At 70.3% G+C, this 113,329-nt stretch carries 107 protein-coding genes and 4 tRNA genes (1 of these 111 cut by a window edge); 84 read left to right on the forward strand and 27 right to left on the reverse strand.

What is annotated here, in order from left to right:
- Positions 1 to 173: 173 nt before the first annotated feature.
- Together ACH427_RS09720 and ACH427_RS09725 are read right to left on the reverse strand one after the other, a co-directional pair.
- Positions 174 to 1,601, reverse strand: coding sequence for an alkaline phosphatase family protein (locus tag ACH427_RS09720; protein ID WP_398868908.1), 1,428 nt, complete (start codon positions 1,599 to 1,601; stop codon positions 174 to 176).
- A gap of 215 nt (positions 1,602 to 1,816) precedes the next feature.
- On the reverse strand, positions 1,817 to 2,125 hold the full coding sequence (locus ACH427_RS09725; protein ID WP_398868909.1) for a PLDc N-terminal domain-containing protein: 309 nt from the start codon (positions 2,123 to 2,125) through the stop codon (positions 1,817 to 1,819).
- A gap of 88 nt (positions 2,126 to 2,213) precedes the next feature.
- Here ACH427_RS09725 and ACH427_RS09730 point away from each other — a divergent pair, with 88 nt between their 5' ends.
- The 3 genes from ACH427_RS09730 (at position 2,214) to ACH427_RS09740 (ending at position 5,362) form a co-directional block, all read left to right on the forward strand.
- The gene (locus ACH427_RS09730) at positions 2,214 to 3,665 is read left to right on the forward strand and encodes a menaquinone biosynthesis decarboxylase (RefSeq protein ID WP_398868911.1); all 1,452 of its coding nucleotides are present in this window, start codon (positions 2,214 to 2,216) and stop codon (positions 3,663 to 3,665) included.
- On the forward strand, positions 3,665 to 4,585 hold the full coding sequence (mqnP, locus tag ACH427_RS09735) for a menaquinone biosynthesis prenyltransferase MqnP (RefSeq protein WP_398868912.1): 921 nt from the start codon (positions 3,665 to 3,667) through the stop codon (positions 4,583 to 4,585). Before ACH427_RS09730 ends, mqnP begins: the two co-directional genes overlap by 1 nt.
- A gap of 69 nt (positions 4,586 to 4,654) precedes the next feature.
- Positions 4,655 to 5,362 (forward strand): UbiX family flavin prenyltransferase, encoded by a 708-nt coding sequence (locus ACH427_RS09740; protein WP_398868913.1) that lies wholly within the window; start codon positions 4,655 to 4,657, stop codon positions 5,360 to 5,362.
- Here ACH427_RS09740 and ACH427_RS09745 read toward each other — a convergent pair.
- Positions 5,359 to 5,493 (reverse strand): hypothetical protein, encoded by a 135-nt coding sequence (locus tag ACH427_RS09745; protein ID WP_275898584.1) that lies wholly within the window; start codon positions 5,491 to 5,493, stop codon positions 5,359 to 5,361. The genes ACH427_RS09740 and ACH427_RS09745 overlap by 4 nt on opposite strands.
- A 133-nt stretch (positions 5,494 to 5,626) precedes the next feature.
- Between ACH427_RS09745 and ACH427_RS09750 the strand changes: the two genes are divergently transcribed.
- From ACH427_RS09750 to ACH427_RS09775, 6 genes are all read left to right on the forward strand, one after another.
- A complete protein-coding gene (locus ACH427_RS09750; RefSeq protein ID WP_361524367.1) occupies positions 5,627 to 6,082 on the forward strand; it encodes an Lrp/AsnC family transcriptional regulator in 456 nt (151 codons plus the stop codon).
- Positions 6,083 to 6,160: 78 nt separating this feature from the next.
- Entirely contained in the window at positions 6,161 to 7,324 is a 1,164-nt protein-coding gene (gene mqnE, locus ACH427_RS09755) for an aminofutalosine synthase MqnE (protein ID WP_398868914.1), read from the forward strand.
- 104 nt (positions 7,325 to 7,428) lie between these two features.
- Complete coding sequence (locus ACH427_RS09760; protein ID WP_398868915.1) at positions 7,429 to 7,947, forward strand: GNAT family N-acetyltransferase; 519 nt, start codon at positions 7,429 to 7,431, stop codon at positions 7,945 to 7,947.
- A gap of 67 nt (positions 7,948 to 8,014) precedes the next feature.
- Positions 8,015 to 8,305 (forward strand): DUF4229 domain-containing protein, encoded by a 291-nt coding sequence (locus tag ACH427_RS09765; RefSeq protein ID WP_361534726.1) that lies wholly within the window; start codon positions 8,015 to 8,017, stop codon positions 8,303 to 8,305.
- A 372-nt stretch (positions 8,306 to 8,677) separates the two neighbouring features.
- Entirely contained in the window at positions 8,678 to 10,003 is a 1,326-nt protein-coding gene (locus ACH427_RS09770) for a dicarboxylate/amino acid:cation symporter (protein ID WP_398868916.1), read from the forward strand.
- 180 nt (positions 10,004 to 10,183) lie between these two features.
- Positions 10,184 to 10,810: a TetR/AcrR family transcriptional regulator gene (locus ACH427_RS09775; protein ID WP_398869178.1), complete on the forward strand. Its 627-nt coding sequence runs from the start codon at positions 10,184 to 10,186 to the stop codon at positions 10,808 to 10,810.
- Positions 10,811 to 10,840: 30 nt separating this feature from the next.
- On the opposite strand, the gene ACH427_RS09780 is transcribed toward ACH427_RS09775, so the two are convergent.
- Positions 10,841 to 11,590: a hypothetical protein gene (locus tag ACH427_RS09780; RefSeq protein ID WP_398868917.1), complete on the reverse strand. Its 750-nt coding sequence runs from the start codon at positions 11,588 to 11,590 to the stop codon at positions 10,841 to 10,843.
- Positions 11,591 to 11,844: 254 nt separating this feature from the next.
- On the opposite strand from ACH427_RS09780, the gene ACH427_RS09785 reads away from it, so the two are divergent.
- The gene (locus tag ACH427_RS09785) at positions 11,845 to 13,740 is read left to right on the forward strand and encodes an AMP-dependent synthetase/ligase (RefSeq protein WP_398868918.1); all 1,896 of its coding nucleotides are present in this window, start codon (positions 11,845 to 11,847) and stop codon (positions 13,738 to 13,740) included.
- A gap of 57 nt (positions 13,741 to 13,797) precedes the next feature.
- Here the strand turns inward: ACH427_RS09785 and ACH427_RS09790 are convergent, their stop codons facing one another.
- The 3 genes from ACH427_RS09790 to ACH427_RS09800 all read right to left on the reverse strand — a co-directional run bounded on the left by ACH427_RS09790 (position 13,798) and on the right by ACH427_RS09800 (position 16,513).
- Entirely contained in the window at positions 13,798 to 14,952 is a 1,155-nt protein-coding gene (locus ACH427_RS09790) for a lipase family protein (RefSeq protein WP_398868919.1), read from the reverse strand.
- Positions 14,953 to 15,037: 85 nt separating this feature from the next.
- Positions 15,038 to 16,075 (reverse strand): AraC family transcriptional regulator, encoded by a 1,038-nt coding sequence (locus ACH427_RS09795; protein WP_398868920.1) that lies wholly within the window; start codon positions 16,073 to 16,075, stop codon positions 15,038 to 15,040.
- Between the two features lie 234 nt (positions 16,076 to 16,309).
- Positions 16,310 to 16,513, reverse strand: coding sequence for a cold-shock protein (locus tag ACH427_RS09800; protein WP_030067036.1), 204 nt, complete (start codon positions 16,511 to 16,513; stop codon positions 16,310 to 16,312).
- Between the two features lie 284 nt (positions 16,514 to 16,797).
- Between ACH427_RS09800 and ACH427_RS09805 the strand changes: the two genes are divergently transcribed.
- Positions 16,798 to 17,664: a menaquinone biosynthetic enzyme MqnA/MqnD family protein gene (locus tag ACH427_RS09805; protein WP_398868921.1), complete on the forward strand. Its 867-nt coding sequence runs from the start codon at positions 16,798 to 16,800 to the stop codon at positions 17,662 to 17,664.
- An 85-nt stretch (positions 17,665 to 17,749) separates the two neighbouring features.
- Here the strand turns inward: ACH427_RS09805 and ACH427_RS09810 are convergent, their stop codons facing one another.
- Positions 17,750 to 18,862, reverse strand: a complete 1,113-nt coding sequence (locus ACH427_RS09810) for an alpha/beta hydrolase (protein ID WP_398868922.1) — start codon at positions 18,860 to 18,862, stop codon at positions 17,750 to 17,752.
- Positions 18,863 to 19,137: 275 nt separating this feature from the next.
- Here ACH427_RS09810 and mqnC point away from each other — a divergent pair, with 275 nt between their 5' ends.
- From mqnC to ACH427_RS09830, 4 genes are all read left to right on the forward strand, one after another.
- A complete protein-coding gene (mqnC, locus tag ACH427_RS09815; protein ID WP_398868923.1) occupies positions 19,138 to 20,334 on the forward strand; it encodes a cyclic dehypoxanthinyl futalosine synthase in 1,197 nt (398 codons plus the stop codon).
- An 8-nt stretch (positions 20,335 to 20,342) separates the two neighbouring features.
- Complete coding sequence (locus tag ACH427_RS09820; protein WP_398868924.1) at positions 20,343 to 20,993, forward strand: imidazolonepropionase-like domain-containing protein; 651 nt, start codon at positions 20,343 to 20,345, stop codon at positions 20,991 to 20,993.
- A gap of 255 nt (positions 20,994 to 21,248) precedes the next feature.
- On the forward strand, positions 21,249 to 21,941 hold the full coding sequence (locus ACH427_RS09825) for a demethylmenaquinone methyltransferase (protein WP_398868925.1): 693 nt from the start codon (positions 21,249 to 21,251) through the stop codon (positions 21,939 to 21,941).
- Positions 21,942 to 22,302: 361 nt separating this feature from the next.
- The gene (locus ACH427_RS09830; protein ID WP_398868926.1) at positions 22,303 to 23,586 is read left to right on the forward strand and encodes a geranylgeranyl reductase family protein; all 1,284 of its coding nucleotides are present in this window, start codon (positions 22,303 to 22,305) and stop codon (positions 23,584 to 23,586) included.
- A 211-nt stretch (positions 23,587 to 23,797) separates the two neighbouring features.
- On the opposite strand, the gene ACH427_RS09835 is transcribed toward ACH427_RS09830, so the two are convergent.
- Positions 23,798 to 24,643, reverse strand: coding sequence for a C40 family peptidase (locus tag ACH427_RS09835; protein WP_398868927.1), 846 nt, complete (start codon positions 24,641 to 24,643; stop codon positions 23,798 to 23,800).
- 714 nt (positions 24,644 to 25,357) lie between these two features.
- On the opposite strand from ACH427_RS09835, the gene ACH427_RS09840 reads away from it, so the two are divergent.
- From ACH427_RS09840 to nuoN, 14 genes are all read left to right on the forward strand, one after another.
- A complete protein-coding gene (locus ACH427_RS09840) occupies positions 25,358 to 25,717 on the forward strand; it encodes an NADH-quinone oxidoreductase subunit A (RefSeq protein WP_398868928.1) in 360 nt (119 codons plus the stop codon).
- A 13-nt stretch (positions 25,718 to 25,730) separates the two neighbouring features.
- Positions 25,731 to 26,285: a NuoB/complex I 20 kDa subunit family protein gene (locus ACH427_RS09845; protein ID WP_398868929.1), complete on the forward strand. Its 555-nt coding sequence runs from the start codon at positions 25,731 to 25,733 to the stop codon at positions 26,283 to 26,285.
- Entirely contained in the window at positions 26,282 to 27,019 is a 738-nt protein-coding gene (locus tag ACH427_RS09850; RefSeq protein ID WP_398868930.1) for an NADH-quinone oxidoreductase subunit C, read from the forward strand. Before ACH427_RS09845 ends, ACH427_RS09850 begins: the two co-directional genes overlap by 4 nt.
- Positions 27,019 to 28,341 (forward strand): NADH-quinone oxidoreductase subunit D, encoded by a 1,323-nt coding sequence (locus tag ACH427_RS09855; RefSeq protein WP_398868931.1) that lies wholly within the window; start codon positions 27,019 to 27,021, stop codon positions 28,339 to 28,341. The genes ACH427_RS09850 and ACH427_RS09855 overlap by 1 nt, the downstream gene beginning before the upstream one ends.
- A gap of 109 nt (positions 28,342 to 28,450) precedes the next feature.
- Positions 28,451 to 29,275, forward strand: coding sequence for an NADH-quinone oxidoreductase subunit NuoE (gene nuoE / locus ACH427_RS09860; RefSeq protein ID WP_398869179.1), 825 nt, complete (start codon positions 28,451 to 28,453; stop codon positions 29,273 to 29,275).
- A complete protein-coding gene (gene nuoF / locus ACH427_RS09865) occupies positions 29,272 to 30,657 on the forward strand; it encodes an NADH-quinone oxidoreductase subunit NuoF (RefSeq protein WP_398868932.1) in 1,386 nt (461 codons plus the stop codon). Before nuoE ends, nuoF begins: the two co-directional genes overlap by 4 nt.
- Complete coding sequence (locus ACH427_RS09870) at positions 30,654 to 33,161, forward strand: NADH-quinone oxidoreductase subunit G (RefSeq protein ID WP_398868933.1); 2,508 nt, start codon at positions 30,654 to 30,656, stop codon at positions 33,159 to 33,161. Before nuoF ends, ACH427_RS09870 begins: the two co-directional genes overlap by 4 nt.
- 35 nt (positions 33,162 to 33,196) lie before the next feature.
- Entirely contained in the window at positions 33,197 to 34,537 is a 1,341-nt protein-coding gene (gene nuoH, locus ACH427_RS09875; RefSeq protein ID WP_398869180.1) for an NADH-quinone oxidoreductase subunit NuoH, read from the forward strand.
- A complete protein-coding gene (gene nuoI / locus ACH427_RS09880; protein ID WP_398868934.1) occupies positions 34,530 to 35,126 on the forward strand; it encodes an NADH-quinone oxidoreductase subunit NuoI in 597 nt (198 codons plus the stop codon). Before nuoH ends, nuoI begins: the two co-directional genes overlap by 8 nt.
- Entirely contained in the window at positions 35,123 to 35,950 is an 828-nt protein-coding gene (locus tag ACH427_RS09885) for an NADH-quinone oxidoreductase subunit J (RefSeq protein ID WP_398868935.1), read from the forward strand. Before nuoI ends, ACH427_RS09885 begins: the two co-directional genes overlap by 4 nt.
- Positions 35,947 to 36,246: an NADH-quinone oxidoreductase subunit NuoK gene (nuoK, locus tag ACH427_RS09890; protein WP_398868936.1), complete on the forward strand. Its 300-nt coding sequence runs from the start codon at positions 35,947 to 35,949 to the stop codon at positions 36,244 to 36,246. Before ACH427_RS09885 ends, nuoK (ACH427_RS09890) begins: the two co-directional genes overlap by 4 nt.
- A gap of 12 nt (positions 36,247 to 36,258) precedes the next feature.
- Positions 36,259 to 38,154 (forward strand): NADH-quinone oxidoreductase subunit L, encoded by a 1,896-nt coding sequence (nuoL, locus tag ACH427_RS09895; protein ID WP_398868937.1) that lies wholly within the window; start codon positions 36,259 to 36,261, stop codon positions 38,152 to 38,154.
- Positions 38,155 to 38,156: 2 nt separating this feature from the next.
- Positions 38,157 to 39,779, forward strand: coding sequence for an NADH-quinone oxidoreductase subunit M (locus tag ACH427_RS09900; RefSeq protein WP_398868938.1), 1,623 nt, complete (start codon positions 38,157 to 38,159; stop codon positions 39,777 to 39,779).
- On the forward strand, positions 39,776 to 41,428 hold the full coding sequence (nuoN, locus tag ACH427_RS09905) for an NADH-quinone oxidoreductase subunit NuoN (protein ID WP_398868939.1): 1,653 nt from the start codon (positions 39,776 to 39,778) through the stop codon (positions 41,426 to 41,428). Before ACH427_RS09900 ends, nuoN begins: the two co-directional genes overlap by 4 nt.
- Before the next feature lie 61 nt (positions 41,429 to 41,489).
- Here nuoN and ACH427_RS09910 read toward each other — a convergent pair whose 3' ends face one another.
- From ACH427_RS09910 to fahA, 3 genes are all read right to left on the reverse strand, one after another.
- Positions 41,490 to 41,972, reverse strand: coding sequence for a hypothetical protein (locus ACH427_RS09910; RefSeq protein ID WP_398868940.1), 483 nt, complete (start codon positions 41,970 to 41,972; stop codon positions 41,490 to 41,492).
- A 71-nt stretch (positions 41,973 to 42,043) separates the two neighbouring features.
- Positions 42,044 to 42,694 carry a GPP34 family phosphoprotein gene (locus ACH427_RS09915; protein WP_398868941.1) on the reverse strand — a complete coding sequence of 217 codons (651 nt, stop codon included), beginning with the start codon at positions 42,692 to 42,694 and terminating at the stop codon, positions 42,044 to 42,046.
- Positions 42,691 to 43,866 (reverse strand): fumarylacetoacetase, encoded by a 1,176-nt coding sequence (gene fahA, locus ACH427_RS09920; protein ID WP_398868942.1) that lies wholly within the window; start codon positions 43,864 to 43,866, stop codon positions 42,691 to 42,693. Before fahA ends, ACH427_RS09915 begins: the two co-directional genes overlap by 4 nt.
- Before the next feature lie 324 nt (positions 43,867 to 44,190).
- Here fahA and ACH427_RS09925 point away from each other — a divergent pair, with 324 nt between their 5' ends.
- The 6 genes from ACH427_RS09925 (at position 44,191) to ACH427_RS09950 (ending at position 51,500) form a co-directional block, all read left to right on the forward strand.
- Positions 44,191 to 45,450: an ATP-grasp domain-containing protein gene (locus tag ACH427_RS09925; protein ID WP_398868943.1), complete on the forward strand. Its 1,260-nt coding sequence runs from the start codon at positions 44,191 to 44,193 to the stop codon at positions 45,448 to 45,450.
- A gap of 40 nt (positions 45,451 to 45,490) precedes the next feature.
- Positions 45,491 to 46,693, forward strand: coding sequence for an NAD(P)-binding domain-containing protein (locus ACH427_RS09930; protein ID WP_398868944.1), 1,203 nt, complete (start codon positions 45,491 to 45,493; stop codon positions 46,691 to 46,693).
- A 274-nt stretch (positions 46,694 to 46,967) separates the two neighbouring features.
- A complete protein-coding gene (locus ACH427_RS09935; RefSeq protein WP_398868946.1) occupies positions 46,968 to 47,978 on the forward strand; it encodes a polyprenyl synthetase family protein in 1,011 nt (336 codons plus the stop codon).
- A 372-nt stretch (positions 47,979 to 48,350) separates the two neighbouring features.
- Positions 48,351 to 49,568, forward strand: a complete 1,218-nt coding sequence (locus tag ACH427_RS09940; RefSeq protein WP_398868947.1) for an outer membrane lipoprotein carrier protein LolA — start codon at positions 48,351 to 48,353, stop codon at positions 49,566 to 49,568.
- Between the two features lie 92 nt (positions 49,569 to 49,660).
- Positions 49,661 to 50,626: an ATP-binding cassette domain-containing protein gene (locus tag ACH427_RS09945; protein WP_398868948.1), complete on the forward strand. Its 966-nt coding sequence runs from the start codon at positions 49,661 to 49,663 to the stop codon at positions 50,624 to 50,626.
- Positions 50,613 to 51,500 carry an ABC transporter permease gene (locus tag ACH427_RS09950; protein WP_398868949.1) on the forward strand — a complete coding sequence of 296 codons (888 nt, stop codon included), beginning with the start codon at positions 50,613 to 50,615 and terminating at the stop codon, positions 51,498 to 51,500. The genes ACH427_RS09945 and ACH427_RS09950 overlap by 14 nt, the downstream gene beginning before the upstream one ends.
- A gap of 111 nt (positions 51,501 to 51,611) precedes the next feature.
- Here ACH427_RS09950 and ACH427_RS09955 read toward each other — a convergent pair whose 3' ends face one another.
- The 8 genes from ACH427_RS09955 to ACH427_RS09990 form a co-directional block, all read right to left on the reverse strand.
- Positions 51,612 to 52,610 (reverse strand): M28 family metallopeptidase, encoded by a 999-nt coding sequence (locus ACH427_RS09955; RefSeq protein WP_398868950.1) that lies wholly within the window; start codon positions 52,608 to 52,610, stop codon positions 51,612 to 51,614.
- A 110-nt stretch (positions 52,611 to 52,720) separates the two neighbouring features.
- Positions 52,721 to 53,803, reverse strand: coding sequence for an EamA family transporter RarD (gene rarD / locus ACH427_RS09960; RefSeq protein ID WP_398868951.1), 1,083 nt, complete (start codon positions 53,801 to 53,803; stop codon positions 52,721 to 52,723).
- Positions 53,804 to 53,972: 169 nt separating this feature from the next.
- Positions 53,973 to 55,934 carry an APC family permease gene (locus ACH427_RS09965; RefSeq protein WP_398868953.1) on the reverse strand — a complete coding sequence of 654 codons (1,962 nt, stop codon included), beginning with the start codon at positions 55,932 to 55,934 and terminating at the stop codon, positions 53,973 to 53,975.
- Positions 55,935 to 56,024: 90 nt separating this feature from the next.
- On the reverse strand, positions 56,025 to 57,074 hold the full coding sequence (locus tag ACH427_RS09970) for a 2-oxoacid:ferredoxin oxidoreductase subunit beta (RefSeq protein ID WP_398868954.1): 1,050 nt from the start codon (positions 57,072 to 57,074) through the stop codon (positions 56,025 to 56,027).
- Entirely contained in the window at positions 57,067 to 59,049 is a 1,983-nt protein-coding gene (locus ACH427_RS09975; protein WP_398868955.1) for a 2-oxoacid:acceptor oxidoreductase subunit alpha, read from the reverse strand. The genes ACH427_RS09970 and ACH427_RS09975 overlap by 8 nt, the downstream gene beginning before the upstream one ends.
- A 272-nt stretch (positions 59,050 to 59,321) precedes the next feature.
- Positions 59,322 to 59,981, reverse strand: a complete 660-nt coding sequence (locus ACH427_RS09980) for a response regulator (RefSeq protein WP_398869181.1) — start codon at positions 59,979 to 59,981, stop codon at positions 59,322 to 59,324.
- A gap of 413 nt (positions 59,982 to 60,394) precedes the next feature.
- The gene (locus tag ACH427_RS09985; RefSeq protein WP_398868956.1) at positions 60,395 to 61,720 is read right to left on the reverse strand and encodes a sensor histidine kinase; all 1,326 of its coding nucleotides are present in this window, start codon (positions 61,718 to 61,720) and stop codon (positions 60,395 to 60,397) included.
- 253 nt (positions 61,721 to 61,973) lie between these two features.
- The gene (locus ACH427_RS09990) at positions 61,974 to 63,227 is read right to left on the reverse strand and encodes a sensor histidine kinase (RefSeq protein WP_398868957.1); all 1,254 of its coding nucleotides are present in this window, start codon (positions 63,225 to 63,227) and stop codon (positions 61,974 to 61,976) included.
- A gap of 172 nt (positions 63,228 to 63,399) precedes the next feature.
- On the opposite strand from ACH427_RS09990, the gene ACH427_RS09995 reads away from it, so the two are divergent.
- From ACH427_RS09995 to ACH427_RS10055, 13 genes are all read left to right on the forward strand, one after another.
- On the forward strand, positions 63,400 to 63,825 hold the full coding sequence (locus tag ACH427_RS09995; protein WP_366003503.1) for an NADH-quinone oxidoreductase subunit A: 426 nt from the start codon (positions 63,400 to 63,402) through the stop codon (positions 63,823 to 63,825).
- A complete protein-coding gene (locus ACH427_RS10000; protein ID WP_398868958.1) occupies positions 63,816 to 64,547 on the forward strand; it encodes an NADH-quinone oxidoreductase subunit B in 732 nt (243 codons plus the stop codon). The genes ACH427_RS09995 and ACH427_RS10000 overlap by 10 nt, the downstream gene beginning before the upstream one ends.
- Positions 64,544 to 66,190: an NADH-quinone oxidoreductase subunit C gene (locus ACH427_RS10005; protein WP_398868959.1), complete on the forward strand. Its 1,647-nt coding sequence runs from the start codon at positions 64,544 to 64,546 to the stop codon at positions 66,188 to 66,190. The genes ACH427_RS10000 and ACH427_RS10005 overlap by 4 nt, the downstream gene beginning before the upstream one ends.
- The gene (locus ACH427_RS10010) at positions 66,183 to 67,148 is read left to right on the forward strand and encodes an NADH-quinone oxidoreductase subunit H (RefSeq protein ID WP_398868960.1); all 966 of its coding nucleotides are present in this window, start codon (positions 66,183 to 66,185) and stop codon (positions 67,146 to 67,148) included. The genes ACH427_RS10005 and ACH427_RS10010 overlap by 8 nt, the downstream gene beginning before the upstream one ends.
- A 53-nt stretch (positions 67,149 to 67,201) precedes the next feature.
- Positions 67,202 to 67,705 carry a NuoI/complex I 23 kDa subunit family protein gene (locus ACH427_RS10015; RefSeq protein ID WP_398869182.1) on the forward strand — a complete coding sequence of 168 codons (504 nt, stop codon included), beginning with the start codon at positions 67,202 to 67,204 and terminating at the stop codon, positions 67,703 to 67,705.
- Positions 67,702 to 68,361: an NADH-quinone oxidoreductase subunit J gene (locus ACH427_RS10020; protein ID WP_398868961.1), complete on the forward strand. Its 660-nt coding sequence runs from the start codon at positions 67,702 to 67,704 to the stop codon at positions 68,359 to 68,361. The genes ACH427_RS10015 and ACH427_RS10020 overlap by 4 nt, the downstream gene beginning before the upstream one ends.
- Positions 68,361 to 68,726 (forward strand): NADH-quinone oxidoreductase subunit NuoK, encoded by a 366-nt coding sequence (gene nuoK, locus ACH427_RS10025; RefSeq protein ID WP_398868962.1) that lies wholly within the window; start codon positions 68,361 to 68,363, stop codon positions 68,724 to 68,726. Before ACH427_RS10020 ends, nuoK (ACH427_RS10025) begins: the two co-directional genes overlap by 1 nt.
- Positions 68,723 to 70,753, forward strand: a complete 2,031-nt coding sequence (locus ACH427_RS10030; RefSeq protein ID WP_398868963.1) for an NADH-quinone oxidoreductase subunit L — start codon at positions 68,723 to 68,725, stop codon at positions 70,751 to 70,753. The genes nuoK (ACH427_RS10025) and ACH427_RS10030 overlap by 4 nt, the downstream gene beginning before the upstream one ends.
- Positions 70,754 to 70,770: 17 nt before the next feature.
- Positions 70,771 to 72,330 (forward strand): NuoM family protein, encoded by a 1,560-nt coding sequence (locus ACH427_RS10035; protein ID WP_398869183.1) that lies wholly within the window; start codon positions 70,771 to 70,773, stop codon positions 72,328 to 72,330.
- Entirely contained in the window at positions 72,330 to 73,865 is a 1,536-nt protein-coding gene (locus ACH427_RS10040; RefSeq protein ID WP_398868965.1) for an NADH-quinone oxidoreductase subunit N, read from the forward strand. Before ACH427_RS10035 ends, ACH427_RS10040 begins: the two co-directional genes overlap by 1 nt.
- A gap of 164 nt (positions 73,866 to 74,029) precedes the next feature.
- The gene (gene htpX, locus ACH427_RS10045) at positions 74,030 to 74,893 is read left to right on the forward strand and encodes a zinc metalloprotease HtpX (RefSeq protein WP_398868967.1); all 864 of its coding nucleotides are present in this window, start codon (positions 74,030 to 74,032) and stop codon (positions 74,891 to 74,893) included.
- A 229-nt stretch (positions 74,894 to 75,122) separates the two neighbouring features.
- Complete coding sequence (locus tag ACH427_RS10050) at positions 75,123 to 75,242, forward strand: SapB/AmfS family lanthipeptide (RefSeq protein WP_398868968.1); 120 nt, start codon at positions 75,123 to 75,125, stop codon at positions 75,240 to 75,242.
- Between the two features lie 254 nt (positions 75,243 to 75,496).
- A complete protein-coding gene (locus tag ACH427_RS10055) occupies positions 75,497 to 75,889 on the forward strand; it encodes a YccF domain-containing protein (RefSeq protein WP_398868969.1) in 393 nt (130 codons plus the stop codon).
- Between the two features lie 123 nt (positions 75,890 to 76,012).
- Here the strand turns inward: ACH427_RS10055 and ACH427_RS10060 are convergent, their stop codons facing one another.
- Entirely contained in the window at positions 76,013 to 76,501 is a 489-nt protein-coding gene (locus tag ACH427_RS10060; protein ID WP_398868970.1) for a YajQ family cyclic di-GMP-binding protein, read from the reverse strand.
- Positions 76,502 to 76,688: 187 nt separating this feature from the next.
- On the opposite strand from ACH427_RS10060, the gene ACH427_RS10065 reads away from it, so the two are divergent.
- A tRNA-Tyr gene (locus tag ACH427_RS10065) sits at positions 76,689 to 76,770 on the forward strand.
- 129 nt (positions 76,771 to 76,899) lie between these two features.
- On the opposite strand, the gene ACH427_RS10070 is transcribed toward ACH427_RS10065, so the two are convergent.
- Complete coding sequence (locus tag ACH427_RS10070) at positions 76,900 to 77,562, reverse strand: NAD(P)H-binding protein (RefSeq protein WP_398868971.1); 663 nt, start codon at positions 77,560 to 77,562, stop codon at positions 76,900 to 76,902.
- Positions 77,563 to 77,632: 70 nt separating this feature from the next.
- A complete protein-coding gene (locus tag ACH427_RS10075) occupies positions 77,633 to 78,907 on the reverse strand; it encodes an amidohydrolase family protein (protein ID WP_398868972.1) in 1,275 nt (424 codons plus the stop codon).
- A 194-nt stretch (positions 78,908 to 79,101) separates the two neighbouring features.
- Here ACH427_RS10075 and ACH427_RS10080 point away from each other — a divergent pair.
- The 6 genes from ACH427_RS10080 to ACH427_RS10105 all read left to right on the forward strand — a co-directional run bounded on the left by ACH427_RS10080 (position 79,102) and on the right by ACH427_RS10105 (position 81,923).
- Positions 79,102 to 79,174 (forward strand) — tRNA-Thr (locus ACH427_RS10080).
- A gap of 49 nt (positions 79,175 to 79,223) precedes the next feature.
- Positions 79,224 to 79,296 (forward strand) — tRNA-Met (locus ACH427_RS10085).
- A gap of 84 nt (positions 79,297 to 79,380) precedes the next feature.
- On the forward strand, positions 79,381 to 79,545 hold the full coding sequence (gene rpmG, locus ACH427_RS10090) for a 50S ribosomal protein L33 (protein ID WP_004571794.1): 165 nt from the start codon (positions 79,381 to 79,383) through the stop codon (positions 79,543 to 79,545).
- A 150-nt stretch (positions 79,546 to 79,695) separates the two neighbouring features.
- Positions 79,696 to 80,148, forward strand: a complete 453-nt coding sequence (locus ACH427_RS10095) for a MaoC family dehydratase N-terminal domain-containing protein (RefSeq protein ID WP_398868973.1) — start codon at positions 79,696 to 79,698, stop codon at positions 80,146 to 80,148.
- Entirely contained in the window at positions 80,148 to 80,579 is a 432-nt protein-coding gene (locus ACH427_RS10100; RefSeq protein WP_398868974.1) for a MaoC family dehydratase, read from the forward strand. The genes ACH427_RS10095 and ACH427_RS10100 overlap by 1 nt, the downstream gene beginning before the upstream one ends.
- Before the next feature lie 288 nt (positions 80,580 to 80,867).
- Positions 80,868 to 81,923, forward strand: a complete 1,056-nt coding sequence (locus ACH427_RS10105) for a UDP-N-acetylmuramate dehydrogenase (protein ID WP_398868975.1) — start codon at positions 80,868 to 80,870, stop codon at positions 81,921 to 81,923.
- Between the two features lie 11 nt (positions 81,924 to 81,934).
- Here ACH427_RS10105 and ACH427_RS10110 read toward each other — a convergent pair whose 3' ends face one another.
- Both ACH427_RS10110 and ACH427_RS10115 read right to left on the reverse strand, forming a co-directional pair.
- Positions 81,935 to 82,954 (reverse strand): adenosine deaminase, encoded by a 1,020-nt coding sequence (locus tag ACH427_RS10110; RefSeq protein ID WP_398868976.1) that lies wholly within the window; start codon positions 82,952 to 82,954, stop codon positions 81,935 to 81,937.
- Between the two features lie 126 nt (positions 82,955 to 83,080).
- Positions 83,081 to 84,328, reverse strand: a complete 1,248-nt coding sequence (locus tag ACH427_RS10115; RefSeq protein ID WP_398868977.1) for a pyridoxal phosphate-dependent aminotransferase — start codon at positions 84,326 to 84,328, stop codon at positions 83,081 to 83,083.
- A gap of 238 nt (positions 84,329 to 84,566) precedes the next feature.
- On the opposite strand from ACH427_RS10115, the gene ACH427_RS10120 reads away from it, so the two are divergent.
- From ACH427_RS10120 to tuf, 14 genes are all read left to right on the forward strand, one after another.
- Positions 84,567 to 84,639 (forward strand) — tRNA-Trp (locus ACH427_RS10120).
- Between the two features lie 109 nt (positions 84,640 to 84,748).
- On the forward strand, positions 84,749 to 85,039 hold the full coding sequence (gene secE / locus ACH427_RS10125) for a preprotein translocase subunit SecE (protein WP_361521919.1): 291 nt from the start codon (positions 84,749 to 84,751) through the stop codon (positions 85,037 to 85,039).
- Between the two features lie 80 nt (positions 85,040 to 85,119).
- Positions 85,120 to 86,004 (forward strand): transcription termination/antitermination protein NusG, encoded by an 885-nt coding sequence (gene nusG / locus ACH427_RS10130; protein WP_398868978.1) that lies wholly within the window; start codon positions 85,120 to 85,122, stop codon positions 86,002 to 86,004.
- 161 nt (positions 86,005 to 86,165) lie between these two features.
- Complete coding sequence (gene rplK / locus ACH427_RS10135) at positions 86,166 to 86,600, forward strand: 50S ribosomal protein L11 (protein ID WP_366003524.1); 435 nt, start codon at positions 86,166 to 86,168, stop codon at positions 86,598 to 86,600.
- 77 nt (positions 86,601 to 86,677) lie between these two features.
- Positions 86,678 to 87,394: a 50S ribosomal protein L1 gene (gene rplA, locus ACH427_RS10140; protein ID WP_398868979.1), complete on the forward strand. Its 717-nt coding sequence runs from the start codon at positions 86,678 to 86,680 to the stop codon at positions 87,392 to 87,394.
- A gap of 193 nt (positions 87,395 to 87,587) precedes the next feature.
- Positions 87,588 to 88,484: a DUF1396 domain-containing protein gene (locus ACH427_RS10145; RefSeq protein ID WP_398868980.1), complete on the forward strand. Its 897-nt coding sequence runs from the start codon at positions 87,588 to 87,590 to the stop codon at positions 88,482 to 88,484.
- A 278-nt stretch (positions 88,485 to 88,762) separates the two neighbouring features.
- Complete coding sequence (rplJ, locus tag ACH427_RS10150; protein ID WP_398868981.1) at positions 88,763 to 89,293, forward strand: 50S ribosomal protein L10; 531 nt, start codon at positions 88,763 to 88,765, stop codon at positions 89,291 to 89,293.
- A gap of 112 nt (positions 89,294 to 89,405) precedes the next feature.
- Complete coding sequence (gene rplL / locus ACH427_RS10155; RefSeq protein WP_398868982.1) at positions 89,406 to 89,789, forward strand: 50S ribosomal protein L7/L12; 384 nt, start codon at positions 89,406 to 89,408, stop codon at positions 89,787 to 89,789.
- 590 nt (positions 89,790 to 90,379) lie between these two features.
- Complete coding sequence (gene rpoB, locus ACH427_RS10160; protein WP_398868983.1) at positions 90,380 to 93,862, forward strand: DNA-directed RNA polymerase subunit beta; 3,483 nt, start codon at positions 90,380 to 90,382, stop codon at positions 93,860 to 93,862.
- A gap of 123 nt (positions 93,863 to 93,985) precedes the next feature.
- Positions 93,986 to 97,885 (forward strand): DNA-directed RNA polymerase subunit beta', encoded by a 3,900-nt coding sequence (locus ACH427_RS10165; RefSeq protein WP_398868984.1) that lies wholly within the window; start codon positions 93,986 to 93,988, stop codon positions 97,883 to 97,885.
- A gap of 437 nt (positions 97,886 to 98,322) precedes the next feature.
- Entirely contained in the window at positions 98,323 to 98,694 is a 372-nt protein-coding gene (gene rpsL, locus ACH427_RS10170) for a 30S ribosomal protein S12 (RefSeq protein WP_003948652.1), read from the forward strand.
- Positions 98,695 to 98,696: 2 nt separating this feature from the next.
- Positions 98,697 to 99,167 (forward strand): 30S ribosomal protein S7, encoded by a 471-nt coding sequence (gene rpsG, locus ACH427_RS10175; protein ID WP_030368420.1) that lies wholly within the window; start codon positions 98,697 to 98,699, stop codon positions 99,165 to 99,167.
- 39 nt (positions 99,168 to 99,206) lie between these two features.
- Positions 99,207 to 101,330 (forward strand): elongation factor G, encoded by a 2,124-nt coding sequence (gene fusA, locus ACH427_RS10180; protein ID WP_398868985.1) that lies wholly within the window; start codon positions 99,207 to 99,209, stop codon positions 101,328 to 101,330.
- A 183-nt stretch (positions 101,331 to 101,513) separates the two neighbouring features.
- A complete protein-coding gene (gene tuf, locus ACH427_RS10185) occupies positions 101,514 to 102,707 on the forward strand; it encodes an elongation factor Tu (RefSeq protein WP_361521889.1) in 1,194 nt (397 codons plus the stop codon).
- A gap of 92 nt (positions 102,708 to 102,799) precedes the next feature.
- On the opposite strand, the gene ACH427_RS10190 is transcribed toward tuf, so the two are convergent.
- On the reverse strand, positions 102,800 to 103,663 hold the full coding sequence (locus tag ACH427_RS10190; protein WP_398868986.1) for a metallophosphoesterase family protein: 864 nt from the start codon (positions 103,661 to 103,663) through the stop codon (positions 102,800 to 102,802).
- Positions 103,664 to 103,787: 124 nt separating this feature from the next.
- Positions 103,788 to 105,896 carry a PIG-L family deacetylase gene (locus ACH427_RS10195; RefSeq protein WP_398868987.1) on the reverse strand — a complete coding sequence of 703 codons (2,109 nt, stop codon included), beginning with the start codon at positions 105,894 to 105,896 and terminating at the stop codon, positions 103,788 to 103,790.
- A gap of 613 nt (positions 105,897 to 106,509) precedes the next feature.
- Here ACH427_RS10195 and rpsJ point away from each other — a divergent pair.
- From rpsJ to ACH427_RS10270, 15 genes are all read left to right on the forward strand, one after another.
- Positions 106,510 to 106,818 carry a 30S ribosomal protein S10 gene (gene rpsJ, locus ACH427_RS10200; RefSeq protein WP_003948644.1) on the forward strand — a complete coding sequence of 103 codons (309 nt, stop codon included), beginning with the start codon at positions 106,510 to 106,512 and terminating at the stop codon, positions 106,816 to 106,818.
- A 13-nt stretch (positions 106,819 to 106,831) separates the two neighbouring features.
- Entirely contained in the window at positions 106,832 to 107,476 is a 645-nt protein-coding gene (rplC, locus tag ACH427_RS10205) for a 50S ribosomal protein L3 (RefSeq protein WP_086567349.1), read from the forward strand.
- 7 nt (positions 107,477 to 107,483) lie between these two features.
- Complete coding sequence (gene rplD, locus ACH427_RS10210; protein WP_398868988.1) at positions 107,484 to 108,134, forward strand: 50S ribosomal protein L4; 651 nt, start codon at positions 107,484 to 107,486, stop codon at positions 108,132 to 108,134.
- On the forward strand, positions 108,134 to 108,466 hold the full coding sequence (gene rplW / locus ACH427_RS10215) for a 50S ribosomal protein L23 (protein WP_116212450.1): 333 nt from the start codon (positions 108,134 to 108,136) through the stop codon (positions 108,464 to 108,466). The genes rplD and rplW overlap by 1 nt, the downstream gene beginning before the upstream one ends.
- A 39-nt stretch (positions 108,467 to 108,505) precedes the next feature.
- On the forward strand, positions 108,506 to 109,342 hold the full coding sequence (gene rplB / locus ACH427_RS10220; RefSeq protein ID WP_366003536.1) for a 50S ribosomal protein L2: 837 nt from the start codon (positions 108,506 to 108,508) through the stop codon (positions 109,340 to 109,342).
- Between the two features lie 12 nt (positions 109,343 to 109,354).
- Complete coding sequence (rpsS, locus tag ACH427_RS10225) at positions 109,355 to 109,636, forward strand: 30S ribosomal protein S19 (RefSeq protein WP_351506807.1); 282 nt, start codon at positions 109,355 to 109,357, stop codon at positions 109,634 to 109,636.
- 42 nt (positions 109,637 to 109,678) lie between these two features.
- Positions 109,679 to 110,026, forward strand: a complete 348-nt coding sequence (rplV, locus tag ACH427_RS10230; protein ID WP_004571827.1) for a 50S ribosomal protein L22 — start codon at positions 109,679 to 109,681, stop codon at positions 110,024 to 110,026.
- Positions 110,026 to 110,856, forward strand: coding sequence for a 30S ribosomal protein S3 (gene rpsC / locus ACH427_RS10235; RefSeq protein ID WP_095580665.1), 831 nt, complete (start codon positions 110,026 to 110,028; stop codon positions 110,854 to 110,856). The genes rplV and rpsC overlap by 1 nt, the downstream gene beginning before the upstream one ends.
- Before the next feature lie 5 nt (positions 110,857 to 110,861).
- Positions 110,862 to 111,281 (forward strand): 50S ribosomal protein L16, encoded by a 420-nt coding sequence (gene rplP, locus ACH427_RS10240; RefSeq protein ID WP_087927565.1) that lies wholly within the window; start codon positions 110,862 to 110,864, stop codon positions 111,279 to 111,281.
- A complete protein-coding gene (gene rpmC, locus ACH427_RS10245; RefSeq protein ID WP_030368408.1) occupies positions 111,281 to 111,505 on the forward strand; it encodes a 50S ribosomal protein L29 in 225 nt (74 codons plus the stop codon). Before rplP ends, rpmC begins: the two co-directional genes overlap by 1 nt.
- Positions 111,505 to 111,786, forward strand: coding sequence for a 30S ribosomal protein S17 (gene rpsQ / locus ACH427_RS10250; RefSeq protein WP_030026328.1), 282 nt, complete (start codon positions 111,505 to 111,507; stop codon positions 111,784 to 111,786). Before rpmC ends, rpsQ begins: the two co-directional genes overlap by 1 nt.
- A 135-nt stretch (positions 111,787 to 111,921) precedes the next feature.
- Positions 111,922 to 112,290, forward strand: coding sequence for a 50S ribosomal protein L14 (gene rplN / locus ACH427_RS10255; protein ID WP_087927567.1), 369 nt, complete (start codon positions 111,922 to 111,924; stop codon positions 112,288 to 112,290).
- A 3-nt stretch (positions 112,291 to 112,293) separates the two neighbouring features.
- A complete protein-coding gene (gene rplX, locus ACH427_RS10260; RefSeq protein ID WP_361521876.1) occupies positions 112,294 to 112,617 on the forward strand; it encodes a 50S ribosomal protein L24 in 324 nt (107 codons plus the stop codon).
- Positions 112,617 to 113,177, forward strand: a complete 561-nt coding sequence (rplE, locus tag ACH427_RS10265; protein WP_398868989.1) for a 50S ribosomal protein L5 — start codon at positions 112,617 to 112,619, stop codon at positions 113,175 to 113,177. The genes rplX and rplE overlap by 1 nt, the downstream gene beginning before the upstream one ends.
- A 5-nt stretch (positions 113,178 to 113,182) precedes the next feature.
- Positions 113,183 to 113,329 carry the 5' portion of a type Z 30S ribosomal protein S14 gene (locus tag ACH427_RS10270; protein ID WP_030368403.1) on the forward strand. 39 nt of this gene lie beyond the right edge of the window, so only the first 147 of its 186 coding nucleotides appear in the window; the start codon lies at positions 113,183 to 113,185; the stop codon falls past the right edge of the window.

Genomic DNA, 113,329 nt, shown 5'->3' on the forward strand with positions numbered 1-113,329 from the left:
CAAGCGACCCGAGACGCTGATCGAACGCGACCGGAACAGACCACAGCGACCACAGCCTCAATACAGAGAGTGACCACCCGATGTAAAGGAACAAGTGGAGGCCGACGTCACGCACACGGCCCGTAATTCGCCAACAGCGTCCCTTCCGGAGGGGGCGGGCCGTCGCGCATGTGTCAGCGCCGCGGGCGGCTGCCCTTCTCCTGTCGCGGGGGCGTCTGGCCGGAGCCCGGCAGGGCCGGCTTGGGCAGGTGGGTGACGGCCCACTTGGCCTGGGCGAGCTGCTTGGCGGTGTCACGGGGCAGCGCGGGCGGCCGCGGCGCGGGCCGCGGGAAGCCGAAGGCCGAGGTGAGGTCGCCGAAGGTCCGGCGGCGCCAGGCGCTGATGTTGGGCTCCTTGACGCCCGTCACCACCTCCAGGAAGCGCAGGCAGGAGGTGTGGTCGAAGGCTTCCCCGGCGGCCCAGCCGCCCACCGTCCAGGGCGAGATGATCATGCACGGCACGCGGAAGCCGCCGCCGATCGGCAGGCCGTGGACGAACTCGTCGGGCGTGCCCCGGGGCGGCACCGGCGGGCGCACGTGGTCGAAGAGGCCGTCGTTCTCGTCGTAGTTCAGGATGAAGACGGTCTTCGCCCACACGTCGGGGTTGTCGGCGATGGCCCCGATCTTCCTGGCGACGTAGTCCGCGCCCGCCGCGGGCAGGTAGGCCGGGTGCTCGGACTGCCCGGCGGTGGGGATGATCCAGGAGACCGTGGGCAGCCGGTCGTTGCGGGCGTCGTCCTCGAAGGTGCCCGCCTTCTGGCGGCGCATCCCGCGCTCGTAGAGCGCGCTGCCGGGCTTGGCGTTCTTGAACTGCTGGAACTCCTCCAGCAGGTTGCACTCGTAGTTGTCCTCCTCCTGGTAGACGCGCCAGCTGACGCCGGCGGCCTGGAGGCGCTCCGCGTAGGTGGTCCAGCGGTACGGCTTCGGCGCGCTGTTGTCGATCACGGGGCCGCCGTGGCCGCCGCCGGGGTCGATGGTGCCCGTCATCCAGTAGAGCCGGTTGGGCCAGGTGGGGCCGAAGACCGAGCAGAAGTAGTTGTCGCAGAGGGTGAAGCTCTCGGCGAGTGCGAACTGGAAGGGGATGTCCTCGCGCGTGTGGTAGCCCATCACGTAGGGCGCCCTGGCGCCGTCCGCCTTGCGGTGGGCGGGCAGCCAGCGGTCCATCCTGCCGCCGTTCCACGCCTCGTGCTGCACCTCCCAGGCGTGCGAGGTGCTGGGGATCGCCTGGGCGCTGGTCTTGCCGGTGTTCAGCCGGAACGGCAGCAGGTACCCGTCGGGGTTCTCCGCGTCCGGCTGGTGGAAGACGCTCTTGCCGTTCGGGAGCTTGATGGCGTGCGGGTCGGCGAAGCCGCGTACGCCCTTGAGAGTGCCGAAGTAGTGGTCGAAGGAGCGGTTCTCCTGCATCAGCAGGACCACGTGCTCGATGTCGCTCGGCGTGCCGCGCCGGGCCGGTCCGGCGGCGACCGCCCGCTGCACGCTCGGCGGCAGCAGCGACAGCGCCGCGGCGCCGCCCACCGCTCCCGCCGCCGCGCCGAGGAGTCTGCGTCGGGTCATCTCGGGCATGGCGTGCCCCTCTCCCTGGAGTCGCGTGAGGCCACAGTGTGACCCGGCCGACTCTCCCGGCACAGGTGTGACGAGGGCAGGAGGGGGCGTGTGAACGGCGCGTCAAATGGCGGTGAAGGGGCACCAGTTGGGAGAAAAGGTCATCGTACGTACGAGGGAGTTCCACCCCATCGGGGGATGCGCCGCTAGCCCGTACGGCAGCGTGTTTCCGGGCGTCAGCCCTGCGTGTTGCCGCCGTTGGGGTCCTCGCGCCGCAGCGAGCGGAGGAACTCGGGGTTGTCGTCGGGAGCCACCCACCGCTGCCCGCCGCCCGGCCCGCCCGCGCCGGGCCGCGCCGCCCCGCGGCGACGGCCCGCGATCACCCACGCGACCGGCCCGACCAGCACGCCGCCGAAGAGCAGGATGACGATCACCCAGCCGATCTTCGGCAGGCCGCGCACCTCTTCCTCGGGAGTGTTCAGGCAGTCGATGAACGCGTAGATCCACAGGCCCAGGACCAGCAGAGTCGGCAGATACCTGAGCATGGTGGCGGGCTCCCCGAGAGCGGCGGTACGGGCCGGAACGCGGCCCCCGTGACGGGTCCAGGGTAGTCCGTGCTTGATACTGGAACGCATGGCTTATGACGATCTACGCTCGTTCCTCCGGGCGCTGGAGCGCGACGGTGACCTCAAGCGCATCAAGGCCGAAGTCGACCCGTACCTGGAAATCGGGGAGATCGTCGACAGGGTGAACAAGGCCGGTGGCCCCGCCCTGCTCTTCGAGAACGTCAAGGGCGCGGCGATGCCGCTCGCCATGAACGTCTTCGGCACCGACCGCCGGCTGCTCAAGGCGCTCGGCCTGAAGTCCTACGACGAGATCAGCGACAAGATCGGCGGACTGCTCAAGCCCGAGCTGCCGCACGGCTTCGTCGGGGTCCGCGAGGCGTTCGGCAAGCTGGGCGCGATGGCCCATGTGCCGCCGCGGAAGGTCAAGGAGGCACCGGTCCAGGAAGTGGTGCTGACCGGCGACGACGTCGACCTCGACCGGCTGCCCGCGCTCTTCACCTGGCCCGAGGACGGCGGCTCCTTCTTCAACCTCGGCCTCACCCACACCAAGCACCCCGAGACCGGCGTCCGCAACCTCGGCCTCTACCGCCTCCAGCGGCACGACAAGCGCACCATCGGGATGCACTGGCAGATCCACAAGGACAGCCGCAACCACTACCAGGTGGCGGCCAAGCGCGGCGAGAAGCTGCCCGTCGCCATCGCCTTCGGCTGCCCCCCGGCCGTGACCTACGCCTCGACCGCGCCGCTCCCCGGCGACATCGACGAATACCTCTTCGCGGGCTTCCTCTCCGGCAAGCGGATCGAGATGGTCGACTGCAAGACCGTGCCGCTCCAGGTCCCGGCGAACGCCGAGGTCGTCATCGAGGGCTGGCTGGAGCCCGGCGAGATGCTCCCCGAGGGCCCCTTCGGCGACCACACCGGCTTCTACACCCCGCAGGAGCCCTTCCCCGCGCTGACCATCGACTGCGTGACGATGCGGCGCCGCCCGCTGCTCCAGTCGATCGTGGTCGGCCGCCCGCCGACCGAGGACGGTCCGCTGGGCCGGGCGACGGAGCGGTTCTTCCTGCCCCTGCTCAAGATCATCGTGCCGGACATCGTGGACTACCACCTGCCGGAGTCGGGCGGCTTCCACAACTGCGCGATCGTCTCGATCGACAAGAAGTACCCCAAGCACGCCCAGAAGGTGATGCACGCCATCTGGGGCGCCCACATGATGTCGCTGACCAAGCTGATCGTCGTGGTCGACAGCGACTGCGATGTGCACGACCTGCACGAAGTGTCCTGGCGGGCGCTGGGCAACACCGACTACGCGCGCGACCTCACGGTCGTCGAGGGCCCGGTCGACCACCTCGACCACGCCTCCTACCAGCAGTTCTGGGGCGGCAAGGCGGGCATCGACGCGACCGCGAAGTGGCCCGAGGAGGGCTATACGCGGGACGGGGGCTGGCCGCACATGGTCGAGTCGGATCCGGAAGTCGCCGATCGGGTGACGAAGCGCTGGAAGGAATACGGGCTCTGATGATGTCTGCTGCCGAAGGGGTCCTCGGGCCCGGCCCCGCGCCGTCCACCGGCAGGGTGAGGGCGTTCCTGCGCCTCGTGGTGATCGAGCACTCGGTCTTCGCGCTGCCCTTCGCCTACATCGCCGCGCTCACCGCGATGTTCCAGGAGTACGGCGACGTCCACTGGACGCGCCTGCTGCTGGTCACCGTCGCCATGGTGGGGCTGCGCACCTTCGCGATGGCCGTCAACCGGATCATCGACCGGGAGATCGACGCGCGCAACGCCCGTACGGCGGGGCGTGAGCTGGTCACCGGCGCCGTCTCCGTGCGGACGGCGTGGACGGGCGCGCTGATCGCTGTCGTGATCTTCCTGGGCGCGGCGGCGCTGCTGAACCCGCTGTGCCTGGCGCTCGCGCCGGTCGCCGTGGTCCCGATGGTGGTCTATCCGTACGGGAAACGGTTCACCAATTTCCCGCACGCGATCCTCGGCCTGGCGCAGGCGATGGGCCCGGTCGGCGCGTGGCTCGCGGTCACGGGGGAGTGGTCGTGGACCGCGGTGATACTGGGCCTGGCCGTGGGCATCTGGATCGGCGGCTTCGACCTGATCTACGCCTGCCAGGACGTGCTGGCGGACCGGGTCCACGGCGTGAAGTCCACCCCGGCGCGCTTCGGCGTGCCGGCGGCGCTGCACGGTGCGCGCGCGTGTCACGTCATCACGACGGGCCTGCTCGTCTGGTACGGCCTCGCGATCGACGCGGGTGCCTTCTGGTGGGTGGGTCTCGGCTTCGCCGCGGCGTCGTTCGTCTATGAGCACACGGTCGTCCGGCCGCACGACCTGTCCCGGCTGAACAGGGCGTTCTTCACGGTCAACGGCGTGATCGGCATCGTGCTCTTCGTCTTCGCGCTGCTGGACCTCGTGAGCGGCGGCCTCGGCTGGTAGCTCGTACGGGTGGTCCGTCCCGGCCCGCTGCCCGCTGGGTGGCGGGCCGCTGCGGATAGGCTCAAGACCGTGGAGCCGTACGAAGAGACAGCCGCGCGCGACACCCCGGCCCCGGGCCGCAGGCCCTGGGTGGTCGGGGTGTCGGGCGCGTCCGGGACGCCGTATGCCGCCGCCGTGGTGCGGGGGCTGCTGGCCGCCGGTGAGGCAGTGGACCTGGTGGTGAGCCGCGCGTCGCGGCTGACGCTGCTGGACGAGACCGGGATCAAGTTCCGCGACGCGCACTGGCGGGAGGATCTGCGCGACTGGCTGGAGCTGGGGGCGGACGGGAAGCCGCACACGTTCGAGGTGGACCTCGCGGACGCGCGGTACTGGCCGGCGGGGGATCTCGCCGCGGGGCCGTCCTCGGGGTCCTACCCCGCCAAGGGGATGCTGATCGTCCCGGCGAGCACGGCCTGTGTGGCCGGGGTGGCGCTGGGGCTCTCGAAGGATCTGCTGCAGCGCGCGGCGAGCGTGACGCTCAAGGAGCGGCGCCGGCTGGTGGTCGCGGTGCGCGAGACGCCGCTGAGCGGTCAGACGCTCAAGCAGCTGGTGGCGCTCGACGAGGCGGGCGCGGTGGTGCTGCCCGCCTCTCCGGCGTTCTACGCGGGTGCGACGCACATCCAGGATCTGGTGGACTTCGTCGCGGGGCGGGTGCTGGACGCGGCGGATGTGCCGCACCAGCTGTACCGCCGGTGGAAGGGAGAGCTGGGTGAGGCCCGCTCCCCCTCCGGGGGTTAGCGCTTCTTGGCGCGCGCGGTGCGGGCCGCCTTGGCCTCGGCGCGACGCTCGGCGAACTGATGGGCACGCGAGCGGTTGGCCGTGTCCTGCAGCTCGCGCATACGGGCGTAGGCCATCTCGATCGTGTACACGGGAAGATCACTCCTGAAGGATCGTCGTTGATCTAGCGGATCTTGCGAGAAATCACAGGGCGTGGACCCCTGTATGCCTTAGATTCTACATGCAATGCGGCGAGTTCGCTCATTATTTGAAAGGTTCCAGGCAATGGACGCGGTGGACAGGCAGCTCATCCAGGCCCTCCGGGAGAACGGCCGGGCGTCGTACGCGGAGCTGGGCCGGCTCGTCGGCCTCTCCGGGCCCAGCGTCACGGACCGGATCAACCGCCTGGAGGCGGCCGGCGTGATCACCGGCTACCGCGCGACCGTCGACGCCGCCTCGCTCGGCCTCGGCGTCACGGCGCTGATCGGCATCCAGCTCTCCGATGCGGCGGACCACGAGGACGTGGCGCGGCGGCTGCGGGACCTGGAGGAGATCGAGGACTGCTGGTTCATCGCGGGCGACGACTCCTACATGCTCAAGGTCCGCGTCGGTGACGTGGACGGCCTGGAGCGCACGATCCGGCGGCTGTCCGGGACCAAGGGCGTGAGCCGGACGCGCACCACGATCGTGCTCTCCACGAAGTGGGAGAACCGCGTGGGAGAGCTCCCCGAGGAGGCGTAGGGGGTCGGGCCGCCCGAAAAGCCGGGGGAGTACGCTCGATCGGGTCGCAAAAGGCATCAAGGCAGGAGAGGCCGACGCATGGACGCTGGACTGAAGCGTGAGCTGGAGGAGAAGGTTCACGCGGGTGAGCGGCTGACGCGCGAGGACGGTATCGCTCTCTACGAGTCCGATGACCTGGCGTGGCTGGGCGGTCTGGCCCACGAGGTGCGGACGCGTAAGAACGGCGATGTCGTCCACTTCAACGTCAACCGCCACCTGAACATGACGAATGTGTGCACGGCGTCGTGCGCGTACTGCTCGTTCCAGCGGAAGCCGGGTGAGAAGGACGCGTACACGATGCGCATCGAGGAGGCCGTCCGCCTCGCCAAGGCGATGGAGAACGAGAACCTCACCGAGCTGCACATCGTCAACGGCCTGCACCCGACGCTGCCCTGGCGCTACTACCCGCGCTCGCTGCGGGCGCTGAAGGAGGCGCTGCCGAACGTCTCGCTGAAGGCGTTCACGGCGACCGAGATCCAGCACTTCGAGAAGATCTCCGGCATGCCGGCCTCGGAGATCATGGACGAGCTGATCGACGCGGGTCTGGAGTCGCTGACCGGCGGCGGCGCGGAGATCTTCGACTGGGAGGTCCGCCAGCACATCGTCGACCACGACACCCACTGGGAGGACTGGTCGCGCATCCACCGCCTGGCGCACTCCAAGGGCCTGAAGACGCCGAGCACGATGCTCTACGGGCACATCGAGGAGCCCCGCCACCGCGTCGACCACGTCCTGCGTCTGCGCGAGCTCCAGGACGAGACCGGCGGCTTCCAGGTCTTCATCCCGCTGCGCTACCAGCACGACTTCGTCGACATGAAGGACGGCAAGGTCCGCAACCGCCTCCAGGCGCGCACGACCATGGCGACCGGCGCCGAGGCGCTGAAGACGTTCGCCGTCTCGCGGCTGCTGTTCGACAACGTGCCGCATGTGAAGGTCTTCTGGGTCATGCACGGCGTGCAGACGGCGCAGCTGGCGCTGCAGCACGGCGCGGACGACATGGACGGCTCGGTCGTCGAGTACAAGATCACGCACGACGCGGACAACTACGGGACGCCGAACAAGCTGACGCGTGACGACCTGCTGGACCTGATCCGGGACGCGGGCTTCCGCCCGGTGGAGCGCAACACGCGGTACGAGATCATCCGTGAGTACCCGGGCCCGGACGCGTCGCTGCGGGAATCGCCCCAGCCCATGCGCGTCTGATCCGTACAGCCTGATCCGTACGATCCGCAGGAAAAGCCCCGGTGCGCGTCCGCCGGGGCTTTTTCCGTTGCGCCCGCGCCTCACGTAATGGTTGCATTGCGGCTATGCCGCTTACCTTCATACGCGACCCCGAGCTGACCCCGGCGCTCCGCGAGGAGTTGCTCCGCCTGTGGGTGGACGTCAGTCAGGCCGGTGGCTCCGTCGGCTTCGTGCCGCCGGTGACCGCCGATGTGGTGCGCCCGGTGGCGGACGCGCTGACCGCGGACGTCGCCGCGGGCCGGGCGCGCATGCTCGGGGCGTACGAGGAGGGGCGGCTCGCCGGCACCACGTTCTTCAGGCTCAACGCCAATCCGCTGATGAGCCATTGGTGCACCCTCGTCACCGTGATGATCCACCCCTCGCTCCAGGGCGGCGGCCGCGGCCGGCGGATGCTGGACGAGGCCGCGGAGATGGCCCGTGACCTGGGCTTCGAGGCGCTGCGGCTCGAAGCGCGCGGTGGCATGGGCCTGGAGGACTTCTACGCCGGCCGCGGCTACAAGGAGGTCGGCCGGGTGCCCGCCGGCATCCGTGTGGCGGCCGGTGACGATCGCGACGACATCACGATGTGGCGCCCACTGGACTGATCGCCTTCCGGGCGTGCTTGACTGGAGGGCGACCCTTTCGGTTGTCGTTGAGAAGAAGGTCCCGTCCGTGAGTAGCCAGAAGTTCGCCTCGCTCCGCTACACCGCTCTGCGGTTCGGCCTGCTCATCGCCTGCTTCGCCGTCGTCTGGGTGCTCTGCTCCATGCACGTCATCCCGCTCGGCGTGGGCAGTTCGAACCTCATCTGGATGGTCCTGCTCGCGCTCGTCCTCTCCGCCCCGCTGAGCTGGGTGCTGCTGCGCAAGCAGCGTGACGCGATGTCCGAGCAGATCGTGGAGCGCGTCGACCGCGCCAAGGCGCGCTTCGACGCCAACGCGGCCCAGGAGGACGGGGTGGCCTGAGCCTCCCGCTATCGGGACTTATCGCCCTGATCGGGTGTAAGTCTCCTCACATCACCGCAACGCCCCGCCGTGGAGCAGCCGCTCCACGGCCGGGCGTTGCCGCTCTCCGGCCTGTGCGCGACCGGCAACCCAAAGAAGACCTTTGAGACCCTCAAAGCCCCGGTGTTAACGTATTGGACATGAAGACAGCAGCAGCGCACCGATTCCCCATGAGCCCCGCGCTCGTGGCGCGCCTGCACGTCGATCTTTGCCGCCGTGTCTCCGCGGCCTGTCGCCGCCGCTGACGTATGCCGACCCCGGCCGGAGATCCCGCAGCGCGTACGGACCTCCCTGGCGCCCCACGCCCTTTTTCTTGACCTCCCGGAGCTTCCGTTGTCCTCGACACCCGTGTCGTCCAAGGCGTCCCTGCGCGGGCGCATACCCAAGGTCCCCTTCTGGGGCCAGATCCTGCTCGGTCTCGTTCTCGGCGCGCTCCTCGGCTGGGCCGCCAAGAGCGGTGACATCCACTGGCTGGAGGTCACCCTCGGCAAGATCGGCGACATGTTCGTCCAGCTGCTGATGGTGGTGATCGCCCCGCTGGTGTTCTTCGCCATCCTGGTGTCGATCACCAATCTGCGGAACGTCTCCAACGCCGCCCGGCTGGCGACCCGCACCCTGATGTGGTTCATGATCACGTCGCTGATCGCGGTCCTCATCGGCCTCGCGATCGGCCTGCTCACCGACCCGGGCGCCGGCACCGGCCTCACCGCGGCCGACGGTGCGGAGCCCAAGAAGCACGGCTCGTGGCTGGACTTCCTCACCGGGATCGTGCCGACCGACGTCATCACGCCGTTCAGCAAGCTCGAGGTCATGCAGATCGTCTTCATGGCCGTGGTCGCGGGCATCGCGATCCTCCAGGTCGGCGCCAAGGCCAAGCCCGTGCTCGACTTCAGCCAGGCCGCGCTGGAGCTGCTGCAGAAGGTGCTCTGGTGGGTCATCCGGCTCGCCCCGCTCGGCAGCCTGGGCCTGGTCGGCACGGCGATCGCCACCTACGGCTGGGACCTGATCGGGAAGTACGCGACGTTCACCGCGGACATCTACGTCGGCTGCGCCATCGTCCTCTTCGGCGTCTACCCGCTGCTGCTGGCCACGGTCGCCAAGGTGAACCCGCTCCAGTTCTTCAAGGGTGCCTGGCCCGCCATTCAGCTGGCCTTCGTCTCCCGCTCCTCCGTGGGCACGATGCCGCTGACGCAGCGGGTCACCGAACGCCTGGGCGTGCCCAGGGAGTACGCGAGCTTCGCCGTGCCCTTCGGCTCGACGACCAAGATGGACGGCTGCGCCTCCATCTACCCCGCGATCGCCGCGATCTTCGTGGCGCAGGTCTTCGACGTGCCGCTGGACATCCGTGACTACGTCCTGATCGCGTTCGTCTCCGTCGTCGGCTCCGCGGCCACGGCCGGTCTGACCGGTGCCACCGTGATGCTGACCCTGACCCTCTCGACGCTCGGCCTGCCGATGGAGGGCGTGGGCCTGCTGCTCGCCATCGACCCGATCGTGGACATGATGCGCACGGCGACGAACGTCGCGGGACAGTCGGTGATACCGATCATCGTGGCCTCCCGGGAGAAGATCCTCGACCGGAAGGCGTACGACTCGGCCACGGCCTCGCCGCTGGACCAGGCCGAGCAGACCGCTCCGGTGCCGGCCGCCGCGGCCTGATCGAGGTGGCTTGATCCTTTCGTTCCGGCGCTTTCGGCTGGATCTTCCCTCCTCGGCGTCCCTCCTCCCCGTAACATTACCTGCCGGTAACGTAGCGGGGGCGGAGGGACGTTTGTCGTGAATGCTGCACAGACCGACGCTGCTGAGGCCGGAATGAAGCAGAAAGGCAGGGCCAAACGCATGCCGCGCGCGGTGCGCGAGCGCCAGATGCTCGACGCCGCCGTGGAGGTCTTCGCGCGCCGCGGCTACCGCGCGGCGTCGATGGACGAGATCGCCGAGCTCGCGGGCGCTTCCAAGCCACTGGTCTACCTCTATCTGAACTCCAAGGAAGATCTCTTCAGCGCCTGCATACGGCGCGAGGCCGAGGCGCTCATCCTGGCGGTGCGTCAGGCGGTCGACCCGCTCGCGCCCGCCGACCGGCGGCTGTGGCAGGGGCTCCGCGGCTTCTTCGCGCACACGGCCGCGTACCCCGACGGCTGGGCCGTCCTGCACTGCCAGGCCCGTACGCACGGGGAGCCGTTCGCGCTCGAAGTGGCCGCGCTGCGGCAGGAGCTCGTCGACGTCGTCACCCAGCTGATCGCGGCGACGGCCGCGGAGAACGGCTGCGACACCCCGCTGCCGTGGCAGGAGGCGTCCGGGCTGGCCCACGCGCTCGTGGGCGCCGCCGAGTCGCTCGCGGGGTGGACCAACGCCCGTACGGATGTGGCCCCCTCGGGGCGGGACACGGCGGAGACGCTGATGAACTTCGCCTGGGCCGGGCTGGACAACCTGATGAACGGGCGGCGCTGGGCGCCCGCCCGTTCATAGGTTCCGCCCCGCCCCCGTGTGCCGCGGGGCTCAGCGCTCGCTCTTGCGGCCGCGGGCGGCGAGCAGGCCCGCGCCGCCGAGGACGCCGGCCGCGGCGAGTGCCCCGCCGATCAGGCCGGGGTCGGTGTCCGGGTGCTTCCGCGGCGCCTCGCCCGCGGCGACGCCGCCCTTGGGCAGCTTCTTGACGTCCTGCGCCCGCGGGGAGGCGTCCTTCTTGGACGTGTCCTTGGCGGAGGCGTCGCGGGCCGCCTCGCCGTTCCGGCTCTTGACCGTGGTCTGGATGATCCTGCCGCTCTTCTGGTCGAGGGTGACCTTCAGGCCGCCGTCGAGGGTGACCGAGGGCGAGCCCGCGGTGAGCGTGCCGAAGACGAAGCCGTCCGGACCGGTGATGACGGCCTTGTACGAGCCGTCGCCGAGCTTGGTGACGACCGCGTACTTCCCGTCATCGAGCTTCACCGTGCGGGACGGCTCGCCCTTCTTGTCGTCGCCCTGCGTCTTCGCGGTCACGTTCTGACCGTCGAAGTGCACATAGACGCCGTCGTTGTAGGTCTGGCCCTTCGAGAGCACGGCGAGGACCTTGCCGCTGCCGATCTGCCTGAGGTACGCCTTGCCGTCCTTGATCTCGGCTTCCATGCCGCCACCGATGTCGACGGTGCGGCCCGCCGCCGCGGCGCTCGGCGCCGGTTCCACGGCGAACGCGGCCGTGGGGACGGCGACGGCGCCTGTGAGGACGGTGGTGGCTATGACGGTGCGGAGGAGGGTGCGGCGGGCGGTGTTCATGGCTTGGGTCTCCTTACGGCGACGGCTCGACACATAAGAAGTTATTTCGGCCACGTGGGCACGGACATCGGCAAAACGGGCAGGGCTTCGGGGGTCGTAAGGACTAGCGGGTGCGGCTCGCTGCCGGGAAGGGGCGGGGCCGGGGAACAAACCAAGCACACCCCCGGCCCCCTGGAGCGCACGCGCGACACCGCGTAGATTGGCCGCGATTTACCGCTGAGTAGGTATACGCCGGCCACGAACAGGAGCCGCACGTGTCCGAACCGCACAGCGCAGCCGACGTCCTCCACCCGCCCCGCACGACACTGGTGCACGGTGTCGTCCGTGAGGCCGCCGTACCGCCCCTCGCCCCGCCCGTGACCAGCGGGTCCCTCGGGGACCTGCCGTTCGAGAACGCGGCCGCCGCACCCACCGATGTCGTGCTCAGCCGGAAGCAGCCCGACGGGACCTGGCGCGATGTCACCACCGCCACCTTCGCCGCGGAGGTGCTCGCCACCGCCAAGGGCCTGATCGCGCACGGCCTGCGGCCCGGCGACCGGCTCGCCATCATGGCCCGTACGACCTACGAATGGACGCTGCTGGACTTCGCGGCCTGGGCGGCCGGGCTGGTCGGCGTCCCCGTCTACCCCACCTCCTCCGCCCACCAGGTCCGCTGGATCCTCCAGGACTCCGGGGCCTCCGCGTGCGTCGTCGAGGGCCCGGCCCAGGCGCGGCTCGTCGAGGACGTGCGCGCGGAGCTGCCGCGCCTGGCCCATCTGTGGCGCTTCGACACCGGGGCGATCCGCTCGCTCATGGCCGCGGGCCGGGAGTTACCCGCCTCCGTGGTCACCGAGGCCCGCGCCACCCGTACCCCCGCGGACACCGCCACCCTCATCTACACCTCGGGCACCACCGGCCGCCCCAAGGGCTGCGTCCTCACCCACGGCAACTTCTTCACCGAGGCGGACAGTTCCAGCGAACTGCTCCACCCCCTCTACAAGGCGACCGCGAAGTCCCCGGCCGCCACCCTCCTCTTCCTGCCGCTCTCCCACATCTTCGGGCGGACCGTCGCCGTCGGCTGCATGCGGGCGCGCGTACGGGTGGGCCACGCGCCGTCCATCAGGACCGACGACCTCCTCGCCGACCTCGCGGCCTTCCGGCCGACCTTCCTGCTCGCCATCCCCTATGTGCTGGAGAAGGTCTACAACACCGGCCGCGCCACCGCCGAGAGACTGGGCCGCGCCGCCTCCTTCGACCGCGCCGCCCGGATCGCGACGCGCTACGGCGAGGCCGAGGAGGCCCGCCGGCACGGCACCGGCCCGGGGCCCGGCCCGGCCCTGCGCGCGGCCCGCGCCTTCTACGACCCGCTCGTCTACCGCCGCGTCCGGGCCGCGCTCGGCGGCGAGGTCCGCTACGTCCTCAGCGGCGGCTCACCGCTCGGCCACCGGCTCGCCGCCTTCTGCGCGGGCGCGGGCATCGAGGTCTTCGAGGGCTACGGCCTGACCGAGACCTGCGCCGCGGTCACCGTCACCCCGCCGCTGCGCCCCCGCATCGGCACGGTCGGCTGGCCACTGCCGGGCAGCGCCGTACGGATAGCCGACGACGGGGAGGTGCTGCTGCGCGGCGGGCAGGTGTTCTCCGGTTACTGGGACGCCGAGCGCGGCGAGGCCCTCCCCGCGGCCGACGGCGAGTGGTTCCCGACCGGTGACCTGGGCGCGCTCGACCAGGACGGCTATCTCACCATCACCGGCCGCAAGAAGGAGCTGATCATCACCTCCGGCGGCAAGAACGTCGCCCCCGCGCCCCTGGAGGACCGGCTCCGGGCGCACCCGCTGGTCGGCCAGTGCCTGGTGCTGGGTGACGACCGCCCGTACATCACGGCCCTGGTGACGCTGGAGGAGGACGGCCTGGCGCACTGGGTGCGGATGCGGGGCAAGTCCGCGGTGCCGACGGCGGAACTGGTGCGGGACCCGGAGCTGCTGGACGAGTTGCAGAAGGCCGTGGACGACGCGAACTCCCTCGTGTCGCGGGCCGAGTCGATCCGCCGTTTCGCCGTCCTGCCGGTGGACTTCACCGAGGAGTCGGGCCACCTGACGCCGTCCCTGAAGCTGCGGCGGGCGGCGATCGCCCGGGACTTCGCGCGGGAGATAGCGGATCTGTACGCGCGCTGACGCGCGTCCGCTCCGGGCGCCGGGCGGACCGGAAAGGGCCCGCCCGGCGCCCGGAGGTCAGCAGTTGCCCGGGGCGTCCTTGCCCGCGAAGCGCTCCGCCAGCCAGTTCGCCGCCGGGACCGCTTCCGTGATCGCGCCCACGACGTGCTCGCCCAGCGGCAGCCCGTGCCACCGCACCGGCACTCCCTTCTCGCACCAGTCGGCGCGCAGCTTCTGCCCGATCGCGTACGGGACCAGCTCGTCGACCACCCCGTGGTAGAGGTAGACGGGCCGGTCGGGCGCGTGCGAGCCGAGGTCCGAGGAGTGCAGCACGCGCTGCCAGTCGGGTGCGTCCAGCGGGTTCCTGACCGTCACGTCGGAGATCCGCTTGAAGAGGCCGGCGACCGTGTTGACCGCCACGCAGTGGTGCTTGAGGAAGTCGACGTAGTAACGCCCGCGGTCGTTGAGGTAGTTGTCGAGCCGGAGCTCCGGATAGGCCGCGTCCTGGCCGACGGCGGCCATGAGGATGAGGCCGGCGCCGATGCTGCCGTCGTTGTACTCGGCGGTCCTGATCAGATCGGCGGGCACCCCGCCGGTCGCGGTGCCCTTGAGGTTCAGCTCGGGGGCGTACGAGTCGTGCAGCTCGGCGGCCCAGCTGCTGGCCTGGCCGCCCTGGGAGTAGCCCATGATGCCCACGGGCGAGTCGGCGGTGAGCCCGGTGCCGGGCAGCCGTAGCGCGGCGCGGGCCGCGTCGAGGACGGCGTGGCCCTCGGAGCGCCCGACGACGTAGGTGTGGTCGCCGGGGGTGCCGAGCCCCTCGTAGTCGGTGACGGCGACGGCCCAGCCGCGCAGGGTGAGCTGCTGGATGAGGTTGGCCTCGACGGCGGTGCCGTTGGGGAAGCCCGCGGAGGGCGCGCACTGGTCGGCCATCCCCACGGTGCCCACCGCGTAGGAGACGAGCGGGCGCGGCCCCGGTCTGCCGTCCTGGGGCACGATCACCGTGCCGGAGACGACATCGGCCGCGCCCCTGGCGGTGGTGGAGCGGTAGGTGATGTGCCAGGCCCTGGTGTTGGTGGGCTGGCCGGGCAGCGGGTGGAAGGAGGTGGGCGCGGCGGTGACGACGTCGCCCGGGGACGCGGCCCCGGGCTTGCCGGCCGCCGTGCCCGTGCCCGTGAGGCCGAGCGAGAAGGCCAGCGCGGCGACCGCGGCGAGGGCGGTGGAACGCAGGTGCATGCGGACTCTCCCGACTGTCGGTGGTGCCGGGTCAGTTGTGGCGACCGTAGTGACGTACGGGTCAGTAAGGCGGTGACCCGGGAGCTCAGCTTTGCTGACCCGGCCGCACCTCTCGCTCCAGGAGGCGGTACGCCCCGGGTGTCGTACCCGTCCAGCGGCGGAACGCCCGGTGGAAGGCGGTGTCCTCCGAGAAGCCCAGCCGCGCCGCCAGCTGCGTGATCGGCTCCCGCCCCTCCGCCAGGCTGCGCACCGCGGCCTCCCGCCGCACCTGGTCCTTCAGCCTGCGGTACGAGGTGCCCTCGTCCTGGAGCCGGCGCCGCAGCGTCGCCGGGCTCACCGCCAGCCGGGCCGCTGTCTGCGCCACCTCCGGCAGCCGGACGGCGCGGCCCTCGCGCAGCGCCCGCGCCAGGGAGCGCCGCACCTGTTCGGCGACTGTCGTGCCGTACTCGCGCTCGCCGAGCAGGCCGGCGGGCGCGTGCCGGAGCAGGGCCTCCAGGGCGGCCTCGTCCTGCACGACGGGGGCGGCCAGCCAGCGCGGGTCGAACCCGGCGCCGGTGCGGTGCGCGCCGAAGCGGACGGTGCAGCCGAAGAGGAGGTCGTACTCCCGGGCGTACGGCGGGGCGGGGTGGGCGAACTCCGCCCAGCGCAGGGTGATCCGCCGGCCGGTCAGCCAGCCGGCCATCCGGTGCCAGACGACCATCAGGGCCTCGGCGAGGAAGCCGCTCTCGGGGATGTGCCGCAGATCGCTGCGGACCGTGAGGACGGCCTCCGCGGGCCGCCGCTCCAGCGCGAGGTCCGGGCCGCCGGGGAAGAGCCCGTAGAAGCGGATGCCGCGCTCCATGGCCGTGCCGAGGTCGCGGCAGCCGGAACAGGCGTAGCACATCATCGCGAACGTGCCGGGCCTGCTGGGGGAGGGGCCGAGGCCGAGGAACTCGTCACCGGTGGCCCGCCGCAGCTCCTTGACCAGCAAGCTGAACTGCTCGGGGGTCACCCGGGCCCGTTCGTCGGCGAGGAGGGGCGGCGGGATCCGCGCGCTGTCCAGCAGGGGAACGGTGTCGATGCCGAGCCGTCGGGCTCCGCCGAGAGCGGCCTTGACGTGGTGCACGGTGATCGTGCGACTCATGGGGTAATTCAAGCCGGTCCGGCGGGAGAGGGCACGCCCAAGACATCAGGATGAACAAAAGCGAAAGAAAGAGTGCAAAAGAAAAGCTGAATCGAATAAATCAGGGCAGGGGGACAAAAGGCAGGAGCCCCGCCCACTCCCGTCGAAACGGGAGCGGACAGGGCTCCTTGGGTACTGCGGAGCGACCGCGATCGGTCGGACGGTCAAGCCGCCGGATCAGGAGATCCGAAGGACTTAGGCCGGGGTGACGTTCTCCGCCTGCGGGCCCTTCGGGCCCTGCGTGACGTCGAAGGTGACCTGCTGGTTCTCCTCGAGGGAGCGGAAGCCAGCGGCGTTGATCGCGGAGTAGTGGACGAAGACGTCGGGGCCCCCGCCGTCCTGGGCGATGAAGCCAAAGCCCTTTTCAGCGTTGAACCACTTCACGGTTCCGGTAGCCATAAGCCCTCCTTGGGCCAAAGGGTTGCCCTGCTCCAGAACCTGCGAGAAGTCTGAAAACTACAAAAGCCTGCGGGGTCACATGCTCCGCAGGCTCTGTACTGCAAGGGAAACCAAACTGCAACTTGCGGCGAGCCTAGCACGCGAGGTTCTTGCTGCGAAAGAGTGGAAGATCACGCTGTTGGATGGTTTTCCGGGCGTGGCAGCCGGAAAAGATCGACGGTCGGGCAGCTGCCGACAGGCCCCCCGCCCCGCCCCTCCCGGCGCCACGGGGCTAGCCTCCGGATGTGGACAATTCAGCCTCGGACCGGCACGGCGGCCGCCCCCGCGTCGGCCATATCCAGTTCCTCAACTGCCTGCCCCTCTACTGGGGGCTCGCCCGCACGGGCACGCTGCTCGACCTGGACCTCACCAAGGACACCCCGGAGAAGCTCAGCGAGCGGCTGGTCCGCGGTGACCTGGACATCGGCCCCGTCACCCTCGTCGAGTACCTGCGCAACGCCGACGAGCTGGTGGCCCTGCCCGACATCGCGGTGGGCTGCGACGGCCCGGTGATGTCCTGCGTGATCGTCTCGCAGGTGCCGCTGGCCGAGCTCGACGGCGCCCGGGTCGCGCTGGGCTCCACGTCGCGCACCTCGGTACGGCTGGCGCAGCTGCTGCTGGCCGAGCAGTACGGCGTGCGGCCGGACTACTACACCTGCCCGCCCGACCTGAGCCTGATGATGCGGGAGGCGGACGCCGCCGTGCTGATCGGGGACGCCGCGCTGCGGGCCTCGCTGCACGACGCGCCGCGGCTCGGCCTGGAGGTCCACGACCTGGGGCAGATGTGGAAGGACTGGACGGGGCTGCCGTTCGTCTTCGCGGTCTGGGCCGTGCGCAAGGACTACCTGGCCCGCGCGCCGCGCATCGTCGCCGACGTCCACGAGGCGTTCCTCGCCTCCCGTGACGTCTCCCTGGAGGAGGTCGGCAAGGTCGCCGAGCAGGCGGCGCGCTGGGAGGCGTTCGACGCGGAGCTGCTGGAGCGCTACTTCACGACCCTCGACTTCCGCTTCGGGCCGGAGCAGCTCGCGGGCGTCACCGAGTTCGCCCGCCGTACGGGACCGACGACGGGCTTTCCCGCCGATGTCCGGGTGGAACTGCTGAAGAAGCCCTGACCCCGGGACCGGGATCAGGGCTTCGGACAGCGGCCTTCGGCCCGTGGGCCCCGGTGGAACGGCCGGGGCCCGCGGGCCGGTTCCGTCAGGAGGCGGGCACGGGGCCTTCCATGTGCTCGCTGATCCACTGCATGCTGCCGTCGCCCATGCCCTCGACATAGGTCTTGGCGTCGTGCTTGCCGCCCTGGATGACCTGGAGGCGGGTGTGGATCGGACCCTTGTTGCCGTAGGTCTTGATGAACTGGTCCACCTTCGGGATGACGCTCTTCTCCAGCGTTCCGTACTGGAAGGCGAGATAGACGTCCTGGCCCGGCTTGTTGGCGGCGATCAGGGCCTTGGCCAGCAGCTCGGGGTTGTTCTCGTTCTTCTCCTGCTCGTGGCCCTTCCACAGCGGGGAGTCCGGGACGATGTCCGGGCCGGAGGCGATCACGGCCTTGAACTTGTCCGGGTGCTTGAGCACGGCCTTCAGGCCGGAGAAGCCGCCGGAGGAGGAGCCCATGAAGGCCCAGCCGTCGCGCGAGTTGATCGTCCGGAAATTCTGCTTCATCAGGTCCGGGACGTCCTCGGTGAGCCAGGTGCCCATCTTCGGCTGGCCGGGGATGTCACTGCCGTCCCAGTAGAGCCCGCCGTCGTCCGGCTTGGGGTTGAGGACGGGCATCGCGAGGAGGAAGGGCTTGCTCTTGCCCTCGGAGTACCACTTGGAGATCGACGACTCCAGCTTGAGGTTGTCGTCCATCCAGTAGTTGGCCGGGAAGCCGGGGCCGCCTGGGAGGGCGATCAGGACCGGGAAGCCGCTCTTGGCGAACTTCGGGTCCTCGTACTCCTTGGGCGCCCACACCCAGACCTTGCCCTTGAAGCCGGACTTCTTGCCGTCGTACGAGACGACGCCGACGTGCGTGCCGTTGCCCAGCGTGCTGGCGATCTTGAAGTCGGCCTTCGGGCCCGTGGGCATCGAGATCCTGGAGTCCGCGGGCTGGTCGCCGCCGGTCCCGCCGGCCTGCCCGCCGCCGTTCGGCACCTCGCCGAAGCTCACGGGCTTGCCCTTGTCGGTGAAGGGCGGGATCTCGAAATAGGTCATGACGGGCCAGGCGATCAGCCCGAGCACGGCTATGGACGCCACGACGATGATCCATCGTTTGGCGCGGGAGGCTCGGCGGTGGCCCTGGGACCGGTAGGCCCCATTGGATGAATGCGTCATCTCGTCGCTCCGGATGATGCTGCTGCCCCGAAGGACATGACGGTTTGTTCCGCCCTGATGGATGAGCAATCGCGGCGTCCGGGTTCCTCGGAGACCTCGTGAATTGAGTCATAGGCTGAAAATCGGAGTCGTCAGTCCCTGCCAGGAGGAGACGAAGGTCCCGGTGCGAGACGCACCGGGCGCGGAGGGTGACCGTCGGCGGCCGCCATCCGCTGTGTCACAGGGCTGGCGTACGCTGGCCCGGTCGTGTCAAACCCCCTCCGAAGGGACGCCCGGTGACCGAGAACGCCGACCTTCAGTCCGTCCTCGACCGCGCCGCCGCCGGTGGCCGGATCACCGCGGAGGAGGCGCTGGAGCTGTACCGCTCGGCGCCGTTGCACGCGCTCGGTGCGGCGGCGGACGCGGCGCGGCGTCGGCGGTACGCGGGTGTGGAGCACATCGCGACGTACATCATCGAGCGGAACATCAACTACACGAACGCGTGTGTGACGGCGTGCAAGTTCTGCGCGTTCTACGCCCCGCCGAAGAGCGACAAGGTCTGGACGCGCGGCCTGGAGGACATCCTGCGCCGCTGCGCGGAGACCGTGGAGCTGGGCGGCACGCAGATCATGTTCCAGGGCGGGCACCACCCGGATTACGGGGTGGAGTATTACGAGGAGCACTTCGCCGCGATCAAGAAGGCGTTCCCGCAGCTGGTGATCCACTCCCTCGGCGCTTCCGAGGTGGACCACATGGCGCGGATCTCCGGGGTGAGCGCGGAGGAGGCGATCCGCCGGATCCATGCCGCGGGTCTGGATTCCTTCGCGGGTGCGGGCGCGGAGCTGCTGCCGGAGCGGCCGCGGACGGCGATCGCGCCGTTGAAGGAGTCGGGTGAGCGCTGGCTGGAGATCATGGAGCTCGCCCACACCCTGGGCGTGGAGTCCACCTCCACCATGCTGATGGGCACGGGCGAGACGAACGCGGAGCGGATCGAGCACCTGCGGATGATCCGCGATGTGCAGGACCGCACGGGCGGCTTCCGTGCGTTCATCCCGTACACGTACCAGCCGGAGAACAACCACCTCAAGGGCCGCACCCAGGCGACGATCTTCGAGTATCTGCGGATGATCGCGATCGCCCGTCTGTTCCTGGACAACGTGGCGCACATCCAGGGGTCGTGGCTGACGACGGGCAAGGAGGTCGGTCAGCTGTCGCTGCACTACGGCGCCGACGACCTCGGCTCGATCATGCTGGAGGAGAACGTGGTCTCCTCGGCGGGCGCGAAGCACCGCTCCAACCGGATGGAGATCATCGATCTGATCCGTAAGGCGGGCCGGGTCCCGGCGCAGCGCGCGACGACGTACGAGCACCTGGTGGTGCACGAGGACCCGGCGAACGACCCGGTCGACGACCGGGTGGTCTCGCATCTGTCCTCGACGGCGATCGCGGGGGGCACCGCACACCCCGAGCTGAAGATCGTCGCGACGAGCTGACCCCGGTCGTGCTGACCATTCACACAGCCGGGCTGCTGCTGCCCGGCCCCGGAGCGGCCCCCTTGCCCGAGGGGGCCGTCGCCGTGGAGGGCGACCGGATCGTGGCCGTCGGGGCGTATGCCGACGTGGCCGAGGCGCATCCGCTGGCCAGGGTGCGCCGCTGGCCCGGCCTGCTCACCCCCGGCCTCGTGCACCCCGGCGCCGCCGCGCTGCTGGAGGCCGCCTACCACCCGGATCCGCGCGAGGCGCAGGAGCTGGGCGAGGAGCCGCTGACCGGCGACCGGCTGGCGGCGCTCGGCATGGACGACGCCCGCTGGGGCGCGTCCGCGAGGCGCGGCGCGCAGCGGCTGCTGCGGCACGGCACGACCGCGGTGACCGGCCCCTTCGCCCGCGCGGCCGTACGGATGGCCGTGGCGCGGGCGGGGCTCGCCCAGGTCGTGCGGCAGGCGCCGCCCGGCCTCGCGCCGGCCCTGGACCCGCTGCCGGCCCTGCCCGAAGGCGCCGCGCCGGACGCGGCGTTCGCGGGCGCGCTCGCGCCGGGCGCGCGGGCGGACTTCGCCGTCTTCGACGTCCCGGACGCCGCCGCGCTCGCGGCGCGGGGCGCGGGATCCTGCGTCGCCACGGTCCTCGCCGGGCGGCTGGTCTACCGCGCGCGCTGACGCGCGTCAGTGATCCGTAAAAGCGGTTGCGCGCGACGTCAGGGGCCCGTTAATGGATGTGGATCTTCCTCTTTCGCTCATAAGAATGAGACGCGCGGGGGCGGTGGGACCGGGGGGTACCCAGTTGGTTCCGGGGGGCGGGGGTCCCCGGTACGACGTCACAGGCGCCGAGCGCCGGTGACCCGCCCCCGTCCAGGACTCCGGGCGCGCGAACCCCGCGCGGCACCGCTGTGGCGGGCGGTGAACAATGGGGTCGTGACCCGAGCATCCCTGGACAAGCAGCCGCACGAAGTCGCCGCGATGTTCGACGACGTGGCGGCGAAATACGACCTGACCAACGACGTGCTCTCGCTCGGCCAGGCCCGCCTGTGGCGCAAGGCCGTCGCCCAGGCCGTGAACGCGCGCCCGGGGGAGAAGGTGCTGGACCTCGCGGCCGGCACGGGCACGTCCTCCATGCCGTTCGCCGCGGCGGGCGCGTACGTCGTGCCGTGCGACTTCTCCGTCGGCATGCTGCGCGAGGGCAAGAAGCGCCACCCGTGGCTCCCGCTCACCGCCGGTGACGCGACCCGACTGCCCTTCGCGGACGGTGTGTTCGACGCCGTCACCATCTCCTTCGGCCTGCGCAACGTGCAGGAGACGGACCTGGCCCTGCGCGAGCTGCTGCGGGTGACCAAGCCGGGCGGGCGCGTGGTGATCTGTGAGTTCAGCCAGCCGACGTGGGGGCCGTTCCGCACGGTCTACACGGAGTACCTGATGCGCGCTCTGCCGCCGGTCGCCCGGGTCGTCAGCAGCAGCCCTGACGCGTACGTCTATCTCGCCGAGTCCATCCGCGCCTGGCCGGACCAGCCGGCGCTGGCCTCTCGCCTCCAGGCGGCGGGCTGGTCGGACGTGGCCTGGCGGAACCTGACGGGCGGGGTGGTGGCCCTGCACCGGGGCACGAAGCGGTAGGGGGTGACCGGGGGTTCGGTCACTTGCCGTTGCCGCCTGCGGCGCTCGTTCCCCTACCCCGCCCCTTCCCGAACTGGGGCCGCCCCCCCCAGACCCCGCGACACGCTTCGCGCGTTGCCCTCAATACTCCCCCAGCTAACGCTGGGGGAGATTGAGGACGCGTCCGAAGGACCGCTCCCGCCGCAGGTGGCGAACCGGCCCGCAGCCGGGGGTCTGGGGCACGCGCGCCCCAGTCCGGGAAGGGGCGGGTAGGGGAACAAGCGCCGCAGGCCGACGGACCCGCCGCCCCGCCCCTCCGGCCCCCACCCCCCGGCTCATAGACTCGGCGCATCAAACCCTCCGTCGAACGGGAGAGCCGACCGTGACCGAGTCCCCCACCGCACACACCGCCGACGTGATCGTCGTCGGTGCAGGCCCGGCCGGCTCCGCCACCGCGTATCACCTGGCCAAGGCCGGGCTGGACGTGCTGCTGCTGGAGAAGACGGCGTTCCCGCGCGAGAAGGTCTGCGGCGACGGCCTGACCCCGCGCGCGACCAAGCAGCTCGTGTCGATGGGCATCGACATCTCCGAGGAGGCGGGCTGGCTGCGCAACAAGGGCCTGCGCATCATCGGCGGTGGCGTGCGGCTCCAGCTGGACTGGCCGGAGCTCGCCTCGTTCCCCGACTACGGACTCGTCCGCAAGCGCGACGACTTCGACGAGCAGCTCGCGCGGAACGCGGAGAAGGCGGGCGCCCGGCTGTACGAGCGGTGCAACGTCGGCGCGCCGGTCATCGACGACCGCACGGGCCGGATCACCGGCGTGCACGCCAGGCTCGGCGAGGAGAAGACCCCGGTCACCTTCCACGCCCCGCTCGTCGTCGCCGCGGACGGCAACTCCACCCGCCTGTCGCTGGGGATGGGCCTGCACCGGCGCGAGGACCGTCCGATGGGCGTGGCGGTCCGTACGTACTTCACCTCGCCCCGGCACGACGACGACTACCTGGAGTCGTGGCTGGAGCTGTGGGACCGGCGCGGCCCGCAGGACCGGCTGCTGCCCGGCTACGGCTGGATCTTCGGCATGGGCGACGGCACGAGCAACGTCGGCCTCGGCGTCCTCAACACCTCCGACTCCTTCAAGGAGCTGGACTGGCGCGAGGTCCTCAAGGCGTGGTGCGCCTCGATGCCGGAGGACTGGGGCTACACCCCGGAGAACATGACGGGCCCCATCCGCGGCGCCGCGCTCCCGATGGCGTTCAACCGCCAGCCGCACTACACGCGCGGCCTGCTGCTGGTGGGCGACGCGGGCGGACTGGTCAACCCGTTCAACGGCGAGGGCATCGCCTATGCGATGGAGTCCGGCCAGATCGCGGCCGAGGTCATCGTGCAGGCCCACGCCCGTGCCTCGTACGCGCAGCGCGAGCTGGCCCTCCAGCGCTACCCGAAGGTCCTCAAGGACACCTACGGCGGCTACTACACGCTCGGCCGCGCCTTCGTGAAGCTGATCGGCAACCCGAAGGTGATGCAGATGGCCACGCAGCGCGGCCTGACGCACCCGCTGCTGATGAAGTTCACGCTGAAGATGCTGGCGAACCTCACGGACCCGACGGGCGGCGACGCCATGGACCGGATCATCAACGGCCTCAGCAAGGTGGCGCCGCGCTCGTGACAAACGAGTAAGTTTCACCCTTTCGGGTAGCTTTCACGCCGTTTCGGCGTGTCCGCTTCGCGGAAGAAAACAGACAAGCAACCGCTCGCCGTGCGCCACAGCCCCCGTACGGCGGGCGGTCCTTGTATGTGCCGCCACGTACGCGAAAGGGCCGCCGTCCCCGAGCGGTGGGGAGCGGCGGCCCTTTCACGGAAGAGCAAGGCGCGAGGCGTCACATGACGCGCACGGCACCCGTGGGCATGTCGAAGCTGAGGTCGCGCTCGACCACACCGGAGCTGGGGTTCTGCGCGCCGATGAACTTGCCGCCGCCGACGTAGACGGCGACGTGGTAGGCGCTGCCCGCGGAGCCCCAGTAGAGGATGTCGCCGGGCTGGAGGTTGCTCAGCGACACCTGCGTACCGGCCGTCGACTGGTCCTGCGAGACGCGCGGCAGGCTGATGCCGATCTGGTTGTACGCGGACATCACCAGGCCGGAGCAGTCGTACGAGGAGGAGCCGGTGGCGCCCATCACGTACGCCTTGCCGAGCTGCGCCTGGAGGAAGGAGATCAGCGTGGCGGTGCTGCCGCTGCCGACGGACGCCGAGGACGACGACGCGGCGGAGGACGCCTCGTCGGAGGAGTCCGCGGCGGACTTGGCGCTGAGGGTCTTGCGCTCGGTGGCGCGGGAGGCGCGGGCCTCCTCCTGCTCGCGCTTCTCCTTCTCCGCGGCGGCCTTCTTCTCCGCGGCGTCGGCGATGCGCTGAGCCTCGTCCTTGGCCTGCTTGGAGGCGTCCTTGGCCGTGTCGTCGGCCTTGTCCTGCTGCGCGCTCTCCTGGTAGCCGAAAGCGGTCTGCTGGGTGGCAGCGGCGCTCTGCGCGATGGAGGAGGAGATCGTCGCGTTGATCGCCGGCATCTCCATCGTGGCCTCGGTGGGCTTCTCGACGGCGGTGGCGGAACCGGCGCCGGCCACGGCCAGGGTGCTGAGGACGCCACCGGCAACACCCGTGCGCACGACCCACGACTGGGTGGCCGTACGACGGGGCTTCCGGTGGCTGGTTATATGCGCGTTCGGGGACATGGGACAACGGACTATCAGGCCGCGCAGGTTGAGTTCAATAAAGGTGGCGTGCGTCACAATGGCCGGGTCTGCGGCCACAATTCGGGCATTTGATCACGACGAAGTCACGGCGGCCCATGTCGCGCCGGGCGTGAACAGGCCCCTCAGCACGGGGTTTGGCCGCCGGGGGTGACCGGCGGCGGGCATATCACCTTTAGGACTCGCGTGTCGAGGCTACCCACGGAAACGGGGTTCCGAACCTCCTGGAGCGTGGCACAGCTCACGCCCCGCCCGCCTCTCGCCGCGCGCTCGTGAAACGGGGCGCGGAGCGACGGCCGGCACCCCGCCGGCCGTCACCGGCTCAGCGAGTGGCACCCCTATATCGGTTGACGATCTCCGATGCCAATTTGCGTGCAGTGGCCACGTCTTGATAGAGCCACACCCTTCCGACCAGCGCCGCGGTCGTCAATTATCACCTCTCGTGATCACTCGACCGCTTCGTGTACGAAGATCGGTGCTCATCCGACTTGATGATCGTTCGTCAGGTGGTGGAGATCACAAACGCGGGCGCGCACCCCGTGTCGCAGATCACAGACCGGCGGGCATAGGATGCAGGCGACCCGGGCTTGTGAACTGCCTCACATAGGGGTGATCTTCGCGGAGACCACCGGAGGCGGGGCGTCGCCGGGGTCCGGTCAGCCAGCAGTCAGCGTCGACTGGAAGGAGCGAGGAGCGGTGAACGCCTACGCGCCCATCCTCGTACTGGGAGCCCTCGGAGCAGGCTTCGCGATCTTCTCCGTGGTCATGGCCTCGCTCATCGGGCCCAAGAGGTACAACCGCGCCAAGCTCGAAGCCTACGAATGCGGCATCGAGCCCACCCCGCAGCCCGCCGGGGGCGGGCGCTTCCCGATCAAGTACTACCTGACGGCGATGCTCTTCATCGTCTTCGACATCGAGATCGTCTTCCTCTACCCCTGGGCCGTCACCTTCGACTCCCTGGGGCTGTTCGGGCTCGTCGAGATGCTGCTCTTCGTGCTCACCGTCTTCGTCGCCTACGCCTACGTCTGGCGCCGCGGCGGCCTGGAATGGGACTAGGGGGCACCACACCATGGGACTCGAAGAGAAGCTGCCCAGCGGTTTCGCGCTGACCACCGTCGAACAGGCCGCCGGGTGGGTGCGCAAGGCGTCCGTCTTCCCGGCCACCTTCGGACTCGCCTGCTGCGCCATCGAGATGATGACCACCGGCGCCGGGCGCTACGACCTCGCCCGCTTCGGCATGGAGGTCTTCCGCGGCTCACCGCGCCAGGCGGACCTGATGATCGTGGCCGGCCGGGTCAGCCAGAAGATGGCGCCGGTGCTGCGCCAGGTCTACGACCAGATGCCCAACCCGAAATGGGTGATCTCCATGGGTGTCTGCGCCTCCAGCGGCGGCATGTTCAACAACTACGCGATCGTCCAGGGCGTCGACCACATCGTGCCGGTCGACATCTATCTGCCCGGCTGCCCGCCGCGCCCCGAGATGCTGCTGGACGCGATCTTGAAGCTGCACAGGAAGATCCAGGGCGAGAAGCTCGGCGTGAACCGCGAGGAGGCCGCCCGCGAGGCGGAGGAGGCGGCGCTGGGGGCCCTCCCGCTGATCGAGATGAAGGGTCTGCTGCGGTGAGCGAGCCGACGAACGGCGTCAACCCCGACAAGGACGTCAACGCCCAGAACCTCCCCGGCCAGCGCGGCGGGACGGGCGAGGCCATCCGCGTCCAGCGCGGCATGTTCGGCACCCGCAACGGCGGCGACACCACCGGCTACGGCGGGCTCGTCCGGACCGTGCGGCTGCCGGGCGCCACGTCCCGGCCGTACGGAGGCTGGTTCGACGAGGTCGCCGACGAGCTCGAAGGGGCGCTGGAGGAGCAGGGACTGCTCCCGCAGAACGCGATCGAGAAGACCGTCGTCGACCGCGGCGAGCTCACCTTCCACATCGCCCGCGAGCACCTGCCGCGCGTCGCCCGCACCCTCCGCGACGACCCGGCGCTGCGCTTCGAGCTGTGCACCGGCGTCAGCGGCGTCCACTTCCCCGAGGACAAGGGGCGGGAGCTGCACGCGGTCTACCACCTGCGCTCGATCACCCACAACCGGCTGCTCCGGCTGGAGGTGAGCGCCCCCGACAGCGATCCGCACGTGCCCTCGATCGTGGACGTCTATCCCACCAACGACTGGCACGAGCGCGAGACGTACGACTTCTTCGGCCTCGTCTTCGACGGCCACCCGGCGCTCACGCGGATCATGATGCCGGACGACTGGCAGGGCTTCCCGCAGCGCAAGGACTACCCCCTCGGCGGCATCCCCGTCGAATACAAGGGCGCACAGATCCCGGCTCCGGACCAGCGGAGGTCGTACAACTGATGAGCACTCCCCCCGCAAGCCCGCGCGACACCACCGAGGGCACCGTCTACACGGTCACCGGCGGCGACTGGGACGAGATCGCCACGGCCGCGAAACGGGCCGACGACGAGCGCATCATCGTCAACATGGGCCCCCAGCACCCCTCCACCCATGGAGTGCTCCGGCTGATCCTGGAGATCGACGGCGAGACCGTCACCGAGGCCCGCTGCGGCATCGGCTATCTCCACACCGGCATCGAGAAGAACCTCGAATACCGGAACTGGACCCAGGGCACCACCTTCGTCACGCGCATGGACTACCTCACGTCGTTCTACAACGAGACGGCGTACTGCCTGGGCGTGGAGCGGCTGCTGGGCATCGAGGAGCAGATCCCGGACCGGGCCACCGTCGTCCGCGTGCTGCTGATGGAGCTGAACCGTCTCTCCTCCCACCTGGTGGCCATCGCCACCGGCGGCATGGAGCTCGGCGCCACCACGATCATGATCTACGGCTTCCGGGACCGCGAGATGGTCCTGGACCTCTACGAGCTCATCACCGGCCTGCGGATGAACCACGCGTACGTCCGCCCCGGCGGGCTCGCGCAGGACCTGCCGCCGGGCGCGGTGGACGCGGTGCGCGAGTTCGTGAAGAAGATGCGCAGGAATCTGCCGGAGTACGACAAGCTCGCCACCGGCAACCCGATCTTCAAGGCCCGGATGCAGGACGTCGGTTATCTGGACCTCGCCGGCTGCCTCTCCCTCGGCGCGACCGGCCCCGTCCTGCGCGCCGCCGGCCTCCCGCACGACCTCCGCAAGGCGCAGCCCTACTGCGGCTACGACACCTACGACTTCGAGGTGCCGACCGCCGACACCTGTGACGCGTACGGGCGCTTCCTCATCCGGCTGGAAGAGATGCGGCAGTCCCTGCGGATCGTCGAGCAGTGCCTGGACCGGCTGGCGCCCGGCCCGGTCATGGTCGCCGACAAGAAGATCGCCTGGCCCGCCCAGCTGGCCCTCGGCCCGGACGGCCTCGGCAACTCCCTCGACCACATCAAGAAGATCATGGGCACCTCGATGGAGGCCCTGATCCACCACTTCAAGCTGGTGACGGAGGGCTTCCGGGTGCCGCCCGGCCAGGCGTACGCGGCGGTGGAGTCCCCCAAGGGCGAGCTCGGCGTGCACGTGGTCAGCGACGGCGGCACCCGCCCCTACCGGGTCCACTTCCGTGACCCGTCCTTCACCAACCTCCAGGCCATGGCGGCGATGTGCGAGGGCGGCCAGGTGGCCGACGTCATCGTCGCGGTGGCGTCGATCGACCCTGTGATGGGAGGCGTGGACCGGTGAGCGACGCACACGCGGCCACCAAGCCGCGGACGACCGCGAAAGCCGCACCTCTGCGCCGCGTGGGCGGAGAAGCGGGCGAGGGGGCGCAGTGAGTGACGTCCAGCTGGGCATGCCCCAGCTCCCCGCACCCGATTACCCCGCCGGCGTACGGGCCCGGCTGGAGGCCGACGCCAAGGAGGTGATCGCCCGCTATCCCGACAGCCGCAGCGCGCTGCTGCCCCTGCTGCACCTCGTGCAGGCCGAGGAGGGGCACGTCACCCGCACCGGCCTGCGCTTCTGCGCCGAGGTGCTCGAACTGACCGTCGCCGAGGTCACGGCGGTGTCGACCTTCTACTCGATGTACCGCCGGGGGCCGGGCGGCGACTACCAGGTCGGTGTCTGCACCAACACGCTGTGCGCGGTGCTGGGCGGTGACGCCATCTTCGACGCCCTGCGCCGCCACCTGGGCGTCGACAACGGCGGCACCACGGACGACGGCAAGGTCACCCTCGAACACATCGAGTGCAACGCGGCCTGCGACTTCGCGCCCGTGGTGATGGTCAACTGGGAGTTCTTCGACAACCAGACCGTCGAGAGCGCCAAGGCCCTCGTCGACGACCTGCGCGCCGGGCGCACCGTGGAGCCGACCCGCGGCGCTCCCCTGTGCACCTACAAGGAGACGGCCCGCATCCTGGCCGGCTTCCCCGACCCGCGGCCCGGCGCCGTCGAGGCGTCCGGTGCCGCCGGGCCCGCGACCCTCGCGGGCCTGCGGCTGGCCAGGGGCGAGGCCCCGGCCGCCCACGTCGGCCCGCCGCGCGGCGCGCCCGCGGCGGGCAGGCCCACGCGCGAGGCGGGCCCCGCCGAGCACCCCAGCTCCCACGACGCGCCCCAGCGGACATCGGCCTCGGACCCCGGCTTCCCCGCCGGGCCCGTGACCGAGGAGGGGGAGGAATGACCATGGCACCCGCGAACGGTGGGACCCCCCGGCCCGCGGCCGGGGCAGGAGGAGGGGCCGACCCCGAGAAGCTGCTCGTGCCCGTGCTCAGCGCCTTCTGGGACCAGCCCCGGTCCTGGACGCTGGACACCTATCTGCGGCACGAGGGCTACGCGGGCGCGCGCAAGGCCCTGGCGATGACCCCCGACGACGTGATCGCCTATGTGAAGGACTCCGGGCTGCGCGGCCGCGGCGGCGCGGGCTTCCCGACCGGGATGAAGTGGCAGTTCATCCCCCAGGGCGACGGCAAGCCGCACTACCTCGTCGTCAACGCGGACGAGTCCGAACCGGGCACCTGCAAGGACATCCCCCTCCTCTTCGCCAATCCGCACGCCCTCATCGAGGGCATGCTGATCGCCTGCTACGCGATCCGCTCCCGGCACGCCTTCATCTATCTGCGCGGCGAGACCGTCCCCGTGCTGCGGCGGCTGCACGAGGCCGTGCGCGAGGCGTACGACGCGGGCTACCTCGGCCGGGACATCCTCGGCAGCGGACTCGACCTCGACATCACCGTGCACGCGGGGGCGGGCGCCTATATCTGCGGCGAGGAGACGGCCCTCCTCGACTCCCTCGAAGGGCGGCGCGGCCAGCCCCGGCTGCGGCCCCCCTTCCCCGCGGTGGCGGGGCTCTACGCCTGCCCCACTGTGGTGAACAACGTCGAGTCCATCGCGTCGGTTCCCGCGATCCTCAACCGGGGCAAGGAATGGTTCCGTTCGATGGGCAGCGAGAAGTCCCCGGGCTTCACGCTCTACTCCCTCAGCGGCCATGTCGCGGGCCCCGGGCAGTACGAGGCGCCGCTCGGCGTCACCCTGCGCCAGCTCCTCGACATCAGCGGCGGCATGCGCCCCGGCCACCGGCTCAAGTTCTGGACCCCGGGCGGCTCTTCGACCCCGCTGCTCACCGAGGAGCACCTCGACGTCCCCCTGGACTACGAGGGGGTGGGCGCCGCCGGGTCCATGCTCGGCACCAAGGCGCTCCAGTGCTTCGACGAGACGACCTGCGTGGTGCGGGCCGTCACCCGGTGGACCGAGTTCTACGCCCACGAGTCCTGCGGCAAGTGCACACCCTGCCGCGAAGGCACGTACTGGCTGGTGCAGTTGCTCCGCGACATCGAGGCCGGGCGGGGCCGCATGACGGACCTGGACAAGCTGGCCGACATCGCCGACAACATCAACGGCAAGTCCTTCTGCGCGCTCGGTGACGGCGCCGCGAGCCCGATTTTCTCCTCGCTGACGCACTTCCGCGCGGAGTACGAACAGCACATCAAGGGGAAGGGCTGCCCCTTCGACCCCGCGAAGTCCACGGCGTGGGCGGACGGGAACCACCAGGAGGTATCCGCATGACCGTCACCACGCCGGCTTCCTCCGGGGGAGGGAACGCGGCGGTGCCCCCGGACGACCTGGTCTCCGTCACCATCGACGGCATCACGCTCTCCGTGCCCAAGGGGACGCTGGTCATCCGCGCCGCCGAGCTCGTCGGCATCGAGATCCCGCGGTTCTGCGACCACCCGCTGCTCGACCCCGCCGGGGCCTGCCGGCAGTGCATCGTCGAGGTCGAGGGCCAGCGCAAGCCGATGGCGTCCTGCACCATCACCTGCACCGACGGCATGGTCGTACGGACCCAGCTCACCTCGCCCGTCGCCGAGAAGGCGCAGCGCGGTGTGATGGAGCTGCTGCTCATCAACCACCCGCTCGACTGCCCCGTCTGCGACAAGGGCGGTGAGTGCCCGCTGCAGAACCAGGCGATGTCCGCAGGGCAGGCCGACTCCCGCTTCGAGGGCCGCAAGCGGACCTTCGAGAAGCCGGTGCCGATCTCCACCCAGGTGCTCCTCGACCGCGAGCGCTGCGTGCTGTGCGCGCGCTGCACCCGCTTCTCCCAGCAGATCGCGGGCGACCCGATGATCGAGCTGCTGGAGCGGGGCGCGCTCCAGCAGGTGGGCACCGGCGAGGACGTGCCGTTCCAGTCGTACTTCTCCGGCAACACCATCCAGATCTGCCCGGTGGGCGCGCTCACCTCGGCGGCGTACCGATTCCGCTCCCGGCCCTTCGACCTCGTCTCCTCGCCGTCGGTGTGCGAGCACTGCGCGGGCGGCTGCGCGACGCGTACGGACCACCGGCGCGGCAAGGTGATGCGCCGCCTCGCGGCCGACGACCCCGAGGTCAACGAGGAGTGGGTGTGCGACAAGGGGCGCTTCGCGTTCCGCTACGCGCGGCGCCCGGACCGGCTCACCACTCCGCTGGTGCGCAGCGCCGGGGGCACCCTGGAGCCCGCGAGCTGGCCCGAGGCGCTGGAGGCGGCGGCCCGCGGGCTGGCCGCCGCGCGCGGCCGGACGGGCGTGCTGACGGGCGGGCGGCCGACGGTCGAGGACGCCTACGCCTACGCCAAGTTCGCGCGCGTCGCCCTCGACACGCACGACGTGGACTTCCGGGCGCGCGCGCACAGCGCCGAGGAGGCCGACTTCCTCGCGGCGCGGGTCGCAGGCCGGGGCCGGGACCTGGACGGCACGGGGGTGACCTACCGGACGCTGGAGCAGGCTCCCGCCGTGCTGCTCGCCGGGTTCGAGGCGGAGGAGGAGGCGCCCGGCGTCTTCCTGCGGCTGCGCAAGGCGCACCGCAAGCACGGGCAGCGCGTCTTCTCCCTCGCCACGCACACAACTCCCGGTCTGCTGAAGGCGGGTGGCACGCTGCTGCCCGCGGCGCCGGGCACGGAGCCGGAGTGGCTGCGCGCGCTGGCGGGCGCCACCGGGCTGGATGCCGCCGGACAGGCGGCGGCCGAGGCGCTGCGCGCGGACGGCTCGGTGATCGTCGTCGGCGAGCGGCTGGCGGCCGTGCCGGGCGCGCTGACCGCGGCGCTGGCGGCCGCGGGGGCCACCGGGGCGAGCCTGGTGTGGATCCCGCGCCGGGCCGGGGAGCGGGGCGCGCTGGAGGCCGGTGCGCTGCCGGGCCTGCTGCCCGGCGGCCGCCCGGCCACCGACCCCCGCGCGCGGGAGGAGACGGCGGCCGCCTGGGGGGTGGCCGACCTGCCGCGCGGCACCGGCCGGGACACCGGCCAGATCGTCGAGGCCGCGGCCACCGGCGAGCTGGGCGCCCTGCTGGTGGGCGGGGTGGAGGTCGCGGACCTGCCCGACCCGCCGCGCGCGCGTGCCGCGCTGGACGCCATCGGCTTCCTGGTGAGCCTGGAGCAGCGGCCGAGCGAGGTGACGGAGCGGGCGGACGTGGTGCTGCCGGTCGCGGCGGTCGAGGAGAAGGCGGGTACGTTCCTCAACTGGGAGGGCCGGGCCCGCCCCTTCGGGGTCGCCATCAAGCTCGATCAGCTGACGCGCCATCATGTGCCGCCGGACGTGCGGGTGCTGCACATGCTGGCCGACGCGATGGGCGTGGCCCTCGCCCTGCCGGACGTCGACGCCGCGCGCGCGGAGCTGGACCGCCTCGGCCCCTGGGACGGCGCCCACGCGGCCGACCCCGCCGAGCCCGGCCGGCCGCTGCCGCCGCCCGGCGCGGGCGAGGCCGTGCTCGCGGGCCACCGGCTGCTCCTCGACCAGGGGCGCCTGCAGGAGGGCGACGAGGCGCTCGCCGGCACGCGGCACGCCGCGGTCGCCCGGCTCTCCGCCGCGACCGCCGCCGAGGCGGGGGCGCGCGAGGGGGACATGCTGGCCGTGACCGGCCCGGCCGGGAGCGTGCGGCTGCCGCTGCGGCTCACCCCCATGCCGGACCGGGTGGTGTGGCTCCCGCTCAACTCCGTGGGCACCGGCGTCACCGATGGCACCGGTGCCCGCCCCGGCGAGCTCGTACGCATCGCCGCTGCCGTCGGCGACGGCACCGGAACCGAGACACCGGAGGCACGGTAGTGAAGGCATACGCACTGGCCGCCGAGGACCTGTCGATGTTCGGCCGGGACCCGTGGTGGCTGATCGTCGTCAAGGCCGTCTTCTGCTTCGCGTTCGTCATGCTGACGGTGCTGTTCTCGATCGTCTGGGAACGCAAGGTCGTCGCGTGGATGCAGCTGCGCATCGGCCCCAACCGGCACGGCCCCTGGGGCATGCTCCAGTCCCTCGCGGACGGCATCAAGCTGATGCTCAAGGAGGACGTGGTCGTCAAGCGGGCCGACAAGGTCGTCTACGTCCTCGCGCCCGTCGTCGCGGCCATCCCGGCCTTCATGGCGATCGCCGTGATCCCCTTCGGTCCGGCCGGGAACGAGATCTCGATCTTCGGCCACCGCACCACGATGCAGCTCACCGACCTGCCGATCGGCGTGCTCTACATCCTCGCCACCGCGTCGGTGGGCATCTACGGCATCGTGCTGGCGGGCTGGTCCTCCGGCTCGACCTATCCGCTGCTCGGCGGCCTGCGGTCGTGCGCCCAGATGATCTCGTACGAGATCGCGATGGGCGTCTCCTTCGCCGCGGTCTTCCTCTACTCCGGGTCGATGTCGACCTCGACGATCGTGGACGCGCAGCACGACCGGTGGTACGTCCTGCTGCTGCCGGTCTCCTTCCTCATCTACATCGTGGCGATGGTCGGCGAGACCAACCGGGCACCGTTCGACCTGCCGGAGTCCGAGGGCGACCTGGTCGGCGGCTTCAACACCGAGTACTCCTCCATCAAGTTCGCGATGTTCATGCTCGCCGAGTACGTCAACATGGTCACGGTCTCGGCCGTCGCGGTGACGCTGTTCCTGGGCGGCTGGCGGGCCCCTTACCCCGTCTCGGCGTTCTGGGAGGGGGCGAACCACGGCTGGTGGCCGATGCTGTGGTTCGTCATCAAGCTCCAGCTGCTGCTGTTCTTCTTCATCTGGCTGCGCGGGACCCTGCCGCGGCTGCGCTACGACCAGTTCATGAAGCTGGGGTGGAAGGTCCTCATCCCGGTCTCGATGGTGTGGCTGATGCTCGTCGCCGCGGTCCGGGCCCTGCGCAACGAGCACTACGACTTCCAGCGCATCGTGCTCTACGTGGGCGGCGCGGTCGTCGCGGTCCTGCTGCTGTCCTTCGTGGCCGACGTCTTCCGCGACCGCGGCGCGAAGGCGGAGCGGGAGGCGGAAGAGGCCGCTCCGCAAGGGGAGTTCGACCCGATGGCGGGCGGCTTCCCCGTGCCCCCGCTGCCGGGCCAGACCCTGCCGCCCGTGCCGCGCAGGCCCTCGCGCCAGGCCCGCGAGCTCATTGTCAGTGGTGGAGTGAATACTGTCAGTGACGGTCCCCGAGACGGAAAGGAGGGCGAGGGTGACTGACTTCCAGAACCCCGTGGCCGGCTTCGGCGTGACCTTCAAGGCCATGTTCAAGAAGCGGCTGACCGAGCAGTATCCGGAGGAGAAGAAGCACACCGCGCCGCGCTTCCACGGCCGCCACCAGCTCAACCGGCACCCGGACGGGCTGGAGAAGTGCATCGGCTGCGAGCTGTGCGCCTGGGCCTGCCCGGCGGACGCGATCTATGTCGAGGGCGCGGACAACACCGACGAGGAGCGCTATTCGCCCGGCGAGCGCTACGGCCGCGTCTATCAGATCAACTACCTCCGCTGCATCCTGTGCGGCCTGTGCGTCGAGGCGTGCCCCACCCGTGCCCTGACCATGACCAATCAGTACGAACTGGCCGACTCCAGCCGCGAATCGCTCATCTACACCAAGGAGGAGCTGCTCGCGGGCCTGGAGGACCGCATGGTCGACACCCCTCACGCGATCTTCCCCGGCATGACCGAGAAGGACTACTACCGCGGTCTGGTGACGGAGGCCGCGCCGGGCACGGTGCGGCAAGTGGCCGTCTCCAAGGGCGAGCAGCCGCCGGAGGCCGCTGCCACCCAGGCCGGGGAGGGGCAGTCATGAGCGCCCTCGCCGCCGCGGGCACGGCCTCCACCGGTGAGGCCGTGCAGTTCTGGCTGCTGGGCACCGTCGCCGTCATCGGCGCGCTGTCCACGGTGCTGATGAAGAAGGCCGTGCACAGCGCCCTCTCGCTGGCCGGCACCATGATCGTGCTCGCGGTGTTCTATCTCGCCAACGGCGCCTATTTCCTGGGCGTCGTCCAGATCGTGGTCTACACCGGCGCCATCATGATGCTCTTCCTCTTCGTGGTCATGCTGGTCGGCGTCACCGCCGCCGACTCCCTGAAGGAGACCATCAAGGGCCAGCGCTGGCTCGCCGGGCTCTGCGCGCTCGGCTTCGGCATCCTGCTGGTCGCGGGCATCGCCAACGCCTCACTGAAGGACTTCACCGGGCTCGGCCAGGCCAATTCCGGCGGCAATGTGCAGGGGCTCGCGGCGCTCATCTTCACCAAATACGTCTTCGCCTTCGAGATCACCGGCGCGCTGCTGATCACCGCGGCCGTCGGGGCGATGGTCCTCACCCACCGGGAGCGCACCGAGCGGCCCGCCGGCCAGCGCGAGCGCTCCCAGGAGCGGGTGCGCGCGGGCAAGCAGGTGCCGCCGCTGCCCGCCCCCGGCGTCTACGCCCGGCACAACGCCGTGGACGTCCCCGGCCTGCTGCCCGACGGCACCCCCGCCGAGCTCACCGTCAACCCGACGCTGCGCTCCCGCGGCCAGATCCGTGACGTCTCCGGCGAGGCGCTCCAGGAGCTGGCGGCCCTGGAGCAGCGGTCCGCGGAGTGGGTCGGTCACGGCCGCGGCGAGGACGCGAAGGAGGCCCGCAAGTGAACCCGGTCAACTACCTCTATCTGGCGGCCGTTTTGTTCACCATCGGTGCCGCCGGTGTGCTCATCCGGCGGAACGCGATCGTCGTCTTCATGTGCGTCGAGCTGATGCTGAACGCCTGCAATCTGGCGTTCGTCACCTTCGCCCGGCTGCACGGCAATCTGGACGGCCAGATCATCGCCTTCTTCACGATGGTGGTGGCCGCCGCCGAGGTCGTGATCGGCCTCGCGATCATCGTGTCGGTCTTCCGCTCCCGCCATTCGGCCTCGGTCGACGACGCCGCCCTGCTGAAGCTGTAAGGGGACGCTGACGTGGAGAACCTCATCGGACTGCTCGTCGCGGCCCCCCTGCTGGGCGCGGGCCTGCTGCTGTGCGGCGGCCGCCGGCTGGACCGCGCCGGGCACTGGATCGGCACGCTGCTCGCGGCGGTGTCCTTCGCGCTGGGCGTGGTGCTCTTCGCCGGCCTGCTCGGCAAGGGCCGCGAGGACCGCACGCTCACCTCGCACCTCTTCAGCTGGGTGCCGGTCGGCGGCTTCCGCGCGGACGTGGGCTTCCAGCTGGACCAGCTGTCCATGACCTTCGTCCTGCTGATCACGGGGGTGGGCGCGCTGATCCACCTCTATTCGGTCGGCTATATGGAGCACGACGAGCGGCGCCGCCGCTTCTTCGGCTATCTGAATCTCTTCCTCGCCGCGATGCTGCTGCTCGTCCTCGCCGACAACTACCTCCTGCTGTACGTCGGCTGGGAGGGCGTCGGCCTCGCGTCGTATCTGCTGATCGGCTTCTGGCAGCACAAGCCGAGCGCGGCCACCGCTGCCAAGAAGGCGTTCCTCGTCAACCGCGTGGGCGACATGGGCCTGTCCATCGCGATCATGCTGATGTTCACCACCTTCGGCTCCTTCGCCTTCGGCCCGGTCCTCTCCCACGCCACGGGCGCGGGGGAGGGCAAGCTGACGGCCGTCGGGCTGCTGTTGCTGCTCGCGGCGTGCGGCAAGTCCGCCCAGGTGCCGCTGCAGTCCTGGCTCGGTGACGCGATGGAGGGCCCGACACCGGTCTCGGCCCTCATCCACGCGGCGACGATGGTGACCGCGGGCGTCTATCTGATCACCCGCTCCGGCGCGATCTTCAACGCGGCGCCGGACGCCCAGACCGCGGTCGTCACGGTGGGCGCGGTGACGCTCCTCTTCGGTGCGATCGTCGGTTGCGCGAAGGACGACATCAAGAAGGCCCTGGCGGGCTCGACGATGTCCCAGATCGGCTACATGATCCTCGCCGCCGGGCTCGGTCCCGTCGGCTATGTCTTCGCGATCATGCACCTGGTGACCCACGGCTTCTTCAAGGCGGGGCTCTTCCTCGGCGCCGGTTCGGTGATGCACGGCATGAACGACGAGGTCGACATGCGGCGTTACGGCGGTCTGCGCAGGTACATGCCGGTCACCTTCGTCACCTTCGGCCTCGGCTATCTGGCCATCATCGGCTTCCCCGGCCTGTCCGGCTTCTTCTCCAAGGACAAGATCATCGAAGCCGCCTTCGCCAAGGGCGGCACCGAGGGCTGGATCCTCGGCGGCGCGGCCCTGCTGGGCGCGGCCATCACGGCGTACTACATGACGCGCGTGATGATCCTGACCTTCTTCGGCGAGAAGCGCTGGCAGCCGGACGCGGACGGCAACGCCCCGCACCCGCACGAGTCGCCCAGGACCATGACGATCCCCATGGTCGTGCTCGCCTTCGGATCGGTCCTCGCCGGTGGGCTGTTCAGCGTCAACGACACCTTCCTGAAGTGGCTGGAGCCGGTCACCGGGCACGCGGAGGGCCATTCCCCCGTCAGCGCGCTCACCGTCACGATCGGCACCATGGCCGTCCTCGTCCTCGGGGTGGCGCTCGCCTGGGCGCAGTACGGCCGCGGGCCCGTCCCCGTCACGGCGCCGCGGGGGAACGTGCTCACCCGGGCCGCCCGGCGCGACCTGCTCCAGGACGACTTCAACCACGTCGTGCTGGTCCGCGGCGGTGAGCACCTCACCCGCAGCCTGGTCTACGCCGACCACACGCTGGTCGACGGCGTGGTCAACGGCACGGCCGCCTCCGTCGGCGGGCTCTCGGGCCGGATGCGCAGGCTCCAGAACGGCTACGCGCGGTCGTACGCGGTCTCGATGTTCGGCGGTGCGGCCCTGCTCATCGCCGCGACCCTGCTGATGAGGGCGGTCTGATCATGTCTTTTCCCCTGCTGACGGTCACGGCCGCGGTGCCCGCGGCCGGCGCGGTCGTGACCGCCGCCGTCCCGGCCGCGCGCCGCACGGCCGCCAAATGGCTCGCGCTCGGCTTCGCGCTGGCCACGCTCGCGCTCGCGGGTGTGCAACTGGCCCGGTTCGACCCGGACTCCGGGAAGCCGTTCCAGCTGACCGAGTCGCACGCCTGGATCAAGGACTTCGGGGTCCGCTACGACCTGGGGGTCGACGGCATCGCCGTGGTGCTGATCGCCCTGGCCGCGCTGCTGATCCCCTTCGTGATGCTGGCCGGCTGGCATGACGCCGACCCGCTCGAAGAGCCCGCGCCCAACCGGCGCTGGCGGCCCACCCAGGGCTTCTTCGCGCTGATCCTGATGGTCGAGGCGATGGTGGTGATCTCCTTCGAGGCCACCGACGTCTTCCTCTTCTACATCTTCTTCGAAGCCATGCTGATCCCGATGTACTTCCTCATCGGCGGCTTCGGCGACCGGGCGGGCGGCCGGACCGAGGAGGAGACGGCGGCCCAGCGCTCGTACGCGGCCGTGAAGTTCCTGCTCTACAACCTCGCCGGCGGGCTCATCATGCTGGCCGCCGTCATCGGGCTCTACGCCGTCACCGCGCACCAGCTCGGCACCGGCACCTTCTCCCTCCAGGAGATCGTCCAGGCGCGGGCGGCCGGCGAGCTGCACTTCGCGACCGTCACCGAACGGGCCCTGTTCCTCGGCTTCTTCTTCGCCTTCGCGGTGAAGGCGCCGCTGTGGCCGCTGCACACCTGGCTGCCCAACGCCATGGGCGAGTCCACCGCGCCCGTCGCCGTGCTGATCACCGCGGTGGTCGACAAGGTCGGCACCTTCGCGATGCTCCGCTTCTGCCTCCAGCTGTTCCCCGAGGCGTCGAAGTGGGCGACCCCGGTGATCATCGTGCTGTCGGTGACCGGCATCCTCTACGGCGCGCTGCTCGCGGTCGGCCAGCGGGACATCAAGCGGCTGATCGCCTACGCGTCGATCTCGCACTTCGGCTTCATCATCCTCGGCATCTTCGCGATGACCACCCAGGGCCAGGGCGGCGCGACGCTCTACATGGTCAACCACGGCATCTCCACGGCCGCGTTGATGCTGGTCGCCGGCTTCCTGATCTCCCGCCGCGGGTCCCGGCTGATCGCCGACTACGGCGGGGTGCAGAAGGTCGCCCCCGTCCTCGCGGGGACGTTCCTGGTGGGCGGTCTGGCGACGCTCTCACTGCCGGGCCTCGCACCGTTCGTCTCCGAATTCCTGGTCCTGGTCGGCACCTTCAGCCGCTATCCGGCCGCCGGGATCGTCGCGACGCTGGGCATCGTCCTCGCCGCGCTGTACGTCCTGGTGCTCTACCAGCGCACGATGACCGGCCCGGTGCGGGAGCCCGTGCGCGGCATGCCGGACCTGAAGGTGCGCGAACTGGTCGTCGTCGGCCCGCTGATCGCCCTGCTGATCTTCCTCGGCGTCTACCCCAAGCCGCTGACGCAGATCATCGACCCGGCGGTCGGCCGGACGATGTCGCAGGTGCACAAGGTCGACCCCAAGCCCCAGGTGCCGACTTCCCCGACGAACGATGTGGAGGCCGCGAAGTGAGTCACGCAGCATTCGTCCACAGCCTGTGGACGATGTCGGCCGACCCGGCGAAGAAGATCCCGGCTCCGCATATCGAGTACGCCCAGCTGTCACCGACGCTGATCGTCCTCGGCGCCGCCGTGCTCGGCGTCCTCGTGGAGGCGTTCCTGCCGCGCCGCCTGCGCTATCCGGCGCAGACCCTGCTGAGCGCCGCCGGCCTCGTCGCCGCGTTCGCCGCCGTCATCGCCCTGGCCGCCGGCGGCTACGGCACCGGCAAGGCGCACGCCGCCGCCATGGGCGCCGTCGCCGTCGACGGCCCGGCGCTGTTCCTCCAGGGGACCATTCTCCTGGTCTCCCTGATCGCGGTGTTCACCTTCGCCGAGCGGCGCCTGGACCCGAAGGCGCACGGCAAGCGCGTCGACTCCTTCGTCGCGCAGGGCGCCGCGGTGCCGGGCGGCGAGGCCGAACAGGCCGCCGTGAAGGCCGGGTTCACCACCACCGAGATCTTCCCCGTCGTGCTCTTCGCGGTCGCGGGCATGCTTGTCTTCCCCGCCGCGAACGACCTGCTGACCCTCTTCATCGCGCTGGAGGTCTTCTCCCTCCCGCTGTACGTGCTGTGCGCGCTCGCCCGCCGCCAGCGGCTGCTGTCCCAGGAGGCGGCGGTCAAGTACTTCCTGCTGGGTGCCTTCTCCTCGGCGTTCCTGCTGTTCGGGGTGGCGCTGCTCTACGGCTACGCGGGCACGGTCACATACGCCGGGATCGCGGATGTCGTGAGCGGCACGGTCAGGACGGTCGACCCCGCCCTCGCCTCGACCACGGGCAACGACGCGCTGCTGCTGATCGGCGGGGCGCTGGTGCTGATGGGGCTGCTGTTCAAGGTGGGCGCGGTGCCCTTCCACATGTGGACCCCCGACGTCTATCAGGGCGCCCCCACGCCGGTCACGGGCTTCATGGCCGCCGCCACCAAGGTCGCCGCCTTCGGCGCGCTGCTGCGCCTGCTGTACGTGGTCCTGCCGGGGCTGCGCTGGGACTGGCGGCCGGTGATGTGGGGCGTCGCGATCGTCACCATGCTGGTGGGCGCGATCGTCGCCGTCACCCAGACGGATGTGAAGCGGCTCCTCGCCTATTCCTCGATCGCGCACGCCGGGTTCATCCTCGCCGGTGTCATCGCCGTCAGCCCGGACGGGGTCTCCTCCGTCCTCTTCTATCTGGCGGCGTACTCCTTCGTGACCCTGGGCGCCTTCGCGGTGGTGACGCTGGTGCGCGACGCGGGCGGCGAGGCGACGCACCTGTCCAAGTGGGCCGGTCTCGGCCGGCGTTCGCCCCTGGTGGCCGCCGTCTTCGCGGTCTTCCTGCTGGCCTTCGCTGGCATCCCGCTGACCAGCGGCTTCACCGGGAAGTTCGCGGTCTTCAAGGCCGCGGCGCAGGGCGGCGCGGTGCCGCTGGTCATCGTCGGTGTGGTGTCCTCGGCGATCGCCGCGTTCTTCTACATCCGGGTGATCGTGCTGATGTTCTTCAGCGAGCCGAAGGCCGACGGGCCGACCGTGGCGGTGCCGAGCGCGCTGACCTCCACGGCGATCGCGGTCGGGGTGGCGGTCACGCTCGTCCTCGGTGTCGCCCCGCAGTATTTCCTCGATCTGGCGGGCCAGGCGGGGGTCTTCGTGCGGTAGGCGCGAGAAGGCGGCAGGCGCGCTGCCCGGCACCCCGCGGAGGGTGCCGGGCAGCGGTGCGTCAGTGGCCGAGCTTGCCCAGGTCGGGGAGGCCGGCGGGGGCGCCGCCCTTCTCGGTCTTGAGGAAGGTGTCCTTCTTGCCCGAGCTCCAGCTGACCACGAGCGTCTTGCCGTCGGCGCTCACGATCTCGCCCTGGGTGCGCAGGGTGTCCCCGTCGGCGCATTTGAGGGTGAGCGTGGGGGGCTTGGCGTTGTGGTCGACGGTGCCGTCGCAGACGTGGCCCGCGCCCGCGAGGGCGGCCATGCTGGGGGAGATGACCAGGCCCCAGCCCGTCCCGTCTATCTTCGCCGCGTAGGTGCCCTCGACGGGACCGGTCACGCCCGTCCCCTCGGCCGGGTCCTGGGCGGCCGGGCCGGCGGGCTTGGTCGGCGCGGACGGCGGCGGTGTCGCGGACTTGTCCTTGTCGTCGCTCTGGCTGCCGCAACCGGTCATCAGCACAGCGGCGATGAACGCCGCCCCCGTGATCTGTACTGCCTTGCGCACGTGCGCTCGCTCCTCCGTAGTGGATATGGACACGACAAATTAGCAGTCCTGATCCACTGCCCGGAGCGGCGTCAGCCGGCCTCCGCGGACCGGTCCCGCTGCACGTTGCGGTGGACCGCGAGCGCCGGCCACACCACGCGCACCAGCTGCCGCGTCGCCCTGCGCGCCGGCCGCCCCTCGGGGCCGGGGTGGAGGCAGCGGCCCGCGCCGGTGGCGGCGAGGAGGGCGGCCAGCGCGCGGCCGCGCGGCTCGGCGAAGCCCGTACGGACGGCGGCGGCCAGGTGCTCACGGGCCTCGCTGGTGCGCTCGGCGGGCCCCGCGGGGAAGCGCGTAGAGGGGAAGAGGCCGAGCACCTTCACCCGCTCGGGGCGCAGCGCGCCCCGCTCCACCAGCCGCCGCAGCCAGGGCTCCTCCAGGCGGCGCGAGACGCGGCGCACCCAGGCTGCCGCTCGTGGCCCCCGGCCCGACCGGCCCTTGCCGGGCGCGGGCAGCGTGGCGAGGGCCATGGCCAGCAGGGGGTCCGACGGGGGCACGGGGCTGGTCACCGTGGGGCGGCCGTGCTCCTCCACGATCCGCCCGGCCAGCTCCAGTTCGGCGAGCACCGCCCCGGCCACGCCGTACTGGAGGAAGCGATGCCGGCACAGCTTGCGTCCGGTGACCGGATCGAAGGAGAGCAGCAGCAGTTCCTCGGGCAGCGTGAGGCCCGGGGCGGCGCCGGTCATGACCCGGTCGTGCGCGCGGGGGTGATCCTGCCGGTCACCTCGCCGAGGCCGACGCGGGCGCCGTCGGGACCGGGTGCCCAGGCGGTGAGGGTGACCTCGTCGCCGTCCTCCAGCCAGGGGCCCTTGCCCTCGGTGAGCTCCAGCAGGCAGCCGCGCTGGTCGGGGTCGGGCCCGCTGACCGTGCCGGAGGCGAAGAGGTCGCCGGTGCGCAACGAGGCGCCGTTGACGGTCATATGGGCGAGCTGCTGGGCCGCCGTCCAGTACATGGAGGCGAAGGGCGGCCGGGAGACCGGCTCGCCGTTGATGGTCACCTCGATGCGCAGGTCGATGCCGCCCGGCTCCGCCGCGGAGTCGTCGAGGTAGGGCAGCAGCGGGTGGGTGCGCTCCGGCGGCGCGGTGCGCGCCTCGTCGAAGGCGTCGAGCGGGGTGATCCAGGCCGAGACGGACGTCGCGAAGGACTTGCCGAGGAACGGGCCCAGGGGGACGTACTCCCACGCCTGGATGTCGCGCGCCGACCAGTCGTTGACCAGGCACACGCCGAAGACGTGCTCCCGGAAGTCACCCAGGGGCACCGGGGTGTTCGGCGGCGCGGGCGTGCCGACGACGAAGCCGACCTCGGCCTCGATGTCGAGGCGCGTCGACGGCCCGAACACCGGCCCGTCCGGCGTCCGCCGCTGCCCCTGGGGGCGGACCACGTCGGTGCCGGAGACCACGACCGTGCCCGCCCGGCCGTGGTAACCGATGGGCAGGTGCTTCCAGTTGGGCGTGAGCGGGTCGCCGTCGGGCCGGAAGATGCGGCCGACGTTGGTGGCGTGGTGCTCGCTGGCGTAGAAGTCGACGTAGTCGGCGACCTCGAAGGGCAGGTGCAGCGTCACCTCCTCCAGCGGGTGGAAGTGCTCCCCGTCCAGCCAGCCGCGGATCTCCGCGCGGACGCCCTGCCACACGGAGCGGCCCGCGGCCAGCAGGGGGTTGAGCGTCGGCTCGTCCAGCAGCCCCGCGTACGCCGAGCCGTGCGCGGCGGCGGCCGCGGCGGCGTCGAGGACGTGAGCGCCGTAGCGGACGCCGATCCGGCGGCGCTCCGGGGCGTCGGGCGTCGTGAAGACCCCGTACGGGAGGGTGGCCGCGCCGAAGGGATCGCCTTCGGGAAGCTCGCGGGGGCTGTGCTGGGGCATGGGACGCTGCCTCGCTCTCTCCTGGACGCCTGGTGACCGTCCGTGCCCACATTACGTGCTGGCGGCCGCCAGGCAAGGGGTGAGCGAAAGGGGTGGTGAGGGGCGTGCGCGCCGTGCGCGCGGACAGGGGGTGAGCACCGCTCCGGCCGCCGCCCACCCCGGCTCGGGACGGCCCTCGGCGAGCGCGCCCGAACCGCTGTCCGACCGCTCACTAAAGGGCGAGCAATGTCCGGTAATTCCTTGCTGGAAGCGGTAATTCCGAAGTAGCGTCCTTAATCGGGTCACGCACAGTGGGGGGCCGCTGCGGCTGAGTGGCCAAGGGGGATGCTGGTGGCGAGCAGGCACACGTCCATCGCGGCGGACCGGTCCGTTCCGGGGCTCATCATGAAGATCGGCGATTACCCCCTGCACCACGGCGGGGTCGGCGCGATCCGCAGCCTCGGCAGACTCGGGATCCCGATGTACGCCATCACCGAGGACCGCTGGACGCCCGCCGCCGTATCCCGTTATCTGCGCGGTGGTTTCATCTGGCCGACCACCGGCCGCGAGCGCCCCGAGGAGCTCGTCGAGGGGCTGCTGGGCATCGGCCGGTCCATCGGCCGCCCCGCGGTGCTGCTGCCCACCGACGAGGAGGCCGCCGTCCTCGTCGCCGAGCACGCGGAGCAGCTGTCGGAGAGCTTCCTCTTCCCGCCGGTGGAGCGGGAGTTGCCGCGCCGCCTCGCGAGCAAGCAGGGGCTGCACGAGCTCTGCGTGGAGCACGGGGTGCCGTCCCCGGACGCCCTCTTCCCCTCCTCGTACGAGGAGATCGAGGAGTTCGCGGCGCGCGCCCGCTTCCCGCTGGTGGCGAAGAACCGCGAGGCGTTCGAGCGGCGCCGCAGGCCCGCCGTGCACGGCACCACCCGCATCGGCGGCCCCCGCGAGCTGCTGGCCCTGGCGCGGGGCTGGGGCCCCTTGCCCGGGGTGATCCTCCAGGAGTACCTGCCCCGCGAGCAGGCCGAGGACTGGATCGTGCACGCGTATTTCGACGCGGAGAGCACCCCGCTCGCGCTGTTCACCGGCGTCAAGGTGCGCTCCTGGCCGCCGCACGCGGGCATGACGGCCAACGCGTATGTCGTCGACAACCCCGAACTGGCCGACATGGCGGCCCAGTTCATCAAGCAGATCGGCTTCAGCGGGATCATCGACCTCGACTGGCGCTTCGACCGGCGTGACGGCCGCTACAAGCTGCTGGACTTCAACCCCCGGATGGGCGCCCAGTTCCGCCTCTTCGAGAACGAGGCGGGCGTCGACGTCGTCCGGGCCCAGCACCTCGACCTGACCGGGCGCAAGGTCCCCGAGGGGGAGCAGCTCGCGGGCCGCCGGTTCGTCGTCGAGAACATCGACCTGCCGGCCCTCGCCGCCTACCGCCGCAGTGGCTACACCACCCCGCACGCGCCCGCGCGGGCGAGCGGCACGGAGCTGGCCTGGGCCGCCCGGGACGACATGAAGCCGTTCTTCACCATGCTCGCCCGGTTCGTGAAGCCGGGCGTCCGGCACCTCTGGCAGCTATGGCGCTCCAGGCGTGCCGCCGCTCTCGTCGATTGATGCGATCAAGCCGAGCAAGCAATGCCCTGGGAGGGGACTCGTGACACTTCCCGTCGTAGTCATCGGGGCCGGTCCGTACGGACTGTCGACCGCAGCCCACCTGAGGGCGCACGGCATAGCGACCCGGGTGTTCGGTTCGCCGATGGTGAGCTGGCGGGAGCACATGCCCGCCGGAATGCTGCTGAAATCCACCCCGGTGGCGTCGAGCATCGACGCGCCTCAACCGGGGCACACGCTGCTCGACTTCTGCCGTGACGTGGGGGAGCGGCGGTACGAATCGGACTGGGATGCCATCCCGGTCGAGGTCTTCGCCCGTTACGGTCTGTGGTTCCAGGAGCGCCTGGTGCCGGATCTGGAGCGGGTGCGGGTGGTGTCCGTGGACCGCCGGTCCACCGGCTTCGAGCTGAAGCTGGACTCCGGCGAGCAGTTCGCGGCCCGTGCCGTGGTGGTCGCGACCGGGCTCAGCGGCTTCGCGCGGCTGCCGGCCGAGCTGGCCGCGGCCGTGCCGGACGGCCCGTCGGTGAGCGGCCCCATCTCGCACAGCTCGCAGCACGAGGACCTCTCGCGGTTCGCCGGGCGCGAGGTCGTGGTCGTCGGCGCCGGGCAGTCGGCGCTGGAGAGCGCCGTGCTGCTGGCGGAGGGCGGGGCCGCGTCGGTGCGGGTGCTGGCGCGGCGTCGGGGCGCCGTGCGCTTCGGGGCGGCGCCGGACGGGCAGTCGCCGCTGAAGCCGGACACCCCCTTCGGGCGGGCCTGGTCGCTGTACGCGTTCTCGTATTACGCGGACGGCTTCCGCAAGCTCCCGGCGCCGGCCCGGAAATACCTCGTCCAGCGGGTGCTCGGGCCGCTCGGCGCCTGGTGGCTGCGGGACCGCTTCATCGGCCGGGTGCAGGTCACGGAGGGCAAGAGGATCGTCCGGGCGAGGGTGGAGGACGGCCGTCCGGTCCTGGCGCTCGCCGGGCCCGACGGGTCCACCGAGGGGGAGCTCGCCGCGGACCACGTCCTCGCGGCGACCGGCTATCACGTCGACCTGGCCGCCCTCGACTTCCTCGGCCACGGCCTGCGGACCAGGCTCGCGGTCGGCGCGGGCGGCCCCCGGCTGGGCCCCGGCTACCACTCGTCGGTCCCGGGTCTGTTCTTCACGGGCCTCCCGGCGGCGGCGAGCTACGGGCCGGTGATGCGGTTCGTCTGCGGCACGGAGTACGCGTCGCCGCGGCTGGCGAAGGCGGTGGGCGCCCTTTCGTGAGGCGGGGTCGCGCCGGTGTGGGGGTCCGGTTCCGGGTTGGCCGGAACCGGACCCTCCCGCTGCCGCGCGACGAGCGGTGGAGCCGTGCCAGGCCCGTGTCAAGGGGGTCAGGAGGCCCGCCCCCGGGGGATGACCGCGTACATAACGGGGCACACGTCCGGTCGACCGGGAAGGCGCCCACGGTGATCGACAGCCGACCGGATACGCTGACTTTCGGTGGAGACAGCGACACATCGACAATCCCCGTGTTCGCAGGCAGACAGGAGTACCCCTCGTGACCGTCGTCGGGCCTTTTGGGCTGAACGTGCGGGACCAGGCTCTTGAAGCCGATGTCCAGGCCGGTTTGGCCGCCGTCGAGGAGGGCCTCCTGGAGGCCACCAAGAGCGACGTGCCCTTCATCACCGAGGCGGCCCAGCACCTCGTCCGGGCCGGCGGCAAGCGGTTCCGCCCGCTGCTGGTGATGCTCGCCGCGCAGTTCGGCGACCCGCACGCCCCCGGCATCGTGCCCTCGGCCGTCGTCGTCGAGCTCACCCACCTGGCCACGCTCTACCACGACGACGTCATGGACGAGGCGGAGGTGCGGCGCGGCGTCGACAGCGCCAACGCCCGCTGGGGCAACTCCGTGGCCGTCCTCACCGGGGACTTCCTCTTCTCCCGGGCCTCCTACATCCTCGCCGACCTGGGCCCGGAGGCCGTCCGCATCCAGGCCGAGGCGTTCGAGCGGCTGGTCACCGGCCAGATCCTGGAGACGGCCGGCCCGCGCGACGGCCGCGACCCCATCGAGCACTACCTCGACGTCCTCGCGGGCAAGACCGGCTCGCTGATCGCCGTCTCCGGGCGGTACGGCGCGATGATGTCCGGCGCCGACGAGCGCACCGTCGACATCCTCACCCACTACGGTGAGCGGCTCGGCATCGCCTTCCAGCTCGCCGACGACGTCCTCGACATCGCCAGCGACTCCCACGAGTCCGGCAAGACGCCCGGCACGGACCTGCGCGAGGGCATCCCCACGCTGCCGGTGCTGCACCTGCGCGCCCAGGCGGCGGCGAGCGGCTCGGCGGAGGACCGCCGGCTGTGCGAGCTCCTCGACGGCGACCTCAGCGACGACGCCGTGCACGCCGAGGTGCTTCGGCGCTTGCGCGCGCATCCGGCGCTGGAGCAGGCGCGGCGGGACACGGTGCGCTACGCGCAGGAGGCTCGCGCGATCCTGGCTCCTCTGCCGGAGGGGTTCGCGAAGGCCGCTCTGGAAGATCTCTGCGACGCGGTCGTGCACCGGGCGGGCTGACGGGGGTTGGGGTGCGGGTTCGTTGCCGCCTGCGGCGGGAGCGTCCTGCGGCCGCGTCCTCGATCGCCGGACGGGCTGAAACCGGCGCGCCCCGAAACCGAATGTCGCCCCCCCGGCACCCACCACAAACCCAGCCCGGCCGGCGCTTGAGGCCGCCGCCCGCAGGGCGCTCCCGCCGCAGGCGGCAACAGACCCGCACAACGAACCCCGTACAGCGCCAACATCACGTCATACCCAAGAGGTACACACAGCTGCTCCCGACGGCTGATGCCGGAGCGCAGCGCATTTGGTGGAATTGACACTGCTCCACCAACCAGCGGCAGGGCCACAATGAGAGCGGCCCGGGGGCGCCGACGACGGAGGTAATGGCTGATGGCACGGAATGAACCGATCCAGGGTGGCACCGAGAGCCCGGAAGGCCAGCGCTCGCCGGGGCGCCGTAAAGCGGTCCGCTATGCCGTTCCGGTCGCGGTGGCGGGTCTCGCGGCGGCCACCATCGGGCTCGTCCCGGCGCTGGCCAAGAGCGGTGACCCGGATCTGCCGAAGATCAGCGCGGAGGACCTGATAGCCAAGGTCGCCAAGTCGGACGTGCAGCAGATGTCCGGCTCGGTGAAGGTGACCACCGACCTGGGTCTGCCGTCGCTGCCGGGCGGCGGCTCGCTCGGCTCGCTGGGCGCGGGCGCGGGCCACGGCGGGAAGCCGGGCGGCGCGGACCCGCGGGCCAAGCTCACCGAGCTCGCCTCGGGCTCGCACACGCTGCGGGTCGCCGTCGACGGCCCGGACAAGCAGCGCGTGTCGATCGTCGAGTCCGCCGCGGAGTACAGCGTGATCCGCGACGGCGACCAGGTCTGGGCGTACGACAGCGCCAGCAACACCGTCCACCACACGACCGCCCCGCACGACAAGGCGAAGGCCGGACAGCACGCGGGCCCCGAGCAGCTGAAGGGCGCGTCGCCGCAGGAGCTGGCGAAGAAGGCGCTCGCCGCCGTGGACGACTCGACGGCCGTCTCGGTCGACGGCACGGCCAAGGTGGCCGGGCGGGACGCCTATCAGCTGGTCGTGAAGCCGAAGGCCCAGGAGTCGACGGTCGGCGCGGTCCGGATCGCGGTGGACGCCAGGACCGGGATGCCGCTGAAGTTCACGCTCGCCCCGAAGAGCGGCGGCAAGGCGGCGATCGACGCGGCCTTCACCAAGGTGGACTTCGCCAAGCCGGGTGCGAGCACCTTCGACTTCACCCCGCCGAAGGGCGCCAAGGTCACCGAGGACAAGGCCGACGGCGCGAAGCGGCAGCGGGACCACAAGGGCGCCCCGGCCGAGCTGTCGGGCCTCGACGTGGTCGGCAAGAGCTGGACGTCCATCGCGCAGTTCAAGATGCCGGCCGACGCGGCCAAGGGCGCCAAGGGGGGCAGCCTCGGGAAGAACGCCGGCGGCGCCGGTGCCCTCCTGGACACCCTCGGCACCAAGGTCTCGGGCCCCTTCGGCTCGGGCCACCTCTTCAGCACCCGCCTCGTCAATGTCCTGATGACGGACGACGGCCACGTCTACGCGGGCGCGGTGACGAAGGAAGCGCTCATCAAGGCCGCGAAGTAAGCGCGGCCCGCGGCCGGTCCGGAAGGGGCCGGCCGCGGGTGCTCCGCACCGGTGCGACGAGGGGAGAACGGGTGCCAGGATCGTCCGAGCGCGTGTCTTCGGACGCCGCCGTCCACACCCGTTCCCTGACCAAGCGCTACCGCGGCGGCCAGCTCGCCGTGGACGGGCTCGACCTCACCGTGCCGCGCGGGAGCGTCTTCGGCTTCCTCGGGCCCAACGGCTCGGGGAAGACCACCACCATCCGCATGCTCATGGGGCTCATCGAGCCGACCTCCGGCGCGGCCGAGGTGCTGGGCGAGCCGATGCCGCGCGCCGCCCGCCGTGTGCTGCCCCGGGTGGGCGCGCTGATCGAGGGCCCCGCGCTCTACGGCTTCCTGTCCGGGCGGGACAACCTCGTACGCTTCGACGCCGCCGACCCGACCGCCGACCCCCGTACCCGCGCCGCCCGGGTGGACGCGGCGCTCGACCGGGTAGGGCTCGTCGCCGCGGCCGGCAAGAAGGCACGCGCGTACTCCCTGGGCATGAAGCAGCGCCTCGGGCTGGCCGCGGCCCTGCTCCAGCCGCGCGAACTGCTCGTCCTGGACGAGCCGACCAACGGCCTGGACCCGCAGGGCATGCGGGAGATCCGCGCGCTCGTCAGGGAGCTCGCGGCCGAGGGCACCACGGTCTTCCTCTCCTCGCACCTCCTGGACGAGATCGAGCAGGTCTGCACCCACGCCGCCGTCATGGCCCAGGGGCGGCTGCTCACCCAGGGCACGGTCGCGGACCTCGCCTCCCAGGCGCGCGGCCGGCTGACCGTCACCACCCCCGACACCGCGGACGCCGTGCGCGTCCTCAAGGAGCACGGCGTGACCGACCTCGTCGTCGTGGACGACCGCGTCACCGGCGAACTCCCCGCCGGGGAGCCGCCCGAGGTCACCCCGCCGCCCGACCTCGCGGACCTCAACGCCGCGCTCGTCCACGCGCGGGTGCGGGTACGGGCCTTCGGCACCGAACGCGCCTCGCTGGAGGACGCGTTCGTGGCGCTCACCGGGGAGGGCTTCGATGTCGCGGGCTGACACCATGACGGCGGCCGGGCCCCGGGCGGTGAGCCCGCTGTGGCAGCTGTCCCTCTTCCGCAGCGAGGTGGGGACGGTGTTCCGGCGGTGGCGGACGATCGCCCTGCTGGGCGTGCTCGCGGCCGTGCCGGTGCTCGTCGGCATCGCCGTGAAGATCGAGACCAGGGGCGGCGGCTCGATCGGCCGCGAGGGCGGCGGTGGCGGCCCGGCGTTCATCAACCAGGTCACCAACAACGGCCTCTTCCTCGTCTTCACCTCGCTCGCCGCGACCCTGCCGTTCTTCCTGCCGATGGCGATAGGCGTGATCGCGGGCGACTCCATAGCCGGCGAGGCGAACGCGGGCACCCTGCGCTATCTCCTCGTCGCCCCCGCCGGACGCACCCGGCTGCTGTGCGCCAAGTACGCGTCGACGCTGGTCTTCTGCCTGGCGGCCACCCTCGTCGTCACCGCCTCCGCGCTGGCGGTGGGGGCGCTGCTGTTCCCCCTGGGCGAGGTCACGCTCATCAGCGGGACGACCGTGTCCTTCGGGGAAGGGCTGCTGCGCGCGCTGGCCGTCGCGGGGGTCGTCGCGCTGTCGCTGATCGGCGTCGCGGCGGTCGGGCTGTTCGTCTCGACCCTCACCAACAGCGGGATCGCGGCCATGGCCACGACAGTGGGACTGCTGATCACGGTGCAGATCCTCGACCAGTTCCCGCAGTTGCACGCGGTGCAGCCGTATCTCTTCCCGCATTACTGGCTGAGCTTCGCGGATTTGCTGCGGGAGCCGGTGTATTGGGACCAGCTCTGGGAAAACCTGCGGCTTCAGGGGCTGTACGCGGTGGTGTTCGGCTCGGCGGCCTGGGCGCGGTTCACGGGGCGGGATGTGACGGTGTGAGGCGGGCCGCGGTGCGCCTGCGGCAGGCTTCTTCCCCTGCCCGCCGCACATCAGACGCGGCCGGGAAGGGGCGGGACCGGGGAAGAAGGCCGGCCCCGCCCCCTCGCCGGACTACGAGCCGCTCAACGCCCAGACCGCCCCGGCGATCGCGTCCGTATTCGTCCCGAGCGCCTTGTCGTCGAGATTCGCGAACGTGTCGCACGACCGGTGGTAGCAAGCGTCGAACGCCTTGCCCGCCGTGCCACCCCACTTCCGCGCCTGGTCGTCGGTCTTGATGTAATCCGCTCCGCTGAAGAGCCCGCCGACGGGTATGCCGACGTTCTGGAACGGCGCGTGGTCGGAGCGGCCGTCGCCCTCGTGGTCGACCTCGGTGGCGATGTTCTTCGCGGCGAACCAGTTCTCGAAGAGGCTCTGGAGGCCGGAGTCGTAGCCGTAGACGTAGTAGCCGGGGTTGGGCGAGCCGATCATGTCGAAGTTCAGATAGGCGTCGATCTTCGACCGGTCGGCGGAGGACAGCCTGTCGACGTAGTTCTGCGAGCCGACCATGCCGAGTTCCTCGGCGCCCCACCAGCCGAACCGCAGGTGCTTGTCGGGCTTGTAGCCCTCGCGGGCGACGGCGAGGGCGACTTCCAGGACACCGGCGGAGCCGGAGCCGTTGTCGTTGATGCCGGGGCCCGCGGAGACGGAGTCCAGGTGCGAGCCGGCGAAGACGACGTGGTCGGCGTCGCCACCGGGCCAGTCGGCGATGAGGTTGTAGCCGGTGGCGCCGTTGGCGCTGAACTGCTGCACGGTGGTGGTGAATCCGGCGGCATCCAGCTTGCCCTTCACATAGTCGAGCGACGCCTTGTAGCCGCTGCGGCCGTGCGCGCGGTTGCCGCGGTTGGCGTTGGCTATCGACTGGAGCTGGTTGAGGTGGGCCTTGACGTTGGCTACGGGGATGGTGGGCGCGGCGGCCTTCGTCCTGAAGGTGGTGCCGGCGACGGTCGCGGTGGTGGGGACCGCGTCGGCCGCGCCGGAGGCCGTGCCGAGGAGAGCGGCGGTGAGGGCCGCGCCGGAGGCCAGGAGGGCTACGGCGCGGCGTCTGCGGGTCGGTCCGTGGAGTTCAAGCATGGGGGGCTCCCGACTCATTTGACGTGGCCATGATGTTGGGGGCCCCTGTGAAACGAGTCAAGGGTGGATTTCGGACACCGAACACCGGTTTCCGGATATCGGGCGCCGCTCTACCGGCCCTGAGCTGTGGCTTCAGGTGTTTCTGTTTCCTGTGTGGCGTCTGTGATTTCTGTGTGAACGTTGGCCGCCGCCTTCTCCCGCGCGGCCCGCAGCGCGGCCCGGGCGGTACGGGCCGTACGCAGCGCGTCCCAGGTGAGCAGCGCCAGCGCCAGCCAGATCAGGACGAAGCCCGCCCACCGCTCCGCGGGCATCGACTCGTGGAAGACCAGCAGGCCCAGGGCGAACTGGAAGATGGGCGCGAGGTACTGCACCATCCCCATCACCGACAGCGGCAGCCGTACGGCGGCGATGCCGAAGCAGACGAGCGGCAGGGCGGTGATCGCGCCGGTGCCCATCAGCAGCAGGGCGTGTCCGGTGCCCTCGCTCGCGTATGTGCTGCCGCCGCTGCCGCCGAGGAACAGCAGGAAGCCGAGGGCGGGCAGGAACTGCACCGCCGTCTCGGCCGCCATCGACTCCAGGCCGCCCAGCCCGACCTTCTTCTTGACCAGGCCGTAGGTGCTGAAGGAGATGGCCAGCGTCAGCGCGATCCACGGCGGCTTGCCGTACGCGACGGCCATCACCACGACCGCGGCCGCGCCGACCCCGACCGCCACCCACTGCGACACCCGCAGCCGCTCGCGCAGCACGAGAACCCCGAAGCCGATGCTGACCAGGGGGTTGATGAAGTAGCCCATCGACGTCTCGACGACGTGCCCGGAGTTGACGCCCCAGATGTAGACGCCCCAGTTCACGGATATCAGGCCCGCGCCGAGCGCGATCATCCCGAGCCGCTTCGGCTGCCGGAGCAGCGGCCGTATCCAGTCCCAGCGCTTGGTCACGGTGAGCACGACGAGCACGGTCACGAGCGACCACACCATACGGTGCGCGAGGATCTCACCGGCTCCGGCCGGTTCCAACAGGGGCCAGTAGAGGGGGAAGAGCCCCCAGGTCGTATAGGCGGCGACACTGCACAGCAGGCCGGTGCGGGTCTCGTTCTCGGCGGTCTTCACGGGCGGCTCCTGGGTGTTGCGGCGACGCTTGTGAAGGTAGCGGGTGGGTGGGGTGGTGTCATGCGCGTATCGAATGACGGTCATGACGTTCGCCTGCGGCGGGCGCGGTACGTGGAGGGCAAGCCCCCAGACCTCCGCGACGTTGGGCACCCCGCAAAGCACCCCGCCGGCCCGGAACGTGCCCAGCCCCGGCACCAGCCACCACCCGGGCCCGGCCGGCGCTTGAGGCCGTCCGGACCGCAACCACACACAGCTACCGGCGGGAGCGAACCGCCCCGCTCACATCGAACGGCAACACCGTCACCGCCACATTGGGAAGCTGCTCCAGCGCCTTCGCCATCTCGTTTCCCCGGTCCGGGTGGAGCAGGGACCCGAGCGGCCCGGAATACGTGCGGATGGGGATCAGGAGGGTCAGAGCCGTCTCGCCGTCCGCCGTCGTGCGGGCGGCCAGGCCGACGACCGCGTGGCGGAGGCGGCGGTCGGGGCAGTCGACCAGTTCCAGGGGGATCGTCGTGCCGGGGGTGGCGTCCCACTTCCCGGTGAGCCGCCGCGCCCGCTCCGCGTCGATGACGAAGTGCAGGGCCCGCACCTCGTCGGGCCGGAGCTCGTGCGCGTAGCGCAGGGCCTTCACCGTGGCCAGGTCGAGGTCGTCGATGAGGACGAACACCAGGTGGCGCCGCCAGTGCGGCTGGTCCGTGGCCACCGCGGGGACATCGTCCAGTGCCTCGGCCTCCTCGCGGTACTGCCGGTTGATGCGGATCAGCGCCCACACCCCCAGCGGGAAGACCACCACGACGAGCCACGCGCCCTCCGTGAACTTGGTGATCGCGAAGATGAGGACGACGAGCGCCGAGGCAACCGCCGCGACGAGGTTCACGCCCACGTTCCAGCGCCGGCGCCGCTCCCCGGGCCGCCGCCAGTAGTGGGCGGTCATCCCGGCCGCGGCCATCGTGAAGCCGGTGAAGACGCCGATGGCGTAGAGCGCGACGAGCTTGTCCACGCTGCCGCCGGTCACGACGAGCAGCGCGAGCGAGACGACGGCCAGCGAGATGATCCCGTTGGAGAAGGCCAGCCGGTGGCCGCGGCGGGTCAGCTGGCGCGGCAGGAAGCGGTCCTCGGCGACGAAGCTGGCGAGGAAGGGGAAGCCGGTGAAGGGCGTGTTGGCGCCGGTGTAGAGGATGAGCGCGGTCGCGAGCTGGACGTAGACCAGCCCCGTGGTGCCGAGCCAGCCGTCCCCGAAGACGAGGTGCGCCTCCTGCGCGATGACGGTCGGATTGCCGTCCTGGTAGGGGACGGCGTGGGTGAAGTGGGCGAGCGTGGAGACGCCGAGCACCATGACGCCGAGGACGCAGCTCATGACGGTGAGGGTGCGCCGGGCGTTGCGGCCCTGCGGCTTGCGGAAGGCCGAGATGCTGTTGGAGATCGCCTCCAGACCGGTCAGCGAGGAGCCGCCGTTGGCGAACGCGCGCAGCACCATGAACAGCGAGGCGCCGTAGAGCCACCCGGGTCCGGACGTGCCGAGCGGCACCACCCCGGAGGCGTGCAGATCGGCGTGCGGGAGCCCGCCGGTGAGGGCGCGTACGAGCCCGATGACCAGCATCAGCGCGACGGCGGCCATGAAGAGGTACGCGGGCGCCGCGAACGCCCGTCCCGCCTCCCGGATCCCGCGCAGATTTCCGTACATCAGCAGCACCACCACGCCCACCGTGATGGGGAGTTTGAGGTGGTCGAGGCCGGTGTAGCCGTCACCGGTGAGGTGGGCGAGGGAGATCAGCGCGTCGGTGCCCGCGGCCGTCTGCACGGCCACGGTGACGATGTAGTCGACGAGGAGCGCGACGGCGGCGATCTGGGCGACGCGCGGCCCGAAGTTCTCACGGGCGACGACGTACGAGCCGCCGGCACGGGTGTAGACGGACACCACGTCGCGGTAGGAGAGCGTGAGGAGCAGCAGGACGAACAGGATCGCGCCGGTCACCGGCATCAGCAGGCTGAACGCGGCGGCTCCCACGACGGGTACAAGGATGCGCAGTATCTCCTCGCTGCCGTACGCGGTGGAGGAGATGCAGTCGGAGGCGAGGACGCCCAGGGCGAGCGGGTTGGACAGCGTCTCGTGGGAGAGCTGCTGGGTCACCAGCGGGCGGCCGAGCAGTCGGCACTTGACGCGATAGGCGAGCCGGTCGGGGACGTCGGGTACGACTTCGGGGCGGTCGGCCATAGCCGTATCTTCCGGCTCCGCGCCGGGGCCCGTACGGCCAAACGCCGGACGGGCCGAAAAGTCGGCCCGTCCGGCGTTCGTGGAGCCGCGTCAGCCGGCGACGGTCCAGGTGTCGTTGCCGGCGAGGAGGGAGGCGAGGTCGCCCTTGCCCTTCTGGACGATGGCGGCTTCGAGCTGGTCGGACATCTGCGTGTCGTAGACGGCCCGGTCGGTGCTGCGGAACACGCCGATGGGGGTGTGGTGCAGGGTGTCGGGGTCGGCGAGGCGGCTCAGCGCGAAGGCGTTGGTGGGGCTGGCGCTGTGGGCGTCGTGGACCAGGATCCGGGCCTCGTTGTCCGGGGTGACCGTGACGACCTCGAGGTCGCCGGTGGCCGGGTCGCGGACGACGCCCTTGCTGTCGTCGGTGCCGAAGCGGATGGGCCGGCCGTGTTCGAGGCGGATGACCGCCTCCTGGGCCTGCTCCTTGTCCTTGAGGGCTTCGAAGGCGCCGTCGTTGAAGATGTTGCAGTTCTGATAGATCTCCACCAGCGCGGTGCCGGGGTGCTCGGCGGCCTGCCGAAGGACCTCGGTGAGGTGCTTGCGGTCGGAGTCGACGGTGCGGGCCACGAAGGACGCCTCGGCCCCGATCGCGAGCGAGACGGGGTTGAAGGGTGCGTCCAGCGACCCCATCGGCGTCGACTTGGTGATCTTGCCGACCTCCGACGTCGGGCTGTACTGGCCCTTGGTCAGGCCGTAGATCCGGTTGTTGAAGAGCAGGATCTTGAGGTTGACGTTGCGCCGGAGGGCGTGGATGAGGTGGTTGCCGCCGATGGAGAGGGCGTCGCCGTCGCCGGTGACGACCCAGACGCTCAGGTCGGGGCGGGAGGAGGCGAGGCCGGTGGCGATGGCGGGGGCGCGGCCGTGGATGGAGTGCATCCCGTAGGTGTTCATGTAGTACGGGAAGCGGGAGGAGCAGCCGATGCCGGAGACGAAGACGATGTTCTCCTTCGCCAGGCCGAGAGAGGGCATGAAGCCCTGGACGGCGGCGAGGATGGCGTAGTCGCCGCAGCCGGGGCACCAGCGCACTTCCTGGTCGGACTTGAAGTCCTTCATGCTCTGGGCGGCCTCGGCCTTGGGGACCAGTTTGAGCGCCTCAGTCATCGATGGCCTCCTTGAGCGCGGTGGCGAGCTGCTCGGCCTTGAACGGCATGCCGTTGACCTGGTTGTAGGAGTGGGCGTCGACCAGGTACTTCGCGCGGATGAGGGTGGCGAGCTGGCCGAGGTTCATCTCCGGGACGATCACCTTGGTGTAGGAGGCCAGGACGTCGCCGAGGTTGTGCGGGAAGGGGTTGAGGTGGCGCAGGTGGGCCTGGGCGATGGGGACGCCCTGGGCGCGCAGGCGGCGCACGGCGGCGGTGATCGGCCCGTACGTCGATCCCCAGCCGAGCACCAGGGTGCCCGCGCCGTCCGGGTCGTCGACCTCGAGGTCGGGGACGGCGATGTTGTCGATCTTGGCCTGGCGGGTGCGGACCATGAGGTCGTGGTTGGCCGGGTCGTAGGAGATGTTGCCGGTGCCGTCCTGCTTCTCGATGCCGCCGATGCGGTGTTCGAGGCCGGGGGTGCCGGGCACGGCCCAGGGGCGGGCCAGGGTCTGCGGGTCGCGTTTGTAGGGCCAGAAGACCTCGGTGCCGTCGGCCAGGGTGTGGTTGGGGCCGGTGGCGAACTGCACGCGCAGGTCGGGCAGTTCGTCGACGTCCGGGATCCGCCAGGGCTCGGAGCCGTTGGCGAGATAGCCGTCGGAGAGCAGGAAGACCGGGGTGCGGTAGGTCAGGGCGATGCGGGCGGCGTCCAGGGCGGCGTCGAAGCAGTCGGCCGGGGTGCGCGGCGCGACGACCGGCACCGGGGCCTCGCCGTTGCGCCCGTACATCGCCTGGAGCAGGTCGGCCTGTTCGGTCTTGGTGGGCAGGCCGGTGGAGGGGCCGCCGCGCTGGATGTCCACGATCAGCAAGGGCAGTTCGAGGCTGACGGCCAGGCCGATGGTCTCGGACTTCAGTGCCACGCCGGGCCCGGAGGTGGTGGTCACCGCCAGCGCCCCGCCGAAGGCGGCACCGAGGGCGGCGCCGATGCCGGCGATCTCGTCCTCCGCCTGGAACGTGCGCACACCGAAGTTCTTGTGCTTCGACAGCTCGTGGAGGATGTCGGAGGCCGGGGTGATCGGGTACGAGCCGAGGTAGAGCGGCAGGTCGGCCTGCTTCCCGGCGGCGATCAGGCCGTAGGAGAGGGCGAGGTTGCCGGAGATGTTGCGGTAGGTGCCGGTGGGGAAGGCGGCGGTGGCGGGGGCGACCTCGTAGGAGACCGCGAAGTCCTCCGTCGTCTCACCGAAGTTCCAGCCGGCCCGGAAGGCCGCGACGTTCGCCTCGGCGATGTCGGGCTTCTTCGCGAACTTCTTCCGCAGGAAGGCTTCCGTGCCCCTGGTGGGGCGGTGGTACATCCACGACAGCAGGCCGAGGGCGAACATGTTCTTGCTGCGCTCGGCCTCCTTCCGCGACAGGCCGAAGTCCTTCAGGGCCTCGATCGTCAGCGTCGTCAGGGGCACGGGGTGGACGCGATAGGCGTCCAGCGACCCGTCCTCCAGCGGCGAGACCGCGTAACCGACCTTCGCCATCGGGCGTTTGGTGAACTCGTCGGTGTTCAAGATGATCTCGGCGCCCCGGGGAACGTCGGCGATGTTCGCCTTCAGCGCGGCCGGGTTCATCGCCACCAGCACGTCGGGCGCGTCACCCGGGGTGAGGATGTCGTGGTCGGCGAAGTGCAGCTGGAAGCTGGAGACGCCCGGCAGCGTCCCGGCGGGGGCGCGGATCTCGGCGGGGAAGTTCGGCAGCGTGGAGAGGTCGTTGCCGAACGACGCCGTCTCCGACGTGAACCGGTCACCCGTGAGCTGCATGCCGTCACCCGAGTCCCCCGCGAACCGGATGATCACCCGCTCCAGCTTCCGCACGGACTTGGCACCCGACTCCTCGTCGGGATGGCGCGGCGGGCTGAGGTGCGAAGGCTCCCGCTCCGTCGGCGGGGCGGCGCCACTCGGCTGCTCGCCTGGTTCGGCCTGCTCGGCCGGGCTGCTGACCTGGCTGGTCACTGCTACGGACCTCCCTCGTGGCGGCGGCTCGCACGCGGTGGTGACGGCCGGCGTTCCCACCGCCATCGTACGGGGGTAAGGGTCGCCTACCTGGGATGGATCACAAGATGCCCGCGCCGTAGCCTCTCCGTTTTGTCCTGGTAAGCGGCTTTCGAGCCACCTGGTCGGCCTTTGCGGAGGCGGTGGCTCCGACTTGGTCTTTTGGCCTAGGACCCCGCCCCGGCGACCTTCTCACCAGGGCGGCTCTCCTCGACGGGTGGGGTACGGAAGACTCAGGACCGGAGGTACGTCAGCACCGCCAGCACCCGTCGGTGATCCCCGTCACTCGGCGACAGCCCCAGCTTCAGGAAGATGTTGCTGACGTGCTTCTCGACGGCGCCGTCGCTGACCACCAACTGCCGCGCCACGGCGGAATTCGTCCTTCCCTCGGCCATCAGGCCGAGCACCTCGCGCTCGCGCGGGGTGAGCCCGGCGAGCACGTCCTGCTTGCGGCTGCGCCCGAGCAACTGCGCGACGACCTCGGGGTCCAGGGCCGTACCGCCCCGGGCGACGCGCACCACCGCGTCGACGAACTCCCGCACCTCCGCCACCCGGTCCTTCAGCAGATAGCCCACGCCCCGGCTGCTCCCCGCCAGCAGCTCCGTCGCGTACTGCTCCTCCACGTACTGCGAGAGCACCAGCACACCCAGCTCCGGGTGCTCCCGGCGCAGCCGCACGGCCGCCCGCACGCCCTCGTCGGTGTGCGTCGGCGGCATCCGTACGTCCGCGACCACGACGTCCGGCAGGGCGCCTTCGTCGGCGAGCTCCCTGATGACCTTCAGCAGCGCTTCCGCGTCACCGACGCCCGCGACGACGTCGTGCCCTCGATCGGTCAGCAGGCGGGTCAGCCCTTCCCGAAGCAGCACCGAATCCTCGGCGATGACGACCCGCACTCTGTCCTCCACGATTCCCTTGCCCCCTGTTTGCTGCCGCTGTATGAGCGTCCAGCATCGCAGCAAACGGGGACGGCGAGGGGGTGCGCGCCCGCGGCGGGCTTTTTCCCCTGCCCGCCCCTTCCCGGCTGCGTCTGATATGCGGCTCCGCCGCGTGGAGGCTGCGCCCCGGACCCCGCAACACGGCTTCGCCGCGTTGCCCTCAAACGCCGGACGGGCTGGTTTTGGCTGATGGGGGTGCGCAATTCAGCCCGTTGGGGGCACCTCTGGGGGCACCCCCGGACGGAGTCCGGGGGAGGTGGCTGGGGGAGTTGGAGGACGCGCCCACAGGGCGCTGGGGTCCGGGGTCTCCCCGGTTTCGGGAAGGGGCGGGGTAGGGGAAGAAAGCCCGCCGCGGGCGAGGGCAACCCGCCTCACCCTCGCCAAGGGAGCTCCGCGGTCACCGTCGTAGGGCCGCCCGCAGGCGAGTCGACCACCAGCAGCCCGTCCACCGACCCCAGTCGCTCGGCCAGGCCGGCCAGTCCGCTGCCGGAGTCCGTCGACGCGCCGCCCCTGCCGTCGTCGGAGACCTGAAGCAGCACGCGGTTCTCGGCGCTCCACACATCGACCCGCGCCGTCCGCGCACCACTGTGCTTGCTGATGTTCTGGAGGAGTTCGGAGACCGTGAAGTAGGCGATGCCCTCGATCGCCGGGGCCGGACGGGACGTCAGGTCGACCTCGACGCGTACCGGCACCGTGCAGCGCGCGGCCAGGGCGGAGAGGGCGGGGCCCAGGCCGCGGTCGGTGAGGATCGCCGGGTAGATGCCGCGGGCGAGGTCGCGCAGTTCCTGGAGGGCGAGCTTCACCTCGCCGTGTGCCTCGTCGACCATCTTCGCCGCGGCCTCGGGGTCCTCCTCCAGCTTCTCCTTCGCCAGCCCGAGGTCCATGGCCAGGGCCACGAGGCGGGCCTGGGCGCCGTCGTGCAGGTCGCGTTCGATGCGGCGCAGGTCGGCGGCCGCGGTGTCCACGACCACGCCGCGGTCCTCCTCCAGCTCCCACACCCGCTCGGCCAGCCGGGACGGCCCCAGCAGCCCCAGCACCAGCATCCGGTCGCCGAAGGCGAGACCGCGGATGATCCACGGGGTGATCAGGACGAAGGCCAGGCCGACGGCGCAGGTGACCCCGATCTCGAAGGGGTTGTCGAGGTAGAGCGAGGTGCCGTCGTCGTCGCCGAACACCTGCATGCCGGGCTGGCCCCAGTAGGTGGGGTACATCCACGCGTACGCCGGGTAGAGGAACAGCGCCCAGCTGACCGCCCACAGCGTCAGCGACACCACGAAGGCCGTCACCGCCCACGGCAGGTGGATCGCGCAGTAGAGCAGGCTCCGCCAGGACGTACCGCTCTTGAGCAGCGCCCCCGTCCAGGCGAGCGGACCGCGCTTGCCCTTCGGCGGGCGTACGGGCTCCGGTTCGGCTATCTCGACGCCGAGCAGCACCCGCGCCCGTACGCGCTCGACGGCGCCCAGCGCACGGGACCCGAGGAGCGCCGCGGCCAGCACCGGCACCCCGACGAAGGTGACCAGCAGGCCGACGCCCAGGGACACCATCGTGACCGCGTAGACGAAGGTCAGCACCGACATCGGGAAGCTGAGCAGGAGATAGAGGAACTCCCGCCAGGTGCGCCCCTCCAGGGGCGCGCGCAGCACGGCGGGCACGCGGTGCGGTGCCGCCTGTCCTTTGTCGATGGCCATCTCAGTCATCCGATCTGCCAGGGCTTCTCTTGCGTCCCAGCCTCCCCGAGCGCGGGTGGCCGGACCATGGAGCGGGTCGGTGTCCTGGGGGTGGGGCTGTCCCCACCATGGGAGCCACCATGGGAGCCACCATGGGGGCAGGCGCCCCTGCCCCGGCCGGGGCAGAAGAGGCCAAGGACCACCCACAACCAGCCTGGCCGGCGTTCGAGGCCGCCCGCCGCGGGCGCGAACGGCCCGCACCCGGAAGCGGCCGGCACCGTGATCAGCTGCCCGCCGAGCGCAGCGGACGGTCGCGCCACGGCAGTTCCGCCGTGATCACCGTCGGGCCGCCCACCGGCGACGCCACGGCGAACAGCCCGTCCACCGACCCCAGCCGCTCGGCCAGGCCGGCCAGTCCGCTGCCGGAGTCCGTCGACGCGCCGCCCCTGCCGTCGTCGCGGACCTGGATGAGCAGACGGTTCTCCGCCCGCCACAGTTCGACCTCGGCCGTCCGCGCACCACTGTGCTTGCTGATGTTCTGGAGGAGTTCGGAGACCGTGAAGTAGGCGAGGCCCTCGATCGCCGGCGCGGGCCGGGCGGCCAGGTCCACCGAGACGCTGACCGGCACGGTGCAGCGGGCCGCGACCGACGACAGCGCCGCGTCCAGGCCACGGTCCGTCAGGACGGCCGGGTGGATGCCGCGGGCGAGGTCGCGCAGTTCCTGGAGGGCGAGCTTCACCTCGCCGTGCGCCTCGTCGACCATCCGCGCCGCGGCCTCCGGGTCCTCCAGCACCTTCTCCTTCGCCAGACCCAGCCCCATCGCGAGCGCCACGAGGCGGGCCTGGGCGCCGTCGTGCAGGTCGCGTTCGATGCGGCGCAGGTCGGCGGCCGCGGTGTCCACGACGACGCCGCGGTCCGACTCCAGCTCGGCGACCCGCCGTTCCAGCTCGCTGGACGGGGACAGCAGCCCGCGCACCATGGCCCGGTCCACGTTCGCGAGCCAGCGCGCCAGGTACCCGAGAACGGGCCAGGCGATGAACAGCGCGCAGAGGGTCACGCCGAAAGTGAGAACGCCCCATGGCAGTCGTATGAACGAGTACAGCGTCGCCCGCCAGGCCACCGGGTCCTTCACCGCCGCCCACGTCCAGGCGAGGAAGCCCGCGTTCCGCGGGTGCCGCGACAGCGGGATCGGCTCGTCGATCCGGACGCCCAGCAGCCCCCGCGCCCGCCCCCGCTCCAGCCGGCCGAGCCCCCGCGCCCCCAGCAGCCCGACCGCCAGCACCGGCAGCCCGATCACGGTCACCGACAGCGCCGCACCCGCGTACAACCACAGCGACACATAGACGAAGCCGATCAGTCCCGCCGGCAGATCCAGCAGGAGGTGGGCGACTTCCCGCCATGTCGACGCGTCGAAGGCGAAGCGGACGGGCGGCAGCCGGTCCTGGTCGGGCTCGGTCCCGCCGTGACGGAGGGTCGCGGGGCCGGTGCTCCCGGTGGTGCTTGTGGTGGCGCTGTGTGCGGCACTGCTGGCGGTCATACGCCCAGCCTGCCGGGCCGGACGGGCCGACGCCATGGGGGCCATGGGGGCGCCCGGGTGGGGATAACCCCACCTCCGGCCGGACAGCGCTGCTCGCCGTGACCTTGTCAGGGCCTAGACTCCCGTGCGTAAAGAATCGTCGAAATGTGCTGGACAGGGAGCGAGGGCGGACGTGCCGGAGGCCACCGTGCGCACCGACAGTGCGGGCGTCCCCGACGTCCAGCTGGCGACGGACTATTTCCACAGCTATTCGGTCGTCGGACTGCTGGCGGTCGTCGGCGTGCTCTTCGTCGCCGTCGCCTTCGCGTCCGGACGGCTGCTGCGGCCCGTGGTGCCGACGCCCGAGAAGCTGCTGACGTACGAGTGCGGCGTCGACCCCGTCGGCGAGGGCTGGGCACACACCCAGATCCGCTACTACGTCTACGCCTTCCTGTACGTGATCTTCGCGGTGGACTCGATCTTCCTGTTCCCCTGGGCGACGGTCTTCGCCGCGCCGGGCTTCGGCGGCGCCACGCTCGTGGAGATGTTCATCTTCCTCGGCTTCCTGGCCGTGGGTCTGTTGTACGCATGGAAGAAGGGCGTCCTCGAATGGACGTGACACCGGTGGACCTGCCCGAGCCCCGACGGCTGGGCGTACTGTCCCGGCTCGCGCCCGAACCCATGAAGGTGGTCCTGAACTGGGGCCGCCGCTACAGCCTGTGGGTCTTCAACTTCGGCCTCGCCTGCTGCGCGATCGAGTTCATCGCCGCGTCCATGGCCCGGCACGACTTCATCCGGCTCGGCGTCATCCCCTTCGCCCCGGGCCCCCGCCAGGCGGACCTCATGATCGTCTCGGGCACGGTGACGGACAAGATGGCCCCCGCGGTCAAGCGGCTGTACGAGCAGATGCCGGAGCCGAAGTACGTCATCTCCTTCGGCGCGTGCTCCAACTGCGGCGGCCCGTACTGGGACTCGTACGCGGTGACCAAGGGCGTCGACCAGATCATCCCGGTCGACGTCTACGTCCCCGGCTGCCCGCCCCGCCCCGAGGCGCTGCTCCAGGGCATCCTCAAGCTCCAGGAGAAGATCGCCCAGGAGTCCCTGCGGGACCGGTACGCGACTGCCTCCGGCGGTTCGCCGGCTTCCGTGGGTGCGGCCTCCGGCCCGTCGGCCGCGGCGCTGAAGAGCGGCCTGGTGACGCCGCCGACGCCGGGCGCGACGGGATCCGCCGCCGCGAATGCCACCGGTGAGGGCTCCGGCAGTGGCTCCGCCACGGGGTCCGCCTCCGGCGATGCCACCGGTGAGGGCTCCCCCACCGATTCCGGGGAGGCCGGCCGATGAGCGAGCCGACGCATCAGGGTGAGGACGCGCCGAAGGACGCGGCTGCCGAGCCCGCCCCCGCCGCCGAGGCGGCTGCGCCGCCCGTCGGGTGGCTGCCGCAGGGCGCTGCTGAACTCTTCGGCGAGGGCGCGAGCGCCGAGGAGGCGTACGGGCTGCTCACCGTCGACGTGCCCGCCGCCGCGTGGCTCACCGCGCTCGAAACGGCCCGCACCACGCTGGGCTGCACGTTCTTCGACTGGCTGAGCGCGGTCGACGAGCCCGGTACGGGCTTTTGCGTCTGCGCCCACCTCGTGGCCCTGCCCGGCCCGGACGGCGGGGTGCGCCGCCTCGTCCTGCGCACCACCGTGCCGCACGACAAGCCCGCGCTGCCGACCGCGACCGGCGTCTACGCGGGCGCGGCGTGGCACGAGCGCGAGACCCACGAGATGTTCGGCGTGGACTTCACCGGGCACCCCCACCTCGTACCGCTGCTGCTCCCCGAAGCCTTCGAGGGGCACCCGCTGCGCAAGGACTTCGTGCTGGCGGCGCGCGTCGCGAAGGCGTGGCCGGGCGCGAAGGAGCCGGGCGAGTCCGAGGGCGGCGGGCCGAAGCGCCGTCAGATGCTTCCGCCGGGCGTCCCCGACCCCAACGAGTGGGGCCCCCTCAAGGGCCAGCTCCCCCCGGCCCCGGCCCGCCCGGCACGCGGAGCCCGCGCGGCGGCCGCGGGCGACCGCCCCGTACGCCGCGCCCGCAGCGTGAGCGAGGGCTCGGCGAGCCAGGCGCCGGCGGAGCCGGCTCCGCCGACGGACCGCCCGGCTCGTCGCAGCCGCAGTGTGAGCGAGGGCTCGGCGAGCCAGCAGGCCGCCGGGGCGGCGGCCGAGTCCGCGCCCGACCGCCCCGCGCGGCGCGGCCGCAGCGCGGCGGACGGTTCGGCGAGCCAGCAGGCCGGGACGGAAGAGGCGCCGCCTACCGGGCCCGCTCCCGCGCGCCGTTCGCGCAGTGCGAGTGAGGGTTCGGCGAGCCAGCAGGCCGCCGCGGCGGAGGCGCCGCCGGTGGCGGACGGTCCCGCCGGTGAGCAGCCCGGCGTGGCGGCTCCGGCACGCCGTTCGCGCAGTGCGAGTGAGGGATCCGCGAGTCAGCAGTCGGGTGCGGGCGTGCCCGCGCGGCGCAGCCGCAGTGCCGCCGATGGCTCCGCGAGCCAGCAGCCGAGCGCCCCCGATGGTTCCGCGAGCCAGGGCGAGCCGCCCCGCGCGCCGAGCACCGCGCCGCGGTCGCCCGATGCGCCGTGGCACCACGCCCGCCCCGCGTTCGAGGACGACAAGACCCCGCCCGCCCGGGCGGAAGCCGTGCCCTCCGCGGGAGCGGAACCGGCACCGCCTGCGCGCCCCGCGGCAGCGGAATCGGCGGAAGCCGCACCCTCCGCGGCAGCGGAACCCGCACCACCCGCGCCAGCGGAATCGGCAAAGCCCACACCCCCTGCGGCAGCGGAACCCGCACCACCCGAGCCCCCCGCGGCAGCGGAGCCCGTACCCCCCGCCGCTGCGGAGACCCCCGACCAGCCCGTCCGTGAAGACCAGTCGGCAGAAGACCGGTCCGTGGACGACCGGAAGCCGGCCCCCGACGCCCGGCCCGAGACGACCGAAGGAGGCGACGTCCGTGAGTGACACCCTCGACGTCGTGCTGCGTCTCGTCGCCGTGTTCGCCGTCTTCCTCGTGCTGCCGCTGGCGATCGGGCAGACCGAGCACAAGGTCATGGCCCATATGCAGGGGCGGCTCGGGCCGATGTACGCCGGTGGGTTCCACGGCTGGGCACAGCTCGTCGCGGACGGCGTGAAGTTCGCGCAGAAGGAAGACGTCGTGCCCGCGGGCGCGGACCGGCGGATCTTCCAGCTCGCGCCGGCCGTCGCCCTCCTGCCGTATCTCCTGGTGCTGGTCGCGATCCCGGTCGGGCCGGGCAACGCCGTGGGGCAGTTCATCGACGCGGGCATCTTCTTCGTCCTCGCCGTCATGGGCGTCGGGGTGCTCGGCTCGCTGATGGCCGGCTGGGCGTCGGCCAACAAGTTCTCGCTGCTCGGCGGCCTCCGCACCGCCGCCCAGCTGATGGCGTACGAGCTGCCGATGCTGCTCGCGGCGGCCTCGGTCGCCATGGCGGCGGGCACGGTCTCGCTGCCGGGCATCGTGGACGCCTTCCACTGGTGGTGGGTGCCCTGGCAGATCGTCGGCGGCCTCGTCTTCTTCACGGCCGGGCTCGCCGAGCTGCAACGCCCGCCGTTCGACATGCCGGTGGCGGACTCCGAGATCATCTTCGGCGCCTACACCGAGTACACCGGCCTCCGCTTCGCGCTCTTCCTCCTCTCCGAGTACGCGGGCATCGTCGTCCTCTGCGGTCTGACGACGGTCCTCTTCCTCGGCGGCTGGCACGGCCCGTTCGGCGCCGACGGCCTCGGCTGGCTGTGGACGCTGCTCAAGACGCTCGTCCTCGCCTTCGTGGTCATCTGGCTGCGCGTCACCTATCCCCGACTGCGCGAGGACCAGCTGCAGAAGCTGGCCTGGACGGTCCTCATTCCGCTCGCCCTGGCGCAGATCGCGCTGACCGGCGTCGTCAAGGTGGTGATCCAGTAGTGGCGATCCCCGGCTCCGGCCTCGCCAAGGGCCTCGCGGTCACGCTGCGGACGATGACGAAGCGTTCGGTCACGGCGCAGTACCCGGACGTGCAGCCCGAACTGCCGCCCCGCACCCGCGGTGTCATCGGCCTGTTCGAGGAGAACTGCACGGTCTGCATGCTGTGCGCCCGTGAGTGCCCGGACTGGTGCATCTACATCGACTCCCACAAGGAGACCGTGCCCCCGGCCGCCCCCGGCGGCCGCGAGCGCAGCCGGAACGTCCTCGACCGGTTCGCCATCGACTTCTCGCTCTGCATGTACTGCGGCATCTGCATCGAGGTGTGCCCCTTCGACGCGCTCTTCTGGTCCCCGGAGTTCGAGTACGCGGAGACCGACATCCACGACCTCACCCACGAGCGCGACAAGCTGCGCGAGTGGATGTGGACGGTGCCGGAGCCGCCCGCGCTGGACCCGGCGGCCGAGGAGCCGAAGGAGATCGCGGCGGCCCGCAAGACCGCGGAGAAGATGGCCGCCCAGCGGGAGAAGGAGAAAGAGACAGAGGAGGGAGAAGCGTGACCGCCACCGCAGCGCTCGCCGCTCAGGCGCACAGCACCGCAGCGCTCGCCGCTCAGGCGCACGGCACCCACACGCTCGCCGCCGCGCAGACGCAGGGCTTCCTCTCCACGTCCGGCGTGGAGGTCGCCTTCCTCCTGGTCGGCCTGGTCACCTTCGGGGCGGCCCTGGTCACCGTCACCACCAAGCAGCTGGTGCACGCCGCGCTGTGGCTGGTGGTCACCCTCGGCGGGCTCGCGGTCGAGTACCTCCTGCTGACGGCGGAGTTCATCGCCTGGGTGCAGGTGCTGATCTACGTGGGTTCCGTCGTCGTCCTGCTGCTCTTCGGGCTGATGCTCACGAAGGCGCCCATCGGCCGCTCCCCGGACGCCGACTCGGCCAACCGCTACCCCGCCCTCGGGGTCGCGGTCGCCGCCGCCGTCGCCCTGGTGTGGGTGGTCGCCGACGCCTTCCGTACGACGTGGATCGACCTCGACGGCGCCGCCCCGCAGGGCACCACCAAGGTCTCCGGAGAAATCCTCTTCCGGCACTGGGTGCTGCCCTTCGAGGCCCTGTCCGTGCTGCTCCTCGCGGCGCTCGTGGGCGCGGTCGTCCTCTCGCGGCGCAAGGCCGGCGCCGGCTCCGGGACAGCTGACGGCACGACAGGGGGGAAGCGCTGATGCACCTCGTCTATCCCGCCGTCCTCGCCGCCCTGCTCTTCTGCACCGGCCTCTACGGCGTGCTCGCCCGGCGCAACGCCATCCTCGTCCTGATGTCCGTCGAGCTGATGCTCAACGCCGTCAACCTCAACCTCGTCGCCTTCGACGTGTGGCTGCGCGACACGCTCCACGCGGGCCAGGCGCTCACCCTCTTCATCATCGCGATCGCCGCCGCCGAGATCGGCATCGGCCTGGCGATCGTGCTGCTCGTGTACCGCAACCGCGGCACCGCCGACATCGACCGGCTCCGCGACCTCGGTGAGGACGCCCCCGGATCCGACGCCGGACCGGGTGACCGCGAGGAGAAGGCGGAGGCCGCCGCGTGACGACCACGACCACCGCCGTACTCGTCCCCCTGCTGCCCTTCCTCGGCGCCGCCGCGGGGCTCCTGCTCGGCCGCCGCGCGCCCGGCTTCGTGCGGCCCCTCGCCGTGCTGCCGACCCTCGCCGCGGCCGTGCTCGCCGTCGTCGTCGCCTGCCGGCAGGGCGGGGGAGCGCCCCTCGACGCCGCCACCCGGCTCACCCCCACCGGGTCCGTGCCCATCGACCTCGCGCTGCACCTCGACGGCTTCGCCGTCCTCGTGGCCGTGCTCGTCGGCGTCGTCGCGACCTGCGTCCAGCTCTACTCCACGGCCTATCTGCGCGACGACCCGCGCTACCCCTCCTACGCGGCCCTCGTCTCCCTCTTCACCTCCGCCATGCTGCTCGTCGTCTACTCCGGCGACCTCATGGTGCTGCTGGTCGGCTGGGAGATCATGGGCATCTGCTCGTACTTCCTGGTCGGCCACTACTGGGAGACCGAGGCCGCGCGCAGCGCCTCGCTCAAGGCGTTCCTGGTCACCAAGCTCGGTGACGTGCCCTTCCTGATCGGCATCCTCGCGCTGGCCGCCGATGCCGGAACGTTCCGGATCAACGGCATCCTCAGCGCCGTCGCCTCCGGCTCCGTCGGGCACCCGACGCTCATCGCGCTGCTGCTGCTCGCGGGCGTCGCGGGCAAGTCCGCGCAGTTCCCGCTGCACACCTGGCTGCCCGACGCGATGGCGGGCCCCACGCCCGTCTCCGCGCTGATCCACGCCGCGACGATGGTCGCCGCCGGTGTCTACTTCATCGCCCGGCTCCTCCCCGTCTTCACCGCCTCCTCGGCGGCGCTGGTGGTGCTCGCCGCGATGGCGGCGGTCACCATGGTCGGCTCGGCGCTCGCCGCGCTCGCCCAGGACGACATCAAGCGCGTGCTCGCCTACTCGACCGTCGGCCAGCTCGGCTACATGACCGGCGCCCTCGCCGTCGGCGACCGCGACGCGGCCGTCTTCCACCTCATCTCCCACGGCGCGTTCAAGGCCCTCCTCTTCCTCGGGGCGGGCGTGATCATCCACGCCGCCGGCACCAACTCGCTGGGCGCCATGGCCCGCATGGGCGGCCTCGCCAAGCGCGTCCCCGACGCGTACTGGACGATGACCGTCGCCCTGCTCGCGCTGGCCGCGATCCCCCCGTTCAGCGGCTTCTTCTCCAAGGAGGCCGTCCTCGGCGCGGCCGAGCACGCCACCGGCGCCGACGCGCACGGCATCCCGCACGCGGCCGGCTGGACCGTCCTCACCGCCGGGCTGCTCACCGCCCTCCTCACCGCCGCCTACGCCACCCGGCTGTGGCTGCTCGCCTTCCACGGCAAGGGACCGCAGGCGCCCGACCTTCCCCGAGCTCCCGACTCCGTTCGAGCAGGGGAGACCCCCCTCAGGCAGCCCGCCGTCATGAACGCCGTCCTGTGGGTCCTCTTCATCCCCACCCTCGGGCTCGGCCTGGCGGCCTGGAAGCTCCCTGACTTCTTCGACGGGCGCTCCCTCACCCCGACCCTCACCACCTCCGTCCTCGGCACCGGCTGTGCCCTCGCCGGCCTGCTCGTCACCTACGCGGCCTGGCGGCGCACCGCCCCCCTCGCGACCCGCGTGCCCCTGGGCGCCGTCGCCGCCGACCCGGACGCGGCCCCCTACGTCTCCGAGGAGGAGGCCATCGCCACCCATGTGGCGGCCTACGGCCACATCGCGGGCGCCCACGACCCGGCCGACCCCGGCCGCCTCCTCCTCGGCCCCCTGCACCGCCACGCCGTCACCGGCTTCCACCTCGACGCCGTCTACGCGAAGCTGTTCGTACGGCCCGTACGCGCCGCCGCCCGGCTCGTCCGCTTCCTCGACCGCGAGGTCGTCGACGCCTACGTCAGCGGCGCCGGAGGCGCCCCCCGCCTGCTCGGCGCGGCCGTCCGCCGCGCCCAGACCGGCAATGTGCAGACCTATCTCAGCGCCCTGCTCGCCGGCTCCGTCGTCCTGGCCGTCGCCGCCGTGCTCGTAGCCACCGGAGCCTGACCGTGAGTCATACCGTCATGCAGTCCCTCCTCGCTGCGACCGTCGCCGTCCCCCTCCTCGGCGCCGTCGCCGCCCTGCTCCCGGCCCCGCCCGGCCTCAAGGGCAAAAGCCCGGAGCAGGCCGTGCTCCGCCACGGCGTCACCGTCACCGGCGTGGTCCTGGCCCTGACCGTGGCCCTCGCCGCGGGCTTCGACCACGACCACCCCGCGCGGATGCAGGCCACCACCGACATCAGCTGGATCCCCGCCCTCGGCATCCGGATCCACCTCGGCGTCGACGGCGTCTCGCTCCCCCTCCTCGTGCTCACCGCGCTGCTGACCTTCCTCAGCGCGCTGTACAGCTACTTCAAAATGCCGTCGGGCCCGTCTCCCAAGGCATTCGTCGCGCTGATCCTCGTGCTCGAAGCCGGCACCCTCGCGAGCTTCGCCGTCCTCGACCTGATGCTGTTTTTCCTGGCCTTCGAGATGGTGCTCATCCCGATGTACTTCCTCATCGCCCGCTGGGGCGGCGAGGGCAGGGAACGCGCCGCGTGGCGGTTCATCCTCTACACCCTGCTCGGCTCCGTCGTGATGCTGCTCGGCCTCCTCCTCATCGGCATCAAGGGCGGCACCTTCGACATGGTGGCACTCGCCACTGACAACGGCTCCGGGCTCAGCCACACCACGCAGGTCATCGCCGTTCTGGCCATCGGCATCGGACTGGCCGTCAAGGCCCCGATGTGGCCCTTCCACAGCTGGCTGCCCGACGCCCACACCGCCGCCCCGACCGTCGGCTCGGTCCTCCTCGCGGGCGTCCTGCTGAAGATGGGCACGTACGGCTTCGTCCGCATCGTCCTGCCCATCGCCCCCGAGGGCGCGCACACCTTCGCGCCCTACCTCGCCGCCTTCGCGGTCGTCGGCATCATCTACGGCTCGCTGGCCTGCCTGGCCCTCGCCCGCCGGGGCGCCAAGGGCGACCTCAAGCGCCTGATCGCCTACTCCTCGGTGGGCCACATGGGCTTCGTCCTCCTGGGCATCGCCACCCTCACCCCCACCGGCGTCAACGGCGCCCTCTTCGCCAACATCGCCCACGGCCTCATCACCGGCCTCCTCTTCTTCCTCGTCGGCGCCATCAAGGACCGGCACGGCACCAGCGATCTCGACGCCCTCTCCGGCACGGCCGGCGCCGCGCTCTACGGCAGGGCGCCACGCCTCGGCGGCCTGCTCGCCTTCGGCGCCGTCGCCTCGCTCGGCCTGCCCGGACTCGCCGGGTTCTGGGGCGAGATGCTCGCGATGCTCGGCTCCTTCCATCCCGCCGAGGGCCTCAGCCGCCCCGCCTACCTCACCTACATGGCGCTCGCCGGCCTCGGCACGCTGCTCACCGCCGCGTACATGCTGATCGTGGTGCGCCGGGTGTGCATGGGCGGCGACGGCGAGGGCAGGCCCGGGGGCGCGCCCGCCCTCACCGACGTCCAGACCTACGAGTTCGCCGCCTGGACCCCCCTCGTCGCCCTCACCGTCCTCGCCGGACTCTGGCCCGCGGCCCTCCTCGGCCTCACCGACCCGGCCGTTCAGCAGCTCCTCCGAGGAGGCAACTGATGGTTCCCCTCGCCGGAAGCGCGGTCCAGTCCGTCGACTGGCTCGCCATCGCCCCGCCCACCGTCGTCGCCGTGACGGCGCTCGTCGTCCTGGTCGCCGACCTCTTCCTGCCCGCGCGGAAGAAGCCCCTCCTGGGCGGGATCTCGATCGCTGGCCTCACCCTCGCCGGGCTCTCCCTGCTGCCGCTCCTCGACGGCGACCGCTCCACCTTCTGCCTGACGTCGGGCACGCGCGCGTGCAGCTACACGGCGGACCACTTCACCCTCGTCATCCAGCTCCTCGTGCTGGGCGGCGCCCTGCTGACGGCCCTGCTGTCCGTCAGCGACCTCGTCGACTTCGCGCTCCCCTCGGGCGAGTTCTGGTTCCTGCTGCTGTCCTCCGTCGCGGGCGCCGCCCTGCTGCCCGCGTCCCGAGACCTCGCGACCCTCGTCGTCGCCCTCGAAGTGGCCTCCCTGCCCGCCTTCGCCCTCGTCGGCCTGCGCCGCGACGACAGCCGCTCCTCCGAGGCGGCCCTGAAGTTCTTCCTCTCCTCGGTCACCGCCACCGCCGTGACGCTCCTCGGCGTCAGCTTCGTCTACGCCGCGACCGGCACCCTGCACCTCACCCAGGTGGCCGACGCCCTCACCCACGTGGACCCGCGCCTCGGCACCCTCGCCCAGGCGGGCGTGGCCCTCACCCTCGTCGGCTTCGCCTTCAAGACCGCGGCGGTGCCCTTCCACTTCTGGGTGCCCGACACCTATGTGGGTGCCCCGCTGCCCATCGCGGCCTATCTCTCCGTGGTCGGCAAGGCGGTCGGCTTCACCGGCCTCATCCTCGTGACGGTCGTCGCGTTCCCGTCCTACGCGGACGTCTGGGCGCCCGCCCTCGCCGTCCTCGCCGCGCTCACCATGACCCTCGGCAACGCCGGCGCCCTGCGCCAGCGCCCGGACCGCACCCGCAGCGCCGTACGCCTCCTCGCCTGGTCCTCCGTCGGCCAGGCCGGCTATCTGCTGGTGCCGATCGCGGCCGCCGGATACGCCGACGACCCGGGCCACGCCATCGGCTCCACCGTCGCCTACGCCCTGATGTACGCGGCCGTGAACCTCGGCGCCTTCGCCGTCGCCGCGCTCGTCGCCCGTACGCACCCGGCGCACCGCGTCGCGGACTACCGGGGCCTCTACGCCCGCAGGCCCCTGGCGGCCCTGGCGCTCGGCTTCTTCCTGCTCTGCCTGGCCGGCCTGCCGCCGGGCATCATCGGCCTGTTCGCCAAGGTCACCGTCTTCCACGCCGCCGTGGACGCGGGGCTGGGCTGGCTGGCGGTCGTCATGGCCGTCAACGTCGTGATCGCCCTCTACTACTACCTCCAGTGGACGGCGCTGCTGTTCCGCGCGCCGGAGAGTGCGCCGGAGGCCGGGGCGGAGGGGCAGGAGGCCGAACGGCCCGCGCGGATCCCGCTGCCGCTGGCCGCCGCGACGGCGCTCGCGGCCCTCGCCGGCCTCGCCCTGTCGGGCGCCCCGCAGCTCGTCCTGCGCTTCGCCTCGGGGGCGTTGCTGTAGGCACGCTCACCCGTACGGCTCAGGCGCCCCCTCGCGCGCACAAGGGAACCAGCGGCCTTCGTCTGGCGTTGATCGGGCAGGAAGGTTCCACTGGAGGCTCCACTGCGAAGTGGCAGCGCACCACCGCGAAGGGTTCCCCTGCCGCACGATTTGGAGGGCGTACCGTGCACCGCCGGCACAACGGGCTCAGGACCGCGGTCCTCCTCGGGGGGCTGTCCGCGCTCATCATCGTCATCGGCAGCCTCTTCGGGCGGGTGGGCCTGGTCGTCGCCGTCGTGGTGGCGCTCGGCACCAACGCCTACGCCTATTGGAACAGCGACAAGCTGGCCCTGCGGGCGATGCGGGCCCGGCCGGTGAGCGAGTTCGAGGCGCCGCGGCTCTATCGCATGGTGCGCGAGCTCTCCACGGCCGCCCGCCAGCCCATGCCCCGGCTGTACATCTCACCCACCGAGGCGCCCAACGCCTTCGCCACCGGCCGCAATCCGCGCAACGCCGCCGTCTGCTGCACCGACGGCATCCTGCGCCTGCTCGACGAGCGCGAGCTGCGCGGCGTCATCGGCCACGAGCTCAGCCATGTCTACAACCGCGACATCCTGATCTCCTCGATCGCCGGCGCGCTCGCCTCGGTGGTGATGTTCCTGGTGAACTTCGCCTGGCTGATCCCCTTCGGCAGATCGGACGACGACGAGGGCCCCGGCATCGTCGGCATGATCATGATCATGCTGCTGGGCCCCATCGCGGCCTCCCTCATCCAGCTCGCCGTCAGCCGCTCCCGGGAGTACGAGGCGGACGCCTCCGGCGCGCGCCTGACCGGCGACCCCCTGGCCCTCGCCTCCGCCCTGCGCAAGCTCGAAGCGGGCACCCAGCGGCTCCCGTTGCCCCCCGAGCCGCGCATCGAGACCGCGAGCCACATGATGATCGCGAATCCGTTCCGCGCGGGCGAGGGGATGTCCAAGCTCTTCTCCACCCACCCTCCGATGGCCGAGCGCATCAGCCGCCTCGAAGGCATGGCGGGCCGCCGGATCTGAGCCGGCCCGCCCGGCCCGCCCCGCCCCGGCCGTTCGCACAGGAGGCAGCGACCGGTGCTCGGCGGCCTCGGAGAGCTCGGCGGTCTCGGCGGCCTTGGCGAAGGAGAGCGTCCACGCGCCGCTTCCTTTCGCGGGCGCCGGGCCGGGGTAGCCATCAGTGGTGAGCGCGGGCCGGGGCCGGGCTGCCGCCTGCTCCCGCCCCGGGCTCCGGACAGGGAGGTGAGGAGGGATGGTCCTGCTGGACCTTCAGGCGATGAACCTCGTAGCTCGTGAGGACATGGCGCTGCATCCGGGTGCCATGGACAGCGGTCTGAGTGTTCTGAGCTGCGACGGCGACGACGACGAGTGACAGGGGCGGGGGCGCTGCTTCTGCGGTGTCCCCGCGGCCTGCCCGGGCCTTCGGGCGCCGTTCGCCCTTGTGGACCGGGCCGCGCACGCGGTGCGTGGCGGGTGCCACTCTCAGGCGGCCGGACTCGGCGTCAGGCGGCGCCCGTCCGCCGGAGCCGCCCCCGCCGAGCCCGCGCAACCGCCTTCAGGGCAACCACCCTCCGGTGGGTAAGCGTCCTGCTCGCTAGGCACTGTTTCGCGTGGGAGGCTGTATTCATGAGGTTCATCCTGAATGTCATCTGGCTGGTCCTCTGCGGCCTTTGGATGGCAATCGGCTATGTGGTCGCGGGCCTGATCTGTTGCGTTCTGATCATTACGATCCCCTTCGGGATCGCTTCCTTCCGCATCGCCGGCTTCGCCCTGTGGCCCTTCGGGCGGACCACCGTCGAGCGGAGTGACGCCGGGGCGGGCTCGCTGATCGGCAACGTCATCTGGTTCGTGTTCGCGGGCTGGTGGCTGGCGCTCGGGCACATCTTCACCGGCATCGCCCTGTGTCTCACGATCATCGGCATCCCGCTGGGCATCGCCAACTTCAAGCTGATCCCGATCTCCCTGATGCCGCTGGGCCGCGAGATCGTCCCGACGGACCGCCCCTTCGCCACCCGCTGAACAGCACGCCCACGCACGGGCGGAGCACCGCACGCACGACGAGGGCGCGCCGGGGAGGATCACCCCCCGGCGCGCCCTCGTCGTCGCTGCGTCCCGGGCCACGGCGGTCCGTGGCCGGTGCGGCTAGCGGTAGTTGACGAACTGGATCGCGAAGTCCAGGTCCTTGCCCTTGAGGAGGGCCTGGACCGCCTGGAGGTCGTCGCGGCTCTTGGAGCTGACGCGCAGCTCGTCGCCCTGGACCTGCGCCTTGACGCCCTTCGGCCCCTCATCGCGGATGATCTTGGCGACCTTCTTCGCGTTCTCCTGCGAGATCCCCTCCTCGACCGAGGCGAAGATCTTGTACTCCTTGCCGGATGCCTGCGGCTCGCCCGCGTCCAGGGACTTCAGCGAGATGCCCCGCTTGACCAGCTTGGTCTCGAAGATGTCGAGGACGGCCTTGACCCGCTCCTCGGCATTGGCGCGCATCTCGATCTTCTCGCCGGACCACTCGATCGAGGCGCCGACGCCCTTGAAGTCGTAGCGCTGCGAGATCTCCTTGGCGGCCTGGTTGAGGGCGTTGTCGACCTCCTGCCGCTCGACCTTCGAGACGATGTCGAAACTGGAGTCGGCCATATTGAGTTGGCTCCTCATACGTAGATCCATCAGGGGGTACGGCCCGTGGCCGCTCCGCAAGCCTAGTCACCCGGACCCCGCGCGAGGGGTGATGAATCGAGTGGCGGACCACCCCTGGTCATCGGGTATGGTTTACGTCGTTGCCACGGAGCACCACCGCAAGGCGGAATCCGCGGCGGCAACCCTTGGCGGTGTGCCCGAGTGGCCAAAGGGAGCAGACTGTAAATCTGCCGGCTCAGCCTACCCAGGTTCGAACCCTGGCGCCGCCACATGTGAAGGGCCTTCTCCTTATCGGAGAAGGCCCTTCTGTGTTTTCCGGATGCTCGCGGATTACCCGCGCCGCCGGGAGAATGTGATCTCCCGCACTTTCCCGGGAGTGGCTCGTTGCGCTCCCCGGCTCAGCCCTCCACCACGCTCTTCACCGCCTCGTCCACCGGCGTGTCGCCCGCGATCAGCTCCAGCGTGCGCCCCGCCGTGCGGGGTTCGGCCAGCAGCGCCGCCAGGACCGCCGCCACGTCGTCCCGGGACACCGGCCCGCGGCCCGTCGCCTCGCCCAGGGCGACCCGGCCCGTACCGGGCTCGTCGGTGAGCCGGCCCGGCCGCAGGATCGTCCAGTCCAGCCCGGCCCGGGCCCGTACGTCCGCGTCGGCCGCGCCCTTCGCCCGGAGGTACGCGGCGAAGACCGGGTCGGTGCCCTCGGGAGGCTCGCGGTCGGCGCCCATCGAGGAGACCACCAGGAAGCGCCGGACGCCCGCCGCCTCCGCCGCGTCGGCGAACAGGGCGGCCGCGCCGCGGTCCACGGTGTCCTTGCGTTCCATGCCGCTCCCCGGCCCCGCCCCGGCCGCGAAGACGGCCGCGTCGGCGCTCTCCAGGTGCCGGGCGATGTCCGCGACCGACGCCGACTCCAGATCGCACACGACCGGCTCCGCGCCCGCGGCGAGGAGGTCCCCGGCCTGCTCCGGCCTGCGGATGATCCCCGCGATCTCGTCCCCGCGCCCGGCGAGCAACCGCTCCAGCCGCAGCGCGATCTGACCATGTCCACCAGCGATGACAATGCGCATGATCCGACCGTACGCGCCACGGCCCGCGCCGCCACGCGGAAGGGCGCGAACCGGCCTGATCGGGCGCCCGTCAGGAGACCTCGCCGCCGCGCGAGGACTGCCGCGGCAGCTCCAGCGCCGCCGCGGCCGAGGAATCGCAGTACTCCCGCACCGCGCTGGTCCGCGCCACCACGCGCCCCCGGTGCACCACCAGACGGCTGTAAGCGAGCGACAGCACACCCTCGACATGGCGCCCCCGCACGGCCAGGAGCTCCGCGGGGAAGCCCGCCTCGACCCGGACCGGGGGCAGCCCCATCGCGGCCCGCGCGCAGCCGCTGACGGCCTCGTAGGCGTCCAGCGGGCGCAGCTCGCCGCGCGAGGCCAGCAGGAAGGCGGCCTCCAGGGGGTCGCCGCGGCCGACCGGGTTGGCCGCGTCCCGCAGCGCCCCGCTGCCGGCCGTCACCCGCACCCCGGCCGCCCGCAGCAGCCGCACCGGCGCGCAGCGCGAGACCCGGGCCCCGCGCTGCTCCAGGGCGCCGCAGTCGCCCTGCGGCAGGCACACCACGGTCACCCCGGCCGCCGCCAGCTGCTCGGCGGCCCGCACGGCCTGCTCGTACGGCAGCCGGGCCAGGCCGCCGCAGGGGCCGAGGGTGACGCCGGGGCGCAGGCCGCCGGCCATGGCGGCGAGGCGGGCGAGCCGGGCGGGGTCGGCGCCGTCGGTGTGCAGGTCGACGGCGCAGCCGTGCTCGGCGGCGAGGTCCAGGACGGCCTCGGCGTAGCCGGTGGGGTCGGGGTCGAGGTCGGGGCAGCCGCCCACGGCCGCGCCCATCTTCACGGCGTCCCGCAGCATGGCCAGCCCGTCGGCCCCGGCGACCCCGGTGAGCAGCCGGGGGACCGCCACGGTGGTCAGGTCGGTGAGCCCGCGCAGCGCCCGCCGCGCCTGGAGGACGGCTTCGAGCGAGCGCAGGCCCTGGACGTCGCCGATCCGCACGTGCGAGCGCAGCGCGGTGGCGCCGTGGCCGAGCTGGAGCAGCGCGGCCTCGGTGGCGCGGCGCTGGACGTCCTCGACGGAGTGTGGGACGGGCCCGTCGGCGTCCGCCGTGAGCGCCGTGTCGCCGTGTCCGTGGGGCTCGGCGGGGGCGGGCAGCAGCAGATAGCCGCCGAGGTCGACGCGCGGTCCGGGGGCGAGACTGCCGGAGGTCCCGACGGCCTCGATGGTCCCGCCGCTGAGCCGTACGTCCACGGTGCGGCCGTCGGCGAGCCGGGCGCCGCACAGCACCAGGGCGCTGTCGCCGGGCGCGGCGCCGGGGACGGGCGGGGTGTCGCCCCCGGGGTTTCTCGGGGGCTGCGGCTGGCTGTCGGGCATCGCGCTCCTCCGGGGTCCGGGGCGTGCATGATCACGCAGCGTGTTCCGAGCCTAGGGCGCGTTCGGATCGGCTTCGAGCAAGCGACGAATAGTCGTACTGGTGTGGTGTGAGAGGGGCGGGAAGAGCCCTCCGGGGTGGCCGCCGGATACGGATTTCACGTTCGGCGGCCAACCGTGTAATGTCTTCCTCGCTCGCCCCAATAGCTCAGTCGGCAGAGCGTCTCCATGGTAAGGAGAAGGTCTACGGTTCGATTCCGTATTGGGGCTCTGGTGTGTGAGGTTCCTCGCCTTCGGGCGAGGATCTCTCTCGCATCAAAGCGGTGTAGCTCAGTCGGTAGAGCAAGCGGCTCATAATCGCTGTGTCACCGGTTCAAGTCCGGTCACCGCTACACGTAGTAGCCGATTGTGGGGTCGGTCCTCCGGTCGGCTACTCTTGTCTGCGTTCATCCGTCCATCCGTCAAGGAGCACTCACGTGGCTGCCACCGACGTCCGCCCGAAGATCACGCTGGCCTGCGTGGAGTGCAAGGAGCGGAACTACATCACCAAGAAGAACCGGCGTAATGACCCGGACCGTCTTGAGATGAAGAAGCACTGCCCTCGTTGCAACGCGCACACCGCGCACCGCGAGACGCGCTAAACACAGGCTCGTTCATGAGGCCGTCCCCAGATCCTGGGGGCGGCCTCATGGCGTATCCGCGACCGTTCGCGGAATCGGCGCCGGTTCCCCCGGATCCCGTGAACCGGTTCCCAGGAATCCATCGCAGTCCACTCAGGAGGTGCCGAGCCCATGGCACTCGACCAGTCCTTCGTCGGACGGACCTATCCGGCCACCGAGCCGTACGAGGTCGGCCGGGAGAAGATCCGCGAATTCGCCGAGGCCATCGGTGATGCCAATCCGGTCTACACCGACCCCGAGGCCGCCAAGGCCCTCGGTCACCCGGATGTGATCGCTCCGCCGACCTTTGTGTTCGCGATCACCTTCCGCGCCGCCGGCCAGGTCGTCCAGGACCCGCAGCTCGGCCTGGACTACGACCGCGTGGTGCACGGCGACCAGAAATTCGCCTACACCCGCCCGGTCCGCGCGGGCGACCGGCTGACGGTCACCTCCAAGATCGAGGCGATCAAGTCCATGGCGGGCAACGACCTGGTGACCGTCCGTGGTGACGTGCACGACGAGTCCTGTGAGCATGTGGTGACCGCGCACACGATGCTGGTGGCGCGCGCCGCCGAGGAGGCGTGATGGCAGCGAGCATTTCCTACGACGAGGTCGAGGTCGGCACCGAACTGCCGGTGCGGTCCTTCCCGGTGACCCGTGCCACTCTCGTCCGCTACGCGGGCGCCTCGGGCGACTTCAACCCGATCCACTGGAACGAGAAGTTCGCCAAGGAGGTCGGGCTGCCGGACGTCATCGCGCACGGCATGTTCACCATGGCCGAGGCGGCCCGCGTGGTGACCGACTGGACCGGCGACCCGGGCGCGCTCGTGGAGTACGGCGTGCGGTTCACCAAGCCGGTCGTCGTGCCGAACGACGACGAGGGCGCGGTCATCGAGGTCGGCGGCAAGGTCGCGGCCAAGGACGACGAGTCCCGTACGGTCCGCGTCGACCTGCTGGTCAAGAGCGCCGGCCAGAAGGTGCTGGGCATGTCCCGCGCGGTCGTCAGGCTCGCCTGAGCGACACCCTCCGGAACGCTGACGTAAGGGGCACTCGCCAAGGGCGGGTGCCCCTTACGTCGGGCCCCGGACCCGCGCCTCAGGGGCGCGGGGGAACCGCGCGACCAGCCGTACCCGACCCGCAGTCGCACACGAAGCTCACGTGGCTCTTCGGCAGGCGTGCCGCAGCAGCGACGGCAGGCGCGGCCGAAAACCGAAGAGCACCCTGAAAACGGGACCTGGCGGCAGGATCCCGTGAGCGGGGTGACCCGAAGAGAGCGGCTCAGCGCAGCGTTTACGCTGGGGCGCGTGCAGGAATTCCACGATGCCCCCATCGCTCCCCTGACCACCTTCCGTCTCGGTGGCCCCGCGACCCGCCTGGTCACCGCCACCACCGACGACGAGGTGATCACGGCCGTACGCGAAGCCGACGCGGCCGGCACCCCGCTGCTGATCATCGGCGGCGGCAGCAACCTGGTCGTCTCCGACAAGGGCTTCGACGGCACCGCCCTGCGCATCGCCACCACCGGCTTCACCCTCGACGGCACCGACCTCGAACTCGCCGCCGGTGAGAACTGGTCCGACGCCGTGGCCCGCACCGTCGAGGCCGGGCTCGCCGGCATCGAGTGCCTCGCCGGGATCCCCGGCTCCGCCGGTGCCACCCCGATCCAGAACGTCGGCGCGTACGGCCAGGAGGTCTCCGCGACGATCACCGAGGTGGTCGCCTACGACCGCCGCGCCGACGAGGTCGTCACCCTCACGAACGAGGAGTGCGCCTTTTCCTACCGCCACAGCCGCTTCAAGCAGGACCCCACGCGCCACGTCGTGCTCCGCGTCCGCTTCCGCCTGGAGGACGCGGCCGGGCTGTCCGCGCCGGTCAAGTACGCCGAGACGGCCCGCGCCCTCGGCGTGGAGGCGGGGGAGCGGGTCTCCGCCGCCAAGGCCCGGGAGACGGTGCTGAAGCTCCGCTCGGGCAAGGGCATGGTGCTCGACCCGGAGGACCACGACACCTGGTCCGCGGGCTCCTTCTTCACCAACCCGATCCTCACGGAGGCCGAGCACGCCGCGTTCCTGGAGCGGGTCGCCCAGCGGCTCGGCGCGGGCGTCCTGCCGCCCTCGTACCCGGCGGGGGAGGGCTTCATGAAGACCTCCGCGGCCTGGCTGATCGACAAGGCCGGCTACCCGAAGGGGTACGGCGAGGGCGCCGCCCGCATCTCCACGAAGCACACCCTGGCGCTCACCAACCGCGGCGACGCCACCACGGAGGACCTGCTGGCCCTCGCCCGCGAGGTCCGCGACGGCGTCCACGCGGCGTTCGGCGTGACCCTCGTCAACGAGCCGGTGACGGTGGGCTGCGCGCTCTGACCGCGTGCGGCCTACGCCGCCAGCCAGTCGTCCACGCCGGACAGCAGCTTCTCCCGGACGTCCCGCGGGGCCCGCGACGCCCGGACCGACTGACGGGCCAGCTCCGCCAGTTCCGCGTCCGTGAAGCCGTGGTGCTCCCGCGCCACGTCGTACTGCGCGGCCAGCCGCGCGCCGAAGAGCAGCGGGTCGTCCGCCCCCAGGGCTATCGGCACGCCCGCCTCGTAGAGCACCCGCAGGGGCACGTCGGACGGCTTCTCGTAGACGCCCAGCGCCACGTTCGACGTCGGGCAGACCTCGCAGGCCACCTCGCGCTCCGCGAGCTTGCGGAGCAGCCGGGGGTCCTCCGCGGCGCGCACGCCGTGCCCGACGCGGCCCGCGCGCAGGTCGTCCAGGCAGTCGCGGACGCTGCTGGGGCCCGCGAGCTCGCCGCCGTGCGGCGCGGCGAGGAGGCCGCCTTCCCGGGCGATCTCGAAGGCGCGGTCGAAGTCGCGGGCGAGGCCGCGCCGCTCGTCGTTGGAGAGCCCGAAGCCGATGACGCCGCGGTCGGCGTACCGCACGGCGAGCCGGGCCAGCGTGCGGGCGTCGAGCGGGTGCTTCATGCGGTTCGCGGCCACGATGACGCGGATGCCGAGGCCCGTGTCCCGGGACGCGCTGTCGACGGCGTCGAGGATGATCTCCAGCGCCGGGATCAGCCCGCCGAGCCGGGGCGCGTACGAGGTGGGGTCGACCTGGATCTCCAGCCAGCCGGAGCCGTCGCGCACGTCCTCCTCGGCGGCCTCGCGCACCAGGCGCTGGATGTCCTCGGGGGAACGCAGGCAGGACCGGGCGATGTCGTAGAGCCGCTGGAAGCGGAACCAGCCGCGTTCGTCGGTGGCGCGCAGCCGGGGAGGTTCGCCGCCACTGAGCGCCTCGGGCAGGTGCACCCCGTACTTGTCGGCCAGCTCCAGCAGGGTCGACGGGCGCATGGACCCGGTGAAGTGCAGGTGCAGATGGGCCTTCGGCAGCAGCTTGACGTCGCGAACACTCTCCATTCCAGGATCCTGCCGCACGCGCCCGGCAACCGGAAGGGACTTTCCCTGAACGGGACCCGGCCGAAAAGAATTGCGGGCCCCCGGCACCTGGCCGGGGACCCGCGGGAACGCGGCGGGGGACGGCCGTCAGACCGTGGCCTCCGCCAGCAGCTTCTGGATCCGGGAGACGCCCTCGACCAGGTCCTCGTCGCCCAGGGCGTAGGACAGGCGCAGGTAGCCCGGCGTGCCGAACGCCTCGCCCGGCACCACCGCGACCTCGACCTCGTCGAGGATCAGCGCGGCCAGCTCCACCGAGGTGGCGGGCCGCTTGCCGCGGATCTCCTTGCCCAGCAGCCCCTTCACGGACGGGTAGGCGTAGAACGCGCCCTCCGGCTCCGGGCAGACGATGCCGTCGATCTCGTTGAGCATCCGCACGATCGTCCGGCGGCGGCGGTCGAAGGCGGTGCGCATCTCCGCGACGGCGTCCAGGTCACCGGAGACCGCGGCCAGGGCGGCGATCTGCGCGACGTTGGAGACGTTGGAGGTGGCGTGCGACTGGAGGTTGGTCGCGGCCTTGACCACGTCCTTCGGGCCGATGATCCAGCCCACGCGCCAGCCTGTCATCGCGTACGTCTTGGCGACACCGTTGACCACGATGCACTTGTCGCGCAGCTCCGGGACGACCACCGGCAGGGAGCAGAACTCCGCGTCGCCGTAGACCAGGTGCTCGTAGATCTCGTCCGTCAGCACCCACAGGCCGTGCTCGGCGGCCCAGCGGCCGATCTCCTCGACCTGCTCGCGGCTGTAGACCGCGCCGGTCGGGTTGGAGGGGGAGACGAAGAGCAGGACCTTGGTCCGCTCGGTGCGGGCCGCCTCCAGCTGCTCGACCGAGACGCGGTAGCCGGTGGTCTCGTCGGCGACGACGTCGACCGGCACACCGCCCGCGAGGCGGATCGACTCCGGGTAGGTGGTCCAGTACGGGGCGGGCACGATGACCTCGTCGCCCGGGTCGAGGATCGCGGCGAACGCCTCGTAGATGGCCTGCTTGCCGCCGTTGGTGACGAGCACCTGGGAGGCGTCGACCTCATAGCCGGAGTCGCGCAGCGTCTTGGCGGCGATCGCGTTCTTCAGCTCGGGCAGGCCGCCGGCGGGGGTGTAGCGGTGGTACTTCGGAGTGCGGCACGCCTCCACCGCGGCCTCGACGATATAGCCGGGGGTCGGGAAGTCGGGCTCGCCCGCGCCGAAGCCGATCACCGGGCGGCCGGCGGCCTTGAGGGCCTTGGCCTTGGCGTCCACGGCGAGGGTGGCGGACTCGGAGATCGATCCGATACGGGCCGACACCCGGCGCTCGGTGGGGGACTGTACGGGGGGCTCGGAAGGAGTCGCAGCGCTCATGCAGGCATCGTCGCAGACCGGGCGGGACCGGGGCACACGAGTCGGCCGGAGCGTTACCGCCGGGCACCTGCCCGCCCGTGCGGCGCCTGGGCCGCGGGCGCTCCGGGTGGCGCTGTTCGACGCGGGCCTCCGGAGCACGTACACTCATCCGTCGTTGGCCCCTCACCGGCACGTCCGCCTCTTCTCGGGCACGCACACCGTGCGTACGCCCGGATGCGGTAGGTTGGGGGAACCACAAAGGGTCGTAGCTCAATTGGTAGAGCACTGGTCTCCAAAACCAGCGGTTGGGGGTTCAAGTCCCTTCGGCCCTGCTACACGCATCGTTTCCAGGGTGCGTGCATGCGTACGTACTGAAATGCACCGCCGTGCGGCTCAACCGGGCGCGGCACGGCTCACGACCCGGATTCAGGTGAGGACGTAGTGACGGAAGCCCTGGGCTCCACCGCGACGCCTGAGAGCGGTCGTCCCGAGGACGAGGTGGCCGCCAAGAAGGGCCGCCGTGGCGGGAAGCGCGGGAAGAAGGGCCCCTTCGGCCGCCTCGCGCTGTTCTACCGCCAGATCGTCGCAGAGCTCCGCAAGGTCGTCTGGCCCACGCGGAACCAGCTCTCGACGTACACCACAGTCGTGATCGTCTTTGTCGTCATCGTCATTGGCCTGGTCACCGTGATTGACTATGGGTTCTCCAACGCCGTCAAGTACGTCTTCGGCTGAACCCGCGCGTAGGGCGGCTGCTTCTCGGAGAGCCGCCCCTTCGCACGTTCCACCCCTTGAAGCCAGGAAGAAGCAGCCACGTGTCTGACCCGAACCTGAACGACGCCGTCGACTCCGTCGAGGCGGCAGAGGCCGACGTGGTCGCGGCTGCCTCGGCCGAGGTCGAGGGCGACGACACCGCGCAGGAGATCGTCGAGAACGCCGACGGCGTCGACGAGCTCGACGCCGAGGACTCCGCCGCCGGCGAGCCCGCCGAGCAGGCCGCCCTCCACGTCGAGGACGACGCCGAGTCCGAGGCCGCCGCCGCGGTCGAGGCCGACGAGGTGCCGGCCGAGGAGCAGGCCCCGGTCGACCCCGTCGCCGCGCTCCGCGACGAGCTGCGCGGTCTGCCCGGTGAGTGGTACGTCATCCACACCTACGCGGGTTACGAGAACCGCGTGAAGACCAACCTCGAGCAGCGCGCCGTCTCGCTCAACGTCGAGGACTACATCTTCCAGGCCGAGGTGCCGCAGGAAGAGGTCGTCCAGATCAAGAACGGCGACCGCCGCACCGTCCGCCAGAACAAGCTCCCCGGCTACGTGCTGGTGCGCATGGACCTGACGAACGAGTCCTGGGGCGTCGTCCGCAACACCCCGGGCGTCACCGGCTTCGTGGGCAACGCCTACGACCCGTACCCGCTGACCCTGGACGAGATCGTCAAGATGCTCGCCCCGGAGGCCGAGGAGAAGGCCGCCCGCGAGGCCGCCGAGGCCGAGGGCAAGCCGGCGCCGTCCCGCAAGGTCGAGGTCCAGGTGCTGGACTTCGAGGTGGGCGACTCGGTCACCGTCACGGACGGCCCGTTCGCGACGCTCCAGGCCACGATCAACGAGATCAACGCCGACTCGAAGAAGGTCAAGGGCCTCGTCGAGATCTTCGGCCGCGAGACCCCGGTCGAGCTCAGCTTCGACCAGATCCAGAAGAACTAGTTCTTCCTGGACATACGCCTCCGAACAGGTCAGACCGGCTGCTCGCAGCCTGTCTGACCTGCTCGGTTTTTGGCCGCAGCATGTTACCCGTTATCGTGGTGCGGTATGCCTGCGCGCACTGTGCGCGGGCAAAAAACTCTCACTAGGACCCGGAGAGAGCAATGCCTCCCAAGAAGAAGAAGATCACAGGGCTGATCAAGCTCCAGATCAGCGCCGGTGCCGCGAACCCGGCTCCGCCGGTCGGCCCCGCGCTGGGTCAGCACGGCGTCAACATCATGGAGTTCTGCAAGGCCTACAACGCCGCGACCGAGTCGCAGCGTGGCATGGTCGTGCCGGTGGAGATCACGGTCTACGAAGACCGTTCCTTCACCTTCGTGACGAAGACTCCGCCGGCCGCGAAGCTGATCCTCAAGGCCGCGGGCGTGGAGAAGGGCTCCGGCGAGCCGCACACCAAGAAGGTCGCGAAGATCACCCGCGACCAGGTGCGTGAGATCGCCACCACCAAGATGCCCGACCTGAACGCCAACGACCTGGACGCCGCCGAGAAGATCATCGCCGGCACTGCCCGTTCCATGGGCGTCACGGTCGAGGGCTGATCAGCCACCCCAAGCGGTACCCGTGGAAGGGCCAGCGCTGGTCCGTACCACGACTCCATAACCACTGAGGAGAAGCAGTGAAGCGCAGCAAGACTCTCCGCGCTGCGGACGCCAAGGTCGAGGCGGAGCGCCTGTACGCCCCCCTCGAGGCCGTCCGTCTCGCGAAGGAAACCTCCACCACCAAGTTCGACGCGACCGTCGAGGTTGCCATGCGCCTGGGTGTCGACCCGCGCAAGGCCGACCAGATGGTCCGCGGCACCGTGAACCTTCCGCACGGCACCGGTAAGACCGCCCGGGTCCTGGTCTTCGCGACCGGTGACCGTGCTGCGGCCGCGGAAGCCGCTGGCGCCGACATCGTCGGCTCCGACGAACTGATCGACGAGGTTGCGAAGGGCCGTCTGGACTTCGACGCCGTCGTCGCCACCCCGGACCTCATGGGCAAGGTCGGCCGCCTCGGCCGCGTGCTCGGTCCGCGTGGTCTGATGCCGAACCCGAAGACCGGCACGGTCACCCCGGACGTGGCGAAGGCTGTCACGGACATCAAGGGCGGCAAGATCGAGTTCCGCGTCGACAAGCACTCGAACCTGCACTTCATCATCGGCAAGGTGTCGTTCGACGAGGCCAAGCTGGTCGAGAACTACGCCGCCGCGCTCGAGGAGATCACCCGCCTCAAGCCGTCCGCCGCGAAGGGCCGCTACATCAAGAAGGCGTCCATCACGACGACGATGGGCCCCAGCATCCCGCTGGACTCCAACCGCACCCGCAACCTCCTGGCCGAGGACGAGACGGTCTGAACCGACCCCTCGTAGCGAGTGATCGTTGCAAAGAGCCGGGCCCCGCACCTCTTCGGAGGTGCGGGGCCCGGCTCTTTGTTCGGCACTCGTTAATTCGATGGGTCGGTGTCAGTGGTGGGAGTTACGATCCTGATGATCGCCATGTGATCGCTTTTGGTGGTCGATGTCGTATTTCCAAAATCTTGGGGGGACCATGCGCACGACCTACCGCAACCCGGCCGGCGCCGTGCTCTCGGCGGCGCTGCTGTGCGGCACAGCGGCCTGCTCGAGCTCGGGGGAGGGCAAGGCGGCGCCGAAGGCGGAGGCGTCGGCCGAGGACAAGGGCAGCGGCGCGCGGAAGCCCACGGACGCCGCGACCCTGGCCGCGGTGCGGCGGGCGACCGCCAGGACCGAGGACATCACCTCGCTCTCGTACAGCGTGACCGGGCAGCAGCCCGGGGCCGGCACGATCGACGGCGAGGCGGCCATGGACCTGAAGTCCCGGGCCATGCGGATGAAGATGCGGGTCAAGGGCGCCTCGGCCGACGAGTCCGGCGGGGTCGAGTTCCGGATGGTCGGCGGCGCCTTCTATATGAAGGGATCCAACGAGGCCGAGGGGGAGTCGCGCTGGATCAAGTTCGACCTCTCCGGCCTCAAGGGCGCGGGCGACTCCCGGGCGAGCCTCGGCAGCCAGGCCGACCGCAGCCCCGCGGACGACGCCAGCGGTATCGGCAGCGCCAAGGACCTCGCCAAGGCGGGCGAGGAGACGGTCGACGGGGTGCGGACCACCCACTACACCGGCACCGTCACCCTCGACCAGCTGCGCCAGAGCCTGAAGGACAAGTCCCCGGAGGTGCGCCAGCGCCGGGAGAAGAGCCTGGACGAGTACGCGAAGATGGGCGCCGACGGGCTGCGGATGGACATCTGGGTCGACGGGCAGGACCGCACCAAGCAGGTCCGCACCCGGGCCGCCACGGCCAAGGGCCCGATGGACCTGACCGTGAAGTTCCACGACGTGAACAAGCCGGTCACCGTGGAGGCCCCGCCCGCCTCCGAGGTCATGGACCTCGCCGGGCCGGCGAAGGGCGCCCAGGGCGGCCCGAGCGTCTGAGCACGGCCGATTTGCCTCGGGCTGCCCCTTCCCGTACCTTGTTCCAGAAGCCAAAGACCGCTGGTCGTTGCTGTGCCTTCGTAGCGAAGGTGTGGTGGCCGAAGGATCCGCTAGCTGCGGGCGACCTGCGCAGGTGATTTGTGGATGAACTCCCGGGAGGACCTCTGGTCCGGCCGGTCGAGTGCACGCCCCGAGCGCCTGCGCCGGGGCGTTTCGTTTTGCCCAGGTCCCTTCGCGTGTCTATGCGGTCCGAATCACCCGGAAGGAGGCCGAGGCTCATGGCGAGGCCCGACAAGTCTGCCGCGGTTGGCGAGCTGACGGACAAGTTCCGCAGCTCGAACGCCGCCGTGCTTACCGAGTACCGCGGTCTCACCGTGGCACAGCTCAAGCAGCTGCGCCGTTCGCTCGGTGAGAACGCCCAGTACGCCGTGGTGAAGAACACGCTGACCAAGATTGCGGCCAACGAGGCCGGGATCACGACGCTGGACGACCAGTTCACTGGTCCGACGGCTGTCGCCTTCATCACCGGTGACCCGGTGGAGTCGGCGAAGGGTCTTCGTGACTTCGCCAAGGAGAACCCCAACCTGATCATCAAGGGCGGTGTCCTTGATGGCAAGGCGCTGTCCGCCGATGAGATCAAGAAGCTCGCGGACCTCGAGTCCCGCGAGGTTCTGCTCGCCAAGCTGGCGGGCGCCATGAAGGGCAAGCAGTCCCAGGCTGCCGCGCTCTTCCAGGCGCTTCCCTCGAAGTTCGTCCGCACCGCGGAGGCGCTTCGTGCCAAGAAGGCCGAGCAGGGCGGTGCCGAGTAATTCGGCTCGCGCATTGATCAGCGCCGCTTGAGGCGCTGGTCGCAGCGGGCCGTCAGTACGCCCGCCTACATGTACATCCGGCACCAGCCGATTTAGTGGAAGGACCGCCATCATGGCGAAGCTCTCTCAGGAAGACCTGCTCGCTCAGTTCGAGGAGATGACCCTCATCGAGCTCTCTGAGTTCGTGAAGCTCTTCGAGGAGAAGTTCGACGTCACCGCCGCCGCCCCGGTCGCCGTTGCCGCCGCCGGTGGCGCCGCTGCCGCCGCCGAGGCCGTCGAGGAGCAGGACGAGTTCGACGTCATCCTCACCGCCGCCGGTGACAAGAAGATCCAGGTCATCAAGGTCGTGCGCGAGCTGACCTCCCTGGGTCTGAAGGAGGCCAAGGACCTCGTCGACGGCACCCCGAAGCCGGTCCTCGAGAAGGTCGCGAAGGACGCCGCGGAGAAGGCCGCCGAGGCCCTCAAGGGCGCCGGCGCCTCCGTCGAGGTCAAGTGACCTTCGGAGTCTGCTGACTCTCTCCCGCACGGCCCGGCACGTCCGGGCGGTGCGTAAGTCTCAAGGGCGATCACCCATGCGGGTGGTCGCCCTTGGGCGTTCCCGCGACGGCTGCCTTGCCCCGGGCGCGGGGGCGAGTATGGTGATCTTCGTTGTCTGCCGGAAGCGCGTGAGAGGGCGCCGGGCGGACGGCCGTGGAGACGCCACGGGAGGCGTCCGGAGGCCGAGGGGCCTTGACGAACGGCACGCCGCGCGCAATTCTCAGGACGCGTCGCCACATCGATCCGCGGCCCGAGGCATGGATCGAAGGCGAAGAGGGAAGCCTTGCTCCAGGCAATGAGGAACAACAGGATCCCGGAGGGAGAGATTGGTATCGCACCGGTCTCCGGAAATCCGCTCTGGACATCAGTGGGCCAAGTGGCTACACTGACCCTTTGCGCTGCCTGTTAGCTGCTCCCTGCCCGTCACCAGGGGCATGCCCACTGTCGAGCACTGCCGATGGAAACCCGCTGACCTGGGATTTCTTATCCAATGCACGGAGTGGGGCCGGTACGCGCGTAGTGAGTCCGAGCCCTCGGAAGGACCCCCTCTTGGCCGCCTCGCGCAACGCCTCGACTGCCAATACGAACACCGGCGCCAGCACCGCCCCGCTGCGCATCTCTTTTGCGAAGATCAAGGAGCCCCTCGAGGTTCCGAACCTCCTTGCGCTGCAGACCGAGAGCTTCGACTGGCTGCTCGGCAACGCCGCCTGGAAGGCTCGCGTCGAGGCTGCGCTGGACAGCGGTCAGGACGTCCCCACCAAGTCCGGTCTGGAGGAGATCTTCGAAGAGATCTCCCCGATCGAGGACTTCTCCGGGTCGATGTCGCTGACCTTCCGCGACCACCGCTTCGAGCCGCCGAAGAACTCCATCGACGAGTGCAAGGAGCGCGACTTCACGTACGCGGCCCCGCTCTTCGTCACCGCCGAGTTCACCAACAACGAGACCGGCGAGATCAAGTCTCAGACGGTCTTCATGGGCGACTTCCCGCTCATGACCAACAAGGGCACCTTCTGCATCAACGGCACCGAGCGTGTCGTCGTCTCGCAGCTGGTCCGCTCGCCGGGCGTCTACTTCGACTCCTCCATCGACAAGACGTCCGACAAGGACATCTTCACCGCCAAGATCATCCCGTCCCGGGGTGCCTGGCTGGAGATGGAGGTCGACAAGCGCGACATGGTCGGTGTCCGCATCGACCGCAAGCGCAAGCAGTCCGTGACCGTTCTGCTCAAGGCTCTCGGTTGGACGACCGAGCAGATCCTCGAGGAGTTCGGCGAGTACGAGTCCATGCGCGCCACCCTGGAGAAGGACCACACCCAGGGCCAGGACGACGCGCTGCTCGACATCTACCGCAAGCTGCGCCCGGGCGAGCCGCCGACGCGCGAGGCCGCGCAGACGCTGCTCGAGAACCTCTACTTCAACCCCAAGCGCTACGACCTCGCCAAGGTCGGCCGCTACAAGGTGAACAAGAAGCTCGGCGCGGACGCCCCCCTCGACGCCGGTGTGCTGACCGTCGACGACGTCATCGCGACGATCAAGTACCTGGTCAAGCTGCACGCGGGTGAGCTGGAGACGGTCGGCGAGAACGGCACCTCGATCGTCGTCGAGACCGACGACATCGACCACTTCGGCAACCGCCGTCTGCGCAACGTCGGCGAGCTCATCCAGAACCAGGTCCGCACGGGTCTGGCTCGTATGGAGCGCGTCGTCCGCGAGCGGATGACCACCCAGGACGTCGAGGCGATCACGCCGCAGACCCTGATCAACATCCGGCCGGTCGTCGCCTCCATCAAGGAGTTCTTCGGCACCAGCCAGCTGTCCCAGTTCATGGACCAGACGAACCCGCTGTCGGGCCTGACCCACAAGCGCCGTCTGTCCGCGCTGGGCCCCGGTGGTCTGTCCCGTGAGCGGGCCGGCTTCGAGGTGCGAGACGTTCACCCGTCGCACTACGGCCGCATGTGCCCCATCGAGACGCCCGAAGGCCCGAACATCGGTCTGATCGGCTCGCTCGCCTCCTACGGCCGCGTCAACGCCTTCGGCTTCGTCGAGACCCCGTACCGCAAGGTCGTGGGCGGCGTCGTCACCGATGACGTGGACTACCTGACTGCCGACGAGGAAGACCGCTTCGTCATCGCCCAGGCGAACGCCCCCCTCACCGAGGACATGCGTTACGCCGAGTCCCGCGTGCTGGTCCGCCGCCGTGGCGGCGAGATCGACTACATCGCCGGCGACGACGTCGACTACATGGACGTCTCCCCGCGCCAGATGGTGTCGGTCGCGACCGCCATGATCCCCTTCCTCGAGCACGACGACGCCAACCGCGCGCTCATGGGATCGAACATGATGCGCCAGGCCGTTCCGCTGATCAAGGCGGAGGCCCCGCTGGTCGGCACCGGCATGGAGTACCGCTGCGCGGTCGACGCCGGTGACGTCATCAAGGCGGAGAAGGACGGTGTGGTCCAGGAGGTCTCCGCGGACTACGTCACCGTCGCCAACGACGACGGCACGTACAACACGTACCGGGTCGCCAAGTTCTCCCGCTCCAACCAGGGCACGTCCTTCAACCAGAAGGTCGTCGTGGACGAGGGCGCGCGCGTCATCGCCGGCCAGGTGCTCGCCGACGGTCCGTCCACGGACGAGGGCGAGATGGCGCTCGGCAAGAACCTGCTCGTGGCGTTCATGCCGTGGGAGGGTCACAACTACGAGGACGCGATCATCCTGTCGCAGCGCCTCGTGCAGGACGACGTCCTCTCCTCGATCCACATCGAGGAGCACGAGGTCGACGCCCGTGACACCAAGCTCGGCCCGGAGGAGATCACCCGGGACATCCCGAACGTCTCCGAGGAGGTCCTCGCCGACCTCGACGAGCGCGGCATCATCCGTATCGGTGCCGAGGTCGTCGCCGGCGACATCCTCGTCGGCAAGGTCACGCCCAAGGGTGAGACCGAGCTGACGCCGGAGGAGCGCCTGCTCCGCGCGATCTTCGGTGAGAAGGCCCGTGAGGTCCGTGACACCTCGCTGAAGGTGCCGCACGGTGAGATCGGCAAGGTCATCGGCGTCCGCGTCTTCGACCGCGAAGAGGGCGACGAGCTGCCGCCGGGCGTGAACCAGCTGGTCCGCGTCTACGTCGCGCAGAAGCGCAAGATCACCGACGGTGACAAGCTCGCCGGCCGCCACGGCAACAAGGGTGTCATCTCCAAGATCCTTCCGGTCGAGGACATGCCCTTCCTCGAGGACGGCACCCCGGTCGACATCATCCTCAACCCGCTCGGTGTCCCGTCCCGAATGAACCCGGGACAGGTCCTCGAGATCCACCTCGGCTGGCTCGCCAGCCGTGGCTGGAAGGTCGAGGGCGACGAGGACTGGATGAAGCGGCTCCAGGCGATCGGCGCCGACGAGGTCGCCGCCGGCACCAACGTCGCGACCCCGGTCTTCGACGGTGCCCGCGAGGACGAGATCGCCGGTCTCTTCGAGTCCACGATCCCCAACCGCGACGGTGACCGCCTGGTCCTGCCCTCCGGCAAGGCCCGGATGTTCGACGGCCGCTCCGGCGAGCCGTTCCCGGACCCGATCTCGGTCGGGTACATGTACATCCTCAAGCTGCACCACCTGGTCGACGACAAGCTGCACGCCCGCTCGACCGGTCCGTACTCCATGATCACCCAGCAGCCGCTGGGTGGTAAGGCTCAGTTCGGTGGCCAGCGCTTCGGTGAGATGGAGGTGTGGGCGCTGGAGGCATACGGCGCCGCCTACGCCCTCCAGGAGCTGCTGACCATCAAGTCCGACGACGTCACCGGCCGCGTGAAGGTCTACGAGGCCATCGTCAAGGGCGAGAACATCCCCGAGCCCGGCATTCCCGAGTCCTTCAAGGTGCTCATCAAGGAAATGCAGTCGCTGTGCCTCAACGTGGAGGTGCTGTCCTCGGACGGCATGTCCATCGAGATGCGCGACACGGACGAGGACGTCTTCCGCGCGGCGGAAGAGCTCGGTATCGACCTGTCCCGGCGCGAGCCGAGCAGCGTCGAAGAGGTCTGACGGGTCTGGTGGGGGGCTTCTCCGGAAGCCCCCCACCGTCCCTGGACCCCCAGACCATGATGTAGAGCCCAATAACTCGCTGGCGCGAGGGGGCACAAACCCTGAAAGAGGGATTGACGAACAGTGCTCGACGTCAACTTCTTCGACGAGCTGCGGATCGGCCTGGCGACCGCGGACGACATCCGAACCTGGTCCCACGGCGAGGTCAAGAAGCCGGAGACCATCAACTACCGCACCCTGAAGCCCGAAAAGGACGGACTCTTCTGCGAGAAGATCTTCGGTCCGACCCGGGACTGGGAGTGCTACTGCGGCAAGTACAAGCGTGTCCGCTTCAAGGGCATCATCTGTGAGCGCTGTGGCGTCGAGGTCACGCGCGCCAAGGTGCGCCGTGAGCGGATGGGCCACATCGAGCTCGCCGCCCCCGTCACCCACATCTGGTACTTCAAGGGCGTCCCGTCGCGCCTGGGCTACCTGCTCGACCTCGCTCCGAAGGACCTCGAGAAGGTCATCTACTTCGCCGCCTACATGATCACGTGGGTGGACGAGGAGCGCCGCACGCGCGACCTGCCCTCGCTGGAGGCCCATGTCTCCGTCGAGCGTCAGCAGATCGAGCAGCGCCGCGACGCCGACCTGGAGGCCCGCGCCAAGAAGCTCGAGGCCGACCTGGCCGAGCTCGAGGCCGAGGGTGCCAAGGCCGACGTGCGCCGCAAGGTGCGCGAGGGCGCCGAGCGGGAGATGAAGCAGCTGCGCGACCGCGCGCAGCGCGAGATCGACCGCCTCGACGAGGTGTGGAGCCGCTTCAAGAACCTCAAGGTCCAGGACCTGGAGGGCGACGAGCTGCTCTACCGCGAGCTGCGCGACCGCTTCGGCACCTACTTCATGGGTGCGATGGGCGCCGCCGCGCTGCAGAAGCGCCTGGAGTCCTTCGACCTCGACGAGGAGGCCGAGCGCCTCCGCGAGATCATCCGGACCGGCAAGGGCCAGAAGAAGACCCGTGCGCTCAAGCGCCTCAAGGTCGTCTCCGCCTTCCTGCAGACCCGCAACAGCCCCAGCGGCATGGTGCTCGACTGCATCCCGGTGATCCCGCCGGACCTGCGTCCGATGGTGCAGCTGGACGGTGGCCGCTTCGCGACCTCCGACCTGAACGACCTGTACCGCCGTGTGATCAACCGCAACAACCGCCTCAAGCGTCTCCTTGACCTCGGTGCCCCCGAGATCATCGTGAACAACGAGAAGCGGATGCTGCAGGAGGCCGTCGACGCGCTGTTCGACAACGGCCGCCGCGGCCGCCCGGTCACCGGTCCCGGCAACCGCCCGCTGAAGTCCCTCAGCGACATGCTGAAGGGCAAGCAGGGTCGTTTCCGTCAGAACCTGCTCGGTAAGCGTGTGGACTACTCCGCGCGTTCCGTCATCGTCGTCGGTCCGCAGCTGAAGCTGCACCAGTGCGGTCTGCCCAAGGCCATGGCGCTGGAGCTCTTCAAGCCGTTCGTGATGAAGCGCCTGGTCGACCTGAACCACGCGCAGAACATCAAGTCGGCCAAGCGCATGGTCGAGCGCGGCCGCACCGTCGTGTACGACGTCCTCGAAGAGGTCATCGCCGAGCACCCGGTGCTGCTGAACCGTGCGCCCACGCTGCACCGCCTCGGCATCCAGGCCTTCGAGCCGCAGCTGGTCGAGGGCAAGGCCATCCAGATCCACCCGCTCGTCTGCACCGCGTTCAACGCGGACTTCGACGGTGACCAGATGGCCGTCCACCTGCCGCTCTCCGCGGAGGCGCAGGCCGAGGCCCGCATCCTGATGCTGTCCTCGAACAACATCCTCAAGCCGGCCGACGGCCGTCCGGTCACCATGCCGACCCAGGACATGGTGCTGGGTCTGTTCTTCCTCACCACCGACGAGGAGGAGCGCAAGGTCATCGGCGAGGGCCGGTCCTTCGGCTCGGTCGCCGAGGCGATCATGGCGTTCGACGCCCGCGAGCTCTCGCTCCAGGCGAAGGTCGACATCCGCTTCCCGATCGGCACCGTTCCCCCGCGTGGCTGGGTTCCCCCGGTCGCCGAGGAGGGCGAGCCGGAGTGGCAGCAGGGCGACAGCTTCCGTCTGCGCACCACGCTGGGCCGCGCGCTCTTCAACGAGCTGCTGCCCGAGGACTACCCGTTCGTCGACTACTCGGTGGGCAAGAAGCAGCTCTCCGAGATCGTCAACGACCTGGCCGAGCGCTACCCCAAGGTCATCGTGGCGGCGACGCTCGACAACCTGAAGGCGGCCGGTTTCCACTGGGCGACCCGTTCCGGTGTCACCGTGGCCATCTCCGACGTCGTCGTTCCCGAGGCGAAGAAGGAGATCGTCAAGGGCTACGAGGCGCAGGACGAGAAGGTCCAGAAGCAGTACGAGCGCGGTCTGATCACCAAGGACGAGCGCACGCAGGAGCTCATCGCGATCTGGACCAAGGCGACCAACGAGGTCGCCGAGGCGATGAACGCGAACTTCCCCAAGACGAACCCCATCTTCATGATGGTTGACTCGGGTGCCCGAGGAAACATGATGCAGATGCGTCAGATCGCCGGTATGCGTGGTCTGGTGTCGAACGCGAAGAACGAGACCATCCCGCGACCCATTAAGGCGTCGTTCCGTGAGGGTCTGTCCGTGCTGGAGTACTTCATCTCCACCCACGGTGCCCGTAAGGGTCTCGCGGACACCGCCCTGCGTACCGCCGACTCGGGTTACCTGACCCGTCGTCTGGTGGACGTCTCGCAGGACGTGATCATCCGCGAGGAGGACTGCGGCACCGAGCGTGGCCTCAAGCTGCAGATCGCGGCCAAGGGTGCCGACGGCGTGCTCCGCAAGGCGGACGACGTCGAGACCAGCGTCTACGCCCGCATGCTCGCCGAGGACGTCGTCGTCGACGGCAAGGTCATCGCGCCGGCCAATGTCGACCTGGGCGATGTGCTCATCGACCAGCTCGTCGCCCACGGCGTCGAGACGGTCAAGACCCGCTCGGTCCTCACCTGTGAGTCCGCGGTCGGCACCTGTGCCTTCTGCTACGGCCGTTCGCTGGCCACCGGCAAGCTGGTCGACATCGGTGAGGCCGTCGGCATCATCGCGGCCCAGTCCATCGGTGAGCCGGGTACCCAGCTGACGATGCGTACCTTCCACACCGGTGGTGTGGCCGGTGACGACATCACCCAGGGTCTGCCCCGTGTCGTCGAGCTCTTCGAGGCCCGTACGCCCAAGGGTGTCGCCCCGATCTCGGAGGCGGCCGGCCGCGTCCGTATCGAGGAGACCGAGAAGACCAAGAAGATCGTCGTCACCCCGGACGACGGCTCCGAGGAGACCGCCTTCGGCATCTCCAAGCGTGCCCGTCTGCTGGTCAGCGAGGGTGAGCACGTCGAGGTGGGCCAGAAGCTCACCGTGGGTGCCACCAACCCGCACGACGTTCTGCGCATCCTGGGTCAGCGCGCCGTCCAGGTCCACCTGGTCGGCGAGGTCCAGAAGGTCTACAACTCGCAGGGTGTGTCGATCCACGACAAGCACATCGAGATCATCATCCGGCAGATGCTGCGCCGCGTGACGATCATCGAGTCCGGCGACGCGGAGCTGCTGCCGGGCGAGCTCGTGGAGCGCTCGCGCTTCGAGGGCGAGAACCGTCGTGTGGTCACCGAGGGCGGTCACCCCGCCTCCGGCCGTCCGCAGCTGATGGGTATCACCAAGGCCTCGCTCGCCACCGAGTCGTGGCTGTCGGCGGCGTCCTTCCAGGAGACGACCCGGGTGCTCACCGACGCGGCGATCAACGCCAAGTCGGACTCCCTGATCGGCCTCAAGGAGAACGTCATCATCGGTAAGCTCATCCCGGCCGGTACGGGCCTGTCCCGTTACCGCAACATCCGGGTGGAGCCCACCGAGGAGGCCAAGGCCGCGATGTACTCGGCCGTCGGTTACGACGACATCGACTACTCGCCCTTCGGCACCGGCTCCGGCCAGGCGGTCCCGCTGGAGGACTACGACTACGGTCCGTACAACCAGTAAGTCGCAAGTCGAACGCACAGGGCGGCCACCCCTTTCCGGGGGTGGCCGCCCTGCGGCGTGTTGTCACTCTCACTCGTTCGGCCGGTAGAGTGATCGTCATCTTCGGCGATGCCCCGGTCGCCCGTGCGGGGCCCGGGGAAACGGGCCCCGGGCCGCGCTGTGCCACGCGCACCGGGGTGTCCACCGCGTGTGCATTTGTTTTGACCGCAGCCCATGCGCTAGGTACGCTCTGACCTTGTGCCTGGGGTGTCCCTGGGCTCTCGTGCGTGCCTTTAGACCGTGCGGGAGACCCGGACCATCACCGGTCCGAGACACCGAAATCTGCGCCTAGCCGTCTTCGGCGGTGGTCTGCAGCCTTCGACACACCCGACCGCGTGGGTCGGTGGTAGCTCCCAGGTTAGTTTTATCGTGATCGGCACACAGAAACCGGAGAAACGGTGCCTACGATCCAGCAGCTGGTCCGAAAGGGCCGGCAGGACAAGGTCGAGAAGAACAAGACGCCCGCGCTCGAGGGTTCGCCCCAGCGTCGTGGCGTCTGCACGCGTGTTTTCACGACCACCCCGAAGAAGCCGAACTCGGCGCTCCGTAAGGTCGCGCGTGTGCGTCTGACCTCCGGCATCGAGGTCACCGCTTACATTCCGGGTGAGGGCCACAACCTGCAGGAGCACTCGATCGTGCTCGTGCGCGGTGGCCGTGTGAAGGACCTGCCGGGTGTTCGCTACAAGATCATCCGCGGCTCCCTCGACACGCAGGGCGTCAAGAACCGTAAGCAGGCTCGCAGCCGCTACGGCGCCAAGAAGGAGAAGTAAGAATGCCTCGTAAGGGCCCCGCCCCGAAGCGCCCGGTCATCATCGACCCGGTCTACGGTTCTCCTCTTGTCACCTCCCTGATCAACAAGATCCTGCTGCACGGAAAGCGCTCCACCGCCGAGCGCATCGTGTACGGCGCCATGGAGGGTCTGCGCGAGAAGACCGGTAACGACCCGGTCATCACCCTCAAGCGCGCCCTCGAGAACGTCAAGCCGGCTCTCGAGGTCAAGTCCCGTCGTGTCGGTGGCGCCACCTACCAGGTGCCGGTCGAGGTCCGTCCGGGCCGCGCCTCCACCCTGGCGCTCCGCTGGGTCGTCGGTTACTCCCGCGCCCGTCGCGAGAAGACCATGACCGAGCGCCTCATGAACGAGCTCCTGGACGCCTCCAACGGTCTGGGCGCTGCGGTCAAGAAGCGTGAGGACACGCACAAGATGGCCGAGTCCAACAAGGCCTTCGCGCACTACCGCTGGTAGTCGCTACCCCCATCGAGAACCGAGAGAAGACTGAGCCATATGGCCACCACTTCGCTTGACCTGGCCAAGGTCCGCAACATCGGGATCATGGCCCACATCGACGCGGGCAAGACGACCACCACCGAGCGGATCCTGTTCTACACCGGTGTTTCGTACAAGATCGGTGAAGTCCACGACGGCGCTGCCACGATGGACTGGATGGAGCAGGAGCAGGAGCGCGGCATCACGATCACGTCTGCCGCGACGACCTGCCACTGGCCGCTGAACGACGTCGACCACACCATCAACATCATCGACACCCCGGGCCACGTCGACTTCACCGTCGAGGTGGAGCGTTCGCTGCGCGTCCTCGACGGTGCCGTGACGGTGTTCGACGGCGTTGCCGGTGTTGAGCCCCAGTCCGAGACCGTGTGGCGTCAGGCGGACCGCTACGGCGTTCCGCGTATCTGCTTCGTCAACAAGCTCGACCGCACGGGTGCCGAGTTCCACCGCTGCGTCGACATGATCGTCGACCGCCTCGGTGCGGTTCCGCTGGTCATGCAGCTGCCGATCGGTGCCGAGGCCGACTTCAAGGGCGTGGTCGACCTCGTCCGGATGAAGGCGCTGGTCTGGTCCGCCGAGGCCGCCAAGGGCGAGATGTACGACGTCGTCGACATCCCGGCCACGCACACCGAGGCCGCCGAGGAATGGCGCGGCAAGCTCCTCGAGGGCGTCGCCGAGCACGACGACGAGATGATGGAGCTGTTCCTCGAGGGCAAGGAGCCCACCGAGGACCAGCTGATGGCCGCCATCCGTCGCATCACGCTGGCCTCCCGCGGCGGCGCCGACTCCGTCACCGTCACCCCGGTGTTCTGTGGCACCGCGTTCAAGAACAAGGGCGTTCAGCCCCTGCTCGACGCGGTCGTGCGCTACCTGCCGTCGCCGCTGGACATCGAGGCCGTTGAGGGCCACGCCGTCAACGACCCCGACGAGGTCGTCAAGCGCAAGCCGTCCGACGACGAGCCGTTCGCCGGCCTTGCCTTCAAGATCATGAGCGACCCGCACCTCGGCAAGCTCACCTTCGTCCGGGTTTACTCGGGCCGCATGGAGACCGGCACCCAGGTGCAGAACTCCGTGAAGGGCAAGAAGGAGCGCATCGGCAAGATCTACCGCATGCACGCGAACAAGCGTGAGGAGATCGAGTCGGTGGGTGCCGGTGACATCGTCGCCGTCATGGGTCTGAAGCAGACCACCACCGGTGAGACCCTCTGTGACGCGGGCAAGCCGGTCATCCTCGAGTCCATGGACTTCCCGGCCCCGGTGATCCAGGTCGCCATCGAGCCGAAGTCCAAGGGCGACCAGGAGAAGCTGGGTGTCGCCATCCAGCGTCTCGCCGAGGAGGACCCGTCCTTCCAGGTCCACACGGACGAGGAGACGGGCCAGACCATCATCGCGGGTATGGGCGAGCTGCACCTCGACGTGCTGGTCGACCGTATGCGCCGTGAGTTCCGCGTCGAGGCGAACGTCGGCAAGCCGCAGGTCGCGTACCGCGAGACGATCCGCAAGGCCGTCGAGCGTATCGACTACACGCACAAGAAGCAGACTGGTGGTTCCGGCCAGTTCGCCAAGGTGCAGATGGCCATCGAGCCCCTCGAGGGCGATGGCTACGAGTTCGAGAACAAGGTCACCGGTGGCCGTATCCCGCGGGAGTACATCCCGTCCGTGGACGCGGGTTGCCAGGAGGCCATGGAGTTCGGCGTGCTGGCCGGCTACCCGCTGACCGGCGTGAAGGTGACGCTGCTCGACGGCGCCTACCACGACGTCGACTCGTCCGAACTCGCCTTCAAGATCGCCGGTTCCATGGCGTTCAAGGAGGGTGCTCGCAAGGCGTCCCCGGCTCTGCTCGAGCCGATGATGTCCGTCGAGGTCACCACCCCCGAGGACTACATGGGCGATGTGATCGGTGACATCAACTCCCGCCGTGGCCAGATCCAGGCCATGGAGGACCGTCACGGCGCCAAGCTCGTCAAGGGCCTGGTTCCGCTGTCGGAGATGTTCGGCTACGTCGGAGACCTCCGCAGCAAGACTTCGGGTCGCGCAAGCTACTCGATGCAGTTCGACTCCTACGCCGAGGTTCCGCGGAACGTCGCCGAGGAGATCATCGCGAAGGCCAAGGGCGAGTAACCGCGTCTCCGCACGCAAAGCTCACGCTTTAGGCTTTACACCGACTGTCGGGGTATTCCACCGCGTACCGTGAGGAACGTGTTCCTTTCGATGCGTGGCGGATGCCCCGGCGGACGGCACCCCAGCAAAGATCACCTGGCGCCGATGAGTAAGGCGTACAGAACCACTCCGTAGGAGGACCCAGTGGCGAAGGCGAAGTTCGAGCGGACTAAGCCGCACGTCAACATCGGCACCATCGGTCACGTCGACCACGGTAAGACCACTCTTACCGCGGCGATCACCAAGGTGCTGCACGACGCGTACCCCGAGCTGAACCCCTTCACGCCGTTCGACGAGATCGACAAGGCGCCCGAAGAGCGTCAGCGCGGTATCACGATCTCGATCGCTCACGTTGAGTACCAGACCGAGTCGCGTCACTACGCCCACGTCGACTGCCCCGGTCACGCGGACTACATCAAGAACATGATCACCGGTGCCGCCCAGATGGACGGCGCGATCCTCGTGGTCGCCGCGACCGACGGTCCGATGCCGCAGACCAAGGAGCACGTGCTCCTGGCCCGCCAGTCCGGCGTTCCGTACATCGTCGTCGCCCTGAACAAGGCCGACATGGTGGACGACGAGGAGATCCTGGAGCTCGTCGAGCTCGAGGTCCGTGAGCTCCTCAACGAGTACGAGTTCAACGGCGACGACGCTCCGGTCGTCCAGGTCTCGGCGCTCAAGGCGCTCGAGGGCGACAAGGAGTGGGGCGAGAAGCTCCTCGGCCTGATGAAGGCCGTCGACGAGAACATCCCGCAGCCCGAGCGTGACGTCGACAAGCCGTTCCTGATGCCGATCGAGGACGTCTTCACGATCACCGGTCGTGGCACCGTCGTCACTGGTCGTATCGAGCGTGGTGTCCTGAAGGTCAACGAGACCGTCGACATCATCGGCATCAAGACCGAGAAGACCACCACCACGGTCACCGGCATCGAGATGTTCCGCAAGCTGCTCGACGAGGGCCAGGCCGGTGAGAACGTCGGTCTGCTCCTCCGTGGCATCAAGCGCGAGGACGTCGAGCGCGGCCAGTGCATCATCAAGCCGGGTTCGGTCACGCCGCACACCGAGTTCGAGGCCACGGCGTACATCCTGTCGAAGGACGAGGGTGGCCGTCACACCCCGTTCTTCAACAACTACCGTCCGCAGTTCTACTTCCGTACGACTGACGTGACCGGTGTTGTGACCCTCAAGGAGGGCACGGAGATGGTCATGCCCGGCGACAACGCCGAGATGTCCGTCTCCCTGATCCAGCCCGTCGCCATGGAGGAGGGCCTGCGCTTCACCATCCGTGAGGGCGGCCGCACCGTCGGCGCCGGCCAGGTCACCAAGATCAACAAGTAAGTTCTCTTGCTTGAAGGTCTGACCTAGACGGTCGGGAAGGGCCCGCACATCTTCGGATGTGCGGGCCCTTTCGTCTGTCTGCGGCCGGGTGCTCACGCCTTGTCGTACGGCAGGATCTGCCGCAGCAGGCCCCGGGGGTGGCCGCAGCGGCGCCACTCGCGCGGGTAGCCGATCGAGACCTCCTCGAAGCGGACGCCGTCGTACCAGGTGGTGCGGGGGATGTGCAGATGGCCGTAGACGACGGCCGCGGTGGGGAAGCGCCGGTGCCAGTCGCGGGTCAGCACGGTGCCGCACCACTGCGCGAACTCGGGGTACGTCAGGACGTCCGTGGGCTCGCGCACCAACGGCCAGTGGCTGACCAGGACCAGCGGCACCGACGGGTCGTGCGCGGCCAGCCGGGCCTCGGTGGCGGCCACCCGGGCGCGGCACCAGTCGTCGGCCGCCGGATAGGGCTCCGGGTGCAGGAGGTACTCGTCCGTGCACACCACGCCCGCCGCGTGCGCCTGTTCCAGGGATTCCCGCTTGGAGGCGGCGGTGGGGGTGCGGAAGCTGTAGTCGTAGAGCGTGAACAGCGGGGCGACGGCCACCGGCCCGCCCGCGCCCTCCCACACCGGATACGGGTCCTCGGGCGTCACCACGCCGAGGCGGCGGCAGAGCCCGACGAGGTGCTCGTAGCGCGCCTGGCCGCGCAGGGCCACCGGGTCGCCCGGGGGAGTCCACAGCTCGTGGTTGCCCGGCGCCCAGATCACCTTGGCGAAGCGGGCGGCGAGCAGCGTCAGGGCCCGCTCGACGTCGGCGGCCTCCTCGGCGACGTCCCCGGCCACGATCAGCCAGTCGTCGTCCGTGCCGGGCCGCAGGGACTCCATGACCGGTACGTTGTCGGCCATGCCGATGTGCAGGTCGCTGACGGCGAGGAGCCGTCCGCTTGCGGGTGATCCGGGAGTCGTCGACGGCATCGTCGCAACGTAGCAAGGCCGCCCGCGCCCGGCAGCGATCTACGTCATGGCGTGGAATCGCTCGTACTGGGGAAAGGCGGCGCCCCCGGAGGGTGAATTCCGGGGGCGGTGGGCGGCGCTACCGTCAGCTGTTCCCGGGGCGCCAGACCCAGGGGCTCGCGTCCGTGCCCATGGCCACCACGCACAGCTGGTGGCCGGCGTCCGAGAGCACCGCCGCGGTGCCCACGGCGACCTGGTCGGGCGCGGTGCGCGGCGAGGCGTCGCCGGAGCCGGCGTCCACCACCTGGAGCTTTCCGTCGACGGCCCGGCCGAGGACCGTCACGGTGTCGCCGCCGCGTACGGCCAGGGTGTGGGCGTCGAGCGGGCCGTATCCCGAGAACTCCTTGAGCTCGGTGGTGGCGACGTCGTCGGAGCCCGGCTTGAAGCGGTAGACGGACGGCTGGACGGCCTCCGGGGTGCGGTAGACGACCGCGAGCCGCCCGTCCGGGTCCAGCGTGGCGCCGGGGAGCCCGCCGGGCTGGGGGAGGCCCTTGAGGGGCATCGCGCGGACCGGCTTGTCCGGCGCGTCCTGGCTCCAGTGGTGCACGGTGTCCCGGCCCGTGCCGAAGACGTGCACCCGCTTGTCCTGGTCCAGGGTGACCGTCAGGCCGTCCTGGATCTCCTGGCCGTGCAGGCTCTGCCACTTGCCCCATGTGCCGTCGGCCTCGCGGACGCGGCTGGAGACGCCCTTGCCGGCGTTGCGGACGAAGAGGTGCACCCGGCCGTCCGGGGTGGCGATCGCGGCGGGCATGCCGAGGCGGCGGCCGCGGTCGGCCTTGTGCTCGGGGTTGCCGAGCGGCTTCCAGTCCTTGAACGCGCCGTCGGGGGAGCCCTGCTCCGCCACGACGATCTCGCGGGTGTCCGGCCGCCCCTGGCCCGCCAGGGCCGAGAACCGCAGGCCGAACAGCAGCCGCCGCCCGGCGCTGTCCTTGACGGAGGCCAGGGCGGGGGCGAGGGGGCCGCCGCCGAGGTTCTGCGGGTCGCCCCAGCGGCCGCTGCCCGCGGAGGTCTCCTGCCAGCGCACCGCCTGCAAGCCGAGCACGCCGTAGGCCACCAGCCGGCCCGACTTGTCGGTGTCCGGGGCCGTCGTGGCGCCCTCGTAGCGGTAGTGCGTGGAGCGGATCCAGCCCTTGCGGTTCTTCATCGGGCGGTCGCCGCCCTGGCCGTAGTCGCCGCAGCCCGCGGGGTTGCCGCACTCCCACTTGGGATCGCCGCCGTACGCCTCCACCAGGCGGTGCTTCTGCTCCACGACCTCGGGGGGCAGATTGTGCGGCCAGCGCTGGTTGTAGTAGCCGCGGAAGGCCGTGGTCACGAAGCGCGGGGTGTGCCCGTCACGCTTCGTGGCGTCGGCGACCCACTGTGACATCGCCTTCCATGTGAAGAGCGCGGTCGGCGTGTGGTCGCGGTGGTCCGAGCAGGCGCCGTAGTCGTTGTCCTTGGGGTGCGTGGCGTCGTGGACCTGGTAGTCGGGGTCCGGGTCCATCGTGTGGATCACGGACGGCTTGAAGCGGTCCATGATCGTGGCCAGCGTGTCCACCAGCGTGCCGTGGGTGTATTTGCTCACCGTGGTGCACGGCGAGCCCGTGGCGACCATGCTCTGCATCTCGGCGGACGGGCGCTCCCACAGCAGCGGCAGGCGCATCTCGTGGGCGGAGAGCATGGCGATGTTGAGGAAGATCAGCTGGGCGCGGCGGTTGCCGTTGGACAGCTCGTTCGTCTCCGCCCTGACGCCGTTGCCCAGGTCCAGGACGGACTTCTTCCAGCCCGTGAACTTGTCCACGCCCAGCATCTCGGCGTACGCCTGGCGGAGGCCCTGGTGGCGGGCCGAGGAGTAGGCGGCCTTGTCGGGCTTGCCCTTGGGCATGCCCTCGATCCAGTTCTGGCCCACGGCCTCGCCGGCCGTCACATAGACGGAGACGACGGGCACCCCGGACTCCACGATGTGCAGGGCGTCGGGGTTCATGAAGAACAGGTCGTCGTCGGGGTGCGCCATGATCTGGAGCAGCAGGGGGTTCTTCACACCGTTGAACGACTGCGTGGCATGGGGATCCACCGCCCTGATCGGGCTCGCGGACGCCTTGGGCTTCTTGGCGCTCCCGCCGCCGCTGCACCCCGCCGCGACCGCCAGGGAGGTGGCGGCCAGGCCGGCGAGCGCGGTCCGGCGGGATATCACCATGCGCTGTGAGGTGTTCAACTAAGCGACTCCGTCTCGTTGTGCAGCACGCAGTCCCCGGCTGCCCCAGCGTGTTAGGGGACGTGATGGGGATCGCGCGGGTTGCTCAAGACCACGGCAAACCACGGCAAAGGCGGGTAAGGCCAAGGTGGCCCAGGGGGCCGGCGCGACGGTCGGGCCGGCCGACCGCTGGTGGGCGGCCTGGGCCTACGCGACCATAGTGTCCCGTATGTCGGCGAGGTGGTTTGACAACTGAGCCGGTCGGGGTACCTTCTTCGGCTGCGATTGGCGCCCCTTCGGGGGCGTATGGCACACTGTTCAGGTTGCTCGGTTGTGAGCTGATGTTTGCGCGCCTCCCGCCGGGAGGACTGGAAGCGAGTCCCGCAGTACTCGTCACCTCTTTTCAGGGGTGGAAGTACGGGAATCTTCCGGGAAGCGTTAGCGCGGCCCCGGCCAGGCACTCGGTGGGTGTCCTTCCCCCACATCCCCCTTCGTAAGGGATTTTCCTTTGGGAAAGTTTCCGGAAGGGGGGCGACACGCCCGACCGCGTGGGTCGGAGGAGGGGCGGCGCTTCGCAAGAGGCGCAGCACACCGAGTCCCAGAGCGTTACGAGAGACAGGACTACGAAGTAGCCATGGCGGGACAGAAGATCCGCATCCGGCTCAAGGCCTACGACCACGAGGTCATCGACTCCTCGGCGAAGAAGATCGTCGAGACGGTGACCCGCACTGGTGCGTCGGTCGCAGGCCCGGTGCCGCTGCCCACTGAGAAGAACGTGTACTGCGTCATCAAGTCGCCGCACAAGTACAAGGACTCGCGCGAGCACTTCGAGATGCGCACGCACAAGCGCCTCATCGACATCCTCGACCCCACGCCGAAGACGGTCGACTCGCTCATGCGCCTCGACCTGCCGGCGGGCGTCGACATCGAGATCAAGCTCTGAGGTGACGCGCGAGATGGCTAAGAACATTAAGGGCGTCCTGGGCGAGAAGCTCGGCATGACCCAGGTCTGGGACGAGAACAACCGGGTCGTCCCGGTGACCGTCGTCAAGGCCGGGCCCTGTGTCGTCACCCAGGTCCGCACCAACGACAGCGACGGCTACGAGTCGGTCCAGATCGCCTTCGGCGAGATCGACCCGCGCAAGGTGAACAAGCCCCTCAAGGGTCACTTCGCCAAGGCCGACGTCACCCCGCGCCGCCACCTGGTGGAGCTGCGTACCGCTGACGCCAGCGAGTACACGCTCGGCCAGGAGATCACCGCTGCCGTGTTCGAGTCGGGCGTCAAGGTCGACGTCACCGGCAAGAGCAAGGGCAAGGGCTTCGCCGGTGTCATGAAGCGTCACAACTTCAAGGGCCTCGGCGCCGGTCACGGCACCCAGCGCAAGCACCGCTCCCCCGGTTCCATCGGTGGCTGCGCCACCCCGGGCCGCGTGTTCAAGGGCCTCCGCATGGCGGGCCGCATGGGCAACGAGCGGGTCACCACCCAGAACCTGACCGTCCACGCCGTTGACGCGGAGAAGGGCCTGCTCCTGATCAAGGGCGCGGTTCCTGGTCCGAACGGCGGCCTCGTCCTGGTCCGTACCGCGGCCAAGGGGGCCTGAGGTAACGATGAGCACCATTGACATCCTTTCGCCGGCAGGCGACAAGGCCGGGACCGTCGAGCTCCCCACGGAGATCTTCGACGCGAAGGTCAGCATTCCGCTGATCCACCAGGTCGTCGTCGCGCAGCTGGCCGCTGCCCGTCAGGGCACGCACAAGACCAAGACCCGCGGTGAGGTCCGAGGCGGCGGCAAGAAGCCGTACCGCCAGAAGGGCACCGGTCGCGCCCGTCAGGGTTCGACCCGCGCGCCGCAGTTCGCCGGTGGTGGCGTCGTGCACGGTCCCGTGCCGCGTGACTACTCGCAGCGGACCCCGAAGAAGATGAAGGCCGCCGCCCTGCGCGGTGCCCTCACCGACCGGGCGCGCCACTCCCGCATCCACGTCGTCTCCGGCGTGGTCGAGGGTGCCGCTTCCACCAAGGCCGCCAAGACGCTGTTCGGCAAGATCTCGGAGCGCAAGAACCTGCTCCTGGTCGTCGACCGCGCCGACGAGGCCGCGTGGCTGTCCGCCCGCAACCTGCCCCAGGTCCACATCCTGGAGCCGGGTCAGCTGAACACGTACGACGTGCTCGTCTCGGACGACGTGGTCTTCACCAAGGCCGCCTTCGAGTCCTTCGTGGCCGCGAAGACGGCCGGCGAGCTCGAAGGGAGCGACGCCTGATGAGCGAGGCGACTGTCGCCGTGGTCACCAGCAAGACCTACACGGACCCCCGTGACATCCTGGTCAAGCCGGTGGTCTCGGAGAAGAGCTACGCGCTTCTCGACGAGAACAAGTACACGTTCATCGTCGACCCGCGCGCGAACAAGACCCAGATCAAGCAGGCCGTCGAGGCGGTCTTCTCGGTCAAGGTCACCGGGGTCAACACGATCAACCGTCAGGGTAAGCGCAAGCGCACCAAGACCGGTTTCGGCAAGCGCGCCAACACCAAGCGCGCCATCGTGACCCTCGCCGAGGGCGACCGTATCGACATCTTCGGCGGCCCGGTCTCCTAACGGAGTCCGAGTCGTCCGGAATCGGACGAGGACTGAGAAATGGGTATCCGCAAGTACAAGCCGACGACCCCGGGCCGTCGTGGCTCCAGCGTCGCCGACTTTGTCGAGATCACGCGGTCCACGCCGGAGAAGTCGCTGGTCCGCCCCCTGCACAGCAAGGGCGGCCGTAACAACGCCGGTCGTGTGACCGTTCGCCACCAGGGTGGTGGCCACAAGCGCGCCTACCGCGTGATCGACTTCCGTCGTCACGACAAGGACGGCGTGCCGGCCAAGGTCGCTCACATCGAGTACGACCCGAACCGCACCGCGCGCATCGCGCTGCTGCACTACGCAGACGGCGAGAAGCGCTACATCATCGCCCCCGCGAAGCTCCAGCAGGGTGACCGGATCGAGAACGGCCCCAAGGCCGACATCAAGCCGGGCAACAACCTTCCGCTGCGCAGCATCCCGGTCGGTACCACGATCCACGCGATCGAGCTCCGCCCCGGTGGCGGCGCCAAGTTCGCCCGCTCTGCCGGTTCGTCCGTGCAGCTGCTGGCGAAGGAGGGCCAGTACGCCCACCTGCGCATGCCGTCCGGCGAGGTCCGCCTGGTCGACGTCCGCTGCCGCGCCACTGTCGGCGAGGTCGGCAACGCCGAGCAGTCGAACATCAACTGGGGCAAGGCCGGCCGTATGCGCTGGAAGGGCGTTCGCCCGACCGTGCGTGGTGTGGCGATGAACCCGGTCGACCACCCGCACGGTGGTGGTGAGGGCAAGACCTCCGGTGGTCGCCACCCGGTCTCCCCGTGGGGTCAGAAGGAGGGTCGTACTCGTTCTCCCAAGAAGGCGAGCAACAAGTACATCGTCCGCCGCCGCAAGACGAACAAGAAGCGCTAGGAGCGGGTTTAGATGCCGCGTAGTCTCAAGAAGGGACCCTTCGTCGACGCCCACCTCATCAAGAAGGTGGACGCTCAGAACGAAGCCGGTACCAAGAACGTCATCAAGACCTGGTCCCGTCGCTCCATGATCGTGCCGGCCATGCTGGGCCACACGCTCGCGGTGCACAACGGCAAGACGCACGTCCCGGTGTTCGTCACCGAGTCGATGGTCGGCCACAAGCTCGGCGAGTTCTCGCCGACCCGCACCTTCCGCGGCCACGTCAAGGACGACCGCAAGTCGAAGCGCCGCTAAGGCGGGGTGTGAACGACTATGACTGACACCGAAGGGACAACCATGGAAGCCAGGGCCCAGGCGCGGTACATCCGCGTCACGCCCATGAAGGCCCGCCGCGTGGTGGACCTCATCCGTGGCATGGATGCCACGGAGGCTCAGGCGGTCCTGCGTTTCGCCCCGCAGGCCGCGAGCGTGCCGGTTGGCAAGGTGCTGGACAGCGCCATTGCCAACGCTGCACACAACTACGACCACACCGACGCCTCTTCGCTGGTCATCAGCGAGGCGTACGTCGACGAGGGCCCGACCCTGAAGCGGTTCCGTCCGCGTGCCCAGGGCCGTGCCTACCGGATCCGCAAGCGGACCAGCCACATCACCGTGGTCGTCAGCAGCAAGGAAGGAACCCGGTAATGGGCCAGAAGGTTAACCCGCACGGGTTCCGCCTCGGCATCACCACGGACTTCAAGTCCCGCTGGTACGCCGACAAGCTGTACAAGGACTACGTCAAGGAAGACGTTGCCATTCGTCGCATGATGACGAAGGGCATGGAGCGCGCCGGTATCTCGAAGGTTGAGATCGAGCGCACCCGCGACCGCGTCCGCGTCGACATCCACACCGCTCGTCCGGGCATCGTCATCGGCCGCCGCGGCGCCGAGGCCGACCGCATCCGCGGCGAGCTGGAGAAGCTGACCGGCAAGCAGGTCCAGCTGAACATCCTCGAGGTCAAGAACCCCGAGGTGGACGCTCAGCTGGTGGCCCAGGCCGTCGCCGAGCAGCTGTCCTCCCGCGTCTCCTTCCGTCGCGCCATGCGTAAGAGCATGCAGTCGACGATGAAGGCCGGCGCCAAGGGCATCAAGATCCAGTGTGGTGGCCGTCTCGGCGGCGCCGAGATGTCCCGCTCGGAGTTCTACCGCGAGGGCCGTGTGCCCCTGCACACGCTCCGCGCGAACGTCGACTACGGCTTCTTCGAGGCCAAGACCACCTTCGGCCGCATCGGCGTGAAGGTCTGGATCTACAAGGGCGACGTCAAGAACATCGCCGAGGTCCGCGCCGAGAACGCCGCGGCGCGTGCGGGCAACCGCCCGTCCCGTGGCGGCGCCCAGGACCGCCCGGCCCGCGGTGGCCGTGGTGGCGAGCGTGGCGGCCGCGGCCGCAAGCCGCAGCAGAACGCCGCTGCCGAGGCCCCCAAGGCCGAGGCCGCTGCCGCTGCTCCGGCTGAGTCCACCGGAACGGAGGCCTGACCGACATGCTGATCCCTCGCAGGGTCAAGCACCGCAAGCAGCACCACCCGAAGCGCTCGGGCATGGCCAAGGGTGGCACCGAGCTCGCTTTCGGTGAGTACGGCATCCAGGCCCTGACCCCGGCCTATGTGACGAACCGGCAGATCGAGTCCGCTCGTATCGCCATGACCCGTCACATCAAGCGTGGCGGCAAGGTGTGGATCAACATCTACCCCGACCGCCCGCTGACGAAGAAGCCGGCCGAAACCCGCATGGGTTCCGGTAAGGGTTCTCCGGAGTGGTGGATCGCGAACGTCAAGCCCGGTCGGGTGATGTTCGAGCTGTCTTTCCCGAACGAGAAGGTTGCTCGTGAGGCGCTCACCCGCGCCGCCCACAAGCTTCCGATGAAGTGCCGCATTGTTCGGCGCGAGGCAGGTGAGTCGTGATGGCCGCTGGTATCAAGGCGACCGAGCTGCGTGAGCTGAACGACGAGGACCTCGTCGCGAAGCTCCGTGAGGCCAAGGAAGAGCTGTTCAACCTCCGCTTCCAGGCGGCGACCGGGCAGCTCGAGAACCACGGTCGGCTCAAGTCCGTCCGTAAGGACATCGCCCGGATCTACACCCTGATGCGCGAGCGCGAGCTGGGCATCGAGACGGTGGAGAGCGCCTGATGAGCGAGAAGAATGTGACTGAGACGAACGAGCGCGGCTTCCGCAAGACCCGTGAGGGTCTCGTCGTCAGCGACAAGATGGACAAGACCGTCGTCGTCGCTGTCGAGGACCGCGTCAAGCACGCGCTGTACGGCAAGGTCATCCGCCGTACGAACAAGCTCAAGGCGCACGACGAGCAGAACGCTGCCGGCGTCGGCGACCGCGTCCTCATCATGGAGACGCGTCCGCTGTCGGCGAGCAAGCGCTGGCGCATCGTCGAGATCCTCGAGAAGGCCAAGTAGGGAATTTCCCGCAAGGGAATTCCGCAATTACCGTCCGAGCGGGGTTTCCCCTCGGATAAGTTCCGCCAGGCTCGGCGTGGGGTCTCAATTCCTTGAGACCCCCGCCGGGAACCGGCAGACGATCAGGAGATAGACGTGATCCAGCAGGAGTCGCGACTTCGGGTCGCCGACAACACTGGTGCCAAGGAGATCCTTTGCATCCGTGTTCTCGGTGGTTCGGGTCGCCGCTACGCGGGCATCGGTGACGTCATCGTCGCCACCGTCAAGGACGCGATCCCCGGTGGCAACGTGAAGAAGGGTGACGTCGTCAAGGCGGTCATCGTTCGCACCGTCAAGGAGCGCCGCCGTCCCGACGGCTCGTACATCCGCTTCGACGAGAACGCGGCCGTCATCCTCAAGAACGACGGTGACCCCCGCGGCACCCGTATCTTCGGCCCCGTGGGCCGAGAGCTGCGCGAGAAGAAGTTCATGAAGATCGTCTCGCTCGCGCCGGAGGTGCTGTAACCGATGAAGATCAAGAAGGGCGACCTGGTTCAGGTCATCACCGGCAAGGACAAGGGCAAGCAGGGCAAGGTCATTCAGGCCATGCCCGCTGAGGACCGTGTTCTTGTCGAGGGTGTCAACCGGGTCAAGAAGCACACCAAGGCCGGCCAGACCGCTCGTGGTTCCAAGACCGGCGGCATCGTGACGACCGAGGCCCCCATCCACGTCAGCAACGTTCAGCTGATCGTGGAGAAGGACGGCAAGAAGGTCGTCACTCGTGTCGGTTACCGCTTCGACGACGAGGGCAACAAGATCCGCGTTGCCAAGCGCACCGGTGAGGACATCTGATGACTGCCACCACCAACGCACCGCGTCTCAAGCAGCGCTACCGTGACGAGATCGCCGGGAAGCTCCGCGAGGAGTTCTCCTACGAGAACGTCATGCAGGTCCCCGGCCTGACCAAGATCGTGGTCAACATGGGTGTGGGCGACGCCGCCCGCGACTCCAAGCTGATCGAGGGCGCCATCCGCGACCTCACCACGATCACGGGCCAGAAGCCGGCCGTGACCAAGGCCCGCAAGTCGATCGCGCAGTTCAAGCTGCGCGAGGGGCAGCCGATCGGCTGCCACGTCACCCTCCGCGGTGACCGCATGTGGGAGTTCCTGGACCGTACGCTGTCGCTCGCGCTGCCGCGCATCCGCGACTTCCGTGGTCTGTCCCCGAAGCAGTTCGACGGTCGGGGCAACTACACCTTCGGTCTCACGGAGCAGGTCATGTTCCACGAGATCGACCAGGACAAGATCGACCGCGTCCGGGGTATGGACATCACCGTGGTCACCACGGCGACCAACGACGACGAGGGTCGCGCCCTCCTTCGTCACCTCGGCTTCCCCTTCAAGGAGGCGTAAGCGAGATGGCGAAGAAGTCTCTTATTGCCAAGGCTGCCCGCAAGCCGAAGTTCGGTGTGCGCGCCTACACGCGCTGCCAGCGCTGTGGCCGTCCGCACTCCGTGTACCGCAAGTTCGGCCTGTGCCGCGTGTGCCTTCGTGAGATGGCTCAC

The organism is Streptomyces sp. NPDC020379, from assembly GCF_044387105.1.
In the GTDB taxonomy this organism is placed as follows: Bacteria; Actinomycetota; Actinomycetes; order Streptomycetales; family Streptomycetaceae; genus Streptomyces.

Excerpts from the sequence above, each read along its gene's own strand:
- ACH427_RS09720 (WP_398868908.1), bottom strand. The coding sequence starts at position 1,601 with ATGCCCGAGATGACCCGACGCAGACTCCTCGGCGCGGCGGCGGGAGCG.
- ACH427_RS09725 (WP_398868909.1), bottom strand. The coding sequence starts at position 2,125 with ATGCTCAGGTATCTGCCGACTCTGCTGGTCCTGGGCCTGTGGATCTAC.
- ACH427_RS09730 (WP_398868911.1), top strand. The coding sequence starts at position 2,214 with ATGGCTTATGACGATCTACGCTCGTTCCTCCGGGCGCTGGAGCGCGAC.
- mqnP (WP_398868912.1), top strand. The coding sequence starts at position 3,665 with ATGATGTCTGCTGCCGAAGGGGTCCTCGGGCCCGGCCCCGCGCCGTCC.
- ACH427_RS09750 (WP_361524367.1), top strand. The coding sequence starts at position 5,627 with ATGGACGCGGTGGACAGGCAGCTCATCCAGGCCCTCCGGGAGAACGGC.
- mqnE (WP_398868914.1), top strand. The coding sequence starts at position 6,161 with ATGGACGCTGGACTGAAGCGTGAGCTGGAGGAGAAGGTTCACGCGGGT.
- ACH427_RS09760 (WP_398868915.1), top strand. The coding sequence starts at position 7,429 with ATGCCGCTTACCTTCATACGCGACCCCGAGCTGACCCCGGCGCTCCGC.
- ACH427_RS09775 (WP_398869178.1), top strand. The coding sequence starts at position 10,184 with ATGCCGCGCGCGGTGCGCGAGCGCCAGATGCTCGACGCCGCCGTGGAG.
- ACH427_RS09780 (WP_398868917.1), bottom strand. The coding sequence starts at position 11,590 with ATGAACACCGCCCGCCGCACCCTCCTCCGCACCGTCATAGCCACCACC.
- ACH427_RS09790 (WP_398868919.1), bottom strand. The coding sequence starts at position 14,952 with ATGCACCTGCGTTCCACCGCCCTCGCCGCGGTCGCCGCGCTGGCCTTC.
- ACH427_RS09795 (WP_398868920.1), bottom strand. The coding sequence starts at position 16,075 with ATGAGTCGCACGATCACCGTGCACCACGTCAAGGCCGCTCTCGGCGGA.
- ACH427_RS09800 (WP_030067036.1), bottom strand. The coding sequence starts at position 16,513 with ATGGCTACCGGAACCGTGAAGTGGTTCAACGCTGAAAAGGGCTTTGGC.
- ACH427_RS09810 (WP_398868922.1), bottom strand. The coding sequence starts at position 18,862 with ATGACGCATTCATCCAATGGGGCCTACCGGTCCCAGGGCCACCGCCGA.
- ACH427_RS09835 (WP_398868927.1), bottom strand. The coding sequence starts at position 24,643 with ATGTCCCCGAACGCGCATATAACCAGCCACCGGAAGCCCCGTCGTACG.
- ACH427_RS09845 (WP_398868929.1), top strand. The coding sequence starts at position 25,731 with ATGGGACTCGAAGAGAAGCTGCCCAGCGGTTTCGCGCTGACCACCGTC.
- ACH427_RS09855 (WP_398868931.1), top strand. The coding sequence starts at position 27,019 with ATGAGCACTCCCCCCGCAAGCCCGCGCGACACCACCGAGGGCACCGTC.
- nuoE (WP_398869179.1), top strand. The coding sequence starts at position 28,451 with ATGCCCCAGCTCCCCGCACCCGATTACCCCGCCGGCGTACGGGCCCGG.
- nuoF (WP_398868932.1), top strand. The coding sequence starts at position 29,272 with ATGACCATGGCACCCGCGAACGGTGGGACCCCCCGGCCCGCGGCCGGG.
- ACH427_RS09870 (WP_398868933.1), top strand. The coding sequence starts at position 30,654 with ATGACCGTCACCACGCCGGCTTCCTCCGGGGGAGGGAACGCGGCGGTG.
- nuoH (WP_398869180.1), top strand. The coding sequence starts at position 33,197 with ATGTTCGGCCGGGACCCGTGGTGGCTGATCGTCGTCAAGGCCGTCTTC.
- ACH427_RS09885 (WP_398868935.1), top strand. The coding sequence starts at position 35,123 with ATGAGCGCCCTCGCCGCCGCGGGCACGGCCTCCACCGGTGAGGCCGTG.
- ACH427_RS09900 (WP_398868938.1), top strand. The coding sequence starts at position 38,157 with ATGTCTTTTCCCCTGCTGACGGTCACGGCCGCGGTGCCCGCGGCCGGC.
- ACH427_RS09915 (WP_398868941.1), bottom strand. The coding sequence starts at position 42,694 with ATGACCGGCGCCGCCCCGGGCCTCACGCTGCCCGAGGAACTGCTGCTG.
- fahA (WP_398868942.1), bottom strand. The coding sequence starts at position 43,866 with ATGCCCCAGCACAGCCCCCGCGAGCTTCCCGAAGGCGATCCCTTCGGC.
- ACH427_RS09925 (WP_398868943.1), top strand. The coding sequence starts at position 44,191 with ATGCTGGTGGCGAGCAGGCACACGTCCATCGCGGCGGACCGGTCCGTT.
- ACH427_RS09940 (WP_398868947.1), top strand. The coding sequence starts at position 48,351 with ATGGCACGGAATGAACCGATCCAGGGTGGCACCGAGAGCCCGGAAGGC.
- ACH427_RS09950 (WP_398868949.1), top strand. The coding sequence starts at position 50,613 with ATGTCGCGGGCTGACACCATGACGGCGGCCGGGCCCCGGGCGGTGAGC.
- ACH427_RS09955 (WP_398868950.1), bottom strand. The coding sequence starts at position 52,610 with ATGCTTGAACTCCACGGACCGACCCGCAGACGCCGCGCCGTAGCCCTC.
- rarD (WP_398868951.1), bottom strand. The coding sequence starts at position 53,803 with ATGACCGTCATTCGATACGCGCATGACACCACCCCACCCACCCGCTAC.
- ACH427_RS09965 (WP_398868953.1), bottom strand. The coding sequence starts at position 55,934 with ATGGCCGACCGCCCCGAAGTCGTACCCGACGTCCCCGACCGGCTCGCC.
- ACH427_RS09970 (WP_398868954.1), bottom strand. The coding sequence starts at position 57,074 with ATGACTGAGGCGCTCAAACTGGTCCCCAAGGCCGAGGCCGCCCAGAGC.
- ACH427_RS09985 (WP_398868956.1), bottom strand. The coding sequence starts at position 61,720 with ATGACTGAGATGGCCATCGACAAAGGACAGGCGGCACCGCACCGCGTG.
- ACH427_RS09990 (WP_398868957.1), bottom strand. The coding sequence starts at position 63,227 with ATGACCGCCAGCAGTGCCGCACACAGCGCCACCACAAGCACCACCGGG.
- ACH427_RS10000 (WP_398868958.1), top strand. The coding sequence starts at position 63,816 with ATGGACGTGACACCGGTGGACCTGCCCGAGCCCCGACGGCTGGGCGTA.
- ACH427_RS10005 (WP_398868959.1), top strand. The coding sequence starts at position 64,544 with ATGAGCGAGCCGACGCATCAGGGTGAGGACGCGCCGAAGGACGCGGCT.
- ACH427_RS10015 (WP_398869182.1), top strand. The coding sequence starts at position 67,202 with ATGACGAAGCGTTCGGTCACGGCGCAGTACCCGGACGTGCAGCCCGAA.
- nuoK (WP_398868962.1), top strand. The coding sequence starts at position 68,361 with ATGCACCTCGTCTATCCCGCCGTCCTCGCCGCCCTGCTCTTCTGCACC.
- ACH427_RS10035 (WP_398869183.1), top strand. The coding sequence starts at position 70,771 with ATGCAGTCCCTCCTCGCTGCGACCGTCGCCGTCCCCCTCCTCGGCGCC.
- ACH427_RS10040 (WP_398868965.1), top strand. The coding sequence starts at position 72,330 with ATGGTTCCCCTCGCCGGAAGCGCGGTCCAGTCCGTCGACTGGCTCGCC.
- ACH427_RS10050 (WP_398868968.1), top strand. The coding sequence starts at position 75,123 with ATGGTCCTGCTGGACCTTCAGGCGATGAACCTCGTAGCTCGTGAGGAC.
- ACH427_RS10055 (WP_398868969.1), top strand. The coding sequence starts at position 75,497 with ATGAGGTTCATCCTGAATGTCATCTGGCTGGTCCTCTGCGGCCTTTGG.
- ACH427_RS10060 (WP_398868970.1), bottom strand. The coding sequence starts at position 76,501 with ATGGCCGACTCCAGTTTCGACATCGTCTCGAAGGTCGAGCGGCAGGAG.
- ACH427_RS10070 (WP_398868971.1), bottom strand. The coding sequence starts at position 77,562 with ATGCGCATTGTCATCGCTGGTGGACATGGTCAGATCGCGCTGCGGCTG.
- ACH427_RS10075 (WP_398868972.1), bottom strand. The coding sequence starts at position 78,907 with ATGCCCGACAGCCAGCCGCAGCCCCCGAGAAACCCCGGGGGCGACACC.
- ACH427_RS10095 (WP_398868973.1), top strand. The coding sequence starts at position 79,696 with ATGGCACTCGACCAGTCCTTCGTCGGACGGACCTATCCGGCCACCGAG.
- ACH427_RS10100 (WP_398868974.1), top strand. The coding sequence starts at position 80,148 with ATGGCAGCGAGCATTTCCTACGACGAGGTCGAGGTCGGCACCGAACTG.
- ACH427_RS10110 (WP_398868976.1), bottom strand. The coding sequence starts at position 82,954 with ATGGAGAGTGTTCGCGACGTCAAGCTGCTGCCGAAGGCCCATCTGCAC.
- ACH427_RS10115 (WP_398868977.1), bottom strand. The coding sequence starts at position 84,328 with ATGAGCGCTGCGACTCCTTCCGAGCCCCCCGTACAGTCCCCCACCGAG.
- rplK (WP_366003524.1), top strand. The coding sequence starts at position 86,166 with ATGCCTCCCAAGAAGAAGAAGATCACAGGGCTGATCAAGCTCCAGATC.
- ACH427_RS10145 (WP_398868980.1), top strand. The coding sequence starts at position 87,588 with ATGCGCACGACCTACCGCAACCCGGCCGGCGCCGTGCTCTCGGCGGCG.
- rplJ (WP_398868981.1), top strand. The coding sequence starts at position 88,763 with ATGGCGAGGCCCGACAAGTCTGCCGCGGTTGGCGAGCTGACGGACAAG.
- rplL (WP_398868982.1), top strand. The coding sequence starts at position 89,406 with ATGGCGAAGCTCTCTCAGGAAGACCTGCTCGCTCAGTTCGAGGAGATG.
- rpsG (WP_030368420.1), top strand. The coding sequence starts at position 98,697 with ATGCCTCGTAAGGGCCCCGCCCCGAAGCGCCCGGTCATCATCGACCCG.
- fusA (WP_398868985.1), top strand. The coding sequence starts at position 99,207 with ATGGCCACCACTTCGCTTGACCTGGCCAAGGTCCGCAACATCGGGATC.
- ACH427_RS10190 (WP_398868986.1), bottom strand. The coding sequence starts at position 103,663 with ATGCCGTCGACGACTCCCGGATCACCCGCAAGCGGACGGCTCCTCGCC.
- rpsJ (WP_003948644.1), top strand. The coding sequence starts at position 106,510 with ATGGCGGGACAGAAGATCCGCATCCGGCTCAAGGCCTACGACCACGAG.
- rplC (WP_086567349.1), top strand. The coding sequence starts at position 106,832 with ATGGCTAAGAACATTAAGGGCGTCCTGGGCGAGAAGCTCGGCATGACC.
- rplD (WP_398868988.1), top strand. The coding sequence starts at position 107,484 with ATGAGCACCATTGACATCCTTTCGCCGGCAGGCGACAAGGCCGGGACC.
- rplW (WP_116212450.1), top strand. The coding sequence starts at position 108,134 with ATGAGCGAGGCGACTGTCGCCGTGGTCACCAGCAAGACCTACACGGAC.
- rplB (WP_366003536.1), top strand. The coding sequence starts at position 108,506 with ATGGGTATCCGCAAGTACAAGCCGACGACCCCGGGCCGTCGTGGCTCC.
- rpsS (WP_351506807.1), top strand. The coding sequence starts at position 109,355 with ATGCCGCGTAGTCTCAAGAAGGGACCCTTCGTCGACGCCCACCTCATC.
- rplV (WP_004571827.1), top strand. The coding sequence starts at position 109,679 with ATGGAAGCCAGGGCCCAGGCGCGGTACATCCGCGTCACGCCCATGAAG.
- rpsC (WP_095580665.1), top strand. The coding sequence starts at position 110,026 with ATGGGCCAGAAGGTTAACCCGCACGGGTTCCGCCTCGGCATCACCACG.
- rplP (WP_087927565.1), top strand. The coding sequence starts at position 110,862 with ATGCTGATCCCTCGCAGGGTCAAGCACCGCAAGCAGCACCACCCGAAG.
- rpmC (WP_030368408.1), top strand. The coding sequence starts at position 111,281 with ATGGCCGCTGGTATCAAGGCGACCGAGCTGCGTGAGCTGAACGACGAG.
- rpsQ (WP_030026328.1), top strand. The coding sequence starts at position 111,505 with ATGAGCGAGAAGAATGTGACTGAGACGAACGAGCGCGGCTTCCGCAAG.
- rplX (WP_361521876.1), top strand. The coding sequence starts at position 112,294 with ATGAAGATCAAGAAGGGCGACCTGGTTCAGGTCATCACCGGCAAGGAC.
- rplE (WP_398868989.1), top strand. The coding sequence starts at position 112,617 with ATGACTGCCACCACCAACGCACCGCGTCTCAAGCAGCGCTACCGTGAC.